Origin of the sequence: Aquibacillus albus (genome assembly GCF_016908325.1) — a bacterium.
Classification (GTDB): domain Bacteria; phylum Bacillota; class Bacilli; order Bacillales; family Amphibacillaceae; genus Aquibacillus_A; species Aquibacillus_A albus.
On the sequence record NZ_JAFBDR010000001.1, the window covers coordinates 1 to 115,343 of the forward strand.

Sequence of the window (115,343 nt, forward strand, 5' to 3'; positions counted from 1 at the left end):
GCAGACTCCGGGAGCACAGGGTCAAGGATATTGGCCAGCACCAGGAGGACCAGGCCAAGGATATGGGCAGACTCCGGGAGCACAGGGTCAAGGATGGCCAGCACCAGGAGGACCAGGCCAAGGATATGGGCAAACACCGGGAGTACAGGGTCAAGGATATGCGCCAACGCCTGATGGAACTCCATTTAATTACCAAGGACATCCATTTAACCAACAACAAAATCATGGTTATAGTAACAATAGCCGAAATCAAGATGAAAACAGTGATAATGATTAATCACCTAAGCGGAGGCGGTTCATATTTGAGTCGTCTCTCTTCCTTTTTATATCAGGAGGGTGGATTAAATGTTATAAAAGTTAAGCGGCTAAAACCATTCGTTTTTTATATTGAAACGGATGTACGGCAATTTATACTTAAAGGGAAGCGTTCTTTACATTCAATCCTTCAACAATGGGATTTTTTTAATGCTTTTAATAGTAAAGAAATCGGCTCTTTTGTGTTGTTTCCGAATGGAAAAAAAGTAATAAGTGGTTACGGTTGTAGTTGGGTTTTGATTCCATATTTTAATGCTAGTCCTATTCAATATTCTTCTGAACAAGATCGACAAGACGCTTTGTCCACAATAATTTCTTTTCATCAACTATCAAAGGGGGTACTTGTTGAAAATCCAATATTAATTCCACCAATTTATATAAAATGGTATAACAGACTAGATAAATTTAAATATACACGTGATTTAATGGAGCAATATGGGTATTTAACATTATATAAAGATATTTTACAGATTACGAAGACCAGACTAGAGGTGTTTGAATCACTTGATTGGTATAGTATTGAAAAAGATGCAGTAGATCAAAACACATGGGTTCATGGAGATGTAGCATCTCATAACTTTATGAGGGATGAAGAAAATCACATTTATTTGATCGATTTTGATTTGTTAGCTTTGGCTCCAAATCTTTATGATTATATCCAGCTTGGGCAACGATTTTTACCGTTCATTAAATGGAATACCAGCAAGTTAATGGAATATTCAGTTTTTGAAAAAGATATGGATATCATGGTTTGGCTTTCAGGTATTTGCGTCCCTTCTGATATAATTCGTGAGTGGCTTCATTTTATAAGAAGATATAAAACTGACCATCAACTGAAGGATTATCTAAGTCAATTATCGAAATATTGGTTACAAAGGAAAGAATTTGTAGAAAATGTTGATTTTATGCTAAGATAATTAATATTATGCTGGAAGGGGACAATCGTAATGCAAGAAAAAATTGATAAACTTGTAGAATGGCTACAGCAGCAAGTAGAAGAAGCTGGTGTGAATGGTTTATTAGTCGGGGTAAGTGGTGGTATTGATTCTGCTGTTGTTACAAACTTAGTCAAACGTGCGGCGCCTGAAAACTCCTTGGCGGTTATTCTTCCGTGTAAAAGCAATCCTAAGGATATGGAGGATGCCAAAAAAGTAATTGATCGTGCCGGTATTTCTTCTCTAACTGTTGATTTATCAGAAACACATGAGGTATTAATTTCAAACATTCAAAGACAGTTGACTGAACAAAATGCTTTACATGAGGAGCAACAGCAGCTTGCTGATGCCAATCTAAGAGCAAGACTTCGAATGAGCACACTTTATACTTTAGCGACAAACTACAAATATTTAGTAGTTGGTACGGACAACGCAGCAGAATGGTTTACCGGTTATTTCACGAAATATGGTGATGGTGGTGTGGATTTAGTTCCACTTGTTCATCAGACGAAAGGCGACGTTCGTGAAATGGCAAAATACTTAGATGTTCCAGATGAAATTATTAATAAACAACCAAGTGCGGGGCTTTGGGAAGGTCAAACGGATGAAAACGAAATGGGAACCAGCTATGCAATAATTGATAGTTATTTAAAAGGGAAAGAGATTCCACACAAGGATAAAGAAATTATTGAGCGGATGCATCGAAATTCAGCTCATAAACGAGAGATGGCAAAAGCTCCAGAGAAATTCTGAAATTCCTAAATATAACTGTTTAAAAAAACTTTCCTTACTAATTCTAACTAGTAAGGGAGGTTTTTTTATGAAGAAAATTACTGTTTATCCGACGTTAATTTTTCTCACGGTAATGTTATCTGGTTGTCTTGGCCAAGAAGGATCGCACAATGGTGAAATAGGTGACATGGATAATCCAGATAATAATAATCCAATTGCTTATTCTACGGAACAAGAAGAGGCACAACGACGTGGATTAAATCCAGTGGAGAACGAGATTGATTCTGAAAATCCAGAACAATTATTGGAAGGCTATCAAACAAAAATGAGAAATCCTAATGATGGAAATAACGCTTCCTATAACCAAAGTTTTTACAATCAGGAATCTCAGAGTATTGCTCGTGAAATTAATCAGGTGGAAGGGGTAAAAATATCACAAGTAATTGTTACAGATAATCATGTGATTGTATCTGTAATGCTTGACCAATATGATTACAAAACAAACCCGGAGAGAATCGCTGAGGCGATCTACAATCGGACCACTGATTTAGTCCCTGATAAAGAAGTTAATGTCTATACAGATGCAGTATATTGGAACAAAATGAAGAATTTAAACGCAAGGTTGAAGGATGAAGAGGATCCAGAAAGAACACAAACCTTTATTGAAGACTTTTTGGAATAAGCGACAAATAAATTTAATGAGGTTGTACCATAGGGGTCTGACCCCTTTATTTTGGGGCAGCCTCATTTTACATATATCTCTCTTAACTCCTTAACCCAATTACTTTAATATGCTATAGTATACAGGAATAAACATTCATCTCTTTGAAGAGTTGTTTAAGAGAGGGGTATGTATATGGCTGGTCATTCAAAATGGAAAAATATTCAGAGAAGAAAGAATGCACAGGATGCCAAACGTGGTAAAATCTTTATGAAAATGGCAAAGGAAATATATGTTGCTGCAAAACAGGGCGGTGGTGACCCTGATATGAATCCATCCCTTCGTCTGGCCGTTGAAAAGGCTAAATCAAATAATATGCCGAATGAAAATATTGATCGTGCAATTAAAAAAGCAACAGGGGATTTAGATGGCGCTCAATATGAAGAATTAACTTACGAAGGCTATGGTCCTGGTGGGGTTGCAGTAATGGTGGAAGTCTTAACAGATAATAAAAACAGAACTGCATCTGAAGTAAGATATGCATTTAATAAAAATGGTGGAAACCTAGGTGAAAATGGTTGTGTTGGATTCATGTTTAATCGGAAAGGTTATCTAGTGATTGAAAAGGAATCTGTCGATGAAGATGAAGATACAGTAATGCTTGAAGCAATTGAAGCTGGTGCAGATGAAATGGAGACGACGGAAAAAACTTATGAAATATATACCGATGCAGATAACTTATCAGAAGTTAAAGAGAACTTAGAAGCAAACGAAATTAGGTTTGATACAGCAGAAATAACAATGATTCCAGAAACCTATTCAGCAGTTCAAGCCAAAGACGCTAAGAAAATGTTTCATTTAATTGATATGCTAGAGGACATTGAGGATGTTCAGGAAGTTTATCATAATTTAGAAGTGGATGAGAATTTAATGGAACAAATATAATCCAGCTTATTACTCTCTTTCGTATAACTATACGAAAGAGTTTTTATTTTTTTTGGATAGAAATGCTAAAATTGGTCCAAATTAATAAAGAGTATTTATAGAAGTTATTTTTGTATTACCATATAACAAACATTACTAATCAAACATGGGGTGAAAGCTACAATGAAAAAGCATTTGTTCCTAATTGCTTTATCTGTAATCATTGTTTTTGGAGGAGTAACTATATCAGATTTTGTACAAGCTGATAACAAAAAAGGTGAAGACGAAGAATCAATAAAGCGGGAACCACTGAAAATGGAAGTAACATTACAGAAGCAATATATGGATGGAAGAGTTGAAGAAGAAACACATACGGAAACAGTGTGGGCAATGGAAGACTTCTGGGCTTATTACGATGCGTGGCAATTAGTTAATCAAGAACAAGGTAAAATTGTATTTAAAAAGCAAATTTCTGATATATCACCGTATTTAAAGGAAAATGGATATTTTGGATTAAAAAATGACATTCTAACGATATTTGAAGGAAGACCTGAAGAGCAACAAGTCATTCAATCTTTTTACCAAATTGATACGAGTGATTTAGAAAGTTATCAGGCAAAACAATTAAAGTCTGGTATAAAAATTGATTCTAAGGACGTTTATGAATATGTTTTAGAAGCCTTTCGGGAAATGACACCTTCTCGTTCAGTAAGTAGTTAATTTTATAATAAGTGCTTATCCCTGAGTTCACAGAACAATTAGTTTTTTGTAAAATTGTTAATGATTGTGGGATAAGCACTTTTTCTATATACCATAATGGTTAAAAAGAATAGAAAAAGTGTTTTAATAGGAACAGAATATAGAATTTTTAAGCATATTTGAACTTTGATATTATACGAACATACGCTTGTGTGATAAAATATACATAGGTCTATAAAACGAATGGAATGAATCATGTGCTTTTTCAAGTACAAGGGGAGAAAATAGATGATAGCATACATAAAAGGAACATTAGAGGTTATAAGTGAAAATTCGGTTATTGTAGAAGCAAATGGTGTTGGTTATGAAATTATTTGTGCAAACCCATTTCGTTTTGAAAATCTAAGAAGTCAACCTGTTTTGATTTATACATATCATTATGTTAGAGAGGATATTCAAGTATTATATGGTTTTAAACGTACAGACGAAAAAACTTTATTTTCTAAATTATTAAATGTATCAGGAATTGGTCCTAAAGGAGCATTGTCGATTTTAGGGAGTTGCGGAGTAAATGACTTTGTTTTGGCGATAGAAGAAGAGAATGAGAAATTCTTAACCAATTTTCCTGGCGTAGGAAAGAAAACGGCACGTCAAATGATTTTAGATTTAAAGGGTAAGCTACCTTTTGAATACAAAAATTCCACAAGTGAATACAGTCAAGAGAATAATGGAGTACAGAATGAGAAAGAATCAGTAGCTATCAAGGAAGCCTTAGAAGCATTAAGGTCATTAGGTTATTCTGAAAAAGAAATAAAGCAACTTACTCCATTACTGAAAGAAGAGCAATATACAAATGCTGATGATTATGTACGCAAAGGATTATCGTTAATGATGCAAAAATAAAAAGGGGGGAGAAGTACGATGCAAGAGCGAATGATTTCAAGTGAGCTACAAGAAGAGGATACATCCATCGAACTTAGCTTACGCCCTACGACGTTAAAACAGTACATAGGTCAACATAAAGCGAAAAGTAATTTAGGAATTTTTATTGAGGCTGCGAAATTAAGAAATGAGTCATTAGATCATGTTTTATTATACGGACCTCCGGGGTTAGGTAAAACAACACTAGCATCGATCATAGCCAATGAAATGGATGTACAATTTCGAACGACATCTGGTCCAGCCATTGAACGAGCAGGGGATTTGGCAGCAATTTTGTCATCGCTAGAAGCTGGTGATGTATTGTTTATTGACGAAATTCACCGTTTACCAAGATCTGTTGAAGAAATTTTATATCCCGCTATGGAGGATTTTTGTTTAGATATTGTGATTGGTTCGGGATCGAGTGCAAGATCAGTTCGACTAGATCTTCCTCCTTTTACGTTAGTTGGTGCAACAACTAGAGCTGGGCTGTTAACTGCACCTTTACGTGATCGATTTGGGGTATTAAGTAGACTTGAATTCTATGAAACAAAAGACTTATGTTCAATTGTTGAACGAACCTCAGAAATTTTTGATGTGTTGATTCAAAGTGATGCAGCAGTAGAGATTGCTAGAAGATCTAGAGGAACACCAAGAATTGCAAATCGACTACTGAAACGGGTCAGAGACATATCACAGGTTCGTGGTGAAGAAGAAATTTCGCTTGCAACTACAAAAAGTGCTTTGGAAATGTTGCAAGTAGATCCTGCAGGTTTGGATCACATCGATCATAAATTTCTAATAACAATTATGGATGGTTTTAATGGGGGGCCTGTTGGATTAGATACAATTGCTGCAACGATTGGTGAAGAATCACAAACGATTGAAGATGTTTACGAACCATTTTTATTACAAATGGGCTTTATACAACGAACACCACGTGGAAGGCAAGTCACACCAAAAGCATATGAACATTTCAATCGGGAGGTGCCGGAAGCTTGACCGGGATAGGAAAAGTTTTTATTGTTATCGGGGTAGTGTTTATTCTTATTGGATTATTATGGGGAATAGTAGGAAAGCTACCTGGTGATATTAGTTTTAAGAAGGGAAATGTATCATTTCATTTTCCGATTATGACTTCCATTGTTGTAAGTATTATACTTTCAATCATTTTTTATTTTATAGGTAGATTCCGTTAACACAAGATAGGAAATCACTGAAAATAAGTGAAGGAGAAAAGCATGAATATTACTGATTTTGATTTTGAATTACCTGAAGAACTAATTGCACAAACACCATTGAATGACAGAACAGCATCACGTTTATTAGTAATGAATCGTGAGAGCAAGACCATTGATCATCAATCCTTTACCGATATTATTGATTATCTGCAACCAGGAGACTGCTTAGTTTTAAACGATACAAAGGTCCTCCCAGCACGATTATACGGTAGTAAAGAAGACACAGGGGGAAAGGTAGAAGTATTGTTGCTTCATCAGCAAGAAGGTGACAGGTGGGAAGTACTTGTGAAGCCAGCAAAACGGGTCAAAAAGGGTACAGTTATTACCTTTGGTGAAGGTGTAATGACTGCCACCTGTGAAGATGAACTAGAGCATGGTGGTAGAGTGTTGCATTTTCATTATGACGGCATATTTTATGAAGTACTAAATAATTTAGGGGAAATGCCTCTTCCACCTTATATTAAAGAACAGTTACCTGACCGAGATCGCTATCAAACAGTTTATGCTAAAGAAGAAGGTTCTGCAGCAGCTCCTACGGCTGGTCTTCACTTCACGAAAGAGTTACTCGGAAAAATAGAAGCAAAGGGTGTTGAAATTGCTTTTATTACCCTTCATGTAGGGCTCGGAACGTTTAGACCGGTAAGTGTTGACCGTATCGAGGATCATGACATGCATGCAGAATTTTATCATATGTCTCAGGATACAGCAGAACAATTAAATCGAATAAAACGGAACAATGGTAGAATCATATCTGTTGGAACGACCTCAACACGGACATTAGAAACGATTGCTAATGATTTTGGACTGGAGTTTATGGCAGCAAGTGGATGGACTGACATATTTATTTACCCACCTTATCAGTTTAAGGCAATTGATGGTTTAATAACAAATTTCCACTTGCCAAAATCTACTCTGATCATGCTTGTAAGTGCTTTTGCAGGGAAATCATTTGTACTGCAGGCATATGAAGAAGCAATTGAGAGGCGTTACCGATTCTTTAGCTTTGGCGATGCCATGCTAATTTTATAAACTGATTTCCGAAAGAAGGTTTTTCAAATATGCAAGCAATCACCTATGAATTAATAAAAACATGTAAGCAAACTGGAGCTAGGTTAGGCAAAGTTCATACACCACATGGAACATTTGAAACGCCTATCTTCATGCCGGTTGGAACGTTAGCGACAGTTAAAACGATGAGTCCTGAGGAATTAGAACAGATGGGTGCAAAAATCATTCTGTCCAATACCTATCATTTGTGGCTTCGTCCTGGAGAGGATATCGTGGAAGCAGCAGGAGGCCTTCACCAATTTATGAATTGGAATGGTGCGATATTAACAGATTCAGGTGGGTTTCAAGTCTTTAGTTTAAGTGATTTGCGTGAAATTGAAGAAGAAGGAGTCCATTTCCGAAATCATATTAGTGGAGAAAAATTATTTTTATCTCCAGAAAAAGCGATGCACATCCAAAATTCTCTTGGTTCTGATATTATGATGGCATTTGATGAATGTCCTCCATACCCTGCTGAACATGCATATATGAAGCGGTCAGTTGAACGTACCAGCAGATGGGCAGAACGTTGTTTAGAAGCACATAATAGAATAGATAAACAAGGCTTATTTGGAATTGTTCAAGGTGGTGAGTATGAGGATTTACGCAGGAAAAGTGCAAAAGACTTAATGTCTATGGACTTTGCAGGCTACGCAGTCGGTGGATTATCAGTAGGTGAACCAAAGGATGTTATGAACAAAGTGCTCGACTTTACGACACCATTATTGCCAGACAATAAGCCTCGCTATTTAATGGGTGTTGGTTCCCCAGATTCACTGATTGATGGTGCAATAAGAGGGATTGATATGTTCGATTGTGTATTGCCAACCAGAATTGCAAGAAATGGAACGTGTATGACATCTCAAGGTCGTTTAGTTGTAAGAAATGCTAAATTCTCGAAAGATTTTTCCCCAATTGATCCGAATTGTGATTGTCATGTATGTAAAAATTATACCAGGGCTTATATTCGACACCTAATTAAGTGTAATGAAACATTCGGTTTTCGACTTACTACTTATCATAATTTATATTTTCTGTTAAAATTAATGAAGCAAGTACGCGAAGCGATAATAGAAGATCGTCTTGGCGATTTCAGAGAAAAATTCTTTGAAGAATATGGTTTTAACGAACCCAATGCTAAAAACTTTTAGGAGGAGGGAAAGACATGGAAACATTGGTAAGTTTACTGCCAATTATTTTGATGTTTGTCATTTTTTATTTCTTGCTAATACGTCCACAGCAAAAAAAGCAAAAGAAAGTGCGACAAATGCAAGCAGACCTGAAGAAAGGTGACAAGGTTGTTACAATTGGCGGGTTACATGCGACTGTCAATGCACTTGATGAGGATACATTAGTGCTTGTGGTAAATGATGGTACAAAGCTTACATATGACCGTTCTGCGGTTAGAGAAGTTGTGAACCAAGATTAACACATAATTATTATCCAAAAAAAAGTAGGCGAGCTTAGTGCTGCCTACTTTTTTATGTTATAGGAAAACTATGAATTAGATTCCGAACTCATATTAACCCCGAACACGCCTCCTAATAAAGCTGCCAGCAAAAACCCTCCATGATGAAGCAGCTGAGTTAAAGAAAAACCTGAACTGTAGCCTAAGTACTGATAAAGTAGAATAAAAAAAGTAAACCCTAAACCAGTACATGCTCCTAGAATCCACCCTTTTTCTTTCCCCTTTAAACCTGCGATTAATCCCCCTGCAAATAAAGCGATGATGCTTATAACGAGTGTTGTCCAAGTTAACGTGGATGAGCCTAAAGAAGTAAATCGTAATAATAGAGATAAGATTAAACTTGCGACTAGCATAATACCGAAAACTGTAATCCAGCCATATAGAAGCGCAGTAAAACGTGACTTTGCCACACTTTTCCCCTCCCCAGTTTGTCTACTTTACTATAAGCTTATTCGAATAAAATTAAAATAGAATAAAATAATTTGCCAAACTACTGAATACATTTATAGAAATGAATGATTTATTTTGTTGATTACTTATTTTATTTTCAAAACTAGCTTGTAATAGTCAAATAAAATAAGTTTTTTATTTGTTTTGGAGAGGGGACAAGGTATGGCATCTACCATTGCTATCGTTGTTTTTATCGTTAGTTATCTATTTATTATGACAGAAAAAATAAATCGAGCACTCGTTGCCCTTTCTGGAGGTCTTTTGCTTTTACTTACAGGCATCTATCAGTGGGAGGATGCATTTGCAAACTATATTGATTGGAGTACGGTAACACTTTTATTTTCGATGATGGTTTTAGTTTCCATCACAAAAAAGACAGGTTTATTTGAATATATAGCAATCAGCTTTGCGAAATTAGTAAAAGGAAAGCCAATCCCTTTATTGATAGGGGCAGCGATTATGACAGCTGTTGGTTCAGCACTATTAGATAATGTTACTACTGTTTTATTATTTGTTCCAATTATTTTGACATTAACAAAAATGCTTCATTTATCTTCCTTCCCATATCTCATTACGATTATCTTTAGTGCAAATATTGGTGGGACGGCAACCTTAATTGGAGATCCTCCCAATATTATGATTGGTCAAGCAGTTGAGCACTTATCCTTTTTATCGTTTATCATTCACTTGGCACCAGTTGCAATTGTACTCTTTATCATCATGCTTATTTCGGTTGTTTTTCTTTTTAGAAAGCAATTGAAGATGAAAGATAAGAGTTTTATAAACCAATTAATGGGTATGAATGGACAAACATACTTGAAAAAAACTCCGATGTTATATCAATCGATAACAGTATTGTTAATGACAATCGTTGGTTTTATTTTACATCCAATTATTCATATTGAACTAACGACAGTGGCTGTTTGTGGTGCGTTATTACTATTGCTGCTAACGGATAAAGAAGCTGGAGCTGAACGAGTATTTGAAGAAGTAGAGTGGGTTACATTATTTTTCTTCATTGGTTTATTTATGCTGGTTGGCGGATTAGAAGAAGTAGGGGTGATTGACGAGTTAGCAAGAGGAATTATGTGGATAACAGAAGGAGATCTTCCGTTTACAGCACTATTAATATTATGGACTGCTGGAATTTTCTCAGGAATTGTCGACAATATCCCATTTGTTGCTGCAATGATTCCGGTAATTAAGGAGTTCCAATCATATGGGATGGCAAATTTGGATCCAGTTTGGTGGGCTCTTGCATTAGGAGCTTGTTTAGGCGGAAACGGCTCTTTAATTGGTGCTTCTGCTAATGTAGTAGTGGCTGGCTTAGCCGAAGGATCAAATCAAAGAATTCCATTTATTCGTTTCTTGTTGTATGGTATTCCATTGGTTATTCTGTCACTAATTATATGTACGATTTATATATATTTACGCTATTTACTGCCTTTCCAAGATACACTGTAAGGAGGCATACAGTTAGGTGATTAATCAATCATAGGCATATCTAATTCTCTTGAGGTAATAATAATAAAGTCTTTCTAAATTTGTCTTAAGGGAAGTGGAGAAGCTTGGATTTAGAAATAGGTAAAATCATCTTTCGAACCATTGTGATCTATTTAATGATTGTCGTAGTATTTCGAATGATGGGAAAGAGAGAAATAGGTGAGCTGAGTGTACTAGATATTGTTGTATTTCTTATGGTTGCTGAGATGGCAGCCTTTGCGATTGAAGATCCGAAAAATACTCTATGGCAAGTTTTTATTCCAATGGGGGTATTATTAATCGTTCAACGATTGACAGCTTGGCTATCATTGAAAAATACAAAGTTTAGGGCATGGTTTGAAGGGAAACCATCTGTCATTGTCTCCCGTGGAAAAATAGATGAACATGAAATGAAGAAACAAAGGTATAATTTTGATGATTTAATGCAGCAATTAAGGGAAAATGGAACGAAGAGCATACAAGATGTAGAGTTTGCTATTCTTGAACCTTCAGGGCAACTTTCTGTTTTTGAAAAATCACATGGATCAGAAAAGCCGATATCACCTGATGGTTATGTTGTTCCTTTAATTATCGATGGTAAAATTCAAAAGGAAGCACTAGGTAAAATTAATCAAACAGAAGATTGGCTAAGGGAAGAACTAACTAAAAAAGGCTATTCTTCTGTTCAAGCTATTTCCTTTTGTTCGCTAGATAGTGATAATAGCTGGTACATTGATTTAAAAAATGAAAAAAAAAGAGGATAGTTACAATAAAGAAAAAGTATATGGTTCCAGTTTATGGAAGCATATACTTTTTCTTTATTGTATAACATTAATGGTTTCGAACGGCTCATTAACGGGGTAGTTCTTACAAAAAACGATTAAAGATAGGAATTTGTTCAAGCTCTTCTCTTGAAATAAATCGAAGCAAGAATAACAGGATAATATAGATAATGGTTAAACAAAATAATAATAAGAGAAATATAGGCATTTCAGATTCATATCCAGGAAATATACTTTGTAATGTGTTTCCTGCCCACCATGTTAAACCTAATAAAAGACCCATCTTCATGAAATCAGTCCATGGAATTTTAAAGGCTATAACTTTCATTAAAGTTGCTAGATGAAGGATTGTCCCAAGTACAACTCCGACTGACATAGCAATAGCAGCCCCCATGATTCCAAAGTCTTCGTTCGTTGCTAACACAATTAAGATAACAAATTTCACACAAGTACTGATAATACTATTCCACATTGCCGGTTTCGCGTAATCAAGTGCTTGAAGAGCAGCATTTAAAGGGAATTGAACATATAACAAAAGAAAAAACGGTGCCATTAATACTAAAAATTTACTAGCATTACTTGTTCCGTACATAAAAGATAAAATTGGAACCGAAAACAATGTAAGAATAATAGTTGCTAGTGCTCCAGATGCAAAGGAAATTCGAATGGCTTGGTGAATACGATAATGGATTAATCTTTTTTGATTTCTAGCCTCTGCCTCACTAATGTTAGGGACGAGTGCCACTGCTAGTGAGTGTGTAATAAAGGTTGGCATAAATAAAAGTGGTAATGCGTAGCCAGTCAATTCACCATATTGTTTTGTTGCAACTGCCGTTTGAACACCTGCAATAGCCAAACTTTGAGCTACTAGGATAGGTTCTAAAAAATTAGATATTGATCCAACAAGGCGGCTTCCAGTGCTTGGTAGAGCAATGGACATCAGCTCTTTTAATGTATTTTTTCCAGTGTTTACATAGTGAAATACATTTCCTCTTAACTTGATTCGTTTTTTTATTTTAAACATGTGAATCATAAATAATAGTGAAAAAAACTCACCGATAATAACGGAAATCATCGCTCCAGCGGCAGCAAATTCAATACCATAAGGTAAAAACAGTTTTACTAAAAATGCTACACAAGCAATCCTTACAATTTGTTCAATTACTTGTGCATAGCTTTGTGGTTTCATGTTTTGTCGACCTTGGAAGTAGCCTCTAATTACTGAAGCTATTGCACTAATTGGAACCATAGGACTTATCGCTAACAAGGGATAAAGGGTTCTCTCGTCGGTTAACAATGTGTTGGCTACAAATGGTGCAAAAGCAATCATTCCAATTGTATAAAAGATACTTAACGTACCGGTAATGGATAAAGAGATGATAAGGATTCGTTTAATTTTTTTCGTGTCACCGTGTGCATCTGCTTCAGCTACTCTTTTTGAAATTGCAACCGGTAGACCAAACTGTGATAATGTGTAAATTAAGAAGAGGGTAGGGAGAGCCATATTATACAATCCTACTCCTTCTTCACCCATTAATCGTGCAACGATAATACGATTAACAAAACCTAAGAATCTTGTAATCATCCCAGCAAGAATGAGAATCAGCGTTCCTTGTAAAAATGTTTGTTTGGTCACATCGACCGACCTGCCTTCTCAAAAAATTAAATTTCATATACAATGATGTATATGCGACAAAGTTGGTCAAGCATGACAAGCTTTCTTATACTTTTAGAATTTATAATATCTTACCAATCGGAAGAGGGGAAATGTAAATGGAAATTCAAAAGTCTGTAAGTGATTGGAAATCAATGCTTTCCGTTGTATTACATAGTAAGGTAGATGAATTCAGGATGATGGGATACTCTCGAACTACTTCCGAGGATGTGTGGAATTGTCTCACGGAGAAGGTGTGGAAAGGGAATCCAGAAAAGCGGTTACATGAAGTGGTTCAGGATATTTTTCATTTAAACTCGAATACATATATGAGTTATTTAACCGTTCAAACCTATAAGGATGACAATTTGCTTGCTTCGATAGCAGCATTGACAAATTCGGATGATTAATTAATAGAAGGAATTCAATTGACACAACCCTTGAAAAGTCTCATAATACTTTTTGTGCTTATCATTTATAGGACTTATATTAATCAATAATTTCGTAAACCTATTAAAAACGCTGTGTTTATTCATTGGAGTGGATGGTATAAAGGAGGCAATTCAACATGGTAAAACGAGGAAGAATCGTTGCCTTTTTTCTAATCGTATTATTATTTGCGGGAACGATTGGAACAACGATTACAGGAATAACAAAAGATATAAAATTAGGACTAGATCTTCAAGGTGGGTTTGAAGTTTTATATGAAGTCGAACCTGTTGATGAAGATCAAGAAATTACGATGGATGTTTTAGAAGCAACGACACAAGCATTACGTGAACGTGTAGATGTACTCGGTGTAAATGAACCAAATTTTAATATTGAAGGCGAAAATCGAATTCGTGTCCAATTAGCAGGAATTGATGATCAATCAGAAGCACGTGAGTTATTGTCTACATCCGCAAGGTTATCCCTCCGAGATGTTAATGACAAGGAGTATTTGGATGGATCTGATATTAAAGAAGGCAGTGCTAGACAAGACTTCCATCCTGATTTTGGTCATCCTATTGTAACCCTTCAATTGAAAGACGCATCCAAATTTGCTGAGGTAACTGAGCAAATTGCGGCGATGGAACCAAATAATCAACTTGTAATTTGGATGGATTATCAAGAAGGGGATTCATTCCAAGAAGAAGCACAAAAGGAAGATCCTAAGTTTATATCTGCACCAAATGTTAATGAAAAATTAACACAAGCAAATGTAATGATTGATGGTAATTTTACAGTAGATTCAGCCAAACGTTTAGCTGATATTTTAAACGCAGGATCTTTACCAGTAAATCTTACTGAAATATATTCGACTTCTGTAGGGGCACAATTTGGCTTACAAGCAATGGATAAGACGATTTTTGCTGGTGCGTTAGGCGTTGCATTGATCTTTATCTTTATGATTGCCTTTTATAGATTTCCTGGGTTAATTGCAACGATTACATTAAGTATTTATATTTATCTTATTTTACTGGTATTTGAATTAATGAATGGTGTTTTAACTTTACCAGGTATTGCCGCACTTATTCTGGGTGTTGGAATGGCTGTCGATGCTAACATTATTACGTATGAGCGCATGAAGGAAGAATTAAGAGAAGGAAAAACAGTAATGTCAGCATTTAAAGCTGGAAATAAAAATTCACTTTCTACGATTCTAGATGCTAACATTACAACTCTAATTGCTGCGACAGTATTATTTATTTTTGGTACAAGTTCCGTTAAAGGTTTTGCTACATTGTTAATCGTTAGTATATTGTTAAGCTTTATCACAGCAGTATATGGATCAAGATTATTCCTTGGTTTCTGGGTGAAAAGTAAAGCTTTAAACAAGCGTCCAGGTTGGTTTGGCCTAAAGGAAAAAGAAATAAAAGATATAGCTGATACAACAGAGATAGAACCGAAGTTTTTAGGTAGGCAATTTGATTTTGTAAGTTCAAGGAAGAAATTTTTCAGATTGTCTATCCTATTAATACTAGCTGGAGTCATTTGTTTAGTTGCCTTCCGTTTAAATTTAGGAATTGATTTCACTAGTGGTTCCCGTGCAGAAATTCTAGCACCAAACAGTTTAACTGCAGAAGAAATTGAGTCGGGATTTGAAGCGTTACAGCTTGAACCTAATAACATTATCATCTCTGGTGATAACAATGAAATTGGTGTAGCTAGATTTGATAAGGAATTGTCACAAGAAACAATTGCAGAGGTAAAGGAATATTTTGGTGATAAATATGGAAGTGAGCCAAACATTAGTACTGTTTCTCCTATTGTCGGTCAGGAGCTTGCTCAAAACGCAATAATGGCTGTTATCTATGCGTCAATAGGAATTATTATTTACGTTACCTTCCGATTTGAATTTTACTTTGCCTTAGCGGCTATCGTTGCATTGCTACATGATGCGTTCTTTATTGTCGCTTTGTTTAGTATTACAAGGTTAGAGTTTGACATAACGATTATTGCTGCTATTTTAACGATTGTCGGTTATTCCATTAATGACACCATCGTTACTTTTGATCGAATAAGAGAAAATTTAAAACTCAAAAAGCGAGTCAAAACATTTGATGAGTTAGCAGAAGTAGTAAATAAGAGTTTAATGCAAACGTTAGTTAGAAGTTTTAACACCGTGTTAACCGTAGTGTTTGCTGCATTGATGTTACTTCTATTTGGAGCCACATCGATTACAAACTTTTCGTTTGCGCTCGTTATTGGTTTAATTGCAGGAACGTATTCTTCATTATTCATCGGTGCACAGCTCTGGTTAGTATGGAGAGGTAAAAATATTAAAGAAAATCCGATTGTTTATACGGAAAAGCAACGAAATGACGGTCCGCAGGTATAAAAGGATGAGGTTGACTACAAGTTGTAGTCAACCTTTATTTTTTCTGTTTTGATATCGAATCAACTGGGAAAAGAATAAAAGTAACAATTATACCGAAAAATCGACATACAGCTGTGGCTCTACTATAATAAAGGGAATGAAAGGTAAAGGAGGAATTTTATGAGAGGCCAAACATATATAATATTAGCATTGGTATTTGCGGTAATTGTTGCCATATTTGCAGTTATTAATGTAGAACCAGTTGAAGTGAACTATCTGTTCGGAACAGGCTATGCACCATTAATTTTAGTAATATTGATATCTGTACTAATGGGAGGAGTGATAACAGCTACAGTTGGAATAGTTCGTCTAATTAAGCTACAAAAGGAAATTCGAATGTTAAAACAGGAAAATGAAAAGTTAAATGAAAGAATAAAGACCATGGATGATGAACATGAATTATTGATGGATAGCAATCAATCTCCAAATGAAAATGGACAACACCCAACTGAGTAAATCCATCGACAAAATCTGTTTGCTCCCCCTGAGCCACTCTTGTATAATAAGTGAGTCAGGGGTGAATTTATGTTACAAAGTAAAGCAAATTGGAAATTTACATATGATACAAATGATGATTATAGTAATGTTTTTTCACAACTTTCTATATCTTCATTGACTGAACGTCTATTAGTTAAAAGAGGAATTACTACAATAGAAGAAGCAAAGTCGTTTCTAAACCCTAAAAGTAGTCAATTGCATTGTCCATCTTTAATGAATGATATGGAAAAAGCAGTCAATCGGGTAAAACAAGCAATAGAAAATGGTGAGAGTATATTAGTATTTGGTGATTATGATGCTGATGGTGTTAGCTCGACAACCGTTATGATAGAAGCACTTCGTGAACTTGGTGCTGTGTGCGAGTATTATATACCTAATCGTTTTACAGAAGGCTACGGTCCAAATGAGAATGCATTTAAAGAGGCTTCTAAGCAAGGGTTTCAGCTAATAATTACCGTTGATACAGGTATAGCAGCAGTTCATGAAGCTGAAATTGCCAAAGACCTAGGGATTGACCTTATCATTACGGATCACCATGAGGTACAAGAAAAAGTTCCTGACGCATTTGCCATTGTTCACCCGAAATGTTCACCTAGTTATCCTTTTAAAGAATTAGCCGGAGTGGGTGTGGCATTTAAGTTTGCTCATCAATTATTAGGCTATTTTCCAAAACATCTTTTAGATTTGGTAGTGATTGGGACAATAGCAGATTTGGTACCACTTCTGGACGAAAATAGAGTATTGGCATACGATGGATTAAAAGCGATAAGTGCGACAAACCGGTTTGGAATTAAAGCACTAATGAAACAATGCAACATGGAAGGTCCGGTAACAGAAGAAGATATTGGATTTTTAATTGGCCCAAGAATTAACGCTGTTGGCAGACTACAGGATGCGAATGTTGCAGTTGATTTATTATTAACCAAAGATCCTGAAGAGGCAAAAGAACTGGCAGCTTTTGTTCAACAGCTAAATCAGGAACGTCAAAAAGTCGTCAGCAATATTACGAAGGAAGCAGAAGAAATAGTTGAAAAAGAAGCAGAAATGAATAAAAACGTTATAGTTGTAGCAAAAGAGGGATGGAACGAAGGTGTTTTAGGTATTGTTGCATCAAAATTAATTCAGCGGTATCAAAGACCTACTGTCGTTCTATCGATTAATCCTGAAAAAGGTTATGCGAAAGGTTCTGCTAGGAGCATTGATGCATTTGACTTGTTTTCTAATTGTATGACAATTCGTGATACTTTTGTTCATTTTGGTGGACATGCACAAGCTGCAGGTATGACTCTTCACCAAGCTGACATTTCTGTTTTACGTACTCAACTAAACCAATTAGCTAGTGAACAATTAACCGATGAGGACTACAAACAGGTATTAACGATTGACGAAATGGTTACAATCGATGAACTCAGCTTATCCTTGATTAAAGAGATAGAGAAGCTTGCTCCTTTTGGGATGGGGAATCCCAAGCCGCTTTTTCATGTTAAGTCAACACCGACAGAAATTCGCCAGCTTGGAAGCCAACAAAATCATTTAAAGCTTTCCTTCGAGCAACAAACTACAAAATTGGATTGCATAGGATTTGGAATGGGGGAGTTATTTCCGATAATAGGTCCACATTCTGAGATAGATGCAGTAGGAGAACTGCAGATCAATGAATGGAATGGAAAACAAAAACTCCAGTTACTCTTAAAAGATTTATCGATAAAGCAATGGCAACTTTTCGACTACCGTGGGTCAAAGCATTGGCAAAAGCAAATAGAACCATCTTTTTTAGAGACGAGCTTAGCTATTTGTTTTCAGTCAGAGGTGAACCAGTCATTTCCTCTTGACTTAAACCCAGTTCAATATGACAATTATTTCATTGATCAAGGTGATTATTCTTATATAACTGATCTATTTATTATGGATCTGCCAGCTTCTTTTGAACAATTGGAAAACGTATTGTCTAGCATTAACCCTAAACGGATTTATGCATGTTATCGATTACAAAATGACGATCAATATTTCCATTCGTTTCCAACGCGTGAAGATTTTAAATGGTTTTATGGCCTACTATTGAAACGAAAATATTTTGATTTAGAAAAGGATACACCGAAGCTTGCTAAGCATAAAGGTTGGAAGGTAGAAAAAATCCAATTAATGATTAAAATATTTTACGAATTAGATTTTGTTAAAATGGAGACTGGTAAAATCATTCCTTTCTCTAAGCCATCAAAACGAGATTTAACAGAATCTACTCTTTACCAAAGAAAATGGATGCAATCTAAAATAGAAGCAAAGCTATATTACTCTACATACAAGGAACTGAAGGAATGGTTTGACAATCACCTTCATGTAGAGAGTTCATTGAAGGAGGAAGTTAGTTATGGATTATAAAAAATATATAACAATCGTAGATGATTGGCCTAAAAAAGGTGTGCGTTTTAAAGACATCACTACATTAATGGACAATGGTACAGCCTATAAATCAGCGGTAGATGAAATCGTCGAGTATTCAAAGGTTCGTAATATTGACCTTGTAGTAGGTCCAGAGGCTAGAGGCTTTATCGTTGGGTGTCCTGTTTCCTATGCACTGGAGGTTGGATTTGCACCTGTACGTAAAGAAGGAAAACTTCCTCGTGAAGTAATTAAAGTTGATTATGGTTTGGAATACGGTCAAAATGTATTAACCATTCATAAAGATGCTATTAAACCAGGACAACGTGTTTTAATTACAGATGATTTACTTGCTACAGGTGGTACAATTGAAGCAACAATTAAATTGGTGGAGCAATTAGGTGGAATTGTAGTAGGTTGTGCCTTCTTAATTGAACTTACTTACCTTAATGGTCGAGATAAATTAGAGGGGTATGATGTATTGACTTTAATGCAATATTAATGTTTTGATATAACAAAGGAGTGCTCTAATTAAATAAGAGTACTCCTTGTTTTCCTAAAAATTACTTTTATAAGAGGATGTTGAACTCGAACTTATAATTGTTTCTAAATAATTTTCATTTTTACTTTACTTTTTTGGTTGTTTTTTTGATACTATAAGAAATAAGGTTACAGGCGGAACTTGTCACATTTTGTGACAGCTCAGTAAAGCACGCCTCTGTGCGGCTAAAAGTAGCTGATCTCATTTAATAATGAGCAGTAGAAAAGGGACAAAGGTGATTAGATGTCGAAAGATCAAATTTTGACAGCGGAAGAGGTTATTAAGCAGGCTTCTCAGTATCTATCTAAGGAAGACACTGATTTTGTTAGACGTGCCTATAAATATGCAGAGAAAGCACATGAAGGTCAGTTTCGAAGGTCAGGAGAGCCTTATATCATACATCCTATTCAAGTTGCTGGAATACTAGTTCATTTAGAGTTAGATCCAGAGACAGTAGCGGGTGGATTTTTACATGATGTTGTAGAAGACACTTCTGTAACTGTGGAACAATTGGAACAAGCGTTTAACAGTGAAGTTGCAATGCTTGTGGATGGTGTTTCTAAATTAGGGAAGATAAGATATAAATCAAAGGAAGCTCAACAAGCGGAAAATCATCGGAAAATGTTTATTGCTATGGCAAAAGATATACGGGTTATTCTGATTAAGTTGGCTGACCGTCTTCATAATATGCGTACGCTTAAACATCTTCCACCTGAAAAGCAACGCAGAATTTCAAATGAAACGCTGGAAATATTCTCACCTTTAGCACATCGGCTTGGGATTTCCACGATAAAGTGGGAGTTGGAGGATACTGCTCTACGATATTTAAATCCACAACAATATTATCGTATCGTTCATCTAATGAAGCAAAAGCGGGCAGAAAGAGAACATTATATTGATGAAGTGATGCAAGAAGTTCAAAATCAATTAGAAGAAGTTAATATAAAAGCTGATTTTTCTGGAAGACCAAAGCATTTATATAGCATCTATCGGAAAATGGTGTTGCAGAATAAGCAGTTCAATGAAATTTATGATTTATTAGCTGTTCGTATCATTGTTAATAGTATAAAGGATTGCTATGCAGTATTAGGGATTATCCATACCTGTTGGAAACCGATGCCAGGTAGATTTAAAGATTATATTGCGATGCCGAAGCCCAATCTGTATCAATCTTTGCATACAACTGTAATAGGGCCGAAGGGGGCGCCACTAGAGGTGCAAATTCGAACAAAGGATATGCATGAGATTGCTGAATATGGTATTGCTGCACATTGGGCCTATAAAGAAGGCAAACGAATTGACCCAAGTGAAAGTAATTCAGAAGCTAAACTAGCATGGTTTAGAGAAATTCTTGAGTGGCAACAGGAAACCCATGATGCAGAAGAATTTATGGAGTCTTTAAAAGTTGATTTGTTTTCAGATATGGTCTATGTCTTTACTCCAAAAGGTGATGTGATTGAATTACCAGCTGGTTCAGTTCCGATTGATTTTGCTTACAAAATTCATACGGAAGTGGGTAACCAAACGATTGGTGCAAGAATAAATGGGAAAATGGAACCGTTGGATTATCAATTGAAAAATGGGGATATTGTGGAAGTGATGACCTCGAAGCACTCGTATGGTCCATCACAAGACTGGTTAAAAATTACCCAAACATCCCAAGCAAAAAATAAAATCAAACAGTTTTTCAAAAAACAACGCCGTGATGAAAATATAACCAAAGGGAAGGAATTGGTAGAAAAAGAAGTAAAGGCTGCCGGTTTTGATTATAAGGATGTTTTCACACCTGAAAATTTGAAAAGTGTTGCTGAAAAATTCAACTTTACAAACGAAGACGACATGTATGCTGCAGTAGGTTACCAAGGGATTACAGCTTCACAGATAGCTACACGTTTAACGGATAAAATTCGCAAGCAACACGAAGAATTACAGGATCTTGAGCAGAAAATAGAAGGGGTAAAAAGCAGTGGATTAAAAACAGCACCTGCCCACAAAAAAGATTCTGGTGTCCGGGTTGAGGGAGTAGACAATCTTCTAGTTAGGCTATCTAAATGCTGCAATCCAGTTCCTGGTGATGAAATCGTCGGTTATATAACTAAGGGACGTGGTGTTTCCGTTCATCGCAATGATTGTCCTAATATACAAACAGAAGAAGCGAAAGACCGTCTCCTCCATGTTGAATGGGAAAATACGAATACACAAACGAAACAGTATCATGTTGATTTAGAAATTTCAGGTTATGATAGACGTGGATTACTAAACGATGTCTTACAGGCTGTCAATGAATCGAAAACAAATATAATTGCTGTAAATGGTAAGTCTGACCGAAATAAAATGGCGCTTATCCATATAACGATACTCATTCATAATATTAGTCATTTGCGTAAGATCGTTGACCGACTAAAGCAAATAAAAGATGTGTATACCGTTGAAAGAATGTTAAATAGTTAGTGTGAGGAGTTCAAAATAAATGAAAGCAGTTATTCAGCGTGCTGAAAATGCCAGCGTTACCGTTCAGGATGATACTATCGGACAAATCGACTTTGGTCTTGTTGTTCTATTAGGAGTTACACATGAAGATACAACTGAGGATGCGCAATATTTAGCCCAGAAAATTATTCATTTAAGAATTTTTGAGGATGAAATGCAGAAAATGAATTTGTCATTAAAAGATGTTGGAGGAAGCATTTTATCCATATCACAGTTTACCCTATACGGAGAGACCAGAAAAGGGAGAAGACCTAATTTTATGAAAGCTGCCAAGCCTGAGCCCGCTAACGAATTGTATAAGCATTTTAATACTTTGCTTGAGAATGAAGGCATCCATGTGGAAAAAGGTGCATTTGGTGAAATGATGAATGTCCAGCTAACAAATGTTGGACCAGTTACATTAGTTATTGATAGTTCTGATAAGCAATAAATCGAATAGTCGTCTGTAGATGAAAACCTCCCCCGCTATCATACCAAAATGGGTATGATAGCAAGGGAGGTTATTTTTAAAAGATTCTAGTTCCCTTCAAAATAACGACGAAGTCCACGAATGATGCCCTTTGCTATTTTTTCTTGAAATACGCTAGATTTAATATTCTCTTCTTCTGTTTTATTTGATAAGAAGCCTAACTCCAGTAAGGCAGATGGACGATGGTTTTCTCTTGTTACTTGGAAGTTAGCAAAATGTGTACCTCTATCATCCATTTCAGTAGCTTTTAGTAATTCTTGTTGCAGAAAGTATGCTAGCTGTTGATCACGATCAGAGTAATAGTAGGTGCTAACACCACGCGCATTCGGATATTGTGGTGTACTATTATAATGAAGGCTTAAAAATGCGTCCGCATTTACCAGATTAGCCATGCTAGCTCTACCACTCAATGTTAAATAATTATCATTTTTTCTAGTAAGTACAACGTTAGCACCTAGTGTTTGTAACAATGTTTTGATTTTATTTGCTGTCAATAATGTATATTCTTTTTCATAACTGCCACTGTCACCAATAGCACCAACATCACGACCGCCATGTCCAGCATCGATTACAATTGTCTTTTTGTCGAACACGTGGTAATCTTCCTGCTTTGTTGAGGGTTGAATTGCTGTTACTGCTAATTTTGGAATAAATCCAGTGCCGTCCTTCCAATTAATCTCTAACCATTCCCCTTCCTGTCTAATTGGTTGAAGAGAATCCCCCTTTGTAACAAAGTCCAGTATTTCATAAGAAGTTGACGGTCCACTGCGAATATTAGCATCATCATATCGGACATAAACTGTTTCCTTGAGCTCATATGTTTGTTTTTCCTTCTTTTGCTCCACCTGATTTATAGTGACGTATTCTTTTGAAACCCATCCAGTACCATCTTTGTAATGGATTTTCACCCATTCTTCCTCCTCTTGGATGGCTTGAAAAATATCCTCCTGATTAACTTGTCCAATGGTAGCATAGTTAAGACCTGGACCATTACGGACATTTAAGTTATTTACATTTATTAGAACTTGGTTTGCATAAACAACAGTTGAAATGGATAAGACTATCAAGACAAAACCACTTATAATAATTGTTCGATTTATATTTTTCAACATAGGATTCCCCCAAAACACTGATACTACGTTAAACCTTATTGTTGTAATTATAGTAAACAAAAAACATTGCTGAAGTCAAAGTAAAAGAAGGCTGGTGAACAAACATTGAGATTAAGTGATAAGCAGACTGGTTCCCATTCGAATCATGAATTGCATGGAATGGATTTACACACGTTCATGGAGCTTGAAGACAACAAAAACAGTATTGAAATTGCTCAAGAATTTGATGTGTCTTTACGGGATGTAAAAAAAATAAAGAAAAAATTAAATCGTTCTTGACATCTTTCTTAACAAACATTATGATTATTTACAATTGAAAAAGGACGAAAAGATTGACTATAATACGATTTATTTATAATAAAAAACCGATGATGGAAAGAGTAGTTAAGAAACACTAGAACAGAGAGGGAATTTCTTAGGCTGAAAAAATTCCTGCTAGATGACTTGATGAAAGACATTCCGAAGGTTCTGTGCTGAATGAAGTAAGTACAGACGTACACAGGCGTTAACGGTACAAGTGGAAGCGATGCTTACAATCATTGTACGATAGATTGATTGTAAAGGTCTTATTGGTATAATTTTATTGCTTCAACTAGGGTGGCAACACGGGAAAAACTCTCGTCCCTTTTTTAGGGATGGGAGTTTATTTTAGTTTAAATTTTTCCATTACATATTAGCAACATTAACTGAGGGGGTTCAATTATGAATATAAAAGCACCGAGAGGAACACAAGATTTATTGCCTGAAACAACAGAAAGATGGCAGCATGTCGAAGAGAAATTTATTGAATTATGCAGAAGGTTTAATTATCAAGAAATTCGTACACCTATTTTTGAGCATACAGAGCTATTCCAGCGAGGTGTTGGTGATTCAACAGATATTGTTCAAAAGGAAATGTACACTTTCACAGATCGTGGCGATCGAAGTATTACACTACGGCCTGAAGGAACGGCTTCTGTAGTACGAGCATTTGTAGAGCACAAGTTATATGGTATTCCTAAACAGCCTACGAAGTTATATTATTCAGGCCCAATGTTTCGCTATGAAAGACCACAACAAGGTAGAATGCGTCAGTTTGTTCAATTTGGGGTTGAAGCACTGGGTAGTGAAGATCCGGCTATTGACGCAGAAGTTATATCATTAGCCATGAGTCTCTATCAAGAATTAGGGTTAAAATCGTTAAAACTAGTCATTAACAGTCTAGGAGACTCATCCAGTCGAGAAAGTCATCGAGCCGCATTAGTTAATCACTTTCAACCATACAAAGAAGAGCTTTGCAATGACTGTCAGCTAAGACTGCAACAAAATCCGCTTCGAATTTTAGACTGTAAAAAGGATAGAAATCATCCTGCTATGGAAACAGCACCATCTATTTTAGATCATTTAAATGAACAATCCGCTACCTACTTTTCGAATGTTCAAAACCACCTGGATCGTATGGGGATTGACTATGTGGTAGATAAAAATCTAGTTCGCGGGCTCGATTATTATAACCACACTGCATTTGAAATAATGAGTGATGCAGAAGGTTTTGGTTCTATCACTACCTTATCCGGGGGTGGAAGATATAACGGACTTGTTGAAGATTTAGGTGGTCCACAGACGCCAGGTATTGGATTTGCACTTAGTGTAGAACGTTTATTAATGGCTATAGAAGCAGAAGGTGTACAGTTACCTATTGAATCCAATGTGGATTGCTACTTTGTTTCGTTGGGACAAAGAGCAAGCGATGAAGCAGTTCGGCTTACTTATGAATTAAGAAAAGCCGGAGTTCAGGTTGATAAAGACTACCAAGATAAAAAATTCAAAGCACAATTTAAAGCCGCTGATCGATTAAATTCAAAATATGTAGTGGTCCTTGGTGAAGATGAATTAGCAAATAATATCGTGAACATCAAAGAAATGGAAACAGGTGAACAGGTAGAGGTAGCTATCAATGAATTAGTTCCATACTTGCAAAAAAAGCTACAGGGGGAAAAGTAAATGGCACATAAGCGGAATTTAGCCGGAATGTTGAGAAAAGAGAATGTTGGTGAAAAGCTAAAACTGATCGGTTGGGTGCAAAAAAGACGTGACTTAGGAGGACTGATCTTTATTGATCTTCGCGATCGGTCAGGTCTCGTTCAAATTGTGTTCAACCCTGAAGTTTCTGAAGAAGCACTTCAAATAGCTGAGAATGTTCGAAGTGAATACGTTATTGAGGTTTTTGGTGAAGTCATTACAAGGGATGAGTCCACAATAAATCCCAAATTGAGCACAGGTGAAATTGAAGTTATTGTAGAAGATATTCAGGTTATTAATACGTCAAAAAATCCTCCGTTCCAAATTGAAGCTGATTCAGATGTTGCAGAGGATTTACGGTTGAAATATCGTTATTTAGATTTACGTCGGGAACCGCTACAAAACACATTCAAGCTAAGACACAAAGCTACACAAGCGATTCGTAACTTTTTAAATGAAGAAGAGTTTTTAGATATGGAGACACCAATGCTAACAAAAAGTACCCCTGAAGGTGCAAGAGACTACTTAGTTCCAAGTAGAGTGCATCCGGGTCACTTTTATGCATTACCACAATCACCTCAATTGTTTAAGCAGCTGTTAATGATTTCTGGATTCGAACGCTACTATCAATTTGCCCGTTGTTTTAGAGATGAAGATTTACGAGCAGATCGTCAGCCAGAATTCACACAAATTGATATAGAAACGTCCTTTTTAACTAGTGATGAGATTATGGAAATGACAGAGCGAATGATGAAACGGGTGATGAAGGAAGTAAAGGATTTGGATGTTACGATTCCTTTTCAACGAATGAGTTATGATGAAGCAATGGAGCGTTTTGGTTCGGATAAGCCAGATACAAGATTTGGTTTAGAATTAGTTAACCTTTCTGAAGTAGTTAAAGATTCAGCGTTTAAAGTGTTCAGTGGTGCTGTCGCATCCGGTGGGAAAGTAAGTGCGATAAATGTAAAGGGAGAAGCAGATCAATTCTCGAGAAAAGATATTGACGCATTAACTGATTATGTAAAAATATATGGAGCAAAAGGTCTTGCCTGGTTAAAAGCAGAAGAGAATGAACTGAAGGGACCTATTGCTAAGTTTTTGAATGAAGAAGAAGTGGTTGAAATAAAAAATCTTCTAGAGGTTACTAATGGAGATCTTCTTTTATTTGTCGCTGACAAGACGAATGTAGTTTATGATAGCTTAGGTGCTTTAAGGCTTAAATTGGGGAAAGAACTACAATTAATTGATGAGTCTAAATTTAACTTTTTATGGATAACAGATTGGCCACTTTTAGAATATGATGAAGAGGCTGGTCGGTACTTTGCAGCTCATCATCCGTTTACGATGCCAGTAGTAGATGATATGGAGAAGTTAAAGACAAATCCTGGAGATGTAAAAGCCCAAGCTTATGATCTTGTTCTAAATGGTTATGAATTGGGCGGTGGATCGCTTCGTATTTATCAAAAGGATATGCAAATGAAAATGTTTGAAGTACTAGGATTTACAGAGGAGGAAGCACAAGAACAGTTTGGTTTCTTGTTAGAAGCACTAGAATTTGGTGCGCCACCTCATGGAGGAATCGCTCTTGGGTTTGATCGACTTATTATGTTACTGGCTGGTCGAAGCAATCTTAGAGATACCATCTTATTTCCGAAAACAGCTTCGGCATCAGATCCACTAACAGAGGCACCTGGTGCAGTGAGTGATAGTCAGTTAGAGGAACTAAACCTACTGTTAAAGAAAAAAGATATAGAATAATTTTGTAACATAATTGCAATATTCCTGTTGCTTGATAATGCGATTTTTCTGTGATATTATCAAAGTACAGAAGGTTAATACTTTGCTAATCCTGATGTGTCCGTCTTACAATTGACGTTTTGACCGAACATCTAAAACATAGGGAGCCTGAAGTTTCTATGTGGCGTGCAAGCCTCATTACTTACTAATGAGAGGAAGCATAAAACATAGAACAGGGCACCCACCTGCCAAGAGCGGGATCAAAACTCATCAAAAGGACGGCACAATTGGGATTAGCGCATACATAATTTAAGCCCTTAAAGATCTAAATCATCTTTAAGGGCTTTTTACTCGTAGGAAATAGAAGGATGTTTTCTTCAAAATCTAAAGACTTAAAGTTATTAATTAGAGCTTAGAAGATAACACCTTCTATACTTTTTTAACGAACTAATTAATGGGTTCGCCACGTCCAGCTACAGCGGTTCAGTCTAGTCCTTACGTCGCTAAACAGGGATTGCGCTTTTGTTCCTACAACTATAACTATCTAGCAACTTGTTCTAAATTTCCGTTTTTTTCCATTCTGAATGCTGGGGTAGACATGTTTTCATCTTCATCGAATACCACCATTTTTCTTGCTCTATCCATAATATTAATTAATACTTGATAGTCTTCTTGTATCGTTTTAAGTTGCTCTTGCAATTGTGTATTTTTTTTCAATAGTGACTCATTTTCTTCACGAAGTTTCTCATTATCTAAAGTCATTTGTTCTAGACTAAATTTAGATTGGCTTGATTCATGATATTCTTTTTTAAGAGAATACAAATAGTCTATTACTGTGTCTAAATTTAATGCTTGATTTCTAGTAGTCGCATTGTTATCAGAATGATTCATTTGTGATGAATTTTCTGTTACAGCATTTTCCTTTAACATATTAACTTCTGAATTTTCTTCGTAATATTTAGCTGAGCTAGTTGTTGTTGTTTGTGGTTGCTGTAGTGCTTTTTGTTCTCTAGCTTGTGCACGTTTCTTTTCTTTCCGTTGTCTTTTGGCAATGGCCACTGCTTGCTCATATCGTTGTCTTACTTCAGCATTCCAACGGAAACCACATGCAGCTGATGTCCTATTTAATTTGTCACCTACTTCTTCGAAAGCATTTAATTGTGTACTACCTTCTCTGATGTGACGTAGCACCGTTTCTGCTAATAACAAATCATCCTCATGAGACCATGCGTCTTGTCTAACTTTTACCAAAGCGTTACACTCCTTTTTCTTTTTTAGGTATCTACTGTTTGTCTATAAAATTTAATCTTAACAATCTCATAGAAATAGTTTGGTATTTTTGTAATTAGCTTTACCTAAAAGAAAGGAATTTATACGCTTATTTTTAGTCATTTATTTTTTATTTTGTTATTTTGTCATATATTTGCTTTAAGGAGCTTTCGAATTTACTTGTACTTTTGGGGTGAAAATACTGCTTATGCTTAAGTACATCGGGTAAATATTGTTGATCTACCCAGCCACTTTCGTAATTATGTGGATACTTATATTCCACACCTCTTCCAAGGTTCTTAGCGCCTTTGTAATGGGCATCTTTTAGATGAAGTGGTATTTCACCACTATTACCATTTCTTATATCTGCTAAAGCCTCGTCTAGTGCTGAATATGCAGTGTTTGATTTGGGAGATAAACATAACTCTACAATAGCTACTGATAAAGGAATTCTCGCTTCTGGAAATCCTACTCTTTCAGCTGCCTCAACAGCAGCTAAAGCCCTTGGTCCAGCCTGGGGATTGGCAATTCCGATATCTTCGTATGCACATACAATCATTCTTCGTGCTATACTATCTAAGTCGCCAGCTTCAATTAACCTGCCCAAATAATGGAGGGCAGCATTAACATCACTACCTCGAATCGATTTCTGAAAGGCGGAGAGCACGTCGTAATGGGCATCACCGTTCTTGTCATGCGAAAAACTCTTCTTTTGCATACATTCTTCTGCTACTTCTAGGTCAATTTCAATAATCTTACTATTATCACTAGGAGTTGAATATACTGCTAATTCCAATCCATTTAATGCTGCGCGTAAATCACCATTGGCAGACTTAGAAAAGTGATCTAACGCATCACCCGTCATTTTTACTTCCATATCACCAAGGCCATTTTTCTCATCCTTTAGTGCCCTTTTAATCGCTTGCTTTATATGATTATCCTCTAATCGATATAATTCAAAAAGATGTGTTCTACTTCGAATAGCAGGATTGATAGAGTGATAAGGGTTACTAGTTGTACAGCCAATTAAAGTTACTAGGTTGCTTTCTACATGTGGAAGTAAAAAATCTTGTTTTGCTTTATCTAATCGATGGACCTCATCCAATATCAATACAAATTGACCATGCATTTTTGCCTCTTCTACAGCAATTTCCATATCTTTCTTCCTATCTATTACTGCATTTAGCATTTTGTATGGGATTTGTAAACTTTTTGCTAACGCAATGGCCATGGATGTTTTACCTGTTCCTGGAGGTCCGAAAAGAATCATGGAAGCAAGTCTTTGTGCCTCTATCATTCTCCTAATCATTTTTCCTTTTCCAACGAGATGCTCTTGTCCTATTATTTCATCAATGTTTTTTGGGCGCATTCGAAAAGCTAATGGCTTTTGGTTCACGTTATAGTTCTCCTTTTCAATAAGAAAATATAAATTTAAAAGTGTTCTAAAGTAAATATAATTGACTTTTTTAAAGCCCTCTTATAGAATAACTCTTCATTATTTAATGAACGATAGATTTTTCTTTTAGGGTACTCGTAACCTTTTAAAAATGCAAGAACTACGATATTCATGCTATAATATCGTTTGGTAATAACTAACTTTATTCAGAATCTTAAGCAACTAAAAGAGGGGAATTACTTGAAAGTCATACGCAAACGAGAAGTTATTTTCAACTGGATTTTTTTTATCACCGGATTATTGTTATTGGCCTTAGGGCTAGCTTTAACGATTAAAGCAAACCATTTAGGAATAAGTCCTTGGGAAGTTTTTCATTATGGACTTCACCTACAATTTGGGCTAACGATAGGAACATGGTCAATACTTGCTGGTTTTACCATTGTATTAATGACAGCAGCAATTACCAAATCTTTCCCTAGGTTAGGTACTTATTTAAATATGCTATTTGTTGGAGTATTTATTGATTTCTTCAACTGGATCCTTCCAAATACAAGTGATCTATGGATGGAATTAATACTATTATTATTAGGAATTGTTATTTCAGCAATTGGAATTGGTTTTTATGTAGCACCTAATCTTGGTGCAGGACCTAGAGATACTGTCATGCTTAACCTAAGCAAGCAATTTGGTTGGAAAGTGTCCTATGTACGTAATGGCATTGAACTAGTTGTTTGTTTACTTGGTTGGGCTTTAGGGGGACCTGTTGGTATTGGAACGATTATTATTGTTTTATCTTTAGGTACTTGTGTCGGCTATGCAATTCCTTATGCCGAAAACTTTTTAAACTTTTTCATTAAAAGAGGTGATAAGTATGAAAATATCAACCAAGGGACGTTACGGATTAACCATTATGATTGAATTGGCAAAGAACGCAGGAAAAGGACCTGTATCTTTAAAGACAATTGCACAAGATAATGGACTTTCTGAGCATTATTTGGAACAATTAGTTGCTCCATTACGGAATGCAAGTCTAGTGAGGAGTATTCGTGGTGCTTACGGCGGTTACATTTTAGCAAAAGATTCGAAAGATATTACTGCTGGTGATATTATTCGAATATTAGAAGGTCCTATCACACCTGTTGAGGGTATAGAGGATGAGGATCCGGCAAAACAGCAATTGTGGATTCGGGTTAGAGATGCAGTTAAAAATGTTCTTGATACGACTACTTTGGATGACTTAAAAAATTATGGGGATGATGATAGTCAGGAGCCTCATATGTTTTACATTTGATGAAAGGAGGATAAAAGTTGCAACCGATATATTTAGATCATGCTGCAACGACACCGGTTCACCCAGAAGTAATTCAGGATATGGTACCAGTTTTAGAAGAAGTCTATGGAAATCCTTCTAGTGTTCATCATTTTGGTCGTAAAGCACGTCAAATACTGGATGAATGTAGACGGATAGCTGCAAATAGTATTGGAGCAAATGAAAAAGATATTGTTTTTACTAGCGGGGGGACAGAAGCAGATAATTTAGCGTTAATAGGTGTTGCACGAGCAAATCAACATAAAGGAAAACATATTATTACATCTTCCATTGAGCATCACGCAGTCTTACATGCTGCTGAATATCTTGAGAAAAATGGCTTTCATGTCACTTATTTACCTGTTACAGAGAATGGAAAAGTAAGGGTACAAGATCTAGAATCGGCTTTGACAGATGAAACCATTCTTGTCTCCATAATGGCAGTTAATAATGAAACTGGTATGAAACAACCAATTAAAGAAATTGGAAATGCTGTTAGAGATCATCAAGCATATTTTCATACTGATGCAGTTCAAGCGTACGGAATGATTGATTTGGATGTAAATGAACTTGAAGTCGATTTATTGTCTGTTTCCTCACACAAAATATACGGTCCAAAAGGTGTTGGGTTCTTATATGTGAGGGAAGGACTGAACATAGAGTCCAGCCAGCACGGTGGGCAGCAGGAAAGAAAACGGCGACCGGGAACTGAAAATGTTGCAGGTATAAAAGGATTCATTCGAGCTATTGAATTGGTTGAACAGGAAAAGAAGGATAGAGCTAATACCTATCAAACATATAAAGATCAATTTATAAGCATATTAAAAAAAGAAGGAATAGACTTTACAGTAAATGGTGATATACAACAATTGATGCCTTCCATTCTTAATATAAGTTTTCCAGGAACAAATGTTGAGTCACTTCTTGTGAATTTTGATTTGTCAGGAATTGCTGCATCAAGTGGGAGTGCCTGTACAGCAGGATCGGTAGAACCTTCCCATGTCCTATCAGCTATGTATGGTGCTGAAAATGATAGAACGGTTAATTCTATTCGTTTTAGCTTTGGGTTGGCTAATGACGAAACAAATGTGCAAGAAGCGGCTTTAAGAGTTGCTTCAATCGTTAAAAGGTTAGTAAAATAACTAGAAATGTAATGGATTGTAAAAAAGGTGGTGAACAACATGAAGGAAAAAAAAGATACTCGAGTCGTTGTCGGTATGAGTGGTGGTGTTGATTCTTCTGTGGCGGCGCTATTATTAAAACAACAGGGTTATGACGTAGTCGGTATATTTATGAAAAACTGGGATGATACAGATGAAAATGGGGTTTGTACAGCAACAGAAGACTTTGATGATGTTGTTCGCGTTTGTAACCAGCTCGATATTCCATATTATGCAGTCAATTTTGAAAAGCAATATTGGGATAAGGTATTTCAGTATTTTCTTGATGAATACAAAGCAGGTAGAACTCCGAACCCTGATGTCATGTGTAATAAGGAAATTAAATTCAAAGCCTTCCTTGAACATGCCTTGTCTTTAGGTGCAGATTACTTGGCAACTGGTCATTATGCTCAAGTAAGAAAAGTTGGTGAACAATATCAAATGCTCCGTGGTGTGGATGATAATAAAGATCAAACTTACTTTTTGAACCAATTAGATCAAGATGTCTTGTCTAAAGTAATGTTCCCTTTAGGGCATTTACCTAAGAAAGAAGTTCGGAATATAGCGGCAGAAAACAATCTGGCAACTGCTCATAAAAAGGATAGTACAGGAATTTGTTTTATCGGTGAACGTAACTTTAAAGAATTTTTAAGTGAATATTTACCTGCTCAGCCTGGTAAAATGAAAACACTTAGTGGTCTGGAAAAAGGCAGACATGATGGCTTAATGTATTATACCATTGGTCAGCGACAGGGGCTTGGTATTGGTGGAGCTGGCGATCCTTGGTTTGTTGTTGGTAAAAACCTAGATGAAAATGTATTGTATGTGGAGCAAGGATTTCACAATGACTACTTATACTCTGATGGTTTAGTTGCTACAGAGATGAATTGGATAAATGATAACCCTCTGACGAAACCGATGGATTGTACGGCGAAATTTAGATATCGACAAAACGATAGCAAAGTAACAGTGACCCCAATTTCTAATGATAAAGTAGAAGTCACATTCCATGAACCTGAACGAGCGATTACACCTGGGCAGGCAGTTGTTCTTTATGAAGGTGAGGTTTGTTTAGGGGGAGGAACGATTGATGACATTATTAAAAATAAAACTTTTATTGACTATGTAGGATAAGATCCTTTTCTAGATATTGGTTAAAAAAGTTAAGGGAATCCCCTTGGTTATCTTGTTAAACAACTTTATGAAAGATTCTGGACAGACAAACAGGGGTATCCCATCGTCTGTCCTCTTTTGGTTAGACCGTATTCTCTGTTGCTTTTTATTACACAGTTGACACATAATGCGACATAACCTTTGCATGGAATTACTTTAATACACTCTTTTTGAATCGGGTGCAATAACCGCTTCGGCAGAATACTTCGCTTTCCGCGGGCACGGCCTCAGCCTCCTCAGAAGCACAGAACGCTTCTTGCGGGGTCTTCGGACACGTGCTGTTCCCGCAGGAGTCTACGTATTCTGCCTACGCTGATATTGAAAATTTCTCAATATAAACGATAATTGCTTGTTAAAAAGCAACTATAAAAAGTTCATTAAAAAGTACTATGGATAGCAATTAGACAATTTTATTACCTAAATAAGAAAAAATCCAGCTGTGGAAAAATGCGAGACTCCTGCGGGAAAAGCAAATGGTTTTCGGTGGGGCGAGTAATCGCAGTCCCAACAGGTGAAGACCCCGCAGTGAGCGCTCTTTGCTCACGAGGAGGCTGAGGCGTTGCCCGCGGAAAGCGAGTGTTTTTCCACAGCGGTGGACAGCACTTTTTATATAATTATTTTTGTGTCGCATTAATCTGTTACTGCGCAGTACGTTTTTGGCAAAAAAAGCAACAATTATTTAGAAAACAATCTTTGGTTAAATAACAAATTAGACAGAAATGGGTGTGAGTAGATATGACTGAGCAAAATAAAGGTGTACAATATATGAAAGAAGGAAAGTTGGAAGAAGCGGCTAAATTTTTCACGGATGAAATTGAAAAGAATCCTAGTGAACCTATTGGTTACATAAACTTTGGTAATTTATTATTACATATGAATGATAAAGAGCGAGCCGAAAGATTTTATCAAAAAGCAATAGATTTGGATCCGAATGCAGCGACAGCCTATTATGGGTTAGGAAATGTTTATTATGAAGAAGAAAATTATAAAGAAGCCCAAGAGAAATTTGAAAAATCAATTAAACTTGGACTTGATGAAGGTGATGCTTATTTCATGTTAGGGATGACCTTTCAACATCAAGAACAGCAGAAATTAGCATTACCATACCTTCAGCGTGCATCTGAGTTAAGCCCTGATGATGAATCTATCCTATTCCAATATGGTTTAGCATTAGCACAAACCAATCAGATTGATTTAGCGCAACAAAAGTTTTCCACTGTGCTTACGATAAATCCAAAGCATAGTGATGCACATTATAATATGGGTGTAACATACTTGTATCAAGAAAAAGTAACAGAAGCATTGGATCATTTTTCTGAAGCAATCAAAATCCAGCCAGACCATTTACTAGCAGCTAATGGAAAAGCAAAGATAGAAGAAATGCTTAACGAACAAAAAAAGAACGATTGATAACCAGTGGGTGGATTAATCACAATTTATATGGTGTTTTTTTATCGGAAGGAGAATAAGGCGATGGAAGAAAAACAAAATGTTAGCGAAAGGGGATATATTAAGGGGGAATTAATGCACACCATTTTTGTGAATGAAGTTGAGCATTTTTCCATTGCCAAAATAAAAATCATCGAAACGAATGAAGCTATAGAAGAAAATGAGGTAGTTATTAAAGGGTATATTTCAACACTTAATCCCAGTGAAATGTACTTATTTTATGGAGAATTTCAAGAGCATAAAAGGTTCGGTAAACAATACCAGGTTGAACAGTATCAACGGTTTATACCTAGTACAAGAGAAGGACTGATTACTTACTTATCAAGTGATTTGTTTTATGGTATAGGAAAGAAGACGGCAGAGAAAATCATCGATCGTCTCGGTGAATCAGCAGTGTCCAAGATTTTAGAGGATTCAAGTGTTCTAGATCATATACCAGGATTAACAAAGGATCGAGCAAAGCAATTAACGGAAACGTTAAAGGAAAATCAGGGGTTTGAACATATCGTCATTCAGCTTTCTCAATATGGAATTGGTTTGAAAATGGCACAAAAAATTTACGAGAAATATAAAGAAGAGGCTCTTGAGTTGTTACAAACAAACCCGTATCAATTTGTTTTAGATATTGAAGGGTTTGGATTTCAACGTGCGGATGAAGTGGCTAAACGAAATAACCTTGCAATGAATCATCCAAGTCGGATCCAAGCTGCATGTATATATACGCTTCAACAAAGTGTGCAAGAAGGCCATGTATTTGTCCCAGTAACGAAACAAGTTGAAATGGTTGATTATTTAATAAATGGAAAAGCATTCTCTATTTTTGAAGAGGATATTTCCCGAGAAATAGATGAATTAAATAAGAAAAAACAAGTAATAGTCGTTGAAGAAAATGCCTACTTACCCTCTTTGTTTTATGCTGAAAGTGGTTTTTGTACACAAATTGTAAGAATCATGGAAGGTCAGATTAAACATTCTGTAGCTGATGCGGAGTTATTGAGAATCGTTGGAGACATCGAAGAAGAGGAATCATTGAGTTATGGAAGAGAGCAATATACTGCAATCGAACAAGCACTTCGTTCAAAATTGATGATACTAACTGGTGGGCCTGGTACTGGTAAAACGACAGTAATTAAAGGTATTCTTAGAGCCTTTGGACAAATTCATGAGTTATCGTTGGATCCAGATGATTATGATAATAAATCTGATTATCCTTTTGTCCTTACTGCTCCAACTGGTAGAGCGGCAAAACGAATGAAAGAATCTACTGGCTTACCTGCTGTGACTATTCATCGTTTGTTAGGTTGGAATGGTCAGGAATCGTTTGAAATGGATGAAGATAATCAATTGGGTGGAAAGTTTTTAATCATTGATGAATTTTCAATGGTTGACATTTGGCTAGCTAATCAGCTTTTTAAGGCAATCCCAACAGATATGCAGGTATTAATTGTTGGCGATGAGGATCAATTACCCTCTGTTGGTCCGGGGCAGGTGTTATCCGATTTATTGGAAAGTGGTAAAGTTCCCGCTGTCAAATTAGAGGAAGTATATCGGCAAAAAGAAGGATCTAAAATTATTCAATTAGCACATGAAATCAAACAAAATCAATGTACGATTGATTCGTTGGAAAAGGATTCTGACTTTAATTTTATTCCGTGTGGGGAACATCAGGTAATAGAAGTCATTATTCAAATTGTTGAAAGAGCCTTTCAGAGAGGTGTAGATATAAGAGATTTGCAAGTGCTAGCTCCAATGTATCGATCACAAGCAGGTATTTTAAAAATTAATGAAGAAATACAGAAGCTTGTTAATCCGAAAAATAAGCAAAAGCGGGAAATGCGAACGAAAGATTTTGTTTTTCGTACGGGTGATAAAGTTATTCAGCTTGTTAATCAACCAGAGGATGGAGTATTTAATGGTGATATTGGAGAAATAGTTGCCATTTATCAAGAAGATGAAGGGCAAAATCAATCAGAACAAGTAGTTGTTTCGTTTGAAGACAGAGAAGTGGCATATGAGCGAAAAAATTTGAACAATTTAATGCACGCATATTGTACCTCCATTCATAAGTCCCAAGGAAGTGAGTTTCCAATTGTTATTTTACCTGTAGTGGCAGGATATCGTAGGATGTTAAGAAAAAACTTGCTTTATACTGCAATAACTCGCTCAAAAAAATCCCTATTGTTATGTGGTAATAAACAAGCATTTTTACAAGGTGTTCGGGAAGAAGATACGAATAAACGGTACACTACGCTAGTTGAAATGTTACAAGAGATAGTTACTCAATCCAATTTTATTGAGGAGCAGGAGCAGAATGAAAAGGAAGAAATTTCACCTTATGATTTTCTCTAATCAACACCAACTTTAACACAGCCATACGTTAAAAAGTATCAGTTAATGTATAATATGTGGAAATTTAGGAAATACTTGTAGTAACTTTAAGAAAACGTTAAGGAGTTGCTACAGTATGCGTTGTCCTAATTGTAGAGGAAAAGATATTGGGAAAATTGGAAACCAGCAATATTATTGCTGGAATTGTTTTATTGAGCTAACTGTTTCCGAAAATGTTTTTCAAGTTCATGAAGTAGAACAGGATGGTTCACTAAGCTCGTTAGATGATATCTTTTCAGAAGAAGAGCGAAAACTCCAATGGTAAATCGCTTACTGCAATTGTATCATCTATGGTAGGATTGGGAGAGTGCATTATTTATCGATGTACAAGAAACCGAATTGTAAAGCTGGGGAATTTGATGAACGAATGCCCGATTAAGCGTACTCGGAAAATCAGTAAGGAATCCCATTACGTTTAACGAATAAAGGAACCCTTGTCAGCAATTACACGTTGACAGGGGTTCTCTAGTCTGAATGGTTCTATAAATAATCGCAATAATCTGTGTTAGGGGCATCTAGTAGATATGTTTAATCAGAAAAAGTCGATACGAATACTTTATTGGATATTAATAGGTATATTAGCGTTTTTGTTTCTATATTTATTAACGATTTTATTCCCTTTTTATCGTTCCTTTTTTTCTATTTTATTTCGAATCTTAACACCTTTTATTGTTGCTGGTCTTATCGCTTATTTACTTCATCCAGTTGTTGAAAAATTACATGAATATAATTTCCCTAGATGGCTAGCAATCCTGCTGATTTATTTTCTATTCTTTGGTGGTGTTGGCTATATTATCTATCATACCTATCCATCTGTTGTTCAACAAATTAGGGATTTAAACGAAAACCTACCACAATTCATGGATACTTATCGATCGACCGTTTACAGTATGTATGAGAATACCTCTTTTTTACCAGAGACTGTTCATGATAGGATGGATGAATTTTTTCATGATATGGAAGAAATGATAGGTAATATGCTTACGGATAGCGTACGATATCTTACTAAATTAATGGATATTATTATTATCCTTGCAGTGATTCCTGTATTAGTTTTTTATATGTTAAAAGATTTCGATTTAATCAAGTCTTCTCTTTGGAAGTTAACACCAAAAAAGTATCGAGACGAAGGCAAGACATTAATCGTTGATATCGATAACAGTTTAGGTAATTATATACGTGGTCAATTAATTGTTTGTTTCTTTGTTGGTTTAACTACTTACGGAATTTTATGGTTTATCGATATGAAGTATCCACTCGTATTAGCGATTGTAATGGCTATTACAAATATAATTCCGTATTTTGGACCTATTCTTGGTGCTATTCCAGCTGTTATTATTGCTTTTACTATTTCAATTAAGATGGTAGTTTATGTAATTATTGCCGTTTTTGTTGTACAAATTATTGAAGGAAACTTGCTATCTCCTTTTATTGTTGGGAAAAGTATAGATATTCATCCAATACTTATTATTTTTGCGTTATTAGTAGGTGGAGAAATAGGGGGAGTAATTGGAATGATTATTGCTGTACCATTACTTTCTATTTTAAAAGTTATTGTAAGTCATACGAAGTCATTTCACTATAGTGATTGACAAACCGCAAAATGTTCACTATAATATCGAACGATAGTAACCAAATATTTACGAAAACACTGACGATCATTAGTACGTGACAGACCATCTGACTTGTTGTGCTGTTTAATAGCCACAACAGAGGGAAGAGAGGAATTTCCAAGGGCTGAAAGAAATTCTAGGTGAAGGGTCATGGAAGCTAGTTCTGAGCGCGGATAAAAGTCCGACGGAGACGCACCGTTATGGCGTTTGAGGTGATGGACAAATATGTGTCCGTAATCAGGGTGGTACCGCGAAACTAACTCTCGTCCCTGCTATCATAGCAGCAGGACGGGAGTTTTTTATATTTCAGGCCTTGGAGTCGCTAATGAAATACTAAGTTTCCCTGCAATGTATTGCTTTTACCATAAGGTTGTATAAAACTCAATAAAAGGAATCATTATCAATCATTTCTAGGAGGGTAATAAGAGTGAAACAATTAACTTCAGCACAAGTAAGACAAATGTTTTTAGATTATTTTAAAGAGAAAGGACACCGTGTCGAACCGAGTGCATCCTTAGTTCCGCATGAAGATCCGACATTACTTTGGATCAATAGTGGTGTTGCGACTTTAAAGAAGTATTTTGATGGAAGAGTAATACCAGATAACCCAAGAATTGTAAATGCCCAAAAATCAATTCGTACAAATGATATTGAAAACGTTGGCTACACTGCTAGACATCATACGTTTTTTGAAATGCTCGGTAACTTTTCTATTGGTGATTATTTTAAAGAAGAAGCAATTGAATTTGCTTGGGAATTTTTAACGAGTGAGAAGTGGATTGGATTTGAGAAAGAACGATTGTCCGTAACTGTTCATCCAGAAGATGATGAAGCATATTATTTATGGCGAGATAAAATTAAATTACCTGAAGAAAGAATCATCCGGTTAGAAGAAAATTTTTGGGATATTGGGGAAGGTCCTAGTGGTCCAAATACGGAAATTTTTTATGACCGCGGTGAACAATATGGCAATGATCCGAATGATCCTGAACTTTATCCTGGTGGAGAGAATGAGCGTTATCTAGAAATATGGAATTTAGTGTTTTCACAGTTCAACCATAATCCAGATGATACTTATACACCGTTACCAAAGAAAAATATTGATACTGGTATGGGATTAGAAAGAATGGTGTGCGTAATTCAAGATACACCAACAAACTTTGAAACAGATTTATTTTTACCAATTATAAATGAGGTTGAAAAGATTTCGTCTGTTAAATATGGTGAAAAAACTGACCTAGATGTTGCCTTTAAAGTTATTGCTGACCATATTCGTACGGTAACATTCGCAGTCAGTGATGGTGCACTTCCATCTAACGAGGGTCGTGGGTATGTTTTAAGAAGGTTACTAAGGAGAGCGGTTCGCTATGCAAAGCAAATTGGTATTGATCAGCCGTTTATGTATCGTTTAGTACCGACAGTTGGACAAATTATGAAAGAGTTTTATCCTGAAGTAACTAGTAAAACAGATTTTATTGAAAATGTGATTAAAACTGAGGAGGAGCGCTTTCATGAAACCCTTCATGAAGGTTTAACGATATTATCTGATATCATTGAAAGGGAAAAGCAAAAAGGAAGTAATGTTTTTCCGGGAGAAGAAGTATTTAGACTCTATGACACGTATGGGTTTCCTAAAGAATTAACAGAAGAGTACATTCAAGAAGCTGGGTTTCGTATGGACCAAACTGGTTTTGAGCAGGAGATGAAAAAACAGCGTGAGCGTGCTCGTCAAGCTCGTCAAAAAGTAGACTCTATGCAAATTCAAGAGGGTGTGCTAAGTGAAGTGAATGTATCGAGTGAGTTTGTTGGTTATGATTCATTAGAATCGAAAACCGTATTAGTTGAAATAGTGAAAGATAAAGCATTTAGTAATGCAGCAAATAGAGGGGAAGAAGCCTATATTATTTTAGAGGATACTCCTTTTTATGCGGAAAGCGGTGGTCAAATTGCTGATAGAGGTTTCATTTATACAGAAACAGCTACAGCTGAGGTATTAGATGTTCAAAAAGCACCTAAGGGCCAGCATTTACACCGAATTCATGTAAAGGAAGGCACTTTCAATAAAGGGGATGCTGTACATGCAATTGTGGATCGAGAATCTCGTACGCAAGTGATAAAAAATCACACAGCTACCCATTTACTTCATCAAGCATTGAAGGACGTATTAGGCGATCATGTAAACCAAGCAGGTTCACTTGTTGCTTCTGACCGTCTTCGATTTGATTTTTCACATTTTGGTTCCATCAGTGAGGAAGAATTAAACAAAATTGAAGCAATAGTGAATGAAAAAATTTGGTCTACCATACCTGTTATAGTAAATCATCATCAGCTGGAAGAGGCGAAAGAGATGGGAGCAATGGCATTATTTGGAGAAAAATATGGAGATGTCGTAAGAGTTGTAAAGGTAGGAGACTATAGTATTGAACTATGTGGAGGCTGTCATGTGGTCAATACTGCAGAAATAGGATTATTTAAAATAACTTCTGAAACTGGTATTGGAGCTGGTACAAGAAGAATTGAGGCTTCTACTGGCAAAGGTGCTTATCAATATTTATCAAATAAACAAAAACTGTTAAGTGATGCAGCAAAGCTTTTAAAAGTTGCGGAAGAAAAAGTTCCAAGTAGAATTGAAGGATTATATCAAGAACAAAGAGAATTACAAAAGGAAAAAGAATCATTAAGTGCGAAACTATCCAATTTGGAGGCATCGTCTATTTTAGATGATGTACAAGATATAAACGGTGTTAAACTCCTATCTAAACAAGTAGATGTACAAGATATGAATCAATTACGTAACATGGTAGATGAATTAAAACAAAAAATAGAATCGGGTATCATATTGCTCGGTGCAGTTAACAATGGAAAGGTACAACTAGCTGCAGGAATAACAAAAGACTTGGTAGAACGTGGTTTTCATGCAGGTAACTTAATTAAAGAGACAGCATCACGCTGTGGTGGCGGTGGTGGTGGTCGACCAGATATGGCTCAAGCCGGTGGCAAAAACCCTAAACAATTGCCTGAAGCATTAGCACACGCCGAAAATTATGTTACTTCTCAATCATAGTTTGTAAAATACTACCTATAAAAGCTATAATAGGAAATAGATAGAAGAAATAGTGAATCGCTAAAATGAAAAGTGGGGTGATTCCATGGAATCAATGGATAGAACAATGAAGTTTAATTTTTCAGACGAACATTTTGATGAAAGTGTAAAAGAAGTATTATTAACCGTCCATGAAGCATTAAGGGAAAAAGGGTACAACCCAATTAATCAAATCGTTGGATATCTGTTATCTGGAGATCCAGCCTATATCCCTCGTCATAATGACGCAAGAAATCTTATTCGAAGAATTGAACGGGACGAACTAATTGAAGAATTAGTCAAATTTTATTTAAATCAGCATAAAGAGGATGAATAATGAAGAAAATAGGGTTAGATGTCGGGCAAAAAACCATTGGGGTTGCCGTAAGTGACGCTTTTGGTTGGACAGCTCAAGGATTAACTACTATTAAATGGGATGAAAATGACATCCATAGTGCAGATGATGAGTTAGCTGCAATTATAAACGAATATGAAGTAAAAGAAGTCGTGGTTGGATTACCCAAGAACATGAATGGATCCATTGGTGAAAGAGGAGAAGCGTGTCAGCGATATGCTAGTTATTTAGAACAAAAGTTTGAGCTGAAAACCGTCTTATGGGACGAGCGTCTAACAACAATGGCTGCTGAACGAATATTAATTGAAGCCGACATGAGTAGAAAAAAAAGAAAAAAAATTATTGATAAAATGGCAGCTGCGATTATATTACAAAGTTATCTTGATGCGAATAAGTAGTTGGAGGTGTTGAAGTGGCGTTAGAGGAAAAAGAACGAATTATTATCCCAGATGAAAATGGTGAGGAACATTTATTTGAAGTTTTGTTTACTTTTGATGTAGACCAAACAGGAAATTCCTATATTGCTGTTGTACCAGTGGAGCAAAAAGATGACGAAGAGGTAGAAGTATTTGCTTTTCGTTATGAAGATCAAACAAACGAAGATGATTTATCCTTATTCCAAATCGAAACAGATGAAGAGTGGGAAATGGTTGAGGAAATGCTGAATACATTAACCGAAGAAGAAACAGATTAAAAGTAGCTTAAAAAAGTCTGATCCTATTAATGGATCAGACTTTTTTCTTTAGCTCTGAAGTCTCTATTCTTTTATATAAGAATCTGATTTTTGACAAATTGCATAAAAATATTAGAAAAATTGACAATTAGTATAGTATAATATATCGGATGAAAGGGGGATATTAAATGTCCACATCGGATAAAAATAATAAAGATAATCACCAAAACAAAAAAGATAAAAAGATAGATAAAAAACCACACGTGTTAGATCGTACATTACAGCGAAGTGAAGAGGCTAGAACAGTACGAAAAATTGTCACTATAGTATTAGTACTGATAACATTAGCGATTGTTTCCGGTGGTGTAACCGGTTATTTATATATTAAATCAGCATTGGAACCGGTCAATCCTGATGATGAAACAACTACAAGTATTGAGATACCTTTAGGATCTTCTACCTCCCAAATTGCAAATATTTTGGAGGAGAACGGGATTATTAAAGACCCTAGGGTATATCGGTTCTATATTAAGTTTAATAATGCTGGACAATTTCAAGCGGGGGAATATCAGCTTTCCCCATCCATGACACTTGGTGAAATTACGGACGCCTTACAAACAGGTAGGGTATATAAAGAACCAGTACTAACTGTAACCATTCCTGAGGGAAAGACAATCGAACAAATCGCTGATTTATATGCAGAAAAAGCAGATGTTGATAAAGAAGCATTTCTAGCCAGGGTAGAAGATAAAACATTTATTAGACAATTAATTGATGCTTACCCAACAATTTTATCGGAAGAAATTTTAAATGAAGATATCCGTACACCACTAGAAGGATATCTTTATGCAGCAACCTATCAATTTTATGAAGAAAATCCAAGTGTAGATACAATCATAAATAAGATGCTAGATAAAACAGAGGACGTTGTTCTAAACTATTATGATCAAATTAGTCAAATGGAGGAATGGACGGTTCATGACGCCATCACAATGGCCTCTTTGGTTGAAAACGAAGCGAGAACGGAGGAGGATCGAAAAATTATTGCAGGTGTATTTTATAATCGATTGGAACAGGGTATGATGCTACAGACAGACCCAACCGTTTTATATGCTTTAGGTGAACATCGAGATCGAGTCTTGTATGAGTACTTAGAAATTGAATCCCCATATAACACGTATCAAATTACTGGTTTACCTGTTGGACCTATTTCTAACTTTAATGAAAATTCTTTAAGAGCTGTTATTGAGCCAGAAGAAACAAACTATATGTATTTTGTAGCTGCAAATGATGGAAACATTTACTATTCTGAAACATATGAAAAGCATCAGGAGTTAGTTGCTAGATATTTAAATAGGGATGCAGTAGAGGCAGAATGAGTTGGGGGGGATAATCATATTCCCCCTTTTTATAAGTACAGTCGGAATTGGGTACACTGCAAGGGAACTTAAAAATTCCTCAATAATTATGTAGTTAGCGGTTTTAAAAATAAATAGAGAGGAGAATAACGGTGGACAAGCAGTTAGAAATGTATCTCACACGGATGCTTCCAAGCAGTGATGAGTGGGTTAGCAAACTGGAGAATTATGCCTACACACATGGTGTCCCGATTATGGAACCATTGGGAATTAACTTTCTCATGCAACTAGTTCGTTTACAAAAACCAACAAACATATTAGAAATTGGAACAGCTATTGGTTATTCTTCACTGCGAATGCTTGAGGCTTGTCCAAGCGCTTCTATTGTTACAGTGGAACGAGATGAGAACCGGTATATGGAAGCAGTAAACAATATAAAAGATTTAAATAAACAAAAGAATATTCATGTCATTCATGGGGATGCGCTAGAAGTGGTTGACCTCGTAGTGGAAAAAGGGCCATATGATTTATTGTTTATTGATGCTGCAAAGGGGCAGTATCAACGTTTTTTCGAGATGTATAGCAAACACTTAACAGAGGATGCCGTCATCATTTCTGATAATGTTTTATTTAAAGGATTAGTTGCTGATCAATCATTAGAAAATGAACGCTTAAGTAAAATAGCTCGTAAAATTAATTCTTATAACGAATGGCTTGTCAATCACCCTGATTATAGGACAACGATTGTACCCATAGGGGATGGTGTAGCAATCAGTGTAAAGCGATGAAACAGACAGAGGGAGTTGTTTTAGATGTCAAATCATAAACCAGTAGTGATTGGTGTTGCCGGTGGTTCGGGATCTGGGAAGACATCTGTTACTCAATCCATATATCAACGATTTTCAGATAAAAGTATTCTTGTAATTGAACAGGATTATTATTATAAGGATCAATCACACGTTCCGTTAGAGGAAAGACTAAATACCAACTATGACCATCCACTTGCTTTTGATAATGAACTACTCGTCTATCATATGCAAGAGTTACAACATCAAAGACCTATACTAAAGCCTGTTTATGATTACAAATTACATACACGATCCGATCAGGTAATACATGTCGATCCCAAAGAAGTCATTATTTTGGAAGGTATTTTAATTTTAGAAGATCCTAGATTACGGGAATTAATGGACATAAAGGTATTTGTAGATACAGATGCTGATGTTCGTATTATTAGAAGATTGATGAGGGATATCAACGAAAGAGGCCGTACCATTGATTCTGTAATAGATCAATATATCAATGTTGTTCGACCAATGCATTTACAGTTTATTGAGCCTACCAAACGATATGCTGACATCATTATTCCTGAAGGTGGTCAAAACCGTGTTGCTATTGACTTAATGGCAACTAAAATTCAAACAATATTAAATAGAAAAGAATCAAATTAATTGTCAAGTTTTTGTTAGTGTTGTGTTCGATTAAACCAAAGCTCCAATGGATACCTAACATTTGTTGCTTTTTTAATCATCACCAATAAAAGTATTGAAAGTTCTGTGAAAATCTGCCATAGTATTGGTTAGTAGTTGTATGTCATCCATTTAATAAAAGTAAAAAGAATGACTATCTTTGATAGAAATAACTGTTGGGATATAAAGGAGTGTTAGGAATGGCTGTTGAAAAAAGCTACTATATGACGCAAGAGGGGAAAGAAAAGTTAGAGAATGAACTACATTATTTAAAAACGGAAAGACGCCAGGAAGTTGTTGAACGTATTAAAATTGCTCGAGGCTTTGGGGATTTATCTGAGAACTCTGAGTATGATGCAGCAAAGGACGAGCAAGCATTTGTTGAATCAAGAATTGCGCAAGTGGAGAACATGATTCGCAATGCAGTTATTATAGAAAATGATAATGAAAATCCAGATATTGTATCTTTAGGAAAATCAGTAACATTTAAGGAACTTCCAGATGGTGATGAAGAAACTTATACTATAGTAGGTAGTGCGGAAGCAGATCCTTTTGAAGGAAAGATTTCAAATGATTCTCCAATAGCAAAAAGTTTATTAGGCCGCCAAATTGGTGAGGAAGTGACTGTTCCAACTCCGGGTGGAGATATGAATGTAAAGATTATAAAAGTAGATTAATACTTATTGTATAGGGTGCTCCTCTTAAAAGTTATCTTTTTAATTACACGATAGTAATTGAAAGTTAACCCGTTTTGGGGAACACCCTTTTAATTGTAACAGACCTGCGTAATACGGCGGGTTTATTTTTGATTGGAAAGGTTGATACTTGAACTGGGAGGTAGAGTGGATGAAAATATCTCGAGTTCAACTATCAGCCTGTTTACTGTTCCTGTTTTTCTGTTTTTTAATATATAAATTAGCAGACATTCAATTAATTTCTACAGAGAATTATGGTCCAAATAATGTGAATTTGTTAGAGGAAAGTGTGGACCAACGTTCAAGCGAGATTATACTTTCAAGTGGAAGAGGTATCATATTAGATCGAAATAAGGAACCATTATCCTACGGAGAAGTGAAGGATATTGTGCTATTTCCTTTTGTCAGTTCTATTGAGTTACCGGAAGATATAGAAAAAATATTATATACCATTGATGTCCAATGGAAGAGTAAATTAGTAAAAGAAAAAGAACCTGTCTATTTATCTCAATTAACTGGTAAAAAAGTTTCTACGGAGCTTTACGATAAAATAAGTAATGCAACCATTCCAGGTTTAGTTGCTATTAAAAGGTCACAGGAAAATGATCCGACTATTGCAGCACATTTAATAGGACTAGTTCGTAACAATCCAGACGAATACTTCGAACGTTATCAAGATTCAATACACTCAAACAAAGATGTTAAACCAATTGGTATATCGGGATTACAAAAGGCATTTGACTCATTATTAATTTCACAACAGGAACAAAGGCTGATGTATCATGTGGATGCTCTTGGTAATCCATTGCTAGGACTTGAGTTAAGGTATCTTGGTTCAGGTGATCATTTTTATCCTGCAAAAATCCGTACGACCATTGACGCAACTATCCAAACGATGATTGAAAATGTTCTTAATAGCCATCAAATGGAAAAGGGCGGTGTAGTATTATTAGATGTAAGCACGAATGAAGTTGTCGCAATGGCTTCAAGACCAAATATGAGGCAAGATCACCCTTATATCAATCATGCAATGAAGAATCAAATGCTGACAGCCCATTTTCCGGGATCTCTTTTTAAAACGGTTGTAGCAGCGGCCGCTATCGAAAATAATAGAGAAAGCTTAGATAAAATATATGATTGCAATAGAAATGTTTATGGTGATGGATCCTCTTCTAGACAATTAGGGGAGCTTAACTTTAAAGAGAGTTTTGTAGAAAGCTGTAATTATACGTTTGCGTCTATTGCAAAAGTACTGTTAGAAGATAATTCGAATATTTTACAGGATTATACAAATAAATTAGGTTTGTCAGGTCCAGTTGGTTGGACGGGGAATTTATATCACCAAGAAAACTTTAAACAATTTCCTGAAGAAGAGTTAGGTAGAGTATGGGGTGACGAATATGATCCATTTGTAGATCGGGCCATAGCACAAACAGCTATTGGACAAAAAGAAGTAAAGGTAACACCATTGGCTGTGGCAAACATGGTTAGTACGATTGTAAATAATGGAGTGAAACGTGAAATAAGCGTAGTAGATGAAATCTTATATAACAATGGTACAATTATGAAGGAATTTTCTTCAAAACAATCGATTGAAAATTCAATTGAGCCTGAAACCGCTATAAAATTAAAAGCCCTTTTCACGGAAGTAGTTAATGATGGTACGGGAAAAATGTTAAATGATTTATCAATAGCAGGAAAGTCGGGGACTGCAGAGACCGGGAGAGAAAATTCTCACCACTACTGGTTTGCTGGATTTTTCCCAGTTGAAAATCCAAAGTATTCGATGGTCGTAGTGGACTTAGACCAAACAAGTGAAATAGGCAAAACATACCCTATTTATCATGAGATTGCTGACAATTTAATGGATCAATGAGGGTCCCTTTTCAGGAAGATTTTGGGACCCTTGTTTTATGTTGGATGTATGGATAATTTTTGTATAATACAGTGTTTAAGAATGCTTCTTTTTGTTCAGAAATAACAAACTGAAATACTAGTTTTTCTTCAACATCAAAAAACTCAGCTTGACTACCATCAAAAAGATGCACGATGAAAACTTTGTTATACTTATCATAACTCACTTTTTCAAATGACGATAAGTTCCATAGTTCTCGATTAAAGGTAGCTATTTTCAACATAAACACTCTCCTTAAAATTTTCCATATTTTCTATTTGGATATATATGCTCGATATCCTTCTAATATGTCAAAACTAGAATAAGTTCGACAAAAAAGGAAGGTTTTTTTTCGTACCAGCGAATCATTGGTTACGAGGCTTTAAAATAGTATAATATAACAGTAAGCTTATAAGGGAGGAGCTAATACTAATATGTCAGAAGATTATCGTACATACACACGTGTTGATCGATTTGAGAAAAAAAGAAAAAGTACACAAGCAATTTCTTGGTTGCTAGTAGTTAGTGGATTATTGGTAATTCTATTTATAAGTTTATTTTTCTTAGGCTCTGAGGATGATCAACAGGTTCAAGATGCTAGTGGTAACATCAAAACTGGGAATGAAGAAGAACAAAGGGATGAAGAACCAGCAACGGAAACGGAAGCGGAAGTAGATGGATCAACTGATGATCGTTCTAATAATGAAGAAGACACTGAACCTAATCAGGAGGAAAATCAGGTCGAACAAGTGCCATCAGAGGATGAAAATGTTGAAGAAGCATATACGGGAGACTGGCAACCTGTTGGAACGACACAGGATGAACCACATGTAATTACGTTTGAGCAAGAATCAGTAGACTGGATAGAAATGATGAAAGCAGTTGAGCTTGCTACAGGACTATCTTCTGATAATCGAATTGAATGGTGGGTTGAACGTGCTGGCGATCAAAAAGTAATAGCAACCGTTACTAATAATTCTCAGACAGAAATATATCGAGTATATGTTTCATGGGTAGAAAATCAAGGTTGGATGCCAACAAAAGTAGAGGAATTGAAGGAGAATGATCAAAAGGAACGATTTGAAGATGATGAATAACGACAAACATCATGATAGGACTTAATTGGAGGGGCTTTTAGATGACTATTGGAATCATTGGAGCAATGGATGAGGAAGTTAAACTTTTATTAGAAAGTATTCATGTTGAAGATGAGAAAGAAATAGCTGGATGTCAATTTACTAGTGGGACACTACATGGAAAACATGTCGTTGTACTCAAATCTGGTATAGGTAAAGTGAATGCTGCAATGGCAACTACAATTCTTCATGAACGATATAAGCCTGATCAAATTATTAATACAGGATCAGCCGGTGGTTTTGCTAAACAGTTAGAGGTAGGAGATCTAGTAATTTCAACAGAAGTAACACATCACGATGTGGATGTAACGGCGTTTGATTACGATTATGGACAAGTTCCGGGAATGCCAGCAACTTATAAAGCAGATGAAACGCTTGTTCATTTAACAGTTCAAGCAATTAATCATATGAATGAAGTGAATGTTGCAAAAGGTTTGATTGCAACAGGGGATTCATTTATGCAAGATGAAAATAGAGTGAAACGAACACGTGAAAGGTTTCCTTCTATGCTGGCTGCTGAAATGGAGGCAGCTGCAATTGCGCAAGTTTGCTATCAATATAAAACGCCATTTGTTATCATACGATCACTGTCTGATATTGCAGGAAAACAATCTTCTGTTTCATTTGAAGCTTTTTTAGAAAAGGCAGCTACGAATGCAGCTAATCTAATCATAAACGTCGTGAGAGCTTTATAACTTAACGATTATTTAATTGCAAATTAATGGGATGTAACTATTCTGGTCGATATACGCTATATTTCCATCAATTTCTTTCCTTTTTTATCCTGGCTATATGATATGATGCATATAGAGGTGAGGGGAAAAATGAATGGAGCTTCTACAAAACTAAAACAAAAAATAGAAGATTATAGTAGGTTTCTAGTTACTTTAATTATTTTAAGTATATATTTTTATTTAGGAATGATTATTACACTAATTATTGAGCCATCTGATAAAGGGTATCTATTAATCGTTTTAATGCTAGGAAGTCTGTCTATCGCAGGCTGGTTTAGTTATCTAATTAATAAATGGCGTAAAAAGCTAAATGAAGGGATAGAGCAATAAAACCTCTGATTAACTATCAATCAGAGGTTTTGTTTAGCTATCGTAATTATTATAAGTGGTTGATTGCATGTTAATTTTAGCGATAAGCCAATTTTTAAACATTACATATAATTTAAATAATAGTAACCTCCACCTAAAATTAGAAGTAATACGATACCGACTATAAATAATCCAAATCCTAAGCCACTTCCATAACCAGAACCGTAATAAGGTCCATAAGCTGGCCCGTAGCCATAGGCATTATTCCAACCATAATCAATTGTGTTATCATAACCCATGTACTGATTATAATCATCTCCATAAGATGTTAATGGATAATTTGCTGGTTGATAACTCCAATATGGCATAAGAATTCACCCGCCTTTGGTTTTTATTATAGTCTATGTTAAATAGGTAAGGTGTGTATAGGTGAATGTCATTGCATTATTCAGATTGCTTCTCTTTTTTGTAGTACTCATGAAATACTTTCATAAGTGCTCGTTTTTCAATTCTAGAAACATAGCTTCTTGAAATGTTTAGTTTTTTGGCGATTTCTCTTTGTGTCAAATCGTCTTCTTCACCAAGTCCATATCTTGCAACAATCACTTCCTTTTCTCGTTCATCCAGAATATCTAAGTATTCTGTTATTTTTGCAACTTCCATGTTTAATTGAATGTATTCAATAATATCTTCGTTTTCTGCTTGGAGAATGTCGATTAAGCTGATTTCATTCCCCTCTTTATCCTGACCAATGGGATCATGGAGCGACACATCTTTTTTCGTCTTTTTTAAAGCACGCAAATGCATCAATATTTCATTTTCAATACATCTTGCTGCATAAGTAGCCAGTTTTGTTCCTTTACCACTAGAAAAGCTTTCAATTCCTTTTATTAAACCAATCGTACCAATTGATATTAAGTCTTCCGTATCCTCGCCTGTATTCTCAAATTTTTTTACAATGTGGGCGACTAAGCGCAGATTGTGCTCAATTAAAATATCTCTTGCGTGACTATCTCCATTTTGCATCTTTTCAATATATTTTGCTTCTTCTTCTGATGATAACGGCTGAGGAAAGGCATGATTTTTCACATAGGAAACAAAAAATAGAGTCTCTTTAATAAGTAAAGCAAGTGCGCTTAGAATTGACAAAACACATGCACCTCCTGCTGTTTGGGCTAAAGCCTATACAATACTTTATGTGTAAAAGGAGGAAATGTGCCTGTCCAAAAGAAATTCGTGTTAAAAATACTTACAACAAATTTAATGAAAATAAAAACTCCTACACGAAAGTTAACGTGAGGAGTTTCATTATTAATGTTCTTTTTTGGACTCGAATGACTCAGCATAGGCATCTTTTAATTGATGTCTGGACCAAGGTTTAATACCACTTCGATGTGCAGCTTTACCAATTACATGACCAGAAACAGGAGCTGTTAGTAGAACAAAAATCATCCCTAAGATTAATTTACCACTTACAATCTCATGTTCTACATAAAGAAAAATAAAGGCACCAATCATGATTCCTGATACGCCTAATGTGGCTGCTTTAGTAGCAGCATGTAATCGCGTAAATACATCGGGGAATCGTAATATACCGATAGAAGTGGATAGAATAAAAAAGGTGCCCACTATTAAACAGATAATGACAATGAAATTAAATAATACATCAATCCAAGTCTCTATCAATGACAACACCCATTTCTAAGTATTTTGAAAATGCAACTGTTCCAATAAACAATAAAATTCCAATGAGTAATATAACATCATTTAATCGAGTCGTAAGGAGTAAAATGGCCACTAATCCAGCTAGTGCCATTAAGTTGATACCTATGGCATCTAAGGCGACAGCGCGATCAGGATTAGTAGGTCCAACTATAACACGATACATTAAAAGAATAATTGATATGGAGATAACGACCATGCAAATAATCGTTACAACTTGCACGATTTGTTCAGAAGTATTAACAAAAGAATTCATCGAGTCACCTCCATAATTGCTTTCTCAAAAGTATTTTTAATGGATGAAATAGTCTCTTCGACATCTCCAATATCGACAGCATGAATGTAAAGGATCGAGTGATCGTCTGAAACAGCGACTGTCAGTGTGCCAGGAGTTAACGTAATTAGGTTAGCAAGTAGAGTAATTTCCCAGTTACTTTTCAAGTCTGTTGGAAGTGCGAGAATGCCAGGTTCAAAATCCTGCTTTCGATTAAATACCAACTTTATGATATTGATGTTCGACAAAATTAATTCTTTTATAAATAAGACAATGAGTCGAAATACCTTTCCTACCCGTTTCATATAAAAGGAACCAGGAATAAACCGTTGCAACATAAGTAATAATAATATTCCAATGATATACCCTGAAATGAATGTAGGAAATTCGTAACTCTCACTTAAAAACATCCACATAATCGCGATAATAATGTTTATTAAAATCTGAAAAGGCATAAGCTTTACTCCTTTAATACAGCTTCAATGTATATTTCTGGATTTAGCAAGTAATTTGCAATGCTTGCACCACTTGGGTAGAACAGTTCAGCACCAACACCAAGTAGAATAGAGAAACATAATAAAAATGCTATTGGAATGGTTAACTTTCTAGCTGTTTTTTTATGAACAGTTAAACTGTCGTCTCGTTCTCCCCAGAACCCTCTAATAAAGATCCGCATGACAGAAGTTAAAATTAATAGACTACATAGTAACCCAACAATTGCAATTATTATTTCTCCTTCTGAGAATGCTCCTTGCAGCAGCAACAGTTTTCCTATAAAACCACTAAATGGCGGTATTCCTGCTAAGACAATTCCTGAAACAAAAAGTAGCCAACCTAATAGTGGATAATGGTGAATGAGTCCTTTCATTTTTCTGAGATCGGAGGTTCCCGCTAAATAAGCAATAGCACCTACAATTAAGAACAAAACAGCTTTGATAATCATGTCGTGAACTAAGTAATAAACGGTGCCGCTAATCGATGCCTCATTAAAAACTCCAATACCCATTAACATGAAACCAACTGCTGGGATAATGTTATATGCAATAATTAATTTTATATTATTGGTAGATAGCGCACCAATAACTCCAAAAACTAAGGTGAGGCCGGCAATCCAAATAAAGAAATTATGAGTGAATGATGGATTGTGTCCAAAAATTAAGGTGAATACTCGTAAGATCGAATAGATTCCTACTTTGGTCAATAATGCACCAAACAGGGCTGAAACAACAGGATTTGGTACAATATAAGGCTTTGGTAACCAATAGTACAAGGGAAATAAAGCCGCTTTTGTTCCGAAAACAAAGAATAGCAGAATTCCAATCGTTGTTAATACACCCTGTTGGTCAACTTCTTGTACCCTCTGTGCAATTTGAGCCATATTAATTGTTCCAACAACTGAATATAAGAAAGCAATGGTTGTTACAAATAGCATAGAAGAGAACAAATTAATTAGTATGTACTTTAATGACTCTCGCAATTGGACCTTTTCGCCACCAAGAACAATTAACGCATACGAGGCCATCAATAGTACTTCAAAAAATACAAAGAGGTTAAACAAATCTCCTGTAATGAAGGCCCCAGAAACACCCGCAATTAGTAACAAGAAAAAAGTATAGAAATAAAATTCCTCTTGTTTTTGACTGAGTGAATGTTGGGCATAAAAGACAGCTGCTACTGCAATGATATTTGTTGTTAGTACGAGTGTCATGGATAACATATCTGCTACTAGGATGATCCCAAATGGAGCATCCCATCCACCAGATTCGAGAACAACAGGTCCATTGTTATAAACGTAGGTAATAATAAAACCTACAACGAATAGGTTTATGATTGAAACTAGCTTTGCTACGGATCGTACCAATGGTAGCTTTTTATGGAAAAAAGCAAGAATTATACTTGATATTAACGGAATGACAATTGGCAATACTGCTAAGTTACTCATTTTCGTTACCCCTCAATAAATCCATATTATCTGTTTCGTTTTCCTTAGCCGCTCGATAGGCAAGCACTAATAATAAGCTTGTTACTCCAAAACTTATAACAATAGAAGTTAAGATAAGTGCTTGCGGAAGCGGGTCCGTATATTGATCAACATGATACTCTAAAATTGGCGGTGCTCCTCGTTTTAACTTTCCCATTGTTAATATGAACAAGTGGGCACCATGGGAGATTAGTGCAGTTCCTATAATGATTCGAAGCAATTGCTTTTGTAGTAAGTTATAAACTCCGGTTGTAAATAGTACGCCCGAAAGGATGGACATGATGATTTCCATTACTCAGCCTCCTTATTGTAACGTAGCTTAACTAATCCATAAATAGCTAATGCAGCGATTCCTAGTACGACGATTTCAAATAAGGTATCAATTCCACGAAAATCAACAAGAATGACGTTAACGATGTTGTAGCCCCCACCAAGTTCTTTTGAATTTTCGACAAAGTAATTGGAAATTGGTTGAAACCATTTACTGCTATGAGAAGAAACCGCAACTAGTGTCATTAGAAGACCAAACCCAATGGATATGATTCCGTTTGTTGTCTTAAAACCAATTGATTCATCTCTAGGCTGTAATTCTGGTAAATGATAAAAACACAACAAAAACAATGCTAATGTTATTGTTTCGACAACTAACTGTGTTAAGGCTAAATCTGGTGCACGATAAAGAATAAATAATAGTGATAAACCATAACCAACAACACCTAAAATTAAAATGGCTGCTACTTTATTTCTTGTGAATATCGTAAATACTGCAGCGATAGCCATTACTAGTGCTACAATCACTTCAGTAATTGAAAAATCAGCTAAGTCATTTGTATGAAATGCAAAACCATTGGTTGAAATCATCGTAATAAATGTAAATAGGATAATGGAACCGATGATCAAAATTACATATCTCCGTAGCGAATCATTCATATAACTATTTGTAATTTTAGCTGAATAAGTTTCCAAACCTTCTACAAATCGATCATACACTTTATTAAAGCTTAATTGACCAGGAATAAATAAGTAAATGTCGGTCCATTTTTTTCGGTAGATATATAATCCAGCTCCAAATATTACAACAATTAAAGACATATACAATGGTGGAATAAAACCGTGCCAAAATACGATGTGTTTATGAACTTCTTTGCCACTTATTGCTTCTGCTGTATGAGCTATAAATGACTCGTTTACAAGGTTTGGAAATAAACCAATCACGATTACTCCTAAAATTAAAATAGCTGGCGAGATAAGCATTCCAATTGGCGCTTCATGTGGTTTTACAGGAAGTTGATCAAGATGTTTTTCTCCAGTGAACGTTCCAAAAACTAAATACATCGAATATACGAATGTGAAAATACTACCCAGAACTGCTAAATACGGAATAGCTTGTCTAAGCAAGTCTGCGGCTAAAAGTGTAGGCTCGTTGAGTCCAAGACTGACATCGAAAAACATTTCCTTACTATAGAAACCATTAAGAAATGGCAGTGGAACTCCAGCCATAGAAAATGCACCAAAAAAGGCAAGTGTGGCTGATATTGGCATTAGCGTCATCAATCCGCCCAGTTTTCGAATATCCCTCGTACCTGTTTCGTGGTCGACAATTCCAGCAATCATGAACAGGCTACCTTTGAACGTTGCGTGATTAAGAATATGAAATGCTGCAGCGAAAATAGCTGCTTTTGTACCAAATCCAAGCATGGCCATGATCATACCTAATTGACTAATGGTTGAAAATGCAAGGATCCCTTTTAAATCTGTTTGTCTCACTGCCATGTAGGAGCCCCAGCACAATGTTAGTATTCCAATACCACTTACGATTAGGAAAAACCATTCGCTCGTATTAAAAATTGGTGAAAATCTTGCAATTAGAAAAATACCTGCTTTAACCATTGTTGCAGAATGTAAATACGCACTAACTGGAGTAGGTGCTTCCATAGCATCTGGGAGCCATATGTGAAAAGGGAACTGTGCAGATTTCGTAAAGGCACCTAAGAAAATAAACGCCATTATTAGTGAAAAATATGGGCTGTTTAATATAACATCTGTTTGTGCAATCATTTCTTGAATACTTGTCGTTCCGGTAATAACTGTAAGTAAGATTAGACCACCAAGTAAACTCAATCCGCCAAATACAGTAATAAGCATTGACTTTAACGCACCATATCGGGACCCTTCTCTATGGTGCCAATAACCAATTAATAAAAAGGATGAGATGGATGTTAACTCCCAGAATCCATAAAGTACAAATACGTTATCAGAGAGAACAACACCAAGCATCGCAGACATAAACATCAACAAATATACATAGAAAGCTCCAAGTCGTTCTGATTTATGTAAGTAAAAGATAGAGTATAAGGTGACTAGCGCTCCTATACCACTAATAAGAAGAACAAAAAGAAGACTGAGGCCGTCTAAGTAAAAATCTAATGAAATATCAAGCGATGGGATCCAATTGAATGAAGTATAAACCGGTTTAAATTCACTTCCTATAAACGGAATAAAAAATAAGAAAATAATGAAAGGAATAAGTAGAACGAAAATTCCAGTGTGAATTTTATCTTTATATTTGCTTAAGATTGGAACGAAGCAAGCAAATAGTAATGGGATAAAGATGGCAAATATCATCTAATGATGTCCTCCTTTTAAATGGTGAAATAAATAAATATTCACATCATATACATTGTTATCAAAAATAGCATGATTATTCAACTAATAACCTGTTCAATGAGCCATAATACTATCATAGCAGAAAACAAAAAACTCTCGCCACGATTAAAAGTGACAAGAGTTCGACAATTTTTATACATTTTCTCTATCATTTGATTACTTGAATTAGTTGGTAGAATAGATAATTTCATGAGTGAGAGAACGTCTTTCAATTTCCTTTTCGATTAAATGAATAAAATCCTGACTTAATCCTAATTCGTTTGCTTTAAAATACGATTCAATTAACAATTCATCTGATAAATGTTCCATAAAAGTGGCCCCTCCTGTATTGGAAGTTTACTTCCTATACAACTTTTGGAATTACGTGACATTACGTGTCTAATAAGTTAATAACACTTTATCACGAAAGAGTAAGTCGGACAACCGCATAGTTATCTACAGTTCCCTGTATATAACTTGTTAGTAAACTGGTAATTTTGATAGATTTTATTGATTTATCAATGTGGATTTTGTGTATAAAGTTATCCACAGGATAAATTTTGTAGTAATTTGTCGAACGTTTTATTCATAAAAAGAATGGATCTTTGCATATAATTGGTATTTATCGCTTTATTTCACTTTAAGGAAAGAATATAAATTTTTGTGAGAGTGGATATGTCTATCTCAGCACATTATCAAAAATTTTGAAAGACACGAAATAATTGTATATGATGGGATAGGAGAAAAGGATCGGAATAAGTTATTAGAGGTGAAGTTTCTTTGTTTAAAAAATTTCTTCCAAATGAACACGTAAAAAGTATATTTGAAATAACTCCTGAGAAATTAAAAGAGAAGGGAATTAAAGGAATTATAACAGATTTAGATAACACCCTTGTCGCATGGGATGTAAGAGATGCCACACCAGAAATTATTCAATGGTTTAAATTAATGGAAGATAGTGATATTAAAGTAACAATTATATCTAATAATAAGGAAGAAAGAGTTAAAATATTTTCTCAACCGTTAAATACACCTTTTGTTTACAGTGCACGTAAACCACTCGCACTGGCGTTCAATAAAGCGGCAAAGGATATGAAGTTAGCTAAAAATGAAATTGTTGTGATAGGTGATCAGTTGCTAACGGATGTATTAGGTGGTAATCGTGCAGGTTTTTATACGATGTTGGTCGTTCCTATTGTAGAAACTGATGGAAAAATCACACAAGTGAATCGATATGTAGAAAGAAGAATACTTAATTGGATGAGAAAGAAAGGGATGGTTACTTGGGAGGAACAAAAGTAAATGAATTATATTGTCAAGGTTGTGGTATCACCATTCAAAGTGAATACGAAGACCAACCAGGATATGTGCCAACTTCGGCATTAAATAAGGAACAAGTTATTTGTAAGAGATGTTTTCGTTTAAAGCATTATAATGAAGTACAGGATGTATCATTTACGGATGACGATTTTTTAAAAATGATTAGTCAAATTAGAAATACAAAAGGCTTAATTATTAAATTAGTCGATCTTTTTGATTTTAATGGAAGTTTTATTACTAGCTTACAAAGGTTAACAGGAGAAAATCAAATTTTACTTGTAGGAAATAAAGTGGACTTGCTTCCAAAGTCTACGAACAAAAATAAATTAAAGAACTGGATGAAACAAGCATCTAAAGAGCTAGGTCTTACCATTCAAGATGTGTTTCTTATATCTGCAACAAAAGGTATTGGGATGGAAGCATTACAAGCAGCGATTGAGGATTTTCGAGAAGGTAAGGATGTATATGTGGTTGGAAGTACGAATGTTGGCAAGTCAACGTTTATTAACCGGTTAATCAGCACCTCTACCGGGATAGAGGATGCAATAACAACATCATATTTTCCCGGTACAACGTTAGGATTTATTGACATTCCATTAGATAAGAAAGCTTCTTTGTACGACACACCTGGGGTAATTAATCGCCATCAAATGGTACATTATATGTCAGAAAAAGATTTAAAGATTATTACACCCAAAAAGGAAATTAAACCAAGGGTATATCAATTAAACGAAAATCAAACATTATTTGTTGGGGGAATGGCAAGGTTTGATTTTGAAAAAGGGGAACGTCAGTCCTTTGTGTGTTATTTTGCAAATGAACTTCCTATTCATCGAACAAAGCTTGAGAATGCAACTGACCTTTATGAAAGACACGTAGGTGAGATGTTAAGTCCACCTAATGAGGCAACGCTAGAAATGTTGCCTCCACTTGAATCAAAAACAATTCGAATCAAAGAGGGAAAAACAGATATCGTGTTTCCAGGATTAGGATGGATCACTGTAACAGATGGAGATATAACAATAACAGTCCATAGTCCAAAAGGAGTACCAATATCTGTCCGAAATTCGTTCATTTAAGGGGGAGAAATAAATGGGGTTGTCCTTAGGGTTAATTGGTTATCCGATCAATCATTCACTTTCTCCATGGATTCATCATCAATTTATGGAAAAGCTAGGCTTAGAGGGTGAATATGTTTTATATGAAACAAGTAGTGATCAATTAAAAAAAACGGTTTATCAATTAATGAACAAACAGGTAGATGGTTTTAATATTACCGTACCATATAAGCAAGATATCATTCCATTATTAGATGAGTTACATCCAGATGCAGAAAAAATTGGTGCCGTTAATACGGTTGTTAAGGAGTCTGGAAAGTGGACAGGCTACAATACAGATGGACAAGGGTATGTTCGGTCAGTTAAAACAGAATTTCCTGAATTATTCACAAGTAAAAGTAAAGTACTGATTTTAGGAGCAGGAGGGGCTGCTAGAGGCATTTATCGTGCCTTAGTTCAAGAGCCTTTTTCAACAATAGATATTGCTAACCGCACATTAAAAAAAGCAGAGAGCTTTATTCCATTAAAAGAGGATCATGTTTCTACTGATGTTTTATCTTTTTCCGAGGCAGAGGAGAATTTATATAAATATGATTATATTGTTCAGACCACTTCGGTTGGGATGAAGCCAAATATAAATGATAAAGTATTATCTTTACGAAAGTTAAAGCCAAAGACGGTTGTTAGTGATATCGTTTATCAGCCGTTAATGACAACTTTATTAAAGGACGCGATAGACCGGGGTGGTCGTATTCACCAAGGGCATGCCATGTTACTTTATCAAGCACAATTAGCTTTTGAAATATGGACCAATAAACGTCCACCATTGGATGATACGCTTATAAAACTAGAAGAAAGATTGCGAGGTAATTCATAACATGTTAACGGGTAAACAAAAACGATATTTACGTTCACAGGCACATCATTTAAATGCTATCTTTCAGGTTGGAAAAACAGGGGTAAATGAAAATATGATTCAACAAATTGATGATGTTTTAGAAAAAAGGGAACTAATTAAAATAAGTGTTTTACAGAACTGTTTAGAAGATAAAGAAGAAGTTGCGCAAACATTAACAGAAGCTACAAGTGCAAATCTTGTGCAAGTCATTGGTAACACGATTGTATTGTATCGTGAATCATCAGAAGATAAGCGAATTGAATTGCCAAATTAAAAACCTGTACAAGAGTAATGAATAAGGGAGATACAGAGGTACGTACTTACAGGGAAAAGGAGAAGGTTATGAAAAAAATTGGATTGTTGGGGGGTACCTTTGATCCTCCTCATAATGGCCATTTATTAATAGCCGAAGAAGTTTATCATTCGTTAGGACTCGATGAAGTTTGGTTTATTCCATCCTATGAACCACCACATAAGGAGAAGTCACAAACTCCTGTTCATCTAAGGGTCGAAATGTTAGAAAACGCAATAATGGATAACGATCATTTTTTTATTAACGCTATTGAAATTGAACGTAAAGGAAAATCCTACACGATTGATACGATAAAATACTTAAAAGAGCAATACTCAGATTTCACATTTTATTTTATTATTGGAGCGGATATGGTTGAATATTTACCAAAGTGGCATAACATCGATGACTTAATTGAAATCATTCAGTTTGTAGGTGTAAAAAGAACTGATTTTCAATTAAATTCTAAATATCCAATAAAAGAAGTGAATATACCTGTAATGGAGATATCTTCAACTATGATAAGAGACCGTGTATCACAAGGAAAATCGATTAAATATTTAGTACCTGATAAAGTATTAGATATCATAAGGGAGAATCAACTATATGGATCGATATGAAGCACTATCAATAGTTGAACCACATCTAAAGAAATCACGATTTGAACACACGAAACGTGTTGTAGATACAGCTATTGAATTAGCCGATTTTTATGGTGAAGATACCAAAAAAGCGGAGCTTGCAGCTGTTTTCCACGATTATTGTAAATATCGTGATATAAAAGAAATGGAGCAATGGATACGGACTGAAGATTTACCGAAAAATTTGTTATCTTTTCACCAAGAATTATGGCACGCCCCTGTTGGAGCCCTGTTAGCAGAACGTGAATTAGGGATCGATGACAAGGATATCCTAGGTGCGATTCGTTGGCATACAACTGGAAAAGCCGGTATGACTAAATTGGAAAAGATTATTTTTCTTGCTGATTATATTGAGCCAGGACGTGATTTTCCAGGTGTGGACAGAGTTAGAGATCAAGCAAAAATTAATTTGAATCTTGCTTGTTTCTTGGCATCTAAAAACACAATTGAATTTTTAATGAGCAAAAACCAACCTGTTTATCCGGATACATTTTATGCATATAATGATTTATTAATACAAGTAAAGGAAAACCTTAATGGAGGGAAGAATTGAATGAATAGTAAACAACTAGCAGAACTTTCAGCGAAAGCTTGTGATGACAAAAGAGGGGAAGACATTGTCATATTAGATATGCAAAATGTCTCACTAATCGCTGACTATTTTGTTATATGTCAAGGAACAAATGAAAGACAGGTTCAAGCAATTGCAAGAGAAGTGAAAGAACAAGCAGATCTTAATGAAATAGATGTAAAGCGGTTAGAGGGATTTGAACAAGCTAGATGGGTCCTTATTGATTTAGGTGATGTTGTTTGTCATGTCTTTCATAAAGATGAACGAAACTATTATAATATTGAACGTTTATGGGGAGATGCTCCACATGTAGATGTCAGTATAAATCAAGAGGGTTGATGAAATGTCTTATTCAAAAATGGCTTATGTGTATGATGCCCTAATGCAAGATGCTCCTTATGATCAATGGGAAAACTTTGCGATCAAGATGATTCGAGAATATGGAAGTACTGTTCAACATATGGCCGATTTAGGTTGTGGGACAGGTGAGATAACAAGAAGGCTTAGTAATAAGGGGTTTCGTATGATTGGAATTGATTATTCCGAAGATATGTTAGCTTATGCTCAGCAATCAACAGCAATTGCCCAACCAATTCAATGGTTTCACCAGGATATAAGAGAGCTTCAAGGCTTTCATCATAATCAATTAGATGCAGTTATTAGCTTCTGTGATGTTATCAATTACCTTACAACTAGGGAAGAAATCCAACAAGTGTTTCAGCATGTAAATCATATGCTGAAAGAGGATGGTTTGTTTTTATTTGATATTCATTCGCTTAATCATATCGAGGAAAATCTTAAAGGGCAAACCTTTGCTGAAATTTATGATGACATTTCGTATGTTTGGCTTTGCCAACCTGGAGAAAATAGTGGGGAAGTGTATCACGATTTGACATTTTTTGTACTAGATGACCAGCAGTATGAACGCTTTGATGAAACCCATCATCAGAGAACTTTTGCAACTCAAGTATATGAAGATTTATTAAACCAAGCAGGATTTGATTGTTTAAACCTATGCTACGATTTTAATTGTAATAGAGAAAACAAACCACAGAAGAGCGAACGGGTTTTTTTCGTATGTAAAAAAAATCGAGGTAGCTAAATTAGCACCTCGATTAATATTAGTATTAGAAGCAGGAATTTTTATAAATTTGTCGAATGTATTTTTAACCGTCTAACATTTGTTTGCTAATTTTTTCAATATCCTCTCGATACTTGTCATGGGTAGCATGGATTAATTCGTGAAATAGTCCCCCTAGAGAACCTTCTAACGCTTTTATCCCTTCACCCGTAACACCACCTTTAACACAAACCTTTTCAATTAATTGAGGCAATGTATAATGGCCATCTTCTAGTAATTTCCCAAATCCAATAAACATTTTTTCTGTTAGATCTGAAGCAATCTCTTCACTAATCTGGGTTTCTTCAGATGCAGTCTTAATAAATTGTTCCGCAAGAAACCCAAAAAATGCTGGCCCACAACAAGCGATATCTGAAGCCATTCTAGTAACATTATCCTCGATTAATTGTGCAGAAGAATATAGGCGGCTACTTTGTAGTAAATACCCCTTCATTTCCTTACTGATTTGATTTCCAAAGGTTATTAATGTAATTCCTGATAATGATCTACTGGTAATACTCGGAATCATACGTGCAACCTGGCATGGGACTAATGATTCCAATCGGCTTACAGAATAAGGACTTGTAATGGAAACAATACAATGATCCTTTCTTAAATAGTGATATATATCAACTAATAGAGGGTGAATTTCTAGGGGCTTTACACAAATAAAGATAATATCTACGTGTTCAATTAATTCATGAATATCTTCACAAACGCGGATGCCTGGATAACGTTCTTGTATCGTATAAGCTTTATTAATCGTTCGGTTAATAATAAATAATTGTTCTTGTTCTATAACGTTGGAAGACATCCATGCATCGATTAAGATTTCACCCATGTTACCAGTACCAATTACTCCCCATTTCAATGTACTCCCTCCCGACATATGTTATACATTCCATCTTATGTTCTTATTTCAAATCTTATGAGAAAGGAAGTGAATTATTTTATGTTAGGGTTGAAAAATAACTGGATTTTTTTAATTGTCATTGGATTTCTTATTTTTATTATCCTATTTCACCTTACAAATAAAACCAATAATCATACTATAAATGAAATCCCAGATGAACTACTTCCTTCTTCCAATCAGGAAAATATTAATCATAAGGAAGATATTCCATCACAAACAATTATTTTTGTTGATATAAAAGGAGCAGTTAAATACCCAGGTGTTTATGAAGTAGATCCTGAAAAAAGAGTTAGAGATTTAATTGATTTAGCTGGTGGGTTTACAAATAATGCAGATATTAACTCAGTAAATCTCGCCCAAAAAATATATGATGAAATGGTTATTTTTGTTCCAGAAGAGGGACAAGCTGTTGTCCAAAACGAATTTATCGGAAGTCAAAAAATAGAAAAAATAAGAGTGAATAATGCAACAGAAGAAGAAATAGCTAAGTTAGATGGAATAGGGGACGTCAAAGCAAAAGCGATTGTAGAATTTCGAGATACATACGGCTATTTTAAGGATATCAATGATCTTTTATCTGTCTCTGGCATTGGAGAAAAAACGTTAGAAAAAATTCGTGATCAAATCCAAGTTCCTTAGGACGTTGACGCTATATAAGTACAAACGGTAAACTTAAATATAATCTGAAGAAAAGGTGAGTGTCACGATGGAGAGAATTTCATGGAATCAATATTTTATGGCTCAAAGTCATTTATTAGCTTTAAGAAGTACATGTGAACGTTTAATGGTTGGTGCAACAATTGTAAGAGATAAACGCATCATTGCTGGAGGCTATAATGGTAGTGTTTCTGGTAGTGTTCACTGTATAGATGAAGGGTGTTATGTTATTGATGGTCATTGTGTAAGAACAGTTCACGCTGAAATAAATGCGCTATTACAATGTGCAAAGTTTGGTGTTGCGACGGATGGTGCAGAACTTTATGTTACTCACTTTCCATGTTTGCAATGTTGTAAAGCCATTATACAGAGTGGGATTCAAACGGTTTATTATGCTAATGATTATAAAAATCATCCATATTCTTTGGAACTGTTCCAGCAAGCTGAAATCCATATAGAAAAGGTGGAGTTATTTCAAGTTGCGATAGATTTAAACCACCAAGAAAAAAGGAATTTTGTCAATCGTATGTTAAGTTTATTAGAATCGACTTCCTTGTCAAACAATGAAAGAGAAGACATAAAAACAACGGCAAAACAATTGTTTGATTAATAAAATGATGAAGGGGCTGTAAATTTGAAAGGAAGATGGCACCTATATGCAATGGCAGCTGTTGCTGCCATACTATCTGCCAGTATTAATAGTATCATCATATTTTTATTCGTATTGTGGGTGTTGTGGCTTTATAAAAAATCTAGGCTAAACTTCATACAATTGGTTATTATTAAAGTAATGTTTATTTCTTATTATTTCTTATTTCATTCTAATTTGTTTCCCTTTGTTGCAAGTGTTTCGGATGAGGAAGAACTAATAATGGGGCAAATCACCTCCGAAGTATTGAAGCTGGAATCAAGAATTGAATTTGTAATGGAGAATAACGCAAATGAAAAATTTTTCATTACATTTTTTTATAATCAAAATAGTCCAATAGCTGATACTGAAATGTTAAAAACAGGCGCAATATGCGTATTAAATGGGCAGATAAAATTACCTAGTACGAGTAGAAATCCTGGGGAATTTGACTACAGAAAATATTTAGAACATAAGGATATTCGATACCAAATAACCCTTAACCATTTAAAGGATGTTAGATGTGTTGGGGATTCTTTATCTAATATAATCTATGACTGGAGAAAGGCGTTATTAGAATCGACAAAAAGTTCCATAAGCAATGATACTGTTCCTTGGCTCCATGGGCTAGTGTTGGGAAAAGATGATGAACTAAATGATGAGACAATAGCAATGTACCAGAGATGGAACCTATCTCACTTATTGGCAATATCTGGATTACATGTTAGCCTTTTTGCAGGTGTTGTATATTTATTATTAGTAAAAGGATGTTTCGTTACAAAGGAAAAAGCGCAGGGAATATTAATTGGCGTATTACTTTTCTATCCACTCTTAAGCGGAGGTGCTCCTTCTGTTTGGCGAGCATCCGTAATGACTGTGTTTGGCCTTCTGTTAATACGAATGCGGTTGTCACTAACAATAACGGATATTATTAGTATTGTCTTTTTAATTTTTACAATGATTCATCCAACAATTATTTATCATATTGGCTTTCAGTTTTCTTTCCTCGTAACTTTTGCGATTATTCTTTCTAAGCCTATCCTTCTTTCACATTCTCACAAAATAGTTCAACTATTTAAATTAAGCTTTATTAGTCTGTTTGCAATTTTGCCCTTACAGGTGTACTATTTCTATGCCTTTAACCCTTTATCCATTTTAATGAACATCATCTTTGTTCCGTATTATACGCTATTTGTTATTCCTCTAATGTTTATCATGTTACCACTGTCAATCGTGTTGCCATGGATTATCCCTCCAATCGATTATTTATTTTCCTTCATACACCAATTGTCAACTTTACTATTACATAAAGTTGATGCGTATTTATATTATCCTTGGGTAATTGGCGTCATTCCGCTATATATATTTGTTCCTTATTACGTTTTATTATGCTTGTTTTTTGCTAATTTAGTTAAGAGCAAATACAAAGCAGCTTTTTTGTCCGGTTTAATGATTACATTAACCTTGGTTATGATTTCTTTGAAACCTTATTTCAGTTCAACAGGTACGGTTACAATGTTGGATGTTGGTCAGGGAGATTCAATGGTAATCGAGCTGCCATATCGAAAGGGCATAGTTATCATTGATGCAGCTGGAACCATTACTAGTGATTTTACAACTTCTTCTGATAAACTGTATCAACAAATCATTAAGCCATTTTTATATTCAAAGGGAATTGTATCCATTGATAAAGTTATACTCAGCCATGAAGACCTTGATCATGCTGGAAGTATCCAATTTATCGTTGAGGATTTTCATATTGATGAAGTGGTAGTGAGTGAGCAGTTTATTATTTCTGATAGTATGCAAAAACAATTCACACAAAAGAATTTAGATATAAGTAGAGTTTCAGCAGGAGATATAATTGATGTAAACAATCATTTTTTTTATGTACTCAGTCCACTAACGGGAACAAACGCTCACTCAAGTAATGAAAATTCCTTAACCCTATTCTCAGAAATTGGAGGTTTAAAATGGTTATTTACCGGGGATATAGATGATGGGATAGAAGAAGAGATAATTCAGTCTTATCCAAATTTAAAAATTGATGTATTAAAAATTGCCCATCATGGAAGTGCTACCTCTACATCAGAACCATGGTTACAACAAATCGAACCTCGTATTGCATTACTTTCTGTTGGTGAGAATAATCGTTATGGTCATCCTTCAGAGAAGGTGATAAAGAATTTAGAAGATTATAACGTAAAGCTATTTCGAACAGATTTCCAAGGCGCTATTCAATATATTTTTTCTAACAACAATGGAACATTTCAAACGCATTTACCATAGAATAGGATTAGAAAGACTTGATTGTATAGTAAAAAGAGACTGCTTTTAAACAGTCTCTTTCATACGTAATTGATACTTAGCCAATAACGTCCACAAAAACTCCAATAAAGAAAATGACCATAAAGAAAATGAAAGAAAAGATAAAACCTATACCAGAGTCAAAGATGTCATGGCTCTTTGATTGAACGTCCTTTTCGAATTCATTCATTATGTATCCCTCCTAGTTCATTTTTAGTATAAGTCAATATGAACAAAAAATCCACTTACAAAAAAATTCACCAATAAAACGACTTCCTATACTAGCAAGAGTTTACATCCATATAATTTTTAAAATTGGTCAATCTATAAAGGAAAGAAAATATCGCTTAGAAAACAGTGTCCCGGGGCTGCTTTTCTGAGCGTTGATATAGATTGCAGAGGGAGGTAGTGGCAGCTACTTCCCTCTTTTAATACCATAAAACAATAAGGAAAGAATTGCAAATAGTTATTGCGTCCATCATTTATTCGAGATACTATTTTTATTAGAATGATGATGGAGTGAATATAATGACATATATAGAAACCTTAAATCAAATTAAGAAAAAACAATTTTCCCCGATGTATTTGTTACATGGAACCGAATCTTATTTTATTGAAAAGATTAAACAAAACATCATTACATATGGGCTCGATGACTTAGATAGAGAAACAAATATATCCATTTATGATTTAGAGGAAACATCGATTCAGGAAGTGATTGCTGATACTGAAACCTATCCTTTTTTTGGAGAAAGAAAAATCATTTTTGCAAACAACCCTATCTTTTTAAAGGCAAAACCGGATAAAGCACAGGTGGAACACGATTTACAAGCATTGCAAAATTATCTTACCCACCCAGTTGATTATTCCATACTCATTTTTGTTGCACCTTTTGAAAAACTTGATGAAAGGAAAAAAATAACTAAATTATGTAAGAAGCATTGTCAAACAGTATCTTGTGATTCAATTAAAGAGTGGGAGTTAGATAAATGGATAAATCAACTTGCAAAGGATTTTCATCTAAAGATTGAAGAGAGTGCTATTGAATTTATCATTCAGGAAACAGGTGCAAATTTGTTAATGCTTCAAACAGAAATGGAGAAAATGGCTTTATATGTAGGAGAAGATGGAACAATAACTAAATCTATAGCAGAGAAACTGGTTTCTCATCAGTTAAATACAACAGGTTTGAAGTTAGTTGATGCTGTCATTCAGCAAGACTTACAAAAAGCTATATCTATATTTAAAGATTTGGACCGAATGAATGAAGATCCCATTGCGTTATTAGCGTTACTCGCGTCACAATTTAGGACTATTTTGCATGTCAAAATTCTTAAACAAAAAGGATACAGTCAACCACAGATGGCTCAGCAATTGAAGGTTCATCCTTATGTGATAAAAATGTCCGTATCAAGAGAAAAGAACTTTTCTGCTTCAGATTTATCTTCCTTTTTAGACAAATGTACAGATACTGATACTAAGATAAAACAAGGAATAATGGAGAAATCTTTAGCATTTGAATTATTGCTATATGAACTAATAAATAAAAAAGGAAAGGGAATGAACATTTAAATGTTCATTCCCTCTTTTTTTACACTTTAGGAAAGATAAAAAATTGTCAGTTCGTACTGGACATCCTCGTGCAAAAATTTAAACACGGACAAAAACCGACTGGCTTTGCCTGATTATTCTTTGGTTGAAAACAAAAACGATCCGTGGCAGGATCGTTTGGTGTTGGTCATTATAAGGCTTAATTATGCACTAAGGTCGTTAACTTTCTTAGTTAAACGAGCTTTTTGGCGATTACCTTTGTTCTTATGGATAATCCCTTTTTGAACTGCTTTGTCAATTTTAGCAATAGCGGATTGAAGTGCTTCTTTAGCATTTTCTGTGTCTTTACCTTCCACTAAGCTTTCTACACGTTTAACTTGAGAACGCATATCTGACTTGATTGAGATATTGTGCTCACGTTGGTCTCTATTTGTACGAACGCGTTTAATTGCTGATTTTATGTTAGCCATATTTTCACCTCCAAGTAAAACATCCATCCATTAACAAAAGTCATTGTACCAAAGCGTGGACAAGTTTTCAATAGTAATCTCTGTTAACTTCATTCTAGTATGTTTTTTAAATAAATCGGTAACCCTATAAATAATGGAAATAATGTAACAATTAGTGGATAAAATTCTTTATAAATCATACATAATGATAATTAATAGGAGGCAATCCAAAATGGAAGAAGATCAGAAATATCAAGTAAGAACCGATTTAGCAATTGAAGCCAGGGACATGTATGTAGAGCAGGAAGAGACTGAAACACAGGAAATAAAAGGTGTAACCGTAAAAGAAAGAGAAGAAGGAAATGTATCTATTACTTATGTGCAAATCGATGAAACTGGTGCAAAATCATTAGATAAAAAGGCTGGTAATTATATTACGATTCATTCTGATGGTGTCAAAAAACAAGATACTAAGCTACAGGAGCAAATAGCAAAAGTATTAGCAAAAGAGCTTGGAGAATTAATAAAACAAAGTGATTTGCCAAAGGATGCTTCGTGTCTAGTCGTTGGGTTGGGAAATTGGAATGTAACTCCAGATGCTTTAGGTCCGATGACTGTAGAAAAGATACTTGTAACAAGTCATTTATTTAAATTGCATCCTGAATATGTCGAAGATGGGTATAGACCAGTTTCTGCGATGACACCTGGTGTCATGGGTGTAACAGGGATTGAAACTAGCGACATTATATACGGAGTTATTGAAAAAGCGAAACCCGATTTTGTTATTGCTGTAGATGCACTGGCGTCTCGATCTATTGAGAGAGTAAATGCAACGATACAATTATCAGACTCTGGCATTCATCCTGGATCTGGGGTCGGTAATAAACGAAAGGAAATCAGCAAAGATACATTAGGAATTCCAGTAATCGCTCTCGGCGTTCCGACTGTTGTTGATGCAGTAACAATTACGAGTGATACGATTGACTTTTTATTAAAGCATTTTGGGAGAGAATGGAACGAAAGAGATAAACCTTCTAAAGCTTTAACACCAGCTGGTATGAATTTTGGCACGAAAAAATTAACAGAAGAAGATCTACCAGATCCAGAAAAGAGAAAGGCAGTATTAGGAATGATTGGTGGCTTATCTGATGAAGAAAAGCGATCATTAATCCAAGAAGTACTGACTCCATTGGGACATAATCTCATGGTAACACCAAAAGAGGTAGACGGGTTTATGAAGGATATGGCACATGTCGTTTCGGAAGGCTTAAATGCAGCGTTGCATGAGAATGTTAATCCAGGTAACTTTGGTGAGTATACAAGGTAGATTTGCAGGTGCTTCTGAAAAAGGGAATCGTGCTTTTCGTTATTTTTTAAAGGTTCTATTCCCTTTTTTCTTCTCTAGTATTGTTATTTTAATTAACTTCAAAATATAAACTATTTGTTCTACTTTCTGAAACATTATCATAGATTCTACTAGATATGATAGAAAGGCTTCAGAAAGGATGGAACAATGAATAACAACTCAAAATTTCGTTCATTCAATCAACTGTTAAGTAAATCTAAACCTTGGTATAAACGGGTTAGTTTATTTATAGCTAGTGTTTGTATATTATTTCTCATAATAGGGCAGCTAACAACAATCCAACCAGCGTACCGTCTTTCTTCATCAACCATTAATGAGTGGACAAGTCAAATAAACGGTTCCTCTTTTTTATACTTGATGCAAATGGAGAATAGAACCTTTGAATTGGCATTTCCTGATGAAGTTGAGTCGATTGAAATGTCTGATCTATTTTTTGAAATGGCTACTAGTGTAAAGCCAAATGATCCAAGAAGTTTGTTAGGAAGAGAGTTACCTGGATTTGATGCCTATGATCGAAAAATAGTTGTTGCCGGAGAAGGAACTAACTTTACGAATTTAGCTGTAGAATCATCTCCTCCATTGGATGTTGTACTTGAAGAAAGACCAACAAATGTTACAGATAAGGAAATAGAAGGATCTGATATTCCAGATCAATCTAGAGAAGATCAACCAACTACCGGGGATAAAGATGTTGTATTTATTTACACTACACACAATCGTGAATCTTACTTACCACATATTTCGGGTGCAACAGAGCCAAATGATGCTTTCCATTCGGAAGTTAATATTACAAATGTTAGTGAACGTCTAGCCAAAAGTTTACGGGCAAATGGAATTGGAACCCAAGTTGATAAAACAGATATACCAACAATTCTCAGTAAAAACGATTGGGGTTATCCACAGTCCTATTCTGCATCTAAGTCGGTGGTTAAGCAAGCATTAGCTAATAATAGAGAGATACAATACATCTTCGATTTACATCGAGATGCGCAAAGAAAAGATATTACAACAGCTAAAATCGATGGTAAAAACTATGCGAAATTATATTTTATTATCGGCTCAGATAATCCGAATTACGAAAAAAATTTAAAATTAGCCACAGATCTACATGACAAAATAGACGAACAATACCCAGGTTTAAGTAGAGGGGTAGAAATGCAAGGAGGCACAGGAAACAACGGAGTTTATAACCAAGACCTGTCTGGGAATGCAATTTTAATTGAATTCGGCGGTGTTGATAATACGTTTGAAGAGCTGTATCGAACTGCAGATGTATTAGCAGAAATATTTAGTGAATATTATTGGGAAGCTGAAAAAGTTCAGGGGACTCCGTAAAGGTGGGATTGAATATGAAAATGATTGTAATGATGTTAACGATGATTGTCCTGTTTTTGACTGGTATATTAATTGGTATTGACCAAGCAAATGGAGGAATAACGAAAACGAGAGGGTATGTGTCACAAGATATGGATAAAGCTATTGAGTCCAACCTATCAACGGATGGTAAATATGAAATCAAAGTGATGGGAAATGACTTTCAACAAATTAATTTAAATGAAAAGGAAGAAAAGTATCAAGCCGTTCAATCATCCCATTTTACCCAACAGTTAGCCGGAAACTTAGAATACGTTGTAAAGTGGTTTTACAATCAAATCATTCATTCCGCATATCAATTAGCACAAGCATTTTTTTAAATGTGTTCGGCCAAACGTAAAAATGACTTTGCTTCTTAGCAAGGTCATTTTTATCGTTAGAAACTGGGGTGGATACGGTGTTTAAAACAACTTTTTGAAATTGGTATTCATCATTACTTTTTCAAAAAGCTAATTAACCTGGTGTCTGCTTTCTTTTCTTATTGAATATCGTTGTTTTGACTGCTATAATCAATCCTAGTATTGTTGGCCGAAAATAGGAGTGATTCATCATGACAAAAGAAGTTAATCAGAGTAATGTACGTAATTTTTCAATAATTGCTCATATAGATCATGGCAAGTCCACGCTTGCAGATAGGATTTTAGAAAAAACAAAAGCATTAACTGCAAGAGAGATGAAAGAACAATTCTTAGATGCCATGGATTTAGAACGTGAACGAGGAATCACAATTAAATTAAATGCTGTTCAACTAAAATATGAGCGAGAAAATGGCGAAACGTTTATTTTTCATTTAATTGATACACCGGGACATGTTGATTTTACTTATGAGGTTTCAAGAAGCTTAGCTGCTTGTGAAGGAGCAATATTGGTCGTTGATGCTGCACAAGGAATTGAAGCTCAAACGTTAGCCAATGTCTATTTAGCACTTGATAATGATTTAGAAATCATTCCAGTTATTAATAAAATTGATCTGCCGAGTGCTGATACTGAACGTGTAAAGCAGGAAATTACGGATGTAATTGGTATCGATGGTGACGAAGCAATTTTAGCAAGTGCTAAAGCAGGTATAGGAATAGAAGAAATTTTGGAACAAATCGTAGAACAAATACCTGCACCAACGGGTGACCCAAAAGCCCCTTTAAAAGCTCTAATTTTTGATTCTCTTTATGATTCTTATCGTGGAGTTGTCGCCTATGTATGTATAAAAGAAGGATCTGTAAAAGTTGGCGACAAAATTAAAATGATGGCAACTGGAAAAGAGTTTGAAGTAAATGAAATCGGTGTATTTAATCCCAAGCCAATACCAAAGAAGGAATTAACTGTAGGGGATGTAGGTTATCTAACCGCTTCGATCAAAAATGTAGGAGACACTCGAGTTGGAGATACCATTACGTTAGCCAATAACCCTGCACAAGAAGCTTTACCAGGTTATCGTCGTTTAAATCCAATGGTGTTCTGCGGATTATACCCGGTAGATGCTAATAATTATAACGACTTACGAGAAGCTTTGGAGCGGTTAGAATTAAATGATTCATCTTTACAATATGAAGCGGAAACTTCACAGGCACTTGGCTTTGGCTTTCGATGTGGTTTCTTAGGACTTTTACATATGGAAATAGTCCAAGAAAGAATTGAAAGAGAATTTAATATTGACTTAATTACAACTGCACCTAGTGTTATTTATCAAGTAATTATGACAGATGAAACAGAGAAAACGATTGATAACCCTTCGTTTATGCCGGATCCTCAAAAGATTCAAGAAATCCAAGAGCCATATGTAAAAGCAACGGTTATGGTACCTAATGATTTTGTCGGGCCAGTGATGGAGCTCTGTCAAAAAAAACGTGGGGATTTCATAGATATGCAATACCTGGATGACAACCGAGTAAATGTTGTCTATGACATTCCATTATCTGAAATTGTTTATGATTTCTTTGATCAATTAAAATCACAAACAAAGGGATATGCTTCGTTTGACTATGAAATGATTGGATATAAAATATCAAATCTTGTGAAAATGGATATATGGCTAAATGGCGAGACGATTGACGCGTTATCTTTTATCGTTCATAAAGATTTTTCTTATGAGCGCGGAAAACAAATCGTTGAAAAACTAAAATCCTTAATACCTAGACAACAATTTGAGGTACCAGTGCAAGCTGTTATAGGAAATAAAGTAGTTGCTCGTTCAACCATTAAAGCAATGCGAAAAAATGTCCTTTCAAAATGTTATGGTGGGGATATTTCGCGTAAACGGAAGCTTCTAGAAAAACAAAAAGAAGGTAAAAAACGAATGAAAATGGTCGGCTCTGTTGAAGTTCCGCAAGAGGCGTTTATGGCTGTACTTCAAATGGACGATGATAAATAAAAGATAATTACAGTTACCTGACTCTATATTTGCGTTCATTCCTCGAGATCGTTTACTATTCGGTTGTTGGAGTGGTGTATAGGAGTCAGGTCTTTTATTATAGAAAGTAAAAATTTGTTGCTTGCAATAGAAGATTAAACTTCGGGACTCGATATGGAGGCCGATTAATTTGGAAAACACACTTGTGTGAGGAGATGTATGTTATGGTTTCATCTGTTTATATTCATATACCTTTTTGTCATCATTTGTGCCATTATTGTGATTTCACTAAATTCTTTTATAATGAGTCAATGGCCAATGAGTATCTAGATGCTCTTGAAAAAGAGCTATCAGCCTATATTGTAGAATCTAAACATAAGGTTACAACTATTTTTGTTGGGGGAGGTACGCCAACAGCGTTAAATTATTCCCAGTTGGAACGATTATTAAAGATGGTTTCGACTTACTTTGATGTAGACCATTGTAAAGAATATACATTTGAAGCAAATCCTGGTGATTTAGATAAAGAGAAAATGAAGCTTTTATACGATTATCAAGTTAACCGAATCTCGATGGGAGTACAAGTATTTGACGATAAAATGCTGGAAGAGCTAGGGAGAATGCATAGAATAAGCGATGTATATGAAAATATAAATGATTTAAAACAACAAGGACTAACTAATATAAGTATCGATTTAATCTATAGTCTGCCAGAGCAGACGATTCAACACTTTAACCAGACATTAGAAGAAGCGTTAAGTTTTGATCTTCCGCATTATTCTGCTTATGCATTACAAATAGAACCCAAAACAGTTTTTTATCAACGATATAAACTTGGAAAATTACAAAAACCAAAAGAAGAAGATGAAGCGGTAATGTTTCAAATGCTACGTGAGAAAATGAATGCTAGTGGCAAACAACAATATGAGATTAGTAACTTTGCGGAACCTGGTTATGAGAGCTTGCACAATTTAACGTATTGGAATAATGACTACTATTTTGGTTTTGGAGCAGGGGCTCATGGTTATCTACCAGGTAAACGTATCATTAATCTAAGACCGTTTCCGGCTTATACACAAAAAGCGAAAAAGGATGGGAAACCAATCCTTCACGTAGAAGAAATAGGAATGAAAGAACAAATAGAAGAAGAAATGTTCCTCGGACTTCGAAAATTGTCTGGAGTTTCCAAAAAACGCTTTAAACAAAAATTTGGAGTGAATTTGAATAACATATATAAAGATGAACTTAAATATTTAATTAAAAAGGGATGGTTGAAGGAAACGGACGAGGCTTTCCGTTTGACAGAAGCCGGTCAACTTTTTGGTAATGAAGTCTTCCAGGAGTTTTTACTTACGGAAGATGCGATGAAGACTCTTTAAATGTGCTAAGGATTAAACTTTTAGCTCTAACAACCATTCTAATATGACTTTTCATTTTTTCACGTTGACAATATGCCATTGATTTGATAATTTAATATTAGATTTAGCACTCATTAGATAAGAGTGCTAACAGAGGTGATCATCGATGTTATCAAATAGACAATTGTTGGTATTACAAGTCATTATTGATGAATTCATCCATTCTGCCCAGCCAATTGGTTCGCGTGCTATCTCAAAAAAGGAAGAAGTATCATTTAGTTCTGCAACCATTCGTAATGAAATGGCAGACTTAGAGGACTTGGGCTACATAGAAAAGACACACTCTTCGTCAGGGAGAGTTCCTTCTGAGAAGGGTTATCGTTTCTATGTTGACCATCTTTTATCGCCGTTTCATTTATCAAGTGCTGATTTGAATGTTATAAACCATACATTTGAAAAGGGTATGGTGGAATTCGAACAAGTGGTACAGAAATCTGCAAAAGTTCTATCTGATTTAACTAATTATACTTCGATTATACTAGGGCCAGAAGTGTTTGAAACAAAATTGAAGAAATTACAAATCATTAGTCTTTCTGACCATACTGCAGTTGCTATTTTAGTGACGAATACAGGACACGTTGAACATAGGTCGTTTAGTGTTCCGGCACAAATTCAGCCAACAGATTTAGAAAAGCTAGTAAACATTTTAAACGATAGACTAGTCGATGTTCCTATTATACAGCTTCATGAAAAGCTGCACACAGAAGTATCTGATCTATTAAATACTTATACAAATAACTATGACACAGCTTATCAGTATTTGAAGGCAGCTTTGTTTGAGGAACAACCTGTAAAATTGTATGTTGGCGGTAAGACGAACATATTAATGCAACCGGAGTTTAAAGATATTGAAAAAATTCGCTCGTTATACTCCATTATCGAAAAAGAGGATAAACTTGCAGACCTATTACGATCAACATCGGATGGAATCAAAGTATCAATTGGGCAAGAAAATAAAATTGATGCGATGCAAGATTGTAGCTTGATTACAGCTACTTATACACTTGGAGACCGTCAAATGGGTACAATTGCGCTTTTAGGTCCAAAACGAATGGAATATTCACGTGTAATTTCATTAATAAATGTCCTTTCTAATCAATTATCTAGGACATTTAATTCATGGTATTAAATTCCATTAATAAGGGTATAGATAGTAAAGTGTTAGTTCTAGGCTTGTGATATGTTTATGACTTGTAACCTGATACAATTATGCCCAAACGTATCAGGTTACAAGACTGTTATAAAAGTCTTGAAGATGTATAATCACATCTGATAACAACTTTCTATTAACTATTCATAACCCTTAATAGTTTAAAAAACTACGTGAATTATGATATATTCAACAAGGTTTTATTTAATTAAAACTTGAGGAGGTGACAATCGTGGCAGAAAAAGATCATGTACAGGAAGCAGAAAATCAGGAAGAATCGGTTGAAGAGGTGGAGCAAGAGTTAGTTGAGGAAGATGAAAATAGTGATGCTAAACAAGAAGCGTCTTCGAGAGATTCTGATTTAGAAGTAGAAAAAGAAAAAGAAGCTCTAATAAAGGAAAAAGAGGAACTTTATCAACGATTGTTAAGAGTTCAAGCTGAGTATGATAATTTTCGTAAAAGAACACAGAGAGAAAAAGAGTCTGATTTGAAATATAAATCACAATCAATTGTTACAGAATTATTACCAGTGGTTGACAATTTTGAGAGAGCGTTAAATGTCGAATTAAAAGATGAATCTGCCAATAGCTTTGTAGAAGGAATGGAAATGGTTTACCGTCAATTAACAGATACCTTAAAAAAAGAAGGGGTAGAGGAAATCAAAACCGAGGGTGAACAATTTGACCCACATCTACATCAAGCAGTAATGCAAGTAGAAGATGATCAATATGACTCAAACGTTATTGTAGAAGAATTGCAAAAAGGATATAAGCTAAAGGATCGGGTTATTCGCCCGGCTATGGTAAAAGTGAATCAGTAAATTACATACGTAAGTAAGGAGGAATTATGTCATGGGAAAAATAATCGGTATTGACTTAGGAACAACGAATTCTTGTGTAGCAGTCATGGAAGGCGGAGAATCTAAAGTAATCCCTAATCCAGAAGGGAACCGCACAACACCTTCTGTAGTTGCTTTTAAAAATGGTGAACGCCAAGTAGGTGAAGTTGCAAAACGCCAAGCGATTACAAATCCAAACACAATTATTTCTATTAAACGTCATATGGGTACAGACTATAAAGTAGATATTGAAGGGAAAGAATACACACCACAAGAAATATCAGCAATAATTCTACAACACATTAAATCTTATGCTGAAGATTATTTAGGGGAAGAAGTAGATAAAGCTGTTATCACTGTACCAGCGTATTTTAATGATGCAGAACGTCAAGCAACAAAAGATGCTGGTAAAATCGCTGGATTAGAAGTAGAGAGAATTATCAATGAGCCAACAGCTGCAGCATTAGCTTATGGTATCGATAAAGAAAATGAAGACCAAACAATTTTAGTTTATGACCTTGGTGGAGGTACGTTTGATGTTTCGATCCTAGATATTGGCGATGGAACATTTGAGGTAGTTGCTACTGCAGGGGATAATCGCCTTGGTGGTGACGATTTTGACCAAGTAATTATTGATCATATGGTAGCAGAATTTAAAAAGGAAAATGGCATAGATTTATCTAAAGATAAAATGGCACTTCAACGTCTAAAGGATGCTGCTGAGAAAGCGAAGAAGGATTTATCAGGTGTAGCTCAGACACAAATTTCTCTTCCGTTTATTACAGCAGGAGAATCTGGTCCATTACACTTAGAAATGAATTTAACTCGTGCAAAATTCGATGAACTTTCTACTAGTCTTGTGGAACGGACAATGGGACCTACTCGCCAAGCACTAAAAGATGCAAGCATGTCTGCAGGAGAAATCGATAAGGTGCTTCTAGTTGGTGGTTCTACACGAATCCCAGCTGTTCAAGAAGCAATTAAAAAAGAAATTGGAAAAGAACCTTCAAAAGGGGTAAACCCTGACGAAGTAGTTGCACTTGGTGCTGCTATTCAAGGCGGAGTTTTACAAGGGGATGTCAAAGACGTTGTACTTCTTGACGTTACTCCACTTTCCTTGGGTATTGAAACAATGGGCGGTGTGACAACTAAGCTCATTGAACGTAATACGACGATTCCGACTAGTCATTCTCAAGTATTCTCAACAGCTGCTGATAACCAAACAGCTGTGGACATTCATGTGCTTCAAGGGGAGCGTGAGATGGCTGCCGATAATAAGACGCTCGGTCGTTTCCAATTAACTGATATACCACCAGCACCACGTGGGGTACCACAAATTGAAGTTTCTTTTGATATCGATGCAAATGGTATTGTAAATGTGCGTGCTAAGGATTTAGGAACAAATAAAGAGCAGTCGATTACGATTAAATCTTCTTCTGGTCTTTCTGATGAGGAAGTTGAACAAATGGTGAAAGATGCAGAAGAAAATGCTGAGGCAGATAAGAAGCGGCGTGAAGAAATTGAACTGCGTAATGAAGCAGATCAATTAATCTTTACTACGGACAAAACGATAAAGGATCTTGGCGATAAAGTTTCTGATGATGAAAAACAAAAAGCAGAAGCTGCAAAAGAGGAATTACAACAAGCACTTGAATCCGATGATTTGGATCAAGTAAAAGAGAAAAAAGAAGCACTCCAAGAGCAGGTTCAGGCACTATCTGTAAAGCTTTATGAGCAAGCTCAAGCTGAAGCCCAGGCCAATGCAGGTGCAGAAGGAGAAACTGCACAAAATGATGACGTAGTAGATGCTGACTACGAAGAAGTAAAAGATGAGGAAGAAAAAAAATAATATAATAAAGCAAGTTTTTTAGCTTAAATTTGTTGAAAGTTGAAGTAATAAAAAAAGTCAAAGTCAGGATCCTCTTGGCTTTGACTTTTTTCTTAATAATAGGCTGTGTTAAAGTTTGGACTCCATATTAACACTATCCTTTAAAAGAGCCTAATAGAAAAAGAAAAATACCGGACATTGGTAAATGGGCAGTAACATTTGCTCTGAAAATAGATTCAATGTTATTATATACTTTATGCTAAAGAGAGTCGGGAGAGTGATTGTCAAGTGAGTAAACGAGACTATTATGAGATCCTTGGTGTCTCAAAAGACGCTTCAAAGGATGAAATAAAAAAGGCTTATCGCAAGTTGGCTAGGAAGTATCATCCTGATGTCAATAAAGAAGAAGGTGCTGACGACAAATTTAAAGAAGCAAAGGAAGCGTATGAGGTTCTTGGAAATGAACAAAAAAGAGCCCAATATGATCAATTTGGTCATGCAGGAGCCCAAGGTCAAGGCTTCGGTGGAGGTTTTGGCGGAGCGGAAGACTTTGGTGGTTTTGGAGATATTTTTGATATGTTCTTCGGTGGAGGACGTCGTCGGGACCCTAACGCTCCTAGACAAGGGGCTGATCTACAGTATACGATGACTCTAGATTTTGAGGAAGCCATTTTTGGAAAAGATACGGATATACAAATTCCTAAAGAAGAAACTTGTGATACTTGTCATGGTAGTGGTGCAAAGCCTGGTACAGAACCGAAAACATGTAGTCACTGTAACGGTTCTGGTCAGTTGAATATGGAACAAAATACTCCGTTTGGTCGCGTTGTGAATAAACGCGTTTGTCATTATTGTCAAGGTACAGGTAAAATGATTGAGGATAAATGTAATACGTGCGGTGGAGTAGGAAAGGTGAAAAAACGTAAAAAAATTCATATTAGCATTCCTGCTGGTATTGATGAAGGACAGCAAATCCGAGTTTCAGGTCAAGGTGAACCTGGGGAAAATGGCGGACCTTCAGGTGATCTATATGTAGTCATTCAAATAACACCTCATGAGTTTTATCAAAGAGAAGGGGATCACATTTTTTGTGAAATGCCTATAACCTTTGCTCAAGCTGCGTTAGGGGATGAAATTGAAGTTCCAACTGTACATGGTAAAGTGAAGCTTAAAGTACCGGCTGGGACGCAAAATGGAAAGACGTTCCGCTTGAGAGGAAAAGGCGCCCCAAATGTACGAGGGTATGGTCATGGTGACCAACATGTCAAAATTAGAGTAGTTACACCTACGAATTTATCCGATCGTCAAAAAGAACTGCTTCGTGAATTTAATGATATAAGTGGAAACAATCCAGCAGATGAACAGGAAAACAGTTTTTTTCAACGTGTAAAAAAAGCATTTAAAGGTGAATAAGTGGACGTATGTTAAATATTTTTTCTAAGTAGAATGACTACAGGTATGAAAACCTAAGAAATGAGTTGATAGATTTTGAAGTGGTCTGAGTTTTGTATCCATACCACTAATGAGGCCATTGAACCGATTTCAAATATCCTACATGAAGCTGGCGCAAGTGGTGTAGTTATTGAAGATCCTAATGACCTAGTCAAAGAAAGAGATACTTTTTTAGGTGAAATTTATGAATTAAATCCACAAGACTACCCGGATGAAGGAGTATATATTAAGGCATACTTACCTGTAAATAGTTTTTTAGGTGAGACTGTCGATGAAATAAAACAAGCCATTAATAATCTCTTATTATATGATATAGATCTTGGAACAAATCAAATTACACTCAGCGAGGTCCGTGAAGAGGAATGGGCTACCGCCTGGAAAAAATATTATAAGCCAGTTAAAATCTCAGAAAAAGTGACAATTACTCCAACCTGGGAGGACTATGAACCCGTTTCTACCGATGAAATCATTATTGAATTAGATCCGGGAATGGCTTTTGGAACGGGAACACATCCCACAACAGTACTAAGCATTCAAGCCCTTGAACAATTCATCTCTAAAGGAGATACAGTCATTGATGTAGGTACAGGTTCTGGTGTATTAAGTATTGCTTCCGTCTTACTTGGTGCTGAAAAGGTTCATGCTTTTGACTTAGATGAAATCGCCGTTAAAAGTACGAAAATGAATGCAAAATTAAATAACGTGGAGAAAAGTATTCAAATTCGACAAAATAATCTGTTAGATAATGTGGAAATGGAAGCAGATGTCATTGTTGCAAATATTTTGGCTGAAATAATTTTGCGTTTTGAAAAAGATGCTTACCGATGCCTTAAATCTGGTGGAATTTTTATTACATCTGGAATCATTCAAGCCAAAAAACAACAAGTGAAAGAAGGTCTAATTGAAGCCGGATTCGAGATTTTAGAAATGAATCAAATGGAAGATTGGACTTCAATCATCGCAAGAAAAATGTAAGAAAGCTGGTGTTTTTGTGCAACGATATTTTATAGCGGCTGATAATTGGAAAGCAGATAATCATATCGTATTAAGTGCTAATGACTACCACCATATAACTCGTGTTATGCGAATGACCGAAGGAGATAAAATTATCTGTAATCATCCTTATTGTCAAGCGGCCATTTGCGTAATTACTAATATTTCTAACGAGCAGGTTATTGCTGCGGTCGAAGAGTGGTTGAACGATTCCGTTGAAATGCCTGTGAACGTTACCGTTGCACAAGGGTTACCAAAGGGCGATAAATTCGATTTGGTACTTCAAAAAGGTACAGAGTTAGGTGCATCAGCCTTTCTACCATTTGAAGCGAAAAGATCTGTCGTTAAATGGGATTCAAAAAAAGCGAAGAAGAAACTTGAACGTTTTAACAAAATTGTAAAGGAAGCTAGTGAACAAGCACATCGTAATCGAATTCCAAGTATAGAAGAAGTATCTCCCTTCCAAAAGTTACTAGAGAAAAGCAAAGCCTATGATGTTAAACTTGTTGCATATGAAGAAGAAACACGATCAGAGCAATACCATAGCCTGGGTTCTATCTTAAAAGAAATAGATCAAAATCAGTCTGTTCTTATTTGTATTGGACCAGAAGGCGGGTTTACATTAGAAGAAATAAACGCATTAAAGGAAGTTGGTTTTTATACTGTTCGACTTGGTCCACGTATCCTTCGAACAGAAACAGCTGCCCTCTATTTTTTGTCTAGTATTTCTTATCATTTTGAAGAATTGGAGTGGTGAAAATGCCTACAGTGGCTTTTCATACGTTAGGATGTAAAGTAAATCATTATGAAACGGAAGGCATATGGCAGAAGTTTAAAGCTGCTGGCTATGAACGGGTTGATTTTGACCATGATTCCGATGTTTATGTTATAAATACATGTACAGTAACTAATACGGGTGATAAAAAAAGCAGGCAAGTAATCCGTCGTGCTATTCGTAAAAACCCTGAGGCAGTCGTATGTGTCACGGGTTGTTATGCACAAACATCACCTGGTGAAATTATGGAAATTCCAGGAGTCGACGTTGTAGTCGGTACGCAAGACCGTGGCAAAATGATTGAATATATCGAAGAACATCAAGAATATCGACAACCGATTAATGGTGTATCTAATATTATGAAGAATCGTGTGTTCGAGGAAATGGATGTTCCAGAATTTTCAGATCGGACAAGAGCTTCATTAAAAATACAAGAAGGCTGTAACAACTTTTGTACATTTTGCATTATCCCGTGGTCACGAGGGTTATTAAGGTCAAGAGAACCTGAAAATGTTTTAAAACAAGCTCAACAATTAGTGGATGCAGGCTATAAAGAAATCGTATTAACAGGTATTCATACAGCGGGTTATGGGGAAGACATGAAAGATTATAATTTTGCCCAATTACTCCGTGATTTAGAAGAAAAGGTAGTTGGATTAAAACGTATTAGAATTTCATCAATTGAAGCTAGTCAAATTACCGATGAAGTAATTGAAGTGTTAGATCAATCATCAAAGATAGTAAGGCATTTACACATTCCGTTGCAATCAGGGTCAGACACTGTGTTAGAGCGAATGAGAAGAAAGTATTCTTCATCCTTTTATAAGGCAAGGGTGGAAAAAATCAAACAGGCACTGCCTGGGCTTGCTATTACTTCTGATGTAATTGTTGGATTTCCAGGAGAAACAGAAGATGAGTTTATGGAAACATATCGCTTTATCCAAGAAATTGGTTTCTCCGAGCTTCATGTTTTTCCATTTTCAAGAAGAACTGGGACTCCAGCTGCACGAATGGATAATCAAGTAGAAGATGAAGTCAAAAATGATCGTGTTCATAAACTTATTGACCTTTCTAATAAGCAAGCAAAAGAATATGCTTCCATGTTTGAAGGTGAAGTATTAGAAGTAATTCCAGAGGAACGTTTGACAGATGACAAGGAAGAAGAAAATATTTTTGTTGGCTATACAGATAACTATTTAAAAGTTAAATTTGCAGGGTCAGAAGATATGATTGGAAAAATTGTTCGTGTCAAAATTAAAGATTCTGGATATCCGTATAATGAAGGTACATTTGTCCGGATAATGGATGAACCGAATATAAATGAGAAAGTGGAATTATCGTCATAAACTACTATACAATAGGGATAAACGGCATTACGTTTGTCTCTATTGTTTTTTTTGAAATATTCGTGCTATGATGATGCTGAATAAAATAAAAGGAGCAGTCTTGACATGAACCTTGAACTAGCAAGAATGATAGACCATACTCAATTAAAGCCAGATACTAAAAAAGAAAAGATTGATCAAATTATTCAAGAAGCAAAAGAAAATGGGTTTGCATCTGTTTGTGTTAATCCATACTGGGTAAGTTATTGTTATAATCATCTCCAAGAATCTGATGTGAAAGTATGTACTGTTATTGGTTTCCCACTAGGTGCAACAACAACGGAAACGAAAGCGTTTGAGACGTCACAAGCTATCAAGAACGGTGCAACCGAAGTAGATATGGTCATTAATGTGGGAGCATTAAAATCAAAGGAATTGGATACTGTCGAAGCTGATATTAAGGCGGTAGTAGAAGCTGCAAAAGGACATGCACTAACAAAGGTTATCATTGAAACTTCTCTTTTAACGGATGATGAAAAAGTGGTTGCTTGCAAACTTGCTAAACGAGCAGGTGCAGATTTTGTTAAAACTTCTACTGGTTTCTCCGGTGGAGGAGCAACTGTGGAAGATATTACACTTATGCGGAAAACTGTAGGAAGTGAAATGGGAGTAAAAGCTTCTGGAGGAGTTCGTGACCTTGAAACGACAAATGCAATGATTGAAGCAGGTGCAACTAGAATTGGTGCAAGTGCTGGAGTGCAAATTATTGCTGGAGAGAAAGGTAAAATGGATTATTAATAAGCCTTGTTAAAGATTGTGTTGATTATTAGTTTCTTTTGCCATATAATTAGTCATAAATGAATCGAACAATACTGCTTTTGACAAAGAAGAAGCTGTCCTCATACAAAGGGACAGCTTTTCTATGTTTTGATACTAATTTGTTGACCATGAATTTTCATGATAAACTTTTGAAACAAATGAATAAAAGGAAGAAATATTAAAACAGATAATACATTAAAAAGAACCGATATGTGTGCTAGTTGCTCCTTAAGGTTTGTCGATAGAAGCTGAGCAACATCACTCAAGCTATCTAAGAATGGTATAAATAATAATACGCCAGCAATATTAAACCAAACGTGTGCCATTGCCACAAGCTTTGCTTCTTTATTCGTCCCTAGAGTAGCAAGTATGGACGTGAAGCACGTTCCAATATTGGCCCCAAGAACAATAGCGATGGAAGCTGCTATAGTAAGTATTCCTTCATCTAAAAAACTCATTGTAATTCCGATTGTCGCACTAGAAGATTGAATAATAGCACTTACGATTAGCCCGATAATTACTCCGATGTGCGGATTCGACTCCGAGTATTGAATGCTTTGACTTAATATCGGCATCCGGGCAACCTCAGTTGCTAACGATTCAAATCCATTCAATGATACAAAAATACTTCCTAATCCTACAAATATAGCCCCTAAACTAAATGCAACTTTGTTTGGAAAAAATAATAAGATAGCTCCAATAATAAGGATAGCTGTTTCAGGAATAAAATCGGAATATGCCAATATTTCTCCAGTTGCAGTGGTTCCAATATTGGCACCAAATATTACCCCAATAGAGTTTTTAAATGATATGTAACCTAAACTTACGAAGCTAATCGTTAGAATCATAATTAGGGAACTACTTTGTAAAAGAACAGTAGCAATACAACCTGTTAATAATCCAACGGGGAAACTTTTTGTTAAATTAGCTAATACATCTTTCATTTTTTGATAGGAAAGCTGATACAGTCCAGTTCGTAATATACTCATTCCTAAAAAAAACAACATAATAAATATAGCAGTAAGCGAAATTAAATCTCCCAACTTGTTCACCTCTATATCATTATATGGACAAGATTTTCGATTCATGATTTTTATTAAACAATAATATTATTAGTCAGAAAAAGTTGACCAAAAAAAATCATTATATTATAATTGTCGATAGGCATATGTAGTACATATGCTGTTACAAATTGTTGTACGCTTCGGAGGGAGGGATATTAGTATGTCAAACACAACTCGCGTTCGTAAAAACGAGTCACTTGAAGATGCTCTTCGTCGCTTTAAACGCAGTGTATCTAAAAACGGTACATTGGCTGAATATCGTAAAAAAGAATTTTATGAAAAACCTAGTGTGCGTCGTAAGAAAAAGTCTGAGGCTGCTAGAAAGCGTAAGTATTAAAGAGGGTGCGAAGAAAAAATGTCAATAGTTGAACGTCTAAACCAGGATATGAAACAAGCGATGAAAAATAAGGATAGAGAAACCTTAAGTGTTATTCGCATGGTAAAAGCTTCACTTCAAAATGAAGCAATCAAACTGGGAAAAGACAATCTATCTGAAGAAGAAGAGTTATCTGTTTTGACTAAAGAGTTAAAACAACGTAACGATTCCCTCCGAGAATTTGACGAAGCTGGACGCGATGATCTTGTAGAGAAACTGAAAGATGAAATTAAAGTTTTACAAGTATATATGCCAGAACAGCTAACTCAAGAAGAGCTTGAAGATATTGTTTTAGAAACAATAAAAGAGGTTAATGCTACCACGAAAAAAGAAATGGGAAAAGTAATGAGTGCTATCATGCCTAAAATTAAAGGCAAAGCAGATGGTTCACAAGTCAATCAATTTGTTCAAAAGCATCTTACTTAATGTAGATAACCTTTGATGATTCAAATATGCTTTTGTAAATCCCTTGTCATACAATTGACAAGGGATTTATTATGGTTTATATTCTAAACATTTTTTAAGAAAATAAAATGTTTGTGAAACCCTCTTCATCACTATTACGTATTACATGTGTACATAAAAATAGAAAGGAGGTTCGGAGTGAAGATTTATACAACAAGATTACTATTTTATTTTGTTGGTATCCTTTTAGCACTTGGTGTTTCAATTAATGCGATACATGCTGAATCCAATGGGGAAGGAAAGCTTATTTATATTATCCCAATTGAAAAAGAAGTGGAAAGAGGGTTAGAAGCCTTCTTAACCCGTACGACAGAAGAAGCAAAAGAAGAAAACGCTGATCATATCATTTTTGAAATCGATACTCCTGGTGGAAGAGTAGATGCGGCCAATAATATTGGTGAGTTATTTCAGAATATAGAAATCCCTACTACTTCTTTTATTACTAGCCAAGCACTTTCAGCGGGATCCTATATCGCCTTAAATACCGATTATATTTATATGAAACCGCAAGCTACTATGGGTGCTAGTGGAGTTATTACTTCTGATGGAAATGCAGCTGAAAAAAAAGCCCAATCAGCATGGCTTGCAGCTATGAAAAGTGCTGCTTCATCTAAGGGGAGGGATCCTCTCTATGCAGCTGCTATGGCTGATCCTGATATTGACTTAGAAGAATATGGGGCTCCTGAAGGCGAATATCTAACACTGGAACCGTCATCTGCGGTTGAAGTAGGATATGCAGAGGATATAGTTGAGCACCGAACAGAACTACTTAGTAAATTAGGTTTATCGAACGCTACGGTTGTAGAGACGGAGCCAACACTCGCCGAAGAAATTGCTCGTTTTATAACGCATCCAGCTGTTGTGCCAATATTGCTTTCCATCGCAAGTATTGGATTGATTGTAGAGTTGTATTCGCCTGGTTTTGGGATACCTGGTTCCATGGGTCTTTTGTCGCTAGTGCTATTTTTTTACGGTCATATCGTAGCGGGATTAGCTGGTTATGAATCCATTATTCTGTTAATATTAGGTATTATATTGGTTGTTGTAGAAATATTCGTTCCTGGTGGTATTTTAGGTATTATTGGTATCGGTGCTATTATCTTTTCGTTATTCTTATCAGGACAAGACATGGGTCATATGGCTTGGAGTGTAGGAATAGCTATCCTTGTTTCGATTATCGTATCTGTTATTTTGTATAAAACGATGGGATTAGAAAAAGGAATTTTTAAACATATTATTTTGAAAGATGCAACAACAACAGAAAAAGGATATATTTCCTCTGTAAACCGGGTAGAATTAGTTGGGCAGGAAGGAAAAACATTAACTCCGCTCCGGCCTTCAGGTACAGCCATTTTTGATGAGGAACGTCTGGATGTGGTTAGCGAAGGTGGATTTATTAGTAGTGATAAATCTGTCAAAGTTGTCAAAACAGAAGGAGCTCGGATTGTAGTTCGAGAGATAGTAGAAAAAAATTAGGAGGAATAGTATGGAGATTCAAGAACTTTTACCGATCATAATCATTGGTATTATTATTATTGCTATTGCTGTTTTATTCACATTTATTCCCGTAATGCTATGGATTAGTGCACTAGCAGCGGGTGTTCGTGTAAGTATTTTTAATTTAGTAGGTATGCGCTTAAGAAGAGTTGTTCCTGCTCGTGTGATTAACCCTTTAATTAAGGCTCATAAAGCTGGTATTGATGTGAGTAACAACCAATTAGAGGGTCACTACCTAGCAGGTGGTAATGTCGACCGTGTGGTTAATGCACTGATTGCCGCTCAACGTGCTAATATCGAATTAAGTTTTGAAAGAGCTGCAGCGATCGATTTAGCTGGTCGAGATGTGTTAGAAGCTGTGCAAATGAGTGTAAATCCAAAAGTTATTGAAACTCCATTTATTGCTGGTATCGCAATGGATGGTATTGAAGTAAAGGCAAAAGCTAGAATTACTGTTCGAGCAAACATTGATCGATTAGTCGGTGGTGCTGGGGAAGATACAGTCATTGCACGTGTCGGTGAAGGTGTTGTAAGTACAATTGGTAGTTCTGAAGCACACACAAAAGTATTAGAAAATCCAGATTCAATTTCACATAATGTTTTAAACAGAGGTTTAGATGCAGGAACGGCATTTGAAATTTTATCGATTGATATTGCGGATGTTGATATCGGTAAAAACATTGGGGCTATACTACAAACAGATCAGGCAGAAGCAGATAAGAATATTGCACAAGCGAAAGCTGAAGAACGTCGTGCTATGGCTGTTGCGCAAGAGCAAGAAATGCTTGCCCGTGTTCAAGAAATGCGTGCGAAGGTTGTGGAAGCAGAAGCAGAAGTTCCACAAGCATTGGCAGAAGCATTGCGTTCAGGAAATATGGGTGTAATGGATTATATGAATTATAAGAACATTAACGCTGATACGGATATGCGTGATTCAATTGGTAAGATTTCTAAAAATGAAAACGAAGAGGAAGAATAAAATGTATAATCCTCGAAAAGGAGGGTTTTCATGGAAGATCTTATAGGAATTATCATAGCAATATTTGTTATAGGTAGCTGGTTATTTGGTTCTAAAAAGGAAGATAAGAAAAATACAAACAGGCCACCAGTAAAGCGTGATATTCCTCGTCCAACCCCGACTCCATCTGGAAGAGTAGGGCAAGAAGTAGAAGACGTTTTGGAAACACAATCCGAAGCATTTAAGGATAAGAAACAAGAGCAATTAGAGGCGTTAAAAGATAAAATAGAAAGTGGAAAACATACGGTTGAAGGAAGTGGTGGTGAATGGGATCAACGAGAGACCTCTCAAAAACCTAAACTTAAGCCTGTTGACAGAAGTGTCAAACAGTCCACCATTTCTGTTAGACGTAATTTATCTAGTAATAAGATAGTTGAAAGTGTCATTATGGCTGAGGTACTAAGTCCGCCAAAGGCACATCAAAAAAATCAATCTCGACCACCGAATAGAAGGATATAAATACGAAAAAACCTTTGTCACTAAATGACAAAGGTTTTTTTCTTTTGGCTCTAGGATTTAGTAGAAGATGAAAATTGAATTGTCCTCTCAGGAAAGACAAATGTCCACAAAGGGGGTCAGACCCCTTTTGGAGCAAATTTTCTACATACTCTTTTCCTTTTGTTCATATTGATAATAGAGGTAATAAGTCTAAAAAAATGTAGGTACAACTATTTATTTACGGTGATATTACTGTTCTTATATAGACGTCTATTACATACACATTATGTGAGAGGGGGCATCTTAGATGAAAAAGCTGCAACAAAAAATTGGTAATTGGCTGACTGAACACCTTGAATTACCACCTGATGTTGTCCTCGAACTTCCTAGAATTACAACAATTGGACAAATACATGCTTACATAGAGAATCATCATGGTCTTATTTTATTTTCTGATAATGAACTTCGACTAAAAATGAAGCAAGGATATTTAAAAATAACAGGTAATAAATTTGTTCTAAAAATGATGCTACCAGAAGAGATTCTCTTAGAAGGAACCATCAAAGAAATTGTATTTATCGAAGATTAGGAATTGGGATGGAAGGAGAAATTGTATGAAACAAACACAAGGTGTATTTTTTTCCGGCTACGTTACCATTCAAGTGATCGGACACCATCCTGAATTATTTTTTGATCTCTGCGCCAAAAAAGGTGTAACAGTTTGGAATGTTAAAAAAAGAGAAAATACAGTCTGTACAGGAAATATTTTTTTGAAAGATATTTCATTAGTGAAATCATTACGAAGAAGGACGATATATAAGATTACATTTTTACATAAAAAAGGAGCACCATTTTTATCTAGAAGAATTTTGTCAAAAAAACCATTACTTATTAGTTTGTTTTTAAGTATTTTATTTGTAACATTTCTATCTAATATTGTTTGGGATGTACAGGTGAAAGGTGTCCATCCTGAAATAGAAAAGCGAATAACGAAGCAACTAAATGAATATGGAATTTATCCCGGGGCGATGAAATTTAAACTGGAATCCCCCGGTGAAATTCAAAAAAAGCTTCTTGATGATATACCGGAATTGTTATGGGTAGGCGTAAATGAAAAAGGGACAACCTTTCATCTTGAGGGTGTAGAAAAAACAGTAGTTGACGAAAGGGAAGAACATGGTCCAAATCACTTAATTGCTAAAAAGGAAGGCGTTATTGTTGATATGTTTGTTGCAAAAGGACAACCTATAGTAAAGGTCAATGATTTTGTTGAAAAGGGTGATTTGCTCGTTTCTGGTGTACTTGGTAAGAAAAATGAAGAGACGAGTAAGGATGAGGAAGGTAAAAAAGTTAATCGGGGAGAATTAGTAGAAGCAGAAGGTGAAATAATCGCAAAAACCTGGTATGAATCTGAAGTTACTATTCCTTTAAAAGCGAATTATGATATATTGACTGGAGATTCTATAAACAAGTACTTTTTAACATTTGGAAAATTTAATCTTCAAATTTGGGGTTTTAAAAATCCAGAATATAATCAAGTGCAAATGGAATTAAATGAAAGAAAATTTCAATTTTTTCAGTGGGATCTTCCGATTGGCTTTGTTACACAAAAGGTTCAGGAAAAAGAATTGAGAAGAGTGGAAAGAACACAGGAAGAAGCGGTTGAAGCTGGAATTAAACAAGCTAAAAACAACCTACAAAATAAACTTGGACATGAAGCAGAAATAAGTTTTGAAAAAGTTTTGCACGAACGAATAGAGAATGGTAAAGTTAAATTAATACTTTACTTCACAGCTCGTGAAAATATTGCAATAACTCAACCTATTTCTCAAGGAGATTGATTTATGCCTGAAGATTTAATTACAATAGACTTACAAATTGACAACCCAAGTGAAGCATTAAGTTTATTTGGTACAGAAGACAAAAACTTAAAACAAATTGAACAGCAGCTGAACGTATCTATAATCACTAGAGGAGAGCAAGTTAGAGTCTCTGGAACTGACGAAGATATACAATTGATTGAGGAAATTTTGTTAGCATTATTAGGAATCGTACGAAAGGGACTGACAATTTCTGAAAGAGATGTCGTCTATGCTGTTGAACTAGCAAAAAAAGGTAAAATAAATCAGTTTGAAACATTATTTGAAGATGAAATAACAAAGAATGCAAAAGGAAAATCTATCCGAGTAAAAACACTTGGTCAAAGAAATTACGTTAATTCTATTAAATCACATGACCTCGTTTTTGGTGTCGGGCCAGCCGGTACGGGAAAAACCTATCTTGCAGTTGTTATGGCAATAAATGCTTTAAAGCAAGGTTTAGTGAAACGAATCATTTTGACACGACCGGCAGTAGAAGCTGGGGAAAGTCTCGGTTTTTTACCTGGTGATTTAAAGGAAAAGGTTGATCCATATCTAAGACCACTATATGATGCGCTTCATGATGTGTTGGGTACTGAACATACGCAAAGGTTAATTGAACGTGGAACAATTGAAATTGCTCCACTTGCATATATGCGTGGTCGTACATTAGATGATGCATTTGTTATATTAGATGAAGCGCAAAATACAACCCATGCTCAAATGAAAATGTTTTTAACAAGGTTAGGTTTTGGTTCAAAAATGGTAATAACGGGTGACATCACTCAAGTTGACCTGCCAAAGGGTGTTAATTCTGGGTTGAAGGTTGTTGAGACAAAGTTATCATCAATAAAGGGGATTGCTTTTATTTATTTACAACAGTCTGATGTTGTTCGTCATCCGCTCGTTCAGAAAATAATTGATGCTTATGAAAAGGAATAACTGTTGTATGAGTTAAGACCCAAAACCATGGGTCTTATTTCTCTATTTAAAAGGGGAGAACGAGATGAAGTCTGTTTGGGAACACTTTTTACAATTTGTAAAAGATAAAGAAAAATGGATTCGTATTGTTATACCAAGCTTGGTTTTGGGTTGTTTCTTTTTTTTCATAATGCTTTCTAATGTCTACACTGAAACCTACGAAATTGAACGATTTAATAATGCAAAAGAAACCATCCGTTCACCTATTACTATTGAGAATACGAAAGAAACAGATCGTAAAATCAGAGAAGCTATTCAAGCAGTTGATGATCGTTATGATGTTTCTAGTGTGATTACTCAAGAACGGGTCGATTATGTAAATGAATTATTTGATGCCATTGAAAAACAGCAAGAGGAAATTGATGCTGCTCAAGAAGAAGAAGTAACTGTTGGTGAAAATGAAGAAAATCAATATGACTCAAGTGTTCCCTTGACGAATCAGGAAAGAGTTCAGTCTCTACAGCAAGTACTAAGCCCTTCAATCACTGATGATTTAAGTCAAGAGGTGTTATTAAGTATTGTTGAGGCAAGCCCTCGTGAAAGGTCTTTGGGCCAAGAGCTATTAACTACATCCCTTTATGAAGTATTAAATGAAGGTGTTCGTACGGATGAGGTACAAACAGCGGTTCAGAGTGTAAATCAAAAATTAAGGTATTCAAGTATAGATGAACAGCTCAAGGAAGCACTCTATTCATTAACTAAATTCGCTGTTGTTGAAAATTCTTTTTACGATGTTGAAAAAACAAATGAGGCACAAAAGCAGGCAATTAGTAATGTAGAACCTGTAATGATTCGGGCCGGAGAAGTAATAGTTCGAGAAGGTCAAACAATCACCAATGAAATATATGAGGAACTGGCATTGGTAGGGTTACTGGATAGCGACCGTAATAGTTATCCTGTCATTGGACTAATCATCTTTATTATATTACTTTTAGGAATTATTGTTTATGAAATAAATAAGTATGCTGAAAACAATCGATTAGATAATCGTAAAATTGCATCCATTTTACTGATTAGCTTACTGACTGTTGGTATGATGAAACTAATTAGTATATATACTACTCCAGTCAATCAGTTATTTTTACTTGTTCCAGTTGCAACTGCTACAATGTTGTTAAAAATTTTACTCTATGACCGTTTAGCAATCGTATTAGGTATTGTATACGCAGTTATGGGCAGTGTTATATTTAATGCCGAAATTCCTGGGTCACTCAATATGGAAGCTTGTATTTACTTATTGTTTTCACAGCTAGCAGGAATCATTTTTTTGTATAGTGTAAAGGATCGAACGGCAATATTAAAGGCTGGGTTAGGTATAACGGTCATTAATATATTAACTGTATTAATATTCTTATTATTATCATTTGAAAAGTATTCTATTTATGAATCTTTTCTTTTAGTGGGATTTGGAATAACTTCTGCATTTCTTGCTTCGGTATTGACCATAGGAATGTTACCTTTTTTCGAAGCAGGTTTGGGAATTTTATCAGATACAAAGCTTTTAACCCTGTCCAGTCCCAATCAACCACTTCTTAGAAAATTATTAACAGAAGCACCAGGTACATATCATCATAGTGTAATGGTTGCGAACTTGAGTGAGGCCTGTTGTGAATCCATTGGTGCAAACGGTCTGTTGGCACGTGTAGCTGCATATTATCACGATTTAGGAAAAACAGTACGACCACATTATTTTATTGAAAATCAAATGGGAATAAGAAATCCACATGATTTTATTGAACCAAAACAAAGTGCTGAAATTATTATTAATCACCCATATGACGGTTCAAAAATGCTTAAGAAACATAAACTACCAAAAGAGATCATTGATATTGCAGAACAGCACCATGGGACTACATTATTGAAATATTTTTATTACAAAGATAAAGACAAAAATAAAGCTGTTAATGAGGCAGACTATCGTTATCCCGGCCCTAAACCTCGTACAAAAGAAGCAGCGATTATTTGTATATGTGACTCAATAGAAGCTGCAGTTCGTTCATTAAAAGAGCCGACAAATGAAAAAATTAATGAAATTGTTACATCGATTATAAATGATCGGTTGATGGATGGCCAACTAAGTGAAAGTTCTCTGACGTTCAGAGAATTAGAGACGATTCAGCAGGCGATTTGTGAAACATTAAATGGGATCTTTCATTCAAGAATACAATACCCTACAAGCAAGGAAGTAAAGGAGGCAAACTGAAAATGCATATCGATTTTCACGATGAAACGAAAAAGGTGACGGAAGAATATATTGACATGGTTCAACGGCTTATTTCATTTGCTGCTAACCAAGAGAACATTACACCTGAAGCTGAGATTTCCATTAGTTTCGTTGATAATAATGAAATTCAAATCATTAATAGGAATTACCGACAAATTGATAAACCAACAGATGTTATTTCTTTTGCATTGGAGGAAAAAGGTGAAGGAGAAATGGAAATCGTTGGTGGTGATCTTCCAGTTATTCTCGGAGATATTGTAATATCGGTTGATAAGGCTGAGGAACAGGCAAAAGAATATAACCATTCGTTTCAAAGAGAATTAGGCTTTCTTGCATTACATGGTTTTTTACATCTATTAGGTTATGATCATATGAATGAGATAGATGAGAAGCAAATGTTTCAACGACAAGAGGATATATTGAATGAGTTCGGATTATCAAGGGAATAAAAATAAACGAGTAGGGTTTGAGCATGCCATTAACGGGGTAAAAGAAGCGATTAAATCAGAGCGAAATTTAAAAATTCAAATGGTAATAAGTGTAATTGTTACTATAATGGGAATTATTCTCCATATTACTCCTGTCGAATGGGCGATTATAATCATTACGATTGGATTGGTGCTTTCTTTTGAAATAATGAATACAGCCATTGAAAAAGTAATGGATTACTTAGCTCCAGAATTTAACTCATCAGTAGGGTTGATAAAGGACATATCTGCTGGTGCTGTATTTATCGCAGCTTGTACATCTGTTATTGTAGGTTCCATTATTTTTTTACCCAAGCTATTTCGTTTGTTTTTTTGAAAGGTGCAGTAGTTTAAGCAATTATCTAAGAATCGTTGCATGCCAATTAAATTGTCTGAAAATGTCAAATTAATTGTTTGTTCATAAAAAACTCCCTTTATGCCAAATTAGGTATAAAGGGATTTTTCTTTAATGCAAACGAAAATTTATGTTTTTCAAAAATATTTATGTCATCATTTTTATAGAGTTTTTGTCGAATGTATGAAATGGATACGTATTTTATAGTAAAATAAAAATATCTAATAAAATGAATCGAACATAGTAGTAATGGAGGAAGCAACATGGATCAAGCGCAAGCGTTCAAGTCTGGTTTTATCACCATTATCGGTAGACCAAATGTTGGAAAATCAACATTTATGAATCACGTTATTGGGCAAAAGATAGCCATTATGAGTGATAAACCACAAACAACAAGAAATAAAATTCAAGGTGTTTTAACAGAATCTGATGCACAATTTATTTTTATTGATACACCAGGAATTCACAAACCAAAACATAAATTGGGTGATTTCATGGTAAAAGTAGCAGAAAATACTTTAAATGAAGTAGATGTTGTCATGTTTATGATTAATGCGGAGGAAGGGTTTGGTAAAGGAGATCAATTTATACTTGAACGACTCCAAAACGTAAACAATCCAGTATTTCTAATCATTAATAAAATTGACAAGGTTCATCCTAACAAGCTATTACCACTAATCAATGAATATAAGGACAAGTACGATTTTGAAGAAATTATTCCTATATCGGCATTAGAAGGAAATAACGTTGAAAATTTGCTAACACAAATCAAGCAACGGTTACCGGAGGGGCCACAATATTATCCGGAAGATCAAATAACAGACCACCCAGAAAGGTTTATTATCAGCGAGCTGATTCGTGAAAAAGCTTTACAGTTAACGAGAGAGGAAATCCCGCACTCCATTGCAGTTGTGATTGAAAATATCGAACAAAAAGAAAGATCGGAAAAAGTTCTTATTCAAGCAACAATTGTTACGGAAAGAAAGTCACAAAAAGGTATCATAATCGGAAAACAAGGTTCGATGTTGAAAGAAATTGGTATGCGAGCGAGGGAAGACATTGAGTCTTTACTTGGAACAAAAGTTTTTTTGGAGCTCTGGGTAAAAGTACAGAAGGATTGGAGAAATAGGCAACACCAGTTGAATGAATACGGGTTTAGTAATGAAGAGTACTAAGACAAAGTTGGTAAATTTTTTTACTCATTCTTTACACAGACTAGGTAACTCTATAAATAAGGTACATTTTTTAAACTGATTATAGAAAGGTGGAGTTTTCTTGTGATAGACTTTTCTTGGAAAATCTTTAGTCAAACAGGAAACATTGAAACCTATTTACTAATGAAAGAACTTGAAGATATCTATAATGAAGATGATTCATTCCACATGGATGATGAGGTTACCGAATTGGATAGACAAATGTAAGTTGAATTTAGGGGATGTGTGAGGCTTTGTTTGAAAAGGTCGAAGGAGTTGTTTTACGTACACAGGATTATGGGGAAACACATAAAATTGTTACACTGTTCACGATGGAAAAAGGAAAAGTTGGCTTGGTAGCAAGGGGAGCCAAAAAACCCAAAAGTCGAATGGCTGCGATTACGCAGCCATTTATTCATGGAACATTTTTATTACAAATAGGAACAAATTTAGGTACCTTGCAACAAGGGGAAGTATTAACCCCTTTACGAAAAATAAGGGAAGATATCATCAAAACTGCTTATGCTAGTTACATAGCTGAACTTACTGACAAATTATTAGAAGAAAAACAGCCAGATGCTTTTCATTATAAACAATTGTTAAAGACATACCAATGGATTGCAGAGGATAAAGACCCTGAAGTTTTGTCGATGATATATGAATGGAAGATGTATAAAAAAGCGGGTTTTGCTCCAGTTATTCATCAATGTGTTAACTGTAGTACAAAACAAACACCATATCATTTTTCTGTTCAAGAGGGTGGTGTTTTATGTCCGAGGTGCCAATGGAAGGATAGTACTGCTATCGCTTTATCGGAACATCTTTTCAAGCTCCTTTATATTTTCTCTGAAATAGATATTGAAAGAATTGGAAGTATTTCTGTTAAAGATGAAAATAAACAATTGTTAAAACAGTTAATGGAAGATTATTATGATCGTTATGGTGGATATTATTTGAAATCTAAAAAGTTTTTGAAGCAATTAGATTTATTGCAATAGTTATTTTTTATTGACAAATGTTTAAATTTTAAGTATGATTTATAACAAATTTGACACGTTTGCATTGAAGAAGAGTAGTACTTAAGAATATTCTATTTTAAGCGAGTCCAGGGTGGTGTAAGCTGGATATAGAAAGCTTAAGGAAGGCACTTCTGAGCATAAAAAGAAAGTGGCTATTCTAAGTAAAGAATAGCAATTAGGGTGGAACCGCGGTAATCCCGTCCCTATGTTTTCCAATTGAAAACATAGGGACGGGATTTTTTATACTGTAAATTGGCCCAACACATTAGAATTGATGGAGGGAATTAAATAATGAATATTCAAGAGATGATTTTAACCTTGCAAAAACATTGGTCTGATCAAAATTGTGTTCTTATGCAAGCATATGATGTGGAAAAAGGAGCAGGAACCATGTCACCGATGACATTGTTAAGAAGCTTAGGGCCAGAACCATGGAATGTTGCGTATGTAGAACCTTCTAGAAGACCAGCTGATGGGCGTTATGGACAAAACCCTAATCGTTTGTATCAGCACCACCAGTTTCAGGTGATCATGAAGCCTTCACCTGACAATATTCAAGAACTTTATTTAGATTCATTACAAGCTTTAGGAATTGATCCATTAAAACATGATATTCGATTTGTTGAGGACAATTGGGAAAACCCTACACTAGGTGCTGCTGGGTTAGGTTGGGAAGTATGGCTTGATGGAATGGAAATTACTCAGTTCACATATTTTCAGCAAATTGGTGGTTTAGAAGCAAAGCCAGTCGCTGTTGAGTTAACTTATGGTATTGAAAGATTGGCATCCTATATTCAAGACAAAGAAAATGTGTTTGATCTGGAATGGACTGATGGAGTGACGGTAGGAGATATTTTTTACCAACCAGAATATGAGCATTCGAAATACACATTTGAGGAATCAAACACAGATATGCTCTTTGATTTATTTAGTACCTATGAGGATGAAGCCAAACAAACAATGGAGAAGGGTTTGGTTTTTCCTGCGTACGATTATGTTCTTAAATGTTCCCATACATTTAATCTTTTGGATGCCAAAGGTGTTATTTCAGTAACAGAAAGAACCGGTTACATTTCTAGGGTTCGTAATTTGGCGAGAGAGATTGCCAAGTTGTATGTTGAAGAAAGAGAACGTCTTGGATTTCCAATGTTAAAGAAGGAGGCGGCAGATAATGACAACATCTAATATTTTATTTGAAATTGGATTAGAAGAAATGCCAGCTCGATTTTTAAACGATGCACAACAGCAATTAGAGCAAAAATCAATAGAATGGTTAGAAAACCTACGTTTGCCATATGAAGAGATTCAGACTTTTGTAACACCTCGAAGATTAGCTATTCTTCTGAAAGGAGTTGCATCTAAACAACCTGATCAAGAAGAAGAAGCAAGAGGACCTGCAAAAAAAATTGCCCAAGACGAAGAAGGTAATTGGTCCAAGGCTGCAATTGGATTTACAAAAGGACAAGGAAAATCAGTAGATGATATTTATTTTAAAGAAATAAAGGGTACAGAGTATGTATTCGTTAATAAATATATTAAGGGCCAGGAGACAGAAGAATTATTACCTGGGTTTAAAGATACTTTATTAAGTCTAACTTTTCCCAAAAATATGCGATGGGGCGAATTAAATATTCGGTATGCTAGACCAATTCGATGGATTGTGGCCTTAAATGATTCAAAGATTATTCCGATGGAAATTGCTGATGTTAAATCAAGTAATTATTCATACGGACATCGGTTTTTAGGAGAAAAGATTCAGTTGTTGGATGCTTTAGATTATGAACATACATTGAAAGAACAATATGTCATCGCTAACTCAGCCGAAAGAAAGAAAAGAATATTAGAGGAATTAAAAAATATAGAGCAGGAAATGAATTGGGAAATCATGATTGATGACAGCTTACTTGATGAGGTTAGACATCTTGTTGAATATCCTACTGTATTCTATGGTTCTTTTAGTGAAGAATTTTTAACTGTTCCAGAGGAAGCTTTAATTACTTCCATGAAAGAACATCAACGGTATTTTCCAGTTCGTTCAAAAAATGGAACATTACTGCCAAACTTTGTAGCTGTGCGAAATGGTGATGATCAATTTATTGAAACAGTAGCTAAAGGTAACGAGAAAGTACTTCGTGCAAGATTGTCAGATGCAAGATTCTTTTATGAAGAAGATCAAAAGCAAACAATAAAACAGAACTTAGATAAATTAAAAAGAATGGTATTTCAAGAAAAACTTGGTACCATTGCTGACAAAGTAAATAGAGTAGTTGCTATTTCAAAAGAAATGACTGACTTGCTGCACTTAAGTCCTGAGGAAACTAAAAATGTAATACGTGCAGCTGAAATTTGTAAATTTGATCTGGTAACAAATATGGTAAATGAATTTACAGAGCTCCAAGGAATTATGGGGGAAAAGTACGCAAGACTTTTTGGTGAAAATAAGGCAGTTGCGACAGCAATTAATGAACATTATATGCCGAGGCATGCTAATGACCGTTTGCCAAATTCAACGGAGGGAGCAATTGTAAGTATTGCTGATAAATTGGATACCATTATCGGTTGTATATCTGTTGGTATATTACCAAGTGGTTCACAAGATCCATACGCTCTTCGAAGACAGGCACTCGGAATATTACAAATTATAAATGAAAAAGAATGGAAAATTAACCTGGAATCCTTGTTCGAATCAACACAATCTATTATTGATAATGACGATATTAAAACTATTAATAAGGAGGAAGTTAACCAGACTGTTCGTGAATTCTTCAAAGGAAGGGCTTCTTATATATTAAAGGAGGAAAATATTGATCAGGATATTATCGATGCTATTCTTGCCAGTGATCTAGAGAATTTTGCATTCACATTAGAAAAAGCAAAGCTACTGATGGAAATGAAACAGGATGAATCATTTAAAGATGTCCAAGAGGCTTTTGTCCGTGTGCTTAATTTAGCTTCTAAAGGTAAAGATACTGGTGTGGATCCTAATTTATTCCAAAATGAATATGAAAAGAAATTATTCGAATCCTTTAATGAGGTAGAAAGTAAGTATGGAAAAGTAATGGAACAAGGTAACGCGAGGGAAGCGGTTAATATTGTTAGTCACTTATCTACACCGATACATGAATTTTTTGATCATACGATGGTAATGGTTGAAGATGAAAAAATCAAGCATAATCGACTCTCGTTACTGAATAAAATAGCAAGTATGGTCTTTACATTTGCAGATTTAACAAAAGTACAATGGAAACAACAGTACTAAACGACTTGAAAGACAATGCTAAGCCAAATGATTTTTTCTTTTATTTTACGTTCAAGTCCGTGTTCATACATTTATTGAAAACGAGCTGTTTAAATACCTTTTTGGTCGACAACGAAGAGTGGACGTTATGGGAGGCTACATGCCGATGAAAAAACCTACTGTTTTTGTTATTTCTGATTCTGTCGGTGAAACAGCAGAATTTGTTATAAAAGCAGCATTAAGTCAATTTATTTCCGATAGTGACTATATAATGTACCGTTTTCCTTATGTTCAAGAAGAAAGAGTACTAAGGGGTGCGATTATACAAGCAAAAGAACAAGCTGGTATCATAGGTTTTACACTTGTAGATCCATCTCTCAGAAATTATTTGATCAAAGAGGCAAATTTAGCAAAGGTTGAATGTATTGATATCATGGGCCCTATGATGGCTGCTATGGAACGTTCATTTAACCAAAAACCAAGGCTAGAGCCGGGATTGGTACACAAGCTTGACGAGGATTACTTTAAACGAGTAGAAGCAATTGAGTTTGCAGTCAGATATGATGACGGTAGAGACCCTAAAGGGATTACACAAGCTGATATTGTTTTAATAGGTGTATCGCGAACATCGAAAACTCCATTATCACAATATTTGGCACATAAACGTCTGAAAGTTGCGAATGTCCCTATCGTACCTGAGGTAGAACCTCCAAAACAATTATTTTCTGTTAATCCTAACAAGTGCGTTGGGTTAAGAATTAGCTCAGAAAAGCTGAATGATGTTCGAAAAGAACGGTTAAAGGCACTAGGATTAAGAGATCAATCAAGTTATGCAAATATCGATAGAATTAATCAGGAGTTACGTCATTTTCAATCTATAATTGACCGAATAGGTTGTCCTGTTATTGATGTATCAAACAAAGCTGTCGAGGAGACAGCAAATGTTATTTTAAATAATTATCTGAAAAACTGATAAATCATACAACAAGGGTCTGATCACAGCTGTTTTTAATAAAACAAATTTTGTGGTTAGGCCTTTCATCAGTTTTTAAAAGAAAATATCAAAAAAATGTTAGCAATTTTAAAATAATTGTATTATAATTAGAATTTGTGAAAAAATGTTTCTATACATCCTAATAAAAGTTTAATTTCCTACATACTATCCATTAGTAATAAAACATTGAATTAAAAGCAGGAATATAACCTTCATTGTAGAATAAATATTATGGCACTGTTTTAGTTTTAGCTAATAAGAATAACTTTTTCGACAAAATGCTAATTCTAAAAAGGTTTATTATCCTTAATTTAGAGGTATTACTATAAAAGTAAAGTTAAAATTTTTTTATTCATCATAAAAAAATTTGTCGAAGATGAAGGGTTTTTGTTATTAATCTAGAATAAAAATAAAATATGGTGATTTTTAAATGTCTAATCAAATTCCAGAAGAGACAATTGAAGAAATACGTAATTCTAATGATATTGTGGATGTAATCGGGGAATATGTCCAGTTGAAAAAACAGGGCAGAAACTTTTTTGGGTTGTGCCCTTTTCATGGTGAAAAAACACCATCTTTTTCCGTCACACAAGAAAAACAAATCTTCCACTGTTTTGGTTGTGGAAAAGGAGGAAATGCAGTAACCTTCATCATGGAGATTGAAGGTTTTACCTTTTATCAAGCAATTCAACACTTAGCTGCTAAAAGTGGACACACATTACCAGACAACTTACACCCCAATCAAGAAGGTCATCATAATAAAGAACAAGAAAATGTTTTGAAAGCTTTCGAATGGTTAACAAAATTATACCATCATTTATTGAGACATACAAAAGAAGGTAAAGAAGGATACAACTATTTGATAAGTCGCGGGTTTAATGATGAGGTGATTGATAGGTTTCAGCTTGGATTTTCACCAAATTCAAAAGAATTCATAGCTGAATTCCTCGAGAAGAAGGGATTTCATCGTCAATTAATGGTTAAAGCAGGTGTTTTAACTGTCAATGATCAAAATCAGGCTACTGATAGATTTCGCGGTAGAGTTATCTTTCCTATTCGAAACCATTTAGGTAAAAGCATTGGGTTTGGCGGAAGGACGATTTCGGACCAGGAACCAAAGTATCTAAATAGTCCTGAATCTGATTTATTCCGAAAGGGAAGTTTACTGTACAATTTTGATTTGGCAAGAGCTTCTATTCGAAAGGAACAAGAAGCCGTTTTATTTGAAGGATATATGGACGTTATTTCAGCATATAAAGCTGGGATTCAAAATGGAATTGCAACATTGGGTACTTCTATAACTGAATCACAAGCAAAGCTTTTAAGAAGGTATGTAGATACGGTTATTATCTGTTACGATGCTGATCGTGCAGGGTTACAGGCGTCTTTTAAAGCAGCAAAATTATTAAAAAATGTTGGGTGTCATGTAAAAGTTGCATCAATGCCAGATAATTTAGATCCTGATGAATATATTCAATTATATGGGGCAGAACGATTTAAAAATGACGTTATTACTTCAAGTGATACGTACATGGCATTTATAATAAGATATTTTAGAAAAGATTATAACTTAAAATTAGAAGGAGATCGCATACAATATGTTGAAAGAGTACTTGATGAGTTGGCCTTAATAGAAAGGCCAATTGAAAGAGAGCACTTTTTAAAAGAGCTTGCTAACGAGTTTGAATTGTCTTCTAAGGTTTTAGATGAGGAAATCCGATCTCGTAGGCAAAAGATAGGCTTTAAGCAGGATAAGCAACAACAAGTTAGCCATACTAAGGTGACAAAAGATACATTTCAAACAAAAAAAATGTTGCCAGCTTTTCATAATGCAGAAAGGCAGCTACTTGCTTATATGCTTCATGATTTTTCAATAGCAGAAAAAGTAAAGGAAGAGTTAGGGGCTTCTTTTAATGTAGATGAACATAAAGTGATTGTTACTTATTTATATGCTTATTATGAAGCTGGACATGAGCCAAACGTCAGTCACTTTATTGAAAATTTACCTGATTCTTCGCTTCAGCACTTAGTCGTTCAGATAGCAATGGTACCTATCCATAGCAATATAAGTGATAAGGAAATTAATGACTACATTTGGACTATTCTTTCAGAACAAAGTCATCATGCTAAAATTAAATCTTTAAAGGCTGAGCAAAAGGAAGCTGAAAAACAAAATGATTCAGTAAAGGCTGCACAAATAGGAATGGAAATCGTAGAGATACAGAGGCAAATCAAAAAATCAAATCTGTGATGATAGAAAGTTAATTAAGCAAGACTGGAAGGAGGGGGACTCATGGCAAATAATAAGCCATCACGTTCAAAAGAAAATGATACTGAACTTACGTTAGATCAAGCAAAAGAGCAGATACTTGAACTTGGGAAAAAAAGAGGGATTCTGGCATATGAAGAAGTGGCAGAGCGTTTATCCAATTTTGAGTTAGAATCTGATCAAATGGACGAATATTATGAGTACCTTAATGAACAAGGAATAGAAGTAATTGGTGATTCAGAAGAGGATCCAAGTATGCAACAACTTTCAAAGGAAGAAGAATTTGACTTAAACGACCTTAGTGTTCCTCTAGGTATTAAAATAAATGACCCAGTAAGAATGTACTTGAAAGAAATAGGACGGGTTGATTTATTATCAGCAGCTGAAGAGATTAATTTAGCTAAGAGGATTGAAGAGGGAGAAGAAGAAGCCAAACGTCGATTAGCTGAAGCAAATTTGCGCTTGGTAGTAAGTATAGCAAAGAGATATGTTGGAAGAGGTATGTTGTTTCTTGACTTAATTCAAGAAGGAAATATGGGCTTAATAAAAGCAGTTGAAAAGTTTGATTACCGAAAGGGGTATAAGTTTAGTACCTATGCAACATGGTGGATTAGACAGGCGATTACTCGTGCGATTGCAGATCAGGCCAGAACCATTCGAATTCCTGTGCATATGGTGGAGACGATTAACAAATTAATTCGTGTTCAAAGACAATTATTGCAAGACTTGGGAAGAGAGCCGACTCCAGAAGAAATTGCTAAAGAAATGGAATTAACCCCTGATAAAGTTCGCGAAATTTTAAAGATAGCTCAGGAGCCAGTTTCTCTTGAAACACCGATTGGTGAAGAAGATGATTCACATCTTGGCGATTTTATTGAAGATCAAGAGGCAACCTCACCATCTGATCACGCTGCATATGAATTATTGAAGGAACAGCTTGAAGACGTTCTTGATACGTTAACTGATCGCGAAGAAAATGTTCTGCGATTACGATTTGGGTTAGACGATGGACGAACACGAACACTAGAAGAAGTTGGTAAAGTGTTTGGTGTAACAAGAGAAAGAATTAGACAAATCGAAGCCAAAGCTCTTCGCAAACTCCGTCATCCAAGTCGTAGTAAACGATTAAAAGATTTCCTTGAATGATGAAGTATTTGTATATTAGCTCAGTCATTGTGGGTGCAATGGCTGTGCATTTTTATTTCACTTGAAAGAAGTGAGTGATTTGACAAGAATGAATTTACTATTGGAAGCATTATAATTACTTCCATCTGGTACTGTGATTTCTTATTAGCCTTGTATTCACAAGGCGATGATAAAAGAATCATTGGCTAAAAGAAAAAGTCAAAATTATTTCTTCAGTTGATTCAAATATGTTTATTACTTTTAACATTTCTTGTCATTTATTTTACTGAATTGAACGACGTAATGCAAACTGTCTTACTTTTATTTTTTGTGATAATATCTTATGTGATTTATCTGAATTCCTACAGAAAACAAAGATATTTTCCATTTTTATCATTATTTATCATTTTATTAGTCGTTTTTTTAGTTAAATCTTAAATATTTTTTTGCTTATGGGTTGTAATTGGATGGTATAAACATTCAGGGGTTATCGGTTTAATAGTTGCTATATTAACTGCTTTTTGATTAAAAAGTATAAAAATTTTCATAATAATAATATAAAAAGTAGTAAAAAATTTAAGATGTCACACTTTTTTCCTTTCAACTGTTGTCATTTTAAAGTAAAATATAGGTAGTTTTGTTAGTAATAAAACTTAGTCGGGTATCAAGTTTTGTTTAAACAACTTAATGAGGAGATTACATAAGGAGGACATATTGATGAAAAGAAACCCAGTTATCCCTTATGCCATCATAGCAGTGTTGGGAATACTTGCAATGATCATTCTTGCTGTTGTTGGATTAGATCAGCAGGAAAAAATTGAATTAGCTCATGAAAATGGTGGAGAACAAACAGATGCTGAACCAAGAGAGCCAGAAGCAATTGCGCAAAGTTGTATTGGTTGTCATGGTACAGATTTAGCTGGTGGAGGTTCTGCGCCGTCACTGCAAGACGTTGGCAACAAATATACGCAGGAAGAAATTCTTGACATAATCAAAAATGGTATTCCAGGAACTTCCATGCCTAGTATGGTACCAACAATCAGTAACGAAGAAGCAGAAGTGCTAGCGTCTTGGTTAGCAGAAAACAATAAATGATAAAATAAAAGCTTTCTGTCATTCAGAGAGCTTTTATTTTTAATGCTTTGGAGGTCTTTTTTATGAACGAAATCATGCTTTCCGATCGATTACAGATGATCGCTTCCTTTTTGCCTGAAGAGGCTATTTTTGCGGATATTGGTTCTGATCATGCTTATTTGCCATGTTATGTTTGTTTAAATAATTTGAGTGCAAAAGCAATTGCGGGGGAAGTAAACGATGGCCCTTATCAACGTGCGAAACGTACGGTCGAATCCTTTAATCTTATGGATCGAATAGATGTCCGAAAAGGGGATGGATTATCGGTTTTACAGGAAGATGAAGTGGCTCAATTGGTTATAGCAGGTATGGGCGGAAGCCTGATTAGTCATATATTAGAGACTGGGAAAGATAAATTAGGAAGTGTTGAACGTATTATCGCACAACCTAATATGGATGCTATGGCTATAAGGAAATGGTTTCATTTAAATAATTTTGAGTTAATAAATGAAAAAATTATTGAAGAAGATGGTCACATCTATGAAATACTTATAGCCGATAAAGGAATTCCTGATATCCCATATTCAGAAGATTTTATCCAAAATGAATTTCTCTTTGGACCATTTTTATTACAAGAGAAATCAGAGCCATTTAAACAAAAATGGGTAATTGAAAAAGAAAAAAGGGAACGAGCAGTTAGTCAAATGAAAAAGGCTAAATCACCTGATTATCAAAAAATTAGTCAATTCGAATCAGAAATTCAATTGATTCAGGAGGTTTTAGATCATGGGCAAAGCCATTCCAGCCAGTAAATTAATTACTCTATTTGAATCTTGGGCACCAAAGCACCTTGCTTATGAATGGGACAATGTTGGTTTACAGGTCGGATCGTTAAATAAACCTGTGAAAAAAGTGATGGTAACACTGGACGTACTTGAAAATGTAGTAAATGAAGCGATTGAAAAAAATGTTGATTTAATTATTGCCCATCATCCCCTTTTATTTGAACCACTAAAACAAGTGGATATTAATCATCCGAAAGGTAGAATTATTGAAAAATTATTAAAACATAATATTACGGTTTATGCGGCACATACAAATTTAGATATTGTCACTGGTGGTGTAAGTGATATTTTAATGAAAAAATTAAACATAGATAAAACGGATGTTCTAATAAAATCTGAAACAGAGAAATTAATCAAGTTAATTGTATATGTTCCAGAAACACACGCAGCGAATGTTACTTCAGCACTTGGTGATGCTGGTGCTGGGCATATCGGTCAGTATAGTCATTGTTCGTTTCAGTCAAAAGGAGTAGGAGCATTTAAAGCCTTAGAAGGTACTAATCCATTTATCGGTGAAAAAGGTGAAATAGAAAAAGTAAACGAAATAAAGTTGGAAACGATTATTAAAGAGAATCAGTTGTCAAGTCTATTAGCAGTATTGAAGGATGCACATCCATATGAAGAGGTAGCTTATGATTTGATTCCGCTTTTAAATAATGGTGAAAAAATTGGTGCGGGACGAATTGGTTCCTTAAAAGAATCCATGTCGTTAGGAGACTTTTGTGAATTTGTTAAAAACAAGTTTGAAGTTCCAGCACTACGTGTTACAGGTGATCTAGAAAGTAAGATTAAAAAAGTTGCTTTATTAGGCGGAAGTGGTAAAGGATTTATTCATGTAGCTAAACGTATGGGAGCAGATGTCTATGTGACAGGGGATATGACCTTTCATGAAGCACAAGATGCATGGCAAATGGGGTTACATGTCATCGATCCGGGACACCATGTTGAAAAGTTCATGAGGGAGTCTGTTAAGTTCTTTTTAGAAGATAAAATAACGGATTTAGATGCTTCTGTCCAAGTAATCGTTTCCAAAGAAAATACAGAACCTTTTCAATTCATGTAAAGGCTGTTTTCTAACAAACAACAAGGAATACAAAAAGAGCCTGTGTAAAACAATAAAGTGGCTGTTACAACAGCCACTTTATTGTTTTATTTTTTTGCTTTTACTTTTGGTAAGATTTTATGCTGTTCAACTTTAGATCTGAGATCCCAAGTTGAATTATCTTCATTATTGTAATTTTCTATGAATTTAATAACTTCTTTTGTAATAGGAGTTGGTGTTGAAGCACCTGCAGTTACAGCTACTTTATTTACTCCCTTTAGCCATTCTAGCTTAATTTCAGACACATCAGCTATTCGATATGCTACAGTTCCTGCAAGCTCTTCTGAGACTTGTGCAAGTCGATTTGAATTATTACTTCTAGGATCTCCAACGACAAGTGTCAAGTCTGCTTCTTTTGCTTGTTCAGCAACAGCTTCTTGTCGCACTTGGGTTGCCATGCAAATTTCTTGGATCATTTCAGTTTGTGGGTATTTCTCTTTTACTTTTTGCATCACATCATAGACATCCCATTGACTCATTGTTGTTTGATTGGTAACTAAAATTTTGTCATTGTCAAGTTGTAGTTGTTTCACATCTTCTTCTGTTTGAACGAGATGAACATGATCTGGTGCTACACCAATAGCTCCTTCGGGTTCAGGATGTCCTTTTTTACCGATATACACGACTTCATAATTCTCTTTTACTTTATCTCTTATTAAATCATGGGTACGAGTTACATCAGGGCAAGTAGCATCAAGTACTGTTAATCCTTTCTCACGTGCTCGATCTTTTACTTGAGGTGATACCCCATGTGCAGTAAAAATGACCGTCCCTTCCTCAATTTCTTCAAGCAATTCAGCTCGGTTTTTGCCATCAAGAGTTATAACACCTTCGTTTTTAAATGCATCCGTTACATGTGAATTATGAACAATCATGCCTAGGATATAGATAGGACGGGGTAAATTTGTATCCTTAACTGCATTCTGTGCAATCACCATCGCATCTACTACTCCATAACAATAACCACGAGGAGCAATTTTGATTACTTCCATGTCATTTCCCCCTTTATATCATGAATATGAGATTGTTTGATTGTTTAGGCATTAGTTTCATTATAAAGGCAAAACTACAAGTTGACAAAGATAATATATAATACACTATGTGCAATTTAGCTTGTACTATCCTATAATAGAAAATGATTTACTAAAAGAAAATATTACATGTATTGGGAATATGTAGAGAATTTATAGTTTTTATATTATAAAAATCGTTAAAGGAGTATTAACATGCAGAATCACTTATTTAAACAATATGCGTTATCACCCATGATGAATGAAGTTATTGATAAATTAGGCTTTTACGATCCTACCCCTATACAGCAGAAGGTTATCCCTGCTGTATTAAGAGGTGAAAGTGTAATTGGACAATCACACACAGGATCTGGTAAAACTCATTCTTATTTATTACCTCTTTTCAATCAATTAGTGGAAGAAAAAAAAGAAGTTCAGTTTGTAGTTACAGCTCCAACAAGGGAGTTGGCTATTCAAATCTTTGATGAAGTGAAAAACATAATCAAATTTGCTGAGAAAGAGAATGTATGGTCGGCTAAATTATTTATTGGTGGTACAGATAAAAAACGGTCGATAGAAAAATTGAAAGAGCAGCCCCAAATTGTTGTTGGAACCCCAGGTAGAATTTTAGATTTAATCGAAGAAGGGGCATTGGATATTTATTCTGCAAAATCATTTGTTGTTGACGAAGCAGACCTTATGTTGGATTTGGGCTTTATTAAAGAGGTAGATCAAATGCTTGTTCGAGCTGATCAAAGGATTCAAGTATTAGTTTTTTCAGCGACAATCCCAGAACGATTACAGCCATTTTTGAAGAAATATTTAGAAAATCCATCTTATTTTAAAATGGAAGACCAACTATCACCTGAAACAATGGAGCATCGGTTAGTACCTTTAAGGCATCAGCCTACATCGGAAGTGGTCTATCGAATCTCAGAAGCCATTCAACCGTATTTAGCGATTATATTTACGAATGGGAAAGAATTAGCTAATGAGTTAGCTGAAGAATTATTAGACAAAGGTATGGAAGTTGGTATCATTCATGGAGGATTAACCCCTCGTGAAAGAAAACGTGTGCTAAAGGATATTCAAAGCCTAAGATATCAATATATTGTAGCTACTGATTTAGCCGCAAGAGGAATTGATATAAAAGGTGTTAGTCATGTTATTAATGCGCAGATGCCAAAAGAGGAAGAATTTTATATTCATCGTGTTGGTAGAACGGCTCGAGCTGGTATGGAAGGTACAGCCATTAGTCTTTATAAAGATGAGGATTTGCCCTTGATAGAAAAACTGGAAAAGAAAGGGCTATCTTTCCAAAGCTATGATGTAAAAAAAGGGGAGTGGCTGGAATCAAAATCCTGGAATGAACGAGTAAAAAGAAAGAAAAAAGAAAACGAAGTAGAAAAGGAAGCTTGGAGAAAAGTTCGAAAACCAAAAAAAGTAAAGCCTGGCTATAAGAAAAAAATGAAGTTACAGCAAGAGAAAACGAAGAAGAAAATAAATCGAAACACGAAACCTAAAAAATAAGTCGAAATGTGGTACGATTGGTTAAGAAAAAGGAGAGAGGTGTAGAAATGAAAATAGGTTCACATGTTTCGATGAGTGGAAAGAAAATGTTGTTAGGATCTAGTGAGGAAGCTGCTTCTTATGGTGCAAATACTTTTATGATATACACTGGAGCACCTCAAAATACACGAAGAAAACCAATTGAAGAATTAAACATAGAAGCAGGATTTCAACATATGAAAGATAACGACATTATAGATATCGTAGTCCATGCACCCTACATTATCAATATTGGTAACACAACTAAACCAGAAACCTTTGATTTAGGTGTGCGTTTTCTTCGAAGTGAAATTGAACGAGCAGAAGCAATTGGTGCAGAGCAAATTGTACTTCATCCTGGATCACACGTGGGTGAAGGAGCCGAAAAAGGGATAGCAAAGATTATCGAGGGATTAAATGAAGTTCTTATCCCTAATCAAAAGGTTCAAATTGCATTGGAAACAATGGCTGGTAAAGGTTCAGAAGTAGGGCGTACATTTGATGAACTTGCGACAATCATTGATGGGGTTACATTAAACGACAAATTATCCATCTGTTTAGACACTTGTCACGTTCATGATGCTGGATATGATGTCATCCATGATTTTGACGGTGTGTTAGATCAGTTTGATAAAATAATTGGTATGGATCGATTAAAGGTTATTCATGTTAATGATAGTAAAAATGAACAAGGTGCACATAAAGATAGGCACGAGAATATTGGTTTTGGTCATATTGGATTTGATGCACTTCGTTACGTAGTACATCATCCACAGCTAGATGATTTACCAAAAATATTAGAAACTCCTTATGTTGGCGAAGATAAGAAAAATAAGAAACCTCCATATAAATTTGAAATTGAAATGTTAAAAGGCGAAAGTTTTGTAACGGAATTAAAGGAGAAAATCATGAATCAATAAAAATAAGGCTAACGCTACTCTATGGTGCGTTAGCCTTATTTTTATTAATAAATAATAAATAACAGCTACACATTCTGTGAAAGAAAAATGTAGTTGTTATAAATTATTTAAACCAAGATTCTACTCCGTATTGTTTGATCAACTTTACAAACAGACGCTGAGCTTTTTGTGCTGTTTCTATGTTTGTAATCTCTGCAAGTTTTTTAAAAAATGTTATGCGGTCTTTTTCGCTTAGAGGATCTAAATCTGTTTTTCTCAAGTAACTTATAATTGCCTCTGCTTGTTTTGTAGTTAAAGAAATATTATATAAGTCACCATATTTCTTTAATTCATCTGGAGTAATACTTTTTAATTTCTTTGTCATCATACTATGGATAAAATTATTCATAAAAATCCCCTTAATCATTTTTACACATCCATAGTTTATGTGAAAATTAGAAAAATTGTTCCTTTAATTAAAATTAAATAATGTAAAGCAGTAGGTAATAGAAGACAATAAAAGCTTTGTACTAACCAAGTTTGTAAAAATAAAGGTGAATTGATTGCTTTTCTTACTAAAATTAGTTAGTATATGAGCCTGGAAAGTAACCAAACTCATCAAATACAGTCAAAAAGGGAGTGTAATTGATGAAACACCTATATAAAATTTTAATAATCGTTGTTATAGTAGTCGGAGGAATGTATGTATTGTCTATTGATAAATCATACAAGGAACAACTATCTGAATTAAAACAAGAAAATCAAGGGTTAAAACAAGAAAATAATCGCTTGAAAGCAGAAAAAAAATATTTACAGACATTACAGGTGAATGATGACGGGGAAAATGGATATTATACATGGCCAAATTTAGTTGAAAAGGCCGAGGGTTTGGTTGAAGCAAGTGAAGGTAATTTTAAGAAGTCTTGGGCATTGTATTTAATCAAGGAGTCTCAAAAGTTTGATATTGATCCTTATATTGTTTTTGAATTGCTTAAAGTAGAAACAGGTGGAACGTTTAATCCTGAACTAGTTGGTCCAGAAACAAAATATGGACATGCTTATGGAATTGCACAATTTATGAAGAACACGGCGCCATGGATTGCAGATATGGCTGGTTTGCCTTATAAAGATGAGTTATTATTTGATCCATATTATTCCATGCAATTATCTATTGTTTATTTAGATTTTTTATATCATCAATATGAAAACTGGGATGAAACATTAACGGCTTATCACCGCGGAATACAAGGGTTAAAAACGTATAAAAAAAACAATGGACATGCTAAGAGTGATTATGCAGTAACTATTCAGACGAACGCAAAAGCTCACCCTACAATAGCGATGGCTAATTAGTTTTTGGTAGAAATTATCTTAGTTAGTGATATTTACCTTGTAATAAAATCGATAAAGTCCATAAAATAGAAAGGCACCTCGAAAAGGAGGGTCTTAGCATGGACGAATCGTATCGCAAGGATAGAAACGAGGAAGTCGAAGAAGCCCCAAAATTTGGGGAAGAAGAGCCTGATGTCACCACTGGTTATCAGCAAGGAGCACAAAAGCCTATTGTGGAGGACGAAGATCTTTATTCCCTGGATGAAGCTTATAAAAGAGATGAAGAAGTAGCACAAGAGTTAACAGCAGGTGAGTTTAACCGACCTATAAAAGCCGATGAGCAAGAAACAGAAATGAAGTCAGAAGTAAGAACCGGTTTTGGTTGGTTAGCCATTATCTTAGCAGCACTTTCATTTTTTATGATGCCGGTAATATTAGGGGCTGCTGGGATAATATTTGGTTTTGTTTCTAGAAATCGAGGTGCTGACACTTTAGGTAATACAGCGATTATTGCTGGTGCAATTTCGATTATTATTACGTTGTTTATTGCACCATTTGTCTGATAAGCAGCATTTGTTATAAAAAATCCTGGGTCTAATTGAGACCCAGGATTTTTTTTGCACGTTAGGAAAGTATAAAATTTTAGCACCGAAGATTATCGATATATTTTAGGAACTAAGTATAAGCGCAACTAGATTATCACTTGCGCCTAAAGGCATGGCATTAGCCAAGTTTTCTAAGGTTGTTTTAATCGTTGAACCGTTTTATAAGCTTTTTTGTTCTTCTTCTTGTTTTTCTAAATACTCTTTTGCAATTTGATCTACTTCCTTTTTAAGTTCCTCTACCATGATTTCTTCAGGGACTTTTCGAATGATTTCCCCGTGCCTAAACAATAATCCTTCACCGCGGGCACCGGCTATGCCAATATCAGCTTCTCGAGCTTCACCAGGCCCGTTTACAGCACATCCTAAAACTGCAACCTTAATTGGTGCTTTTATGGTAGAAATGTATTCTTCTACTTCATTTGCAATTTTAATCAAGTCAATTTCAATTCTTCCACAAGTTGGACAAGAAATTAGCGTGGCAGCATTAGATGCTAGACCAAACGTTTTTAGTAATTCCCGTGCTACTTTAACTTCTTGTACTGGGTCTGCACTCAATGATATTCTCATCGTGCTGCCAATTCCTTTACTTAAAATTGCACCCATCCCAGCAGCACTTTTAATACTTCCTGCAAAAAGCGTTCCTGATTCGGTTATTCCTAAGTGAAGCGGGTAAGGAATTACTTCAGCAGCTTTTTCATACGCTTCAATAGCTAGACGAACATCCGATGCTTTTAGAGAAACAATAATATCATGGAAATCTAAATCCTCAAGAA

116 protein-coding genes, 1 other RNA gene, 1 pseudogene and 2 other annotated features (1 of these 120 running past the window's edge) are annotated in these 115,343 nt (G+C 35.3%); of the genes and pseudogenes, 96 read left to right on the top strand and 22 right to left on the bottom strand.

Annotation, left to right across the window (positions count from 1 at the left end):
• The 12 genes and pseudogenes from JOC48_RS00005 to yajC form a co-directional block, all read left to right on the top strand.
• Nucleotides 1-277: pseudogene (locus JOC48_RS00005) on the top strand (hypothetical protein); the annotation flags it as partial.
• Nucleotides 255-1,232, top strand: coding sequence for a phosphotransferase (locus tag JOC48_RS00010; RefSeq protein ID WP_204496992.1), 978 nt, complete (start codon nucleotides 255-257; stop codon nucleotides 1,230-1,232). The pseudogene JOC48_RS00005 and the gene JOC48_RS00010, both read left to right, overlap by 23 nt.
• Before the next feature lie 30 nt (nucleotides 1,233-1,262).
• Nucleotides 1,263-2,003, top strand: a complete 741-nt coding sequence (gene nadE / locus JOC48_RS00015) for an NAD(+) synthase (protein ID WP_204496993.1) — start codon at nucleotides 1,263-1,265, stop codon at nucleotides 2,001-2,003.
• 67 nt (nucleotides 2,004-2,070) lie between these two features.
• A complete protein-coding gene (locus JOC48_RS00020; protein ID WP_204496994.1) occupies nucleotides 2,071-2,664 on the top strand; it encodes a YhcN/YlaJ family sporulation lipoprotein in 594 nt (197 codons plus the stop codon).
• Nucleotides 2,665-2,838: 174 nt separating this feature from the next.
• Nucleotides 2,839-3,588 (top strand): YebC/PmpR family DNA-binding transcriptional regulator, encoded by a 750-nt coding sequence (locus tag JOC48_RS00025; protein WP_204496995.1) that lies wholly within the window; start codon nucleotides 2,839-2,841, stop codon nucleotides 3,586-3,588.
• A gap of 162 nt (nucleotides 3,589-3,750) precedes the next feature.
• Complete coding sequence (locus JOC48_RS00030; RefSeq protein ID WP_204496996.1) at nucleotides 3,751-4,287, top strand: intercompartmental signaling factor BofC; 537 nt, start codon at nucleotides 3,751-3,753, stop codon at nucleotides 4,285-4,287.
• 267 nt (nucleotides 4,288-4,554) lie between these two features.
• Nucleotides 4,555-5,169 carry a Holliday junction branch migration protein RuvA gene (gene ruvA, locus JOC48_RS00035; RefSeq protein WP_204496997.1) on the top strand — a complete coding sequence of 205 codons (615 nt, stop codon included), beginning with the start codon at nucleotides 4,555-4,557 and terminating at the stop codon, nucleotides 5,167-5,169.
• An 18-nt stretch (nucleotides 5,170-5,187) separates the two neighbouring features.
• Complete coding sequence (gene ruvB / locus JOC48_RS00040) at nucleotides 5,188-6,189, top strand: Holliday junction branch migration DNA helicase RuvB (protein ID WP_204496998.1); 1,002 nt, start codon at nucleotides 5,188-5,190, stop codon at nucleotides 6,187-6,189.
• A complete protein-coding gene (locus JOC48_RS00045) occupies nucleotides 6,186-6,386 on the top strand; it encodes a DUF2905 domain-containing protein (RefSeq protein ID WP_204496999.1) in 201 nt (66 codons plus the stop codon). The genes ruvB and JOC48_RS00045 overlap by 4 nt, the downstream gene beginning before the upstream one ends.
• A 42-nt stretch (nucleotides 6,387-6,428) precedes the next feature.
• Nucleotides 6,429-7,457, top strand: a complete 1,029-nt coding sequence (gene queA, locus JOC48_RS00050) for a tRNA preQ1(34) S-adenosylmethionine ribosyltransferase-isomerase QueA (protein WP_204497000.1) — start codon at nucleotides 6,429-6,431, stop codon at nucleotides 7,455-7,457.
• A 29-nt stretch (nucleotides 7,458-7,486) separates the two neighbouring features.
• Nucleotides 7,487-8,626 carry a tRNA guanosine(34) transglycosylase Tgt gene (tgt, locus tag JOC48_RS00055; RefSeq protein WP_204497001.1) on the top strand — a complete coding sequence of 380 codons (1,140 nt, stop codon included), beginning with the start codon at nucleotides 7,487-7,489 and terminating at the stop codon, nucleotides 8,624-8,626.
• A 14-nt stretch (nucleotides 8,627-8,640) separates the two neighbouring features.
• Complete coding sequence (gene yajC, locus JOC48_RS00060; RefSeq protein ID WP_204497002.1) at nucleotides 8,641-8,904, top strand: preprotein translocase subunit YajC; 264 nt, start codon at nucleotides 8,641-8,643, stop codon at nucleotides 8,902-8,904.
• Nucleotides 8,905-8,972: 68 nt separating this feature from the next.
• Here yajC and JOC48_RS00065 read toward each other — a convergent pair whose 3' ends face one another.
• Nucleotides 8,973-9,353, bottom strand: a complete 381-nt coding sequence (locus JOC48_RS00065) for a TIGR04086 family membrane protein (RefSeq protein ID WP_204497003.1) — start codon at nucleotides 9,351-9,353, stop codon at nucleotides 8,973-8,975.
• Between the two features lie 202 nt (nucleotides 9,354-9,555).
• Here JOC48_RS00065 and JOC48_RS00070 point away from each other — a divergent pair, with 202 nt between their 5' ends.
• Nucleotides 9,556-10,857, top strand: a complete 1,302-nt coding sequence (locus JOC48_RS00070; protein ID WP_204497004.1) for an ArsB/NhaD family transporter — start codon at nucleotides 9,556-9,558, stop codon at nucleotides 10,855-10,857.
• A 155-nt stretch (nucleotides 10,858-11,012) separates the two neighbouring features.
• On the top strand, nucleotides 11,013-11,639 hold the full coding sequence (locus JOC48_RS00075) for a YetF domain-containing protein (protein WP_204497388.1): 627 nt from the start codon (nucleotides 11,013-11,015) through the stop codon (nucleotides 11,637-11,639).
• Between the two features lie 103 nt (nucleotides 11,640-11,742).
• On the opposite strand, the gene spoVB is transcribed toward JOC48_RS00075, so the two are convergent.
• The gene (gene spoVB, locus JOC48_RS00080; RefSeq protein WP_204497005.1) at nucleotides 11,743-13,293 is read right to left on the bottom strand and encodes a stage V sporulation protein B; all 1,551 of its coding nucleotides are present in this window, start codon (nucleotides 13,291-13,293) and stop codon (nucleotides 11,743-11,745) included.
• A gap of 137 nt (nucleotides 13,294-13,430) precedes the next feature.
• Here spoVB and JOC48_RS00085 point away from each other — a divergent pair, with 137 nt between their 5' ends.
• The 7 genes from JOC48_RS00085 (at nucleotide 13,431) to dtd (ending at nucleotide 22,509) form a co-directional block, all read left to right on the top strand.
• The gene (locus tag JOC48_RS00085; RefSeq protein WP_204497006.1) at nucleotides 13,431-13,721 is read left to right on the top strand and encodes a post-transcriptional regulator; all 291 of its coding nucleotides are present in this window, start codon (nucleotides 13,431-13,433) and stop codon (nucleotides 13,719-13,721) included.
• 158 nt (nucleotides 13,722-13,879) lie between these two features.
• Nucleotides 13,880-16,132: a protein translocase subunit SecDF gene (gene secDF, locus JOC48_RS00090; RefSeq protein ID WP_204497007.1), complete on the top strand. Its 2,253-nt coding sequence runs from the start codon at nucleotides 13,880-13,882 to the stop codon at nucleotides 16,130-16,132.
• A gap of 159 nt (nucleotides 16,133-16,291) precedes the next feature.
• Entirely contained in the window at nucleotides 16,292-16,627 is a 336-nt protein-coding gene (locus tag JOC48_RS00095; protein ID WP_204497008.1) for a LapA family protein, read from the top strand.
• 69 nt (nucleotides 16,628-16,696) lie between these two features.
• On the top strand, nucleotides 16,697-19,048 hold the full coding sequence (gene recJ, locus JOC48_RS00100) for a single-stranded-DNA-specific exonuclease RecJ (protein ID WP_204497009.1): 2,352 nt from the start codon (nucleotides 16,697-16,699) through the stop codon (nucleotides 19,046-19,048).
• The gene (locus JOC48_RS00105; protein WP_204497010.1) at nucleotides 19,038-19,550 is read left to right on the top strand and encodes an adenine phosphoribosyltransferase; all 513 of its coding nucleotides are present in this window, start codon (nucleotides 19,038-19,040) and stop codon (nucleotides 19,548-19,550) included. The genes recJ and JOC48_RS00105 overlap by 11 nt, the downstream gene beginning before the upstream one ends.
• 282 nt (nucleotides 19,551-19,832) lie before the next feature.
• Nucleotides 19,833-22,040, top strand: coding sequence for a RelA/SpoT family protein (locus tag JOC48_RS00110; protein WP_204497011.1), 2,208 nt, complete (start codon nucleotides 19,833-19,835; stop codon nucleotides 22,038-22,040).
• Between the two features lie 19 nt (nucleotides 22,041-22,059).
• On the top strand, nucleotides 22,060-22,509 hold the full coding sequence (dtd, locus tag JOC48_RS00115) for a D-aminoacyl-tRNA deacylase (protein WP_204497012.1): 450 nt from the start codon (nucleotides 22,060-22,062) through the stop codon (nucleotides 22,507-22,509).
• 86 nt (nucleotides 22,510-22,595) lie between these two features.
• Here dtd and JOC48_RS00120 read toward each other — a convergent pair whose 3' ends face one another.
• Nucleotides 22,596-23,660, bottom strand: coding sequence for an N-acetylmuramoyl-L-alanine amidase family protein (locus JOC48_RS00120; RefSeq protein ID WP_204497013.1), 1,065 nt, complete (start codon nucleotides 23,658-23,660; stop codon nucleotides 22,596-22,598).
• A 105-nt stretch (nucleotides 23,661-23,765) separates the two neighbouring features.
• On the opposite strand from JOC48_RS00120, the gene JOC48_RS00125 reads away from it, so the two are divergent.
• From JOC48_RS00125 to ssrS, 4 genes are all read left to right on the top strand, one after another.
• Complete coding sequence (locus tag JOC48_RS00125; protein WP_204497014.1) at nucleotides 23,766-23,939, top strand: hypothetical protein; 174 nt, start codon at nucleotides 23,766-23,768, stop codon at nucleotides 23,937-23,939.
• Nucleotides 23,940-24,019: 80 nt separating this feature from the next.
• Nucleotides 24,020-24,289 (top strand) — a binding site (T-box leader).
• Nucleotides 24,290-24,362: 73 nt separating this feature from the next.
• Nucleotides 24,363-25,643: a histidine--tRNA ligase gene (hisS, locus tag JOC48_RS00130; protein ID WP_204497015.1), complete on the top strand. Its 1,281-nt coding sequence runs from the start codon at nucleotides 24,363-24,365 to the stop codon at nucleotides 25,641-25,643.
• On the top strand, nucleotides 25,644-27,419 hold the full coding sequence (gene aspS, locus JOC48_RS00135; protein WP_204497016.1) for an aspartate--tRNA ligase: 1,776 nt from the start codon (nucleotides 25,644-25,646) through the stop codon (nucleotides 27,417-27,419). It begins immediately after the preceding gene.
• 85 nt (nucleotides 27,420-27,504) lie between these two features.
• Nucleotides 27,505-27,696: non-coding RNA, 6S RNA (ssrS, locus tag JOC48_RS00140), on the top strand.
• A 242-nt stretch (nucleotides 27,697-27,938) separates the two neighbouring features.
• On the opposite strand, the gene JOC48_RS00145 is transcribed toward ssrS, so the two are convergent.
• Nucleotides 27,939-28,649, bottom strand: coding sequence for an RsfA family transcriptional regulator (locus JOC48_RS00145; protein ID WP_204497017.1), 711 nt, complete (start codon nucleotides 28,647-28,649; stop codon nucleotides 27,939-27,941).
• 148 nt (nucleotides 28,650-28,797) lie between these two features.
• Nucleotides 28,798-30,063 carry an AAA family ATPase gene (locus JOC48_RS00150; protein WP_204497018.1) on the bottom strand — a complete coding sequence of 422 codons (1,266 nt, stop codon included), beginning with the start codon at nucleotides 30,061-30,063 and terminating at the stop codon, nucleotides 28,798-28,800.
• A gap of 240 nt (nucleotides 30,064-30,303) precedes the next feature.
• On the opposite strand from JOC48_RS00150, the gene JOC48_RS00155 reads away from it, so the two are divergent.
• The 17 genes from JOC48_RS00155 (at nucleotide 30,304) to JOC48_RS00235 (ending at nucleotide 48,663) form a co-directional block, all read left to right on the top strand.
• Nucleotides 30,304-30,981: a YczE/YyaS/YitT family protein gene (locus JOC48_RS00155; RefSeq protein ID WP_239584101.1), complete on the top strand. Its 678-nt coding sequence runs from the start codon at nucleotides 30,304-30,306 to the stop codon at nucleotides 30,979-30,981.
• Nucleotides 30,935-31,354 carry a cysteine metabolism transcriptional regulator CymR gene (gene cymR, locus JOC48_RS00160; protein WP_204497019.1) on the top strand — a complete coding sequence of 140 codons (420 nt, stop codon included), beginning with the start codon at nucleotides 30,935-30,937 and terminating at the stop codon, nucleotides 31,352-31,354. Before JOC48_RS00155 ends, cymR begins: the two co-directional genes overlap by 47 nt.
• A gap of 17 nt (nucleotides 31,355-31,371) precedes the next feature.
• Nucleotides 31,372-32,514 (top strand): cysteine desulfurase family protein, encoded by a 1,143-nt coding sequence (locus tag JOC48_RS00165; RefSeq protein ID WP_204497020.1) that lies wholly within the window; start codon nucleotides 31,372-31,374, stop codon nucleotides 32,512-32,514.
• 27 nt (nucleotides 32,515-32,541) lie between these two features.
• A complete protein-coding gene (gene mnmA, locus JOC48_RS00170; RefSeq protein WP_420829198.1) occupies nucleotides 32,542-33,666 on the top strand; it encodes a tRNA 2-thiouridine(34) synthase MnmA in 1,125 nt (374 codons plus the stop codon).
• 774 nt (nucleotides 33,667-34,440) lie between these two features.
• The gene (locus tag JOC48_RS00175) at nucleotides 34,441-35,115 is read left to right on the top strand and encodes a tetratricopeptide repeat protein (protein ID WP_204497022.1); all 675 of its coding nucleotides are present in this window, start codon (nucleotides 34,441-34,443) and stop codon (nucleotides 35,113-35,115) included.
• 63 nt (nucleotides 35,116-35,178) lie between these two features.
• Nucleotides 35,179-37,503, top strand: coding sequence for an SF1B family DNA helicase RecD2 (gene recD2, locus JOC48_RS00180; protein WP_204497023.1), 2,325 nt, complete (start codon nucleotides 35,179-35,181; stop codon nucleotides 37,501-37,503).
• 115 nt (nucleotides 37,504-37,618) lie between these two features.
• Nucleotides 37,619-37,807 (top strand): hypothetical protein, encoded by a 189-nt coding sequence (locus tag JOC48_RS00185; RefSeq protein ID WP_204497024.1) that lies wholly within the window; start codon nucleotides 37,619-37,621, stop codon nucleotides 37,805-37,807.
• Between the two features lie 259 nt (nucleotides 37,808-38,066).
• Nucleotides 38,067-39,134, top strand: a complete 1,068-nt coding sequence (locus JOC48_RS00190; protein ID WP_204497025.1) for an AI-2E family transporter — start codon at nucleotides 38,067-38,069, stop codon at nucleotides 39,132-39,134.
• A gap of 448 nt (nucleotides 39,135-39,582) precedes the next feature.
• Nucleotides 39,583-42,219, top strand: coding sequence for an alanine--tRNA ligase (alaS, locus tag JOC48_RS00195; RefSeq protein ID WP_204497026.1), 2,637 nt, complete (start codon nucleotides 39,583-39,585; stop codon nucleotides 42,217-42,219).
• Between the two features lie 85 nt (nucleotides 42,220-42,304).
• Nucleotides 42,305-42,574 (top strand): IreB family regulatory phosphoprotein, encoded by a 270-nt coding sequence (locus JOC48_RS00200; protein WP_204497027.1) that lies wholly within the window; start codon nucleotides 42,305-42,307, stop codon nucleotides 42,572-42,574.
• The gene (ruvX, locus tag JOC48_RS00205; protein ID WP_204497028.1) at nucleotides 42,574-42,990 is read left to right on the top strand and encodes a Holliday junction resolvase RuvX; all 417 of its coding nucleotides are present in this window, start codon (nucleotides 42,574-42,576) and stop codon (nucleotides 42,988-42,990) included. The genes JOC48_RS00200 and ruvX overlap by 1 nt, the downstream gene beginning before the upstream one ends.
• A 14-nt stretch (nucleotides 42,991-43,004) precedes the next feature.
• Nucleotides 43,005-43,286, top strand: a complete 282-nt coding sequence (locus JOC48_RS00210) for a DUF1292 domain-containing protein (RefSeq protein WP_204497029.1) — start codon at nucleotides 43,005-43,007, stop codon at nucleotides 43,284-43,286.
• Nucleotides 43,287-43,453: 167 nt separating this feature from the next.
• Nucleotides 43,454-44,644 (top strand): endolytic transglycosylase MltG, encoded by a 1,191-nt coding sequence (gene mltG, locus JOC48_RS00215; RefSeq protein ID WP_204497030.1) that lies wholly within the window; start codon nucleotides 43,454-43,456, stop codon nucleotides 44,642-44,644.
• A gap of 131 nt (nucleotides 44,645-44,775) precedes the next feature.
• Nucleotides 44,776-45,411 carry an O-methyltransferase gene (locus tag JOC48_RS00220; RefSeq protein ID WP_338024203.1) on the top strand — a complete coding sequence of 212 codons (636 nt, stop codon included), beginning with the start codon at nucleotides 44,776-44,778 and terminating at the stop codon, nucleotides 45,409-45,411.
• Nucleotides 45,412-45,435: 24 nt separating this feature from the next.
• Complete coding sequence (gene udk, locus JOC48_RS00225) at nucleotides 45,436-46,074, top strand: uridine kinase (protein WP_204497031.1); 639 nt, start codon at nucleotides 45,436-45,438, stop codon at nucleotides 46,072-46,074.
• Nucleotides 46,075-46,292: 218 nt separating this feature from the next.
• Nucleotides 46,293-46,769, top strand: a complete 477-nt coding sequence (gene greA, locus JOC48_RS00230; RefSeq protein WP_204497032.1) for a transcription elongation factor GreA — start codon at nucleotides 46,293-46,295, stop codon at nucleotides 46,767-46,769.
• Between the two features lie 169 nt (nucleotides 46,770-46,938).
• Nucleotides 46,939-48,663, top strand: coding sequence for a peptidoglycan D,D-transpeptidase FtsI family protein (locus JOC48_RS00235; protein ID WP_204497033.1), 1,725 nt, complete (start codon nucleotides 46,939-46,941; stop codon nucleotides 48,661-48,663).
• Nucleotides 48,664-48,673: 10 nt separating this feature from the next.
• Here the strand turns inward: JOC48_RS00235 and JOC48_RS00240 are convergent, their stop codons facing one another.
• On the bottom strand, nucleotides 48,674-48,925 hold the full coding sequence (locus JOC48_RS00240) for a hypothetical protein (RefSeq protein ID WP_204497034.1): 252 nt from the start codon (nucleotides 48,923-48,925) through the stop codon (nucleotides 48,674-48,676).
• Between the two features lie 190 nt (nucleotides 48,926-49,115).
• Here JOC48_RS00240 and JOC48_RS00245 point away from each other — a divergent pair, with 190 nt between their 5' ends.
• The 3 genes from JOC48_RS00245 to JOC48_RS00255 all read left to right on the top strand — a co-directional run bounded on the left by JOC48_RS00245 (nucleotide 49,116) and on the right by JOC48_RS00255 (nucleotide 50,881).
• A complete protein-coding gene (locus JOC48_RS00245) occupies nucleotides 49,116-49,778 on the top strand; it encodes a YrrS family protein (protein WP_204497035.1) in 663 nt (220 codons plus the stop codon).
• 41 nt (nucleotides 49,779-49,819) lie between these two features.
• Nucleotides 49,820-50,512 carry a 5'-methylthioadenosine/S-adenosylhomocysteine nucleosidase gene (mtnN, locus tag JOC48_RS00250; protein WP_204497036.1) on the top strand — a complete coding sequence of 231 codons (693 nt, stop codon included), beginning with the start codon at nucleotides 49,820-49,822 and terminating at the stop codon, nucleotides 50,510-50,512.
• 129 nt (nucleotides 50,513-50,641) lie between these two features.
• Complete coding sequence (locus tag JOC48_RS00255) at nucleotides 50,642-50,881, top strand: YrhC family protein (protein WP_204497037.1); 240 nt, start codon at nucleotides 50,642-50,644, stop codon at nucleotides 50,879-50,881.
• A gap of 101 nt (nucleotides 50,882-50,982) precedes the next feature.
• Here the strand turns inward: JOC48_RS00255 and JOC48_RS00260 are convergent, their stop codons facing one another.
• The 9 genes from JOC48_RS00260 to sda form a co-directional block, all read right to left on the bottom strand.
• The gene (locus JOC48_RS00260) at nucleotides 50,983-51,228 is read right to left on the bottom strand and encodes a hypothetical protein (protein ID WP_239584103.1); all 246 of its coding nucleotides are present in this window, start codon (nucleotides 51,226-51,228) and stop codon (nucleotides 50,983-50,985) included.
• A 76-nt stretch (nucleotides 51,229-51,304) separates the two neighbouring features.
• On the bottom strand, nucleotides 51,305-52,009 hold the full coding sequence (gene sigK, locus JOC48_RS00265) for an RNA polymerase sporulation sigma factor SigK (RefSeq protein WP_204497038.1): 705 nt from the start codon (nucleotides 52,007-52,009) through the stop codon (nucleotides 51,305-51,307).
• A gap of 162 nt (nucleotides 52,010-52,171) precedes the next feature.
• Complete coding sequence (gene mnhG, locus JOC48_RS00270; RefSeq protein ID WP_204497039.1) at nucleotides 52,172-52,546, bottom strand: monovalent cation/H(+) antiporter subunit G; 375 nt, start codon at nucleotides 52,544-52,546, stop codon at nucleotides 52,172-52,174.
• A complete protein-coding gene (locus JOC48_RS00275) occupies nucleotides 52,527-52,781 on the bottom strand; it encodes a Na(+)/H(+) antiporter subunit F1 (RefSeq protein ID WP_420829202.1) in 255 nt (84 codons plus the stop codon). Before JOC48_RS00275 ends, mnhG begins: the two co-directional genes overlap by 20 nt.
• 53 nt (nucleotides 52,782-52,834) lie before the next feature.
• Entirely contained in the window at nucleotides 52,835-53,311 is a 477-nt protein-coding gene (locus JOC48_RS00280; RefSeq protein WP_204497041.1) for a Na+/H+ antiporter subunit E, read from the bottom strand.
• Nucleotides 53,312-53,316: 5 nt separating this feature from the next.
• Nucleotides 53,317-54,798, bottom strand: coding sequence for a Na+/H+ antiporter subunit D (locus JOC48_RS00285; RefSeq protein ID WP_204497042.1), 1,482 nt, complete (start codon nucleotides 54,796-54,798; stop codon nucleotides 53,317-53,319).
• Nucleotides 54,791-55,129: a Na(+)/H(+) antiporter subunit C gene (locus JOC48_RS00290; RefSeq protein ID WP_204497043.1), complete on the bottom strand. Its 339-nt coding sequence runs from the start codon at nucleotides 55,127-55,129 to the stop codon at nucleotides 54,791-54,793. The genes JOC48_RS00285 and JOC48_RS00290 overlap by 8 nt, the downstream gene beginning before the upstream one ends.
• Nucleotides 55,129-57,462, bottom strand: coding sequence for a Na+/H+ antiporter subunit A (locus JOC48_RS00295; RefSeq protein ID WP_204497044.1), 2,334 nt, complete (start codon nucleotides 57,460-57,462; stop codon nucleotides 55,129-55,131). The genes JOC48_RS00290 and JOC48_RS00295 overlap by 1 nt, the downstream gene beginning before the upstream one ends.
• A gap of 207 nt (nucleotides 57,463-57,669) precedes the next feature.
• Nucleotides 57,670-57,813 (bottom strand): sporulation histidine kinase inhibitor Sda, encoded by a 144-nt coding sequence (gene sda / locus JOC48_RS00300; RefSeq protein WP_204497045.1) that lies wholly within the window; start codon nucleotides 57,811-57,813, stop codon nucleotides 57,670-57,672.
• A gap of 432 nt (nucleotides 57,814-58,245) precedes the next feature.
• Between sda and JOC48_RS00305 the strand changes: the two genes are divergently transcribed.
• From JOC48_RS00305 to JOC48_RS00340, 8 genes are all read left to right on the top strand, one after another.
• Entirely contained in the window at nucleotides 58,246-58,785 is a 540-nt protein-coding gene (locus JOC48_RS00305; protein WP_338024214.1) for a YqeG family HAD IIIA-type phosphatase, read from the top strand.
• Entirely contained in the window at nucleotides 58,740-59,882 is a 1,143-nt protein-coding gene (yqeH, locus tag JOC48_RS00310; RefSeq protein ID WP_239584104.1) for a ribosome biogenesis GTPase YqeH, read from the top strand. The genes JOC48_RS00305 and yqeH overlap by 46 nt, the downstream gene beginning before the upstream one ends.
• Before the next feature lie 13 nt (nucleotides 59,883-59,895).
• Complete coding sequence (gene aroE / locus JOC48_RS00315) at nucleotides 59,896-60,738, top strand: shikimate dehydrogenase (RefSeq protein WP_204497047.1); 843 nt, start codon at nucleotides 59,896-59,898, stop codon at nucleotides 60,736-60,738.
• 1 nt (nucleotide 60,739) lies between these two features.
• Nucleotides 60,740-61,033, top strand: coding sequence for a ribosome assembly RNA-binding protein YhbY (gene yhbY / locus JOC48_RS00320; protein ID WP_204497048.1), 294 nt, complete (start codon nucleotides 60,740-60,742; stop codon nucleotides 61,031-61,033).
• A gap of 68 nt (nucleotides 61,034-61,101) precedes the next feature.
• Nucleotides 61,102-61,671, top strand: a complete 570-nt coding sequence (locus tag JOC48_RS00325; RefSeq protein ID WP_204497049.1) for a nicotinate-nucleotide adenylyltransferase — start codon at nucleotides 61,102-61,104, stop codon at nucleotides 61,669-61,671.
• Complete coding sequence (gene yqeK, locus JOC48_RS00330) at nucleotides 61,658-62,245, top strand: bis(5'-nucleosyl)-tetraphosphatase (symmetrical) YqeK (protein ID WP_204497050.1); 588 nt, start codon at nucleotides 61,658-61,660, stop codon at nucleotides 62,243-62,245. Before JOC48_RS00325 ends, yqeK begins: the two co-directional genes overlap by 14 nt.
• Entirely contained in the window at nucleotides 62,246-62,602 is a 357-nt protein-coding gene (gene rsfS / locus JOC48_RS00335) for a ribosome silencing factor (protein ID WP_204497051.1), read from the top strand.
• 4 nt (nucleotides 62,603-62,606) lie between these two features.
• Nucleotides 62,607-63,365 carry a class I SAM-dependent DNA methyltransferase gene (locus JOC48_RS00340; RefSeq protein ID WP_204497052.1) on the top strand — a complete coding sequence of 253 codons (759 nt, stop codon included), beginning with the start codon at nucleotides 62,607-62,609 and terminating at the stop codon, nucleotides 63,363-63,365.
• Between the two features lie 64 nt (nucleotides 63,366-63,429).
• On the opposite strand, the gene comER is transcribed toward JOC48_RS00340, so the two are convergent.
• Entirely contained in the window at nucleotides 63,430-64,254 is an 825-nt protein-coding gene (gene comER, locus JOC48_RS00345) for a late competence protein ComER (RefSeq protein ID WP_204497053.1), read from the bottom strand.
• 90 nt (nucleotides 64,255-64,344) lie between these two features.
• Between comER and JOC48_RS00350 the strand changes: the two genes are divergently transcribed.
• The 3 genes from JOC48_RS00350 to JOC48_RS00360 all read left to right on the top strand — a co-directional run bounded on the left by JOC48_RS00350 (nucleotide 64,345) and on the right by JOC48_RS00360 (nucleotide 67,870).
• Entirely contained in the window at nucleotides 64,345-64,935 is a 591-nt protein-coding gene (locus tag JOC48_RS00350; RefSeq protein WP_204497054.1) for a helix-hairpin-helix domain-containing protein, read from the top strand.
• A gap of 67 nt (nucleotides 64,936-65,002) precedes the next feature.
• Nucleotides 65,003-65,563, top strand: a complete 561-nt coding sequence (locus JOC48_RS00355; protein ID WP_204497055.1) for a ComE operon protein 2 — start codon at nucleotides 65,003-65,005, stop codon at nucleotides 65,561-65,563.
• Nucleotides 65,564-65,587: 24 nt separating this feature from the next.
• Nucleotides 65,588-67,870 carry a DNA internalization-related competence protein ComEC/Rec2 gene (locus JOC48_RS00360; RefSeq protein WP_204497056.1) on the top strand — a complete coding sequence of 761 codons (2,283 nt, stop codon included), beginning with the start codon at nucleotides 65,588-65,590 and terminating at the stop codon, nucleotides 67,868-67,870.
• A 76-nt stretch (nucleotides 67,871-67,946) separates the two neighbouring features.
• Here the strand turns inward: JOC48_RS00360 and JOC48_RS00365 are convergent, their stop codons facing one another.
• Nucleotides 67,947-68,078 carry a YqzM family protein gene (locus JOC48_RS00365; protein ID WP_204497057.1) on the bottom strand — a complete coding sequence of 44 codons (132 nt, stop codon included), beginning with the start codon at nucleotides 68,076-68,078 and terminating at the stop codon, nucleotides 67,947-67,949.
• Between the two features lie 338 nt (nucleotides 68,079-68,416).
• Here JOC48_RS00365 and holA point away from each other — a divergent pair, with 338 nt between their 5' ends.
• Entirely contained in the window at nucleotides 68,417-69,460 is a 1,044-nt protein-coding gene (gene holA, locus JOC48_RS00370; protein ID WP_204497058.1) for a DNA polymerase III subunit delta, read from the top strand.
• 182 nt (nucleotides 69,461-69,642) lie between these two features.
• On the opposite strand, the gene rpsT is transcribed toward holA, so the two are convergent.
• Complete coding sequence (gene rpsT / locus JOC48_RS00375) at nucleotides 69,643-69,909, bottom strand: 30S ribosomal protein S20 (RefSeq protein WP_204497059.1); 267 nt, start codon at nucleotides 69,907-69,909, stop codon at nucleotides 69,643-69,645.
• Nucleotides 69,910-70,120: 211 nt separating this feature from the next.
• On the opposite strand from rpsT, the gene gpr reads away from it, so the two are divergent.
• The 13 genes from gpr to deoC all read left to right on the top strand — a co-directional run bounded on the left by gpr (nucleotide 70,121) and on the right by deoC (nucleotide 85,552).
• The gene (gene gpr, locus JOC48_RS00380; RefSeq protein ID WP_204497060.1) at nucleotides 70,121-71,215 is read left to right on the top strand and encodes a GPR endopeptidase; all 1,095 of its coding nucleotides are present in this window, start codon (nucleotides 70,121-70,123) and stop codon (nucleotides 71,213-71,215) included.
• A 186-nt stretch (nucleotides 71,216-71,401) separates the two neighbouring features.
• Entirely contained in the window at nucleotides 71,402-72,589 is a 1,188-nt protein-coding gene (gene spoIIP / locus JOC48_RS00385) for a stage II sporulation protein P (RefSeq protein WP_204497061.1), read from the top strand.
• A 14-nt stretch (nucleotides 72,590-72,603) separates the two neighbouring features.
• Nucleotides 72,604-72,948, top strand: coding sequence for a DUF3679 domain-containing protein (locus JOC48_RS00390; protein ID WP_204497062.1), 345 nt, complete (start codon nucleotides 72,604-72,606; stop codon nucleotides 72,946-72,948).
• Nucleotides 72,949-73,178: 230 nt separating this feature from the next.
• The gene (lepA, locus tag JOC48_RS00395) at nucleotides 73,179-74,996 is read left to right on the top strand and encodes a translation elongation factor 4 (protein WP_204497063.1); all 1,818 of its coding nucleotides are present in this window, start codon (nucleotides 73,179-73,181) and stop codon (nucleotides 74,994-74,996) included.
• A 203-nt stretch (nucleotides 74,997-75,199) separates the two neighbouring features.
• A complete protein-coding gene (gene hemW, locus JOC48_RS00400; RefSeq protein WP_204497064.1) occupies nucleotides 75,200-76,354 on the top strand; it encodes a radical SAM family heme chaperone HemW in 1,155 nt (384 codons plus the stop codon).
• Nucleotides 76,355-76,499: 145 nt separating this feature from the next.
• Nucleotides 76,500-77,522, top strand: a complete 1,023-nt coding sequence (gene hrcA / locus JOC48_RS00405) for a heat-inducible transcriptional repressor HrcA (RefSeq protein WP_204497065.1) — start codon at nucleotides 76,500-76,502, stop codon at nucleotides 77,520-77,522.
• Nucleotides 77,523-77,775: 253 nt separating this feature from the next.
• Nucleotides 77,776-78,363 carry a nucleotide exchange factor GrpE gene (gene grpE, locus JOC48_RS00410; protein ID WP_204497066.1) on the top strand — a complete coding sequence of 196 codons (588 nt, stop codon included), beginning with the start codon at nucleotides 77,776-77,778 and terminating at the stop codon, nucleotides 78,361-78,363.
• Nucleotides 78,364-78,394: 31 nt separating this feature from the next.
• Entirely contained in the window at nucleotides 78,395-80,230 is a 1,836-nt protein-coding gene (dnaK, locus tag JOC48_RS00415) for a molecular chaperone DnaK (protein WP_204497067.1), read from the top strand.
• 267 nt (nucleotides 80,231-80,497) lie between these two features.
• Nucleotides 80,498-81,622, top strand: a complete 1,125-nt coding sequence (gene dnaJ / locus JOC48_RS00420) for a molecular chaperone DnaJ (RefSeq protein ID WP_204497068.1) — start codon at nucleotides 80,498-80,500, stop codon at nucleotides 81,620-81,622.
• A gap of 75 nt (nucleotides 81,623-81,697) precedes the next feature.
• A complete protein-coding gene (gene prmA / locus JOC48_RS00425) occupies nucleotides 81,698-82,636 on the top strand; it encodes a 50S ribosomal protein L11 methyltransferase (RefSeq protein ID WP_204497069.1) in 939 nt (312 codons plus the stop codon).
• A gap of 16 nt (nucleotides 82,637-82,652) precedes the next feature.
• Complete coding sequence (locus JOC48_RS00430; RefSeq protein WP_204497070.1) at nucleotides 82,653-83,411, top strand: 16S rRNA (uracil(1498)-N(3))-methyltransferase; 759 nt, start codon at nucleotides 82,653-82,655, stop codon at nucleotides 83,409-83,411.
• 2 nt (nucleotides 83,412-83,413) lie between these two features.
• On the top strand, nucleotides 83,414-84,775 hold the full coding sequence (mtaB, locus tag JOC48_RS00435) for a tRNA (N(6)-L-threonylcarbamoyladenosine(37)-C(2))-methylthiotransferase MtaB (RefSeq protein ID WP_204497071.1): 1,362 nt from the start codon (nucleotides 83,414-83,416) through the stop codon (nucleotides 84,773-84,775).
• A 105-nt stretch (nucleotides 84,776-84,880) separates the two neighbouring features.
• Nucleotides 84,881-85,552 (top strand): deoxyribose-phosphate aldolase, encoded by a 672-nt coding sequence (deoC, locus tag JOC48_RS00440; RefSeq protein WP_204497072.1) that lies wholly within the window; start codon nucleotides 84,881-84,883, stop codon nucleotides 85,550-85,552.
• A gap of 122 nt (nucleotides 85,553-85,674) precedes the next feature.
• Here the strand turns inward: deoC and JOC48_RS00445 are convergent, their stop codons facing one another.
• Complete coding sequence (locus JOC48_RS00445) at nucleotides 85,675-86,661, bottom strand: Na/Pi symporter (RefSeq protein WP_204497073.1); 987 nt, start codon at nucleotides 86,659-86,661, stop codon at nucleotides 85,675-85,677.
• Between the two features lie 136 nt (nucleotides 86,662-86,797).
• Here JOC48_RS00445 and rpsU point away from each other — a divergent pair, with 136 nt between their 5' ends.
• From rpsU to JOC48_RS00555, 22 genes are all read left to right on the top strand, one after another.
• Entirely contained in the window at nucleotides 86,798-86,974 is a 177-nt protein-coding gene (rpsU, locus tag JOC48_RS00450; protein WP_143894420.1) for a 30S ribosomal protein S21, read from the top strand.
• Nucleotides 86,975-86,992: 18 nt separating this feature from the next.
• Complete coding sequence (locus JOC48_RS00455) at nucleotides 86,993-87,439, top strand: GatB/YqeY domain-containing protein (protein WP_204497074.1); 447 nt, start codon at nucleotides 86,993-86,995, stop codon at nucleotides 87,437-87,439.
• A 177-nt stretch (nucleotides 87,440-87,616) separates the two neighbouring features.
• On the top strand, nucleotides 87,617-88,954 hold the full coding sequence (locus JOC48_RS00460) for an NfeD family protein (protein WP_204497075.1): 1,338 nt from the start codon (nucleotides 87,617-87,619) through the stop codon (nucleotides 88,952-88,954).
• A gap of 10 nt (nucleotides 88,955-88,964) precedes the next feature.
• Nucleotides 88,965-89,954: a flotillin-like protein FloA gene (gene floA, locus JOC48_RS00465; RefSeq protein WP_204497076.1), complete on the top strand. Its 990-nt coding sequence runs from the start codon at nucleotides 88,965-88,967 to the stop codon at nucleotides 89,952-89,954.
• Between the two features lie 30 nt (nucleotides 89,955-89,984).
• A complete protein-coding gene (locus JOC48_RS00470) occupies nucleotides 89,985-90,452 on the top strand; it encodes a hypothetical protein (protein ID WP_204497077.1) in 468 nt (155 codons plus the stop codon).
• Nucleotides 90,453-90,738: 286 nt separating this feature from the next.
• The gene (gene yqfC, locus JOC48_RS00475; RefSeq protein ID WP_204497078.1) at nucleotides 90,739-91,020 is read left to right on the top strand and encodes a sporulation protein YqfC; all 282 of its coding nucleotides are present in this window, start codon (nucleotides 90,739-90,741) and stop codon (nucleotides 91,018-91,020) included.
• A 25-nt stretch (nucleotides 91,021-91,045) separates the two neighbouring features.
• Complete coding sequence (yqfD, locus tag JOC48_RS00480) at nucleotides 91,046-92,272, top strand: sporulation protein YqfD (protein WP_204497079.1); 1,227 nt, start codon at nucleotides 91,046-91,048, stop codon at nucleotides 92,270-92,272.
• 3 nt (nucleotides 92,273-92,275) lie between these two features.
• Nucleotides 92,276-93,232: a PhoH family protein gene (locus JOC48_RS00485; protein ID WP_204497080.1), complete on the top strand. Its 957-nt coding sequence runs from the start codon at nucleotides 92,276-92,278 to the stop codon at nucleotides 93,230-93,232.
• 64 nt (nucleotides 93,233-93,296) lie between these two features.
• Complete coding sequence (locus JOC48_RS00490; protein ID WP_204497081.1) at nucleotides 93,297-95,474, top strand: HD family phosphohydrolase; 2,178 nt, start codon at nucleotides 93,297-93,299, stop codon at nucleotides 95,472-95,474.
• Between the two features lie 2 nt (nucleotides 95,475-95,476).
• Nucleotides 95,477-95,944, top strand: coding sequence for an rRNA maturation RNase YbeY (gene ybeY / locus JOC48_RS00495; protein WP_204497082.1), 468 nt, complete (start codon nucleotides 95,477-95,479; stop codon nucleotides 95,942-95,944).
• Complete coding sequence (locus JOC48_RS00500) at nucleotides 95,919-96,299, top strand: diacylglycerol kinase family protein (protein ID WP_204497083.1); 381 nt, start codon at nucleotides 95,919-95,921, stop codon at nucleotides 96,297-96,299. Before ybeY ends, JOC48_RS00500 begins: the two co-directional genes overlap by 26 nt.
• Nucleotides 96,300-96,580: 281 nt before the next feature.
• The gene (gene era / locus JOC48_RS00505) at nucleotides 96,581-97,492 is read left to right on the top strand and encodes a GTPase Era (RefSeq protein ID WP_204497084.1); all 912 of its coding nucleotides are present in this window, start codon (nucleotides 96,581-96,583) and stop codon (nucleotides 97,490-97,492) included.
• Between the two features lie 102 nt (nucleotides 97,493-97,594).
• A complete protein-coding gene (locus JOC48_RS00510) occupies nucleotides 97,595-97,738 on the top strand; it encodes a YqzL family protein (RefSeq protein WP_204497085.1) in 144 nt (47 codons plus the stop codon).
• A gap of 26 nt (nucleotides 97,739-97,764) precedes the next feature.
• Entirely contained in the window at nucleotides 97,765-98,508 is a 744-nt protein-coding gene (gene recO / locus JOC48_RS00515; protein ID WP_204497086.1) for a DNA repair protein RecO, read from the top strand.
• A gap of 55 nt (nucleotides 98,509-98,563) precedes the next feature.
• Nucleotides 98,564-98,737 (top strand) — a binding site (T-box leader).
• Nucleotides 98,738-98,820: 83 nt separating this feature from the next.
• Nucleotides 98,821-99,714, top strand: a complete 894-nt coding sequence (gene glyQ, locus JOC48_RS00520) for a glycine--tRNA ligase subunit alpha (RefSeq protein WP_204497087.1) — start codon at nucleotides 98,821-98,823, stop codon at nucleotides 99,712-99,714.
• Complete coding sequence (glyS, locus tag JOC48_RS00525; protein WP_204497088.1) at nucleotides 99,701-101,788, top strand: glycine--tRNA ligase subunit beta; 2,088 nt, start codon at nucleotides 99,701-99,703, stop codon at nucleotides 101,786-101,788. The genes glyQ and glyS overlap by 14 nt, the downstream gene beginning before the upstream one ends.
• Before the next feature lie 145 nt (nucleotides 101,789-101,933).
• Nucleotides 101,934-102,740 (top strand): pyruvate, water dikinase regulatory protein, encoded by an 807-nt coding sequence (locus JOC48_RS00530; protein ID WP_204497089.1) that lies wholly within the window; start codon nucleotides 101,934-101,936, stop codon nucleotides 102,738-102,740.
• A gap of 451 nt (nucleotides 102,741-103,191) precedes the next feature.
• The gene (gene dnaG, locus JOC48_RS00535; RefSeq protein WP_204497090.1) at nucleotides 103,192-105,012 is read left to right on the top strand and encodes a DNA primase; all 1,821 of its coding nucleotides are present in this window, start codon (nucleotides 103,192-103,194) and stop codon (nucleotides 105,010-105,012) included.
• A gap of 42 nt (nucleotides 105,013-105,054) precedes the next feature.
• Nucleotides 105,055-106,176, top strand: coding sequence for an RNA polymerase sigma factor RpoD (rpoD, locus tag JOC48_RS00540; protein WP_204497091.1), 1,122 nt, complete (start codon nucleotides 105,055-105,057; stop codon nucleotides 106,174-106,176).
• A gap of 696 nt (nucleotides 106,177-106,872) precedes the next feature.
• A complete protein-coding gene (cccA, locus tag JOC48_RS00545) occupies nucleotides 106,873-107,250 on the top strand; it encodes a cytochrome c550 (RefSeq protein ID WP_204497092.1) in 378 nt (125 codons plus the stop codon).
• A gap of 62 nt (nucleotides 107,251-107,312) precedes the next feature.
• Complete coding sequence (locus JOC48_RS00550; protein WP_204497093.1) at nucleotides 107,313-108,041, top strand: tRNA (adenine(22)-N(1))-methyltransferase; 729 nt, start codon at nucleotides 107,313-107,315, stop codon at nucleotides 108,039-108,041.
• Nucleotides 108,016-109,137, top strand: coding sequence for a Nif3-like dinuclear metal center hexameric protein (locus tag JOC48_RS00555; protein ID WP_204497094.1), 1,122 nt, complete (start codon nucleotides 108,016-108,018; stop codon nucleotides 109,135-109,137). The genes JOC48_RS00550 and JOC48_RS00555 overlap by 26 nt, the downstream gene beginning before the upstream one ends.
• 86 nt (nucleotides 109,138-109,223) lie before the next feature.
• On the opposite strand, the gene JOC48_RS00560 is transcribed toward JOC48_RS00555, so the two are convergent.
• Nucleotides 109,224-110,168: a 4-hydroxy-3-methylbut-2-enyl diphosphate reductase gene (locus JOC48_RS00560; RefSeq protein WP_204497095.1), complete on the bottom strand. Its 945-nt coding sequence runs from the start codon at nucleotides 110,166-110,168 to the stop codon at nucleotides 109,224-109,226.
• Between the two features lie 234 nt (nucleotides 110,169-110,402).
• Here JOC48_RS00560 and JOC48_RS00565 point away from each other — a divergent pair, with 234 nt between their 5' ends.
• Nucleotides 110,403-111,716 carry a DEAD/DEAH box helicase gene (locus JOC48_RS00565; RefSeq protein WP_204497096.1) on the top strand — a complete coding sequence of 438 codons (1,314 nt, stop codon included), beginning with the start codon at nucleotides 110,403-110,405 and terminating at the stop codon, nucleotides 111,714-111,716.
• A 47-nt stretch (nucleotides 111,717-111,763) separates the two neighbouring features.
• Entirely contained in the window at nucleotides 111,764-112,654 is an 891-nt protein-coding gene (locus tag JOC48_RS00570; RefSeq protein WP_204497097.1) for a deoxyribonuclease IV, read from the top strand.
• 103 nt (nucleotides 112,655-112,757) lie between these two features.
• Here JOC48_RS00570 and JOC48_RS00575 read toward each other — a convergent pair whose 3' ends face one another.
• The gene (locus JOC48_RS00575) at nucleotides 112,758-113,042 is read right to left on the bottom strand and encodes a DUF2624 family protein (RefSeq protein WP_204497098.1); all 285 of its coding nucleotides are present in this window, start codon (nucleotides 113,040-113,042) and stop codon (nucleotides 112,758-112,760) included.
• Nucleotides 113,043-113,281: 239 nt separating this feature from the next.
• Between JOC48_RS00575 and JOC48_RS00580 the strand changes: the two genes are divergently transcribed.
• Both JOC48_RS00580 and JOC48_RS00585 read left to right on the top strand, forming a co-directional pair.
• Entirely contained in the window at nucleotides 113,282-113,986 is a 705-nt protein-coding gene (locus tag JOC48_RS00580) for a transglycosylase SLT domain-containing protein (RefSeq protein ID WP_204497099.1), read from the top strand.
• A gap of 98 nt (nucleotides 113,987-114,084) precedes the next feature.
• Nucleotides 114,085-114,528 (top strand): DUF4190 domain-containing protein, encoded by a 444-nt coding sequence (locus JOC48_RS00585; protein ID WP_204497100.1) that lies wholly within the window; start codon nucleotides 114,085-114,087, stop codon nucleotides 114,526-114,528.
• Nucleotides 114,529-114,729: 201 nt separating this feature from the next.
• Here JOC48_RS00585 and ispG read toward each other — a convergent pair whose 3' ends face one another.
• Nucleotides 114,730-115,343, bottom strand: the 3' portion of a protein-coding gene (ispG, locus tag JOC48_RS00590) for a flavodoxin-dependent (E)-4-hydroxy-3-methylbut-2-enyl-diphosphate synthase (protein WP_204497101.1). Its footprint extends 490 nt past the window's final position; 614 of the gene's 1,104 nt are visible here — the last part of the coding sequence; its start codon lies beyond the right edge, outside the window; the stop codon is at nucleotides 114,730-114,732.

Bases quoted from the DNA above. Each gene is read 5' to 3' on its own strand.
- yqfC (WP_204497078.1), top strand. From the start codon at position 90,739: ATGAAAAAGCTGCAACAAAAAATTGGTAATTGGCTGACTGAACACCTT.
- rpsT (WP_204497059.1), bottom strand. From the start codon at position 69,909: ATGGCTAACATAAAATCAGCAATTAAACGCGTTCGTACAAATAGAGAC.
- JOC48_RS00565 (WP_204497096.1), top strand. From the start codon at position 110,403: ATGCAGAATCACTTATTTAAACAATATGCGTTATCACCCATGATGAAT.
- JOC48_RS00580 (WP_204497099.1), top strand. From the start codon at position 113,282: ATGAAACACCTATATAAAATTTTAATAATCGTTGTTATAGTAGTCGGA.
- JOC48_RS00490 (WP_204497081.1), top strand. From the start codon at position 93,297: ATGAAGTCTGTTTGGGAACACTTTTTACAATTTGTAAAAGATAAAGAA.
- JOC48_RS00240 (WP_204497034.1), bottom strand. From the start codon at position 48,925: ATGTTGAAAATAGCTACCTTTAATCGAGAACTATGGAACTTATCGTCA.
- glyQ (WP_204497087.1), top strand. From the start codon at position 98,821: ATGAATATTCAAGAGATGATTTTAACCTTGCAAAAACATTGGTCTGAT.
- floA (WP_204497076.1), top strand. From the start codon at position 88,965: ATGGAGATTCAAGAACTTTTACCGATCATAATCATTGGTATTATTATT.
- JOC48_RS00575 (WP_204497098.1), bottom strand. From the start codon at position 113,042: ATGAATAATTTTATCCATAGTATGATGACAAAGAAATTAAAAAGTATT.
- JOC48_RS00275 (WP_420829202.1), bottom strand. From the start codon at position 52,781: ATGGTCGTTATCTCCATATCAATTATTCTTTTAATGTATCGTGTTATA.
- JOC48_RS00010 (WP_204496992.1), top strand. From the start codon at position 255: ATGAAAACAGTGATAATGATTAATCACCTAAGCGGAGGCGGTTCATAT.
- yhbY (WP_204497048.1), top strand. From the start codon at position 60,740: ATGTTAACGGGTAAACAAAAACGATATTTACGTTCACAGGCACATCAT.
- JOC48_RS00455 (WP_204497074.1), top strand. From the start codon at position 86,993: ATGTCAATAGTTGAACGTCTAAACCAGGATATGAAACAAGCGATGAAA.
- dnaG (WP_204497090.1), top strand. From the start codon at position 103,192: ATGTCTAATCAAATTCCAGAAGAGACAATTGAAGAAATACGTAATTCT.
- holA (WP_204497058.1), top strand. From the start codon at position 68,417: ATGACATATATAGAAACCTTAAATCAAATTAAGAAAAAACAATTTTCC.
- JOC48_RS00500 (WP_204497083.1), top strand. From the start codon at position 95,919: ATGAGTTCGGATTATCAAGGGAATAAAAATAAACGAGTAGGGTTTGAG.
- greA (WP_204497032.1), top strand. From the start codon at position 46,293: ATGGCTGTTGAAAAAAGCTACTATATGACGCAAGAGGGGAAAGAAAAG.
- aspS (WP_204497016.1), top strand. From the start codon at position 25,644: ATGGCACATAAGCGGAATTTAGCCGGAATGTTGAGAAAAGAGAATGTT.
- hisS (WP_204497015.1), top strand. From the start codon at position 24,363: ATGAATATAAAAGCACCGAGAGGAACACAAGATTTATTGCCTGAAACA.
- ybeY (WP_204497082.1), top strand. From the start codon at position 95,477: ATGCATATCGATTTTCACGATGAAACGAAAAAGGTGACGGAAGAATAT.
- JOC48_RS00255 (WP_204497037.1), top strand. From the start codon at position 50,642: ATGAATGGAGCTTCTACAAAACTAAAACAAAAAATAGAAGATTATAGT.
- ruvX (WP_204497028.1), top strand. From the start codon at position 42,574: ATGAAGAAAATAGGGTTAGATGTCGGGCAAAAAACCATTGGGGTTGCC.
- JOC48_RS00555 (WP_204497094.1), top strand. From the start codon at position 108,016: ATGGGCAAAGCCATTCCAGCCAGTAAATTAATTACTCTATTTGAATCT.
- JOC48_RS00070 (WP_204497004.1), top strand. From the start codon at position 9,556: ATGGCATCTACCATTGCTATCGTTGTTTTTATCGTTAGTTATCTATTT.
- rpsU (WP_143894420.1), top strand. From the start codon at position 86,798: ATGTCAAACACAACTCGCGTTCGTAAAAACGAGTCACTTGAAGATGCT.
- JOC48_RS00025 (WP_204496995.1), top strand. From the start codon at position 2,839: ATGGCTGGTCATTCAAAATGGAAAAATATTCAGAGAAGAAAGAATGCA.
- JOC48_RS00030 (WP_204496996.1), top strand. From the start codon at position 3,751: ATGAAAAAGCATTTGTTCCTAATTGCTTTATCTGTAATCATTGTTTTT.
- JOC48_RS00585 (WP_204497100.1), top strand. From the start codon at position 114,085: ATGGACGAATCGTATCGCAAGGATAGAAACGAGGAAGTCGAAGAAGCC.
- queA (WP_204497000.1), top strand. From the start codon at position 6,429: ATGAATATTACTGATTTTGATTTTGAATTACCTGAAGAACTAATTGCA.
- cymR (WP_204497019.1), top strand. From the start codon at position 30,935: ATGAAAATATCAACCAAGGGACGTTACGGATTAACCATTATGATTGAA.
- JOC48_RS00550 (WP_204497093.1), top strand. From the start codon at position 107,313: ATGAACGAAATCATGCTTTCCGATCGATTACAGATGATCGCTTCCTTT.
- JOC48_RS00390 (WP_204497062.1), top strand. From the start codon at position 72,604: ATGAAAATGATTGTAATGATGTTAACGATGATTGTCCTGTTTTTGACT.
- mltG (WP_204497030.1), top strand. From the start codon at position 43,454: ATGTCCACATCGGATAAAAATAATAAAGATAATCACCAAAACAAAAAA.
- JOC48_RS00485 (WP_204497080.1), top strand. From the start codon at position 92,276: ATGCCTGAAGATTTAATTACAATAGACTTACAAATTGACAACCCAAGT.
- ruvA (WP_204496997.1), top strand. From the start codon at position 4,555: ATGATAGCATACATAAAAGGAACATTAGAGGTTATAAGTGAAAATTCG.
- JOC48_RS00200 (WP_204497027.1), top strand. From the start codon at position 42,305: ATGGAATCAATGGATAGAACAATGAAGTTTAATTTTTCAGACGAACAT.
- JOC48_RS00560 (WP_204497095.1), bottom strand. From the start codon at position 110,168: ATGGAAGTAATCAAAATTGCTCCTCGTGGTTATTGTTATGGAGTAGTA.
- spoIIP (WP_204497061.1), top strand. From the start codon at position 71,402: ATGAATAACAACTCAAAATTTCGTTCATTCAATCAACTGTTAAGTAAA.
- tgt (WP_204497001.1), top strand. From the start codon at position 7,487: ATGCAAGCAATCACCTATGAATTAATAAAAACATGTAAGCAAACTGGA.
- JOC48_RS00075 (WP_204497388.1), top strand. From the start codon at position 11,013: ATGATTGTCGTAGTATTTCGAATGATGGGAAAGAGAGAAATAGGTGAG.
- aroE (WP_204497047.1), top strand. From the start codon at position 59,896: ATGGGGTTGTCCTTAGGGTTAATTGGTTATCCGATCAATCATTCACTT.
- JOC48_RS00445 (WP_204497073.1), bottom strand. From the start codon at position 86,661: ATGAATCGAAAATCTTGTCCATATAATGATATAGAGGTGAACAAGTTG.
- dnaK (WP_204497067.1), top strand. From the start codon at position 78,395: ATGGGAAAAATAATCGGTATTGACTTAGGAACAACGAATTCTTGTGTA.
- JOC48_RS00095 (WP_204497008.1), top strand. From the start codon at position 16,292: ATGAGAGGCCAAACATATATAATATTAGCATTGGTATTTGCGGTAATT.
- dtd (WP_204497012.1), top strand. From the start codon at position 22,060: ATGAAAGCAGTTATTCAGCGTGCTGAAAATGCCAGCGTTACCGTTCAG.
- JOC48_RS00280 (WP_204497041.1), bottom strand. From the start codon at position 53,311: ATGCCTTTTCAGATTTTAATAAACATTATTATCGCGATTATGTGGATG.
- JOC48_RS00175 (WP_204497022.1), top strand. From the start codon at position 34,441: ATGACTGAGCAAAATAAAGGTGTACAATATATGAAAGAAGGAAAGTTG.
- JOC48_RS00120 (WP_204497013.1), bottom strand. From the start codon at position 23,660: ATGTTGAAAAATATAAATCGAACAATTATTATAAGTGGTTTTGTCTTG.
- ruvB (WP_204496998.1), top strand. From the start codon at position 5,188: ATGCAAGAGCGAATGATTTCAAGTGAGCTACAAGAAGAGGATACATCC.
- JOC48_RS00085 (WP_204497006.1), top strand. From the start codon at position 13,431: ATGGAAATTCAAAAGTCTGTAAGTGATTGGAAATCAATGCTTTCCGTT.
- recJ (WP_204497009.1), top strand. From the start codon at position 16,697: ATGTTACAAAGTAAAGCAAATTGGAAATTTACATATGATACAAATGAT.
- hrcA (WP_204497065.1), top strand. From the start codon at position 76,500: ATGTTATCAAATAGACAATTGTTGGTATTACAAGTCATTATTGATGAA.
- JOC48_RS00285 (WP_204497042.1), bottom strand. From the start codon at position 54,798: ATGAGTAACTTAGCAGTATTGCCAATTGTCATTCCGTTAATATCAAGT.
- yqfD (WP_204497079.1), top strand. From the start codon at position 91,046: ATGAAACAAACACAAGGTGTATTTTTTTCCGGCTACGTTACCATTCAA.
- mtaB (WP_204497071.1), top strand. From the start codon at position 83,414: ATGCCTACAGTGGCTTTTCATACGTTAGGATGTAAAGTAAATCATTAT.
- hemW (WP_204497064.1), top strand. From the start codon at position 75,200: ATGGTTTCATCTGTTTATATTCATATACCTTTTTGTCATCATTTGTGC.
- nadE (WP_204496993.1), top strand. From the start codon at position 1,263: ATGCAAGAAAAAATTGATAAACTTGTAGAATGGCTACAGCAGCAAGTA.
- gpr (WP_204497060.1), top strand. From the start codon at position 70,121: ATGGAAGAAGATCAGAAATATCAAGTAAGAACCGATTTAGCAATTGAA.
- JOC48_RS00295 (WP_204497044.1), bottom strand. From the start codon at position 57,462: ATGATATTTGCCATCTTTATCCCATTACTATTTGCTTGCTTCGTTCCA.
- deoC (WP_204497072.1), top strand. From the start codon at position 84,881: ATGAACCTTGAACTAGCAAGAATGATAGACCATACTCAATTAAAGCCA.
- cccA (WP_204497092.1), top strand. From the start codon at position 106,873: ATGAAAAGAAACCCAGTTATCCCTTATGCCATCATAGCAGTGTTGGGA.
- sda (WP_204497045.1), bottom strand. From the start codon at position 57,813: ATGGAACATTTATCAGATGAATTGTTAATTGAATCGTATTTTAAAGCA.
- JOC48_RS00235 (WP_204497033.1), top strand. From the start codon at position 46,939: ATGAAAATATCTCGAGTTCAACTATCAGCCTGTTTACTGTTCCTGTTT.
- JOC48_RS00290 (WP_204497043.1), bottom strand. From the start codon at position 55,129: ATGGAAATCATCATGTCCATCCTTTCGGGCGTACTATTTACAACCGGA.
- JOC48_RS00470 (WP_204497077.1), top strand. From the start codon at position 89,985: ATGGAAGATCTTATAGGAATTATCATAGCAATATTTGTTATAGGTAGC.
- mtnN (WP_204497036.1), top strand. From the start codon at position 49,820: ATGACTATTGGAATCATTGGAGCAATGGATGAGGAAGTTAAACTTTTA.
- JOC48_RS00365 (WP_204497057.1), bottom strand. From the start codon at position 68,078: ATGAATGAATTCGAAAAGGACGTTCAATCAAAGAGCCATGACATCTTT.
- lepA (WP_204497063.1), top strand. From the start codon at position 73,179: ATGACAAAAGAAGTTAATCAGAGTAATGTACGTAATTTTTCAATAATT.
- JOC48_RS00570 (WP_204497097.1), top strand. From the start codon at position 111,764: ATGAAAATAGGTTCACATGTTTCGATGAGTGGAAAGAAAATGTTGTTA.
- JOC48_RS00530 (WP_204497089.1), top strand. From the start codon at position 101,934: ATGAAAAAACCTACTGTTTTTGTTATTTCTGATTCTGTCGGTGAAACA.
- udk (WP_204497031.1), top strand. From the start codon at position 45,436: ATGTCAAATCATAAACCAGTAGTGATTGGTGTTGCCGGTGGTTCGGGA.
- JOC48_RS00245 (WP_204497035.1), top strand. From the start codon at position 49,116: ATGTCAGAAGATTATCGTACATACACACGTGTTGATCGATTTGAGAAA.
- glyS (WP_204497088.1), top strand. From the start codon at position 99,701: ATGACAACATCTAATATTTTATTTGAAATTGGATTAGAAGAAATGCCA.
- secDF (WP_204497007.1), top strand. From the start codon at position 13,880: ATGGTAAAACGAGGAAGAATCGTTGCCTTTTTTCTAATCGTATTATTA.
- JOC48_RS00340 (WP_204497052.1), top strand. From the start codon at position 62,607: ATGTCTTATTCAAAAATGGCTTATGTGTATGATGCCCTAATGCAAGAT.
- JOC48_RS00355 (WP_204497055.1), top strand. From the start codon at position 65,003: ATGGAGAGAATTTCATGGAATCAATATTTTATGGCTCAAAGTCATTTA.
- JOC48_RS00260 (WP_239584103.1), bottom strand. From the start codon at position 51,228: ATGCCATATTGGAGTTATCAACCAGCAAATTATCCATTAACATCTTAT.
- rpoD (WP_204497091.1), top strand. From the start codon at position 105,055: ATGGCAAATAATAAGCCATCACGTTCAAAAGAAAATGATACTGAACTT.
- JOC48_RS00190 (WP_204497025.1), top strand. From the start codon at position 38,067: ATGTTTAATCAGAAAAAGTCGATACGAATACTTTATTGGATATTAATA.
- yqeK (WP_204497050.1), top strand. From the start codon at position 61,658: ATGGATCGATATGAAGCACTATCAATAGTTGAACCACATCTAAAGAAA.
- rsfS (WP_204497051.1), top strand. From the start codon at position 62,246: ATGAATAGTAAACAACTAGCAGAACTTTCAGCGAAAGCTTGTGATGAC.
- JOC48_RS00020 (WP_204496994.1), top strand. From the start codon at position 2,071: ATGAAGAAAATTACTGTTTATCCGACGTTAATTTTTCTCACGGTAATG.
- recD2 (WP_204497023.1), top strand. From the start codon at position 35,179: ATGGAAGAAAAACAAAATGTTAGCGAAAGGGGATATATTAAGGGGGAA.
- JOC48_RS00110 (WP_204497011.1), top strand. From the start codon at position 19,833: ATGTCGAAAGATCAAATTTTGACAGCGGAAGAGGTTATTAAGCAGGCT.
- yajC (WP_204497002.1), top strand. From the start codon at position 8,641: ATGGAAACATTGGTAAGTTTACTGCCAATTATTTTGATGTTTGTCATT.
- era (WP_204497084.1), top strand. From the start codon at position 96,581: ATGGATCAAGCGCAAGCGTTCAAGTCTGGTTTTATCACCATTATCGGT.
- JOC48_RS00325 (WP_204497049.1), top strand. From the start codon at position 61,102: ATGAAAAAAATTGGATTGTTGGGGGGTACCTTTGATCCTCCTCATAAT.
- JOC48_RS00185 (WP_204497024.1), top strand. From the start codon at position 37,619: ATGCGTTGTCCTAATTGTAGAGGAAAAGATATTGGGAAAATTGGAAAC.
- JOC48_RS00105 (WP_204497010.1), top strand. From the start codon at position 19,038: ATGGATTATAAAAAATATATAACAATCGTAGATGATTGGCCTAAAAAA.